Source organism: Candidatus Aalborgicola defluviihabitans (assembly GCF_016705985.1).
GTDB lineage: Bacteria > Pseudomonadota > Gammaproteobacteria > Burkholderiales > Burkholderiaceae_C > Allorhodoferax > Allorhodoferax defluviihabitans.
On the sequence record NZ_JADJKN010000006.1, the window covers coordinates 344,120 to 458,152 of the forward strand.

The 114,033-nt window shown below is 58.4% G+C and carries 109 protein-coding genes and 4 pseudogenes (2 of these 113 only partly in view); 68 read left to right on the plus strand and 45 right to left on the minus strand.

From position 1 onward, the window contains the following. The 10 genes from IPI80_RS09260 to IPI80_RS09305 form a co-directional block, all read left to right on the plus strand. A protein-coding gene (locus tag IPI80_RS09260; protein WP_413859345.1) for a DHA2 family efflux MFS transporter permease subunit crosses the window boundary here: on the plus strand, positions 1-1,338 show its 3' portion. It extends 237 nt beyond the left edge of the window; only the last 1,338 of its 1,575 coding nucleotides appear in the window; the start codon falls outside the window, past its left edge; the stop codon is at positions 1,336-1,338. Positions 1,339-1,528: 190 nt separating this feature from the next. Further along, positions 1,529-2,236, plus strand: coding sequence for a phosphatase PAP2 family protein (locus IPI80_RS09265; RefSeq protein WP_413859347.1), 708 nt, complete (start codon positions 1,529-1,531; stop codon positions 2,234-2,236). A 52-nt stretch (positions 2,237-2,288) separates the two neighbouring features. Further along, positions 2,289-2,723: an EamA family transporter gene (locus IPI80_RS09270; RefSeq protein ID WP_413859349.1), complete on the plus strand. Its 435-nt coding sequence runs from the start codon at positions 2,289-2,291 to the stop codon at positions 2,721-2,723. A gap of 157 nt (positions 2,724-2,880) precedes the next feature. Continuing rightward, the gene (locus IPI80_RS09275; protein ID WP_413859351.1) at positions 2,881-3,222 is read left to right on the plus strand and encodes a PepSY domain-containing protein; all 342 of its coding nucleotides are present in this window, start codon (positions 2,881-2,883) and stop codon (positions 3,220-3,222) included. Between the two features lie 14 nt (positions 3,223-3,236). Then, positions 3,237-4,019, plus strand: a complete 783-nt coding sequence (locus tag IPI80_RS09280; protein WP_413859353.1) for a hypothetical protein — start codon at positions 3,237-3,239, stop codon at positions 4,017-4,019. A 59-nt stretch (positions 4,020-4,078) separates the two neighbouring features. Continuing rightward, positions 4,079-4,837 (plus strand): hypothetical protein, encoded by a 759-nt coding sequence (locus IPI80_RS09285; RefSeq protein ID WP_413859731.1) that lies wholly within the window; start codon positions 4,079-4,081, stop codon positions 4,835-4,837. A 61-nt stretch (positions 4,838-4,898) separates the two neighbouring features. Further along, a complete protein-coding gene (locus IPI80_RS09290; protein WP_413859355.1) occupies positions 4,899-5,081 on the plus strand; it encodes a hypothetical protein in 183 nt (60 codons plus the stop codon). Then, positions 5,078-5,461: a DedA family protein gene (locus tag IPI80_RS09295; RefSeq protein ID WP_413859357.1), complete on the plus strand. Its 384-nt coding sequence runs from the start codon at positions 5,078-5,080 to the stop codon at positions 5,459-5,461. The genes IPI80_RS09290 and IPI80_RS09295 overlap by 4 nt, the downstream gene beginning before the upstream one ends. A 12-nt stretch (positions 5,462-5,473) precedes the next feature. Continuing rightward, complete coding sequence (locus tag IPI80_RS09300; protein WP_413859359.1) at positions 5,474-6,139, plus strand: response regulator; 666 nt, start codon at positions 5,474-5,476, stop codon at positions 6,137-6,139. Beyond that, positions 6,115-7,500 carry an ATP-binding protein gene (locus tag IPI80_RS09305; RefSeq protein ID WP_413859361.1) on the plus strand — a complete coding sequence of 462 codons (1,386 nt, stop codon included), beginning with the start codon at positions 6,115-6,117 and terminating at the stop codon, positions 7,498-7,500. The genes IPI80_RS09300 and IPI80_RS09305 overlap by 25 nt, the downstream gene beginning before the upstream one ends. A gap of 214 nt (positions 7,501-7,714) precedes the next feature. Here the strand turns inward: IPI80_RS09305 and IPI80_RS09310 are convergent, their stop codons facing one another. After that, entirely contained in the window at positions 7,715-8,161 is a 447-nt protein-coding gene (locus IPI80_RS09310) for a CHRD domain-containing protein (protein WP_413859363.1), read from the minus strand. Between the two features lie 318 nt (positions 8,162-8,479). Here IPI80_RS09310 and IPI80_RS09315 point away from each other — a divergent pair, with 318 nt between their 5' ends. Next, positions 8,480-8,950: a lipocalin family protein gene (locus IPI80_RS09315; RefSeq protein WP_413859365.1), complete on the plus strand. Its 471-nt coding sequence runs from the start codon at positions 8,480-8,482 to the stop codon at positions 8,948-8,950. Here the strand turns inward: IPI80_RS09315 and IPI80_RS09320 are convergent. Both IPI80_RS09320 and IPI80_RS09325 read right to left on the minus strand, forming a co-directional pair. Continuing rightward, on the minus strand, positions 8,916-12,689 hold the full coding sequence (locus IPI80_RS09320) for a hydantoinase B/oxoprolinase family protein (RefSeq protein ID WP_413859367.1): 3,774 nt from the start codon (positions 12,687-12,689) through the stop codon (positions 8,916-8,918). The two genes, IPI80_RS09315 and IPI80_RS09320, sit on opposite strands and share 35 nt — an antisense overlap. Continuing rightward, positions 12,686-13,243, minus strand: coding sequence for a winged helix DNA-binding protein (locus IPI80_RS09325; RefSeq protein WP_413859369.1), 558 nt, complete (start codon positions 13,241-13,243; stop codon positions 12,686-12,688). Before IPI80_RS09325 ends, IPI80_RS09320 begins: the two co-directional genes overlap by 4 nt. Positions 13,244-13,407: 164 nt before the next feature. Between IPI80_RS09325 and IPI80_RS09330 the strand changes: the two genes are divergently transcribed. The 8 genes from IPI80_RS09330 (at position 13,408) to IPI80_RS09365 (ending at position 20,962) form a co-directional block, all read left to right on the plus strand. Continuing rightward, positions 13,408-14,391: a TRAP transporter substrate-binding protein gene (locus tag IPI80_RS09330; protein WP_413859371.1), complete on the plus strand. Its 984-nt coding sequence runs from the start codon at positions 13,408-13,410 to the stop codon at positions 14,389-14,391. A 19-nt stretch (positions 14,392-14,410) separates the two neighbouring features. Further along, positions 14,411-14,920: a TRAP transporter small permease gene (locus IPI80_RS09335; RefSeq protein WP_413859733.1), complete on the plus strand. Its 510-nt coding sequence runs from the start codon at positions 14,411-14,413 to the stop codon at positions 14,918-14,920. Next, the gene (locus IPI80_RS09340) at positions 14,913-16,214 is read left to right on the plus strand and encodes a TRAP transporter large permease (RefSeq protein WP_413859373.1); all 1,302 of its coding nucleotides are present in this window, start codon (positions 14,913-14,915) and stop codon (positions 16,212-16,214) included. The genes IPI80_RS09335 and IPI80_RS09340 overlap by 8 nt, the downstream gene beginning before the upstream one ends. 4 nt (positions 16,215-16,218) lie before the next feature. Beyond that, positions 16,219-16,599, plus strand: coding sequence for a fluoride efflux transporter CrcB (crcB, locus tag IPI80_RS09345; RefSeq protein WP_413859375.1), 381 nt, complete (start codon positions 16,219-16,221; stop codon positions 16,597-16,599). A gap of 13 nt (positions 16,600-16,612) precedes the next feature. Then, the gene (locus IPI80_RS09350; RefSeq protein ID WP_413859377.1) at positions 16,613-17,107 is read left to right on the plus strand and encodes a hypothetical protein; all 495 of its coding nucleotides are present in this window, start codon (positions 16,613-16,615) and stop codon (positions 17,105-17,107) included. Positions 17,108-17,153: 46 nt separating this feature from the next. Continuing rightward, positions 17,154-18,437, plus strand: a complete 1,284-nt coding sequence (nhaD, locus tag IPI80_RS09355; RefSeq protein WP_413859379.1) for a sodium:proton antiporter NhaD — start codon at positions 17,154-17,156, stop codon at positions 18,435-18,437. A gap of 141 nt (positions 18,438-18,578) precedes the next feature. After that, positions 18,579-19,178, plus strand: a complete 600-nt coding sequence (locus IPI80_RS09360; RefSeq protein ID WP_413859381.1) for a TRAP transporter small permease subunit — start codon at positions 18,579-18,581, stop codon at positions 19,176-19,178. A gap of 14 nt (positions 19,179-19,192) precedes the next feature. Further along, positions 19,193-20,962, plus strand: a complete 1,770-nt coding sequence (locus IPI80_RS09365) for a TRAP transporter large permease (protein ID WP_413859383.1) — start codon at positions 19,193-19,195, stop codon at positions 20,960-20,962. A gap of 77 nt (positions 20,963-21,039) precedes the next feature. Here the strand turns inward: IPI80_RS09365 and IPI80_RS09370 are convergent, their stop codons facing one another. Beyond that, positions 21,040-21,528, minus strand: coding sequence for a MarR family winged helix-turn-helix transcriptional regulator (locus IPI80_RS09370; protein WP_413859385.1), 489 nt, complete (start codon positions 21,526-21,528; stop codon positions 21,040-21,042). A gap of 151 nt (positions 21,529-21,679) precedes the next feature. Between IPI80_RS09370 and IPI80_RS09375 the strand changes: the two genes are divergently transcribed. Beyond that, positions 21,680-23,062: a chloride channel protein gene (locus IPI80_RS09375; protein WP_413859387.1), complete on the plus strand. Its 1,383-nt coding sequence runs from the start codon at positions 21,680-21,682 to the stop codon at positions 23,060-23,062. A 13-nt stretch (positions 23,063-23,075) separates the two neighbouring features. Here IPI80_RS09375 and pal read toward each other — a convergent pair whose 3' ends face one another. Continuing rightward, on the minus strand, positions 23,076-23,609 hold the full coding sequence (pal, locus tag IPI80_RS09380) for a peptidoglycan-associated lipoprotein Pal (protein ID WP_413859389.1): 534 nt from the start codon (positions 23,607-23,609) through the stop codon (positions 23,076-23,078). A gap of 95 nt (positions 23,610-23,704) precedes the next feature. On the opposite strand from pal, the gene IPI80_RS09385 reads away from it, so the two are divergent. After that, positions 23,705-24,235, plus strand: coding sequence for a hypothetical protein (locus IPI80_RS09385; RefSeq protein ID WP_413859391.1), 531 nt, complete (start codon positions 23,705-23,707; stop codon positions 24,233-24,235). A gap of 30 nt (positions 24,236-24,265) precedes the next feature. On the opposite strand, the gene IPI80_RS09390 is transcribed toward IPI80_RS09385, so the two are convergent. Both IPI80_RS09390 and IPI80_RS09395 read right to left on the minus strand, forming a co-directional pair. After that, on the minus strand, positions 24,266-25,654 hold the full coding sequence (locus tag IPI80_RS09390; protein WP_413859393.1) for a TIGR00341 family protein: 1,389 nt from the start codon (positions 25,652-25,654) through the stop codon (positions 24,266-24,268). Between the two features lie 32 nt (positions 25,655-25,686). Next, positions 25,687-26,937 carry a cation:proton antiporter gene (locus IPI80_RS09395; protein ID WP_413859395.1) on the minus strand — a complete coding sequence of 417 codons (1,251 nt, stop codon included), beginning with the start codon at positions 26,935-26,937 and terminating at the stop codon, positions 25,687-25,689. Positions 26,938-27,178: 241 nt separating this feature from the next. Here IPI80_RS09395 and IPI80_RS09400 point away from each other — a divergent pair, with 241 nt between their 5' ends. Further along, complete coding sequence (locus tag IPI80_RS09400; protein WP_413859397.1) at positions 27,179-27,997, plus strand: gamma-glutamyl-gamma-aminobutyrate hydrolase family protein; 819 nt, start codon at positions 27,179-27,181, stop codon at positions 27,995-27,997. 71 nt (positions 27,998-28,068) lie between these two features. Beyond that, complete coding sequence (locus IPI80_RS09405; RefSeq protein ID WP_413859399.1) at positions 28,069-29,205, plus strand: YbdK family carboxylate-amine ligase; 1,137 nt, start codon at positions 28,069-28,071, stop codon at positions 29,203-29,205. A gap of 319 nt (positions 29,206-29,524) precedes the next feature. Here IPI80_RS09405 and IPI80_RS09410 read toward each other — a convergent pair whose 3' ends face one another. From IPI80_RS09410 to xseB, 4 genes are all read right to left on the minus strand, one after another. Further along, complete coding sequence (locus tag IPI80_RS09410) at positions 29,525-30,604, minus strand: TRAP transporter substrate-binding protein (RefSeq protein WP_413859401.1); 1,080 nt, start codon at positions 30,602-30,604, stop codon at positions 29,525-29,527. A gap of 179 nt (positions 30,605-30,783) precedes the next feature. After that, positions 30,784-32,670 carry a 1-deoxy-D-xylulose-5-phosphate synthase gene (gene dxs / locus IPI80_RS09415; protein WP_413859403.1) on the minus strand — a complete coding sequence of 629 codons (1,887 nt, stop codon included), beginning with the start codon at positions 32,668-32,670 and terminating at the stop codon, positions 30,784-30,786. A gap of 72 nt (positions 32,671-32,742) precedes the next feature. Continuing rightward, on the minus strand, positions 32,743-33,714 hold the full coding sequence (locus tag IPI80_RS09420; RefSeq protein ID WP_413859405.1) for a polyprenyl synthetase family protein: 972 nt from the start codon (positions 33,712-33,714) through the stop codon (positions 32,743-32,745). Beyond that, complete coding sequence (gene xseB, locus IPI80_RS09425; protein ID WP_413859407.1) at positions 33,711-33,974, minus strand: exodeoxyribonuclease VII small subunit; 264 nt, start codon at positions 33,972-33,974, stop codon at positions 33,711-33,713. The genes IPI80_RS09420 and xseB overlap by 4 nt, the downstream gene beginning before the upstream one ends. Before the next feature lie 184 nt (positions 33,975-34,158). On the opposite strand from xseB, the gene IPI80_RS09430 reads away from it, so the two are divergent. The 4 genes and pseudogenes from IPI80_RS09430 (at position 34,159) to IPI80_RS09445 (ending at position 39,554) form a co-directional block, all read left to right on the plus strand. Further along, complete coding sequence (locus IPI80_RS09430) at positions 34,159-35,301, plus strand: aromatic ring-hydroxylating oxygenase subunit alpha (RefSeq protein ID WP_413859409.1); 1,143 nt, start codon at positions 34,159-34,161, stop codon at positions 35,299-35,301. Next, positions 35,301-36,188 carry a DMT family transporter gene (locus tag IPI80_RS09435; RefSeq protein ID WP_413859411.1) on the plus strand — a complete coding sequence of 296 codons (888 nt, stop codon included), beginning with the start codon at positions 35,301-35,303 and terminating at the stop codon, positions 36,186-36,188. The genes IPI80_RS09430 and IPI80_RS09435 overlap by 1 nt, the downstream gene beginning before the upstream one ends. Before the next feature lie 14 nt (positions 36,189-36,202). Beyond that, a pseudogene (locus tag IPI80_RS09440) lies at positions 36,203-37,096 on the plus strand (sulfurtransferase). 109 nt (positions 37,097-37,205) lie between these two features. Next, positions 37,206-39,554 carry a CHASE domain-containing protein gene (locus tag IPI80_RS09445; protein ID WP_413859413.1) on the plus strand — a complete coding sequence of 783 codons (2,349 nt, stop codon included), beginning with the start codon at positions 37,206-37,208 and terminating at the stop codon, positions 39,552-39,554. Here the strand turns inward: IPI80_RS09445 and IPI80_RS09450 are convergent. The 3 genes from IPI80_RS09450 to polA form a co-directional block, all read right to left on the minus strand. Beyond that, entirely contained in the window at positions 39,551-40,324 is a 774-nt protein-coding gene (locus IPI80_RS09450) for a ZIP family metal transporter (protein ID WP_413859415.1), read from the minus strand. The genes IPI80_RS09445 and IPI80_RS09450 overlap by 4 nt on opposite strands. 206 nt (positions 40,325-40,530) lie before the next feature. Beyond that, on the minus strand, positions 40,531-41,301 hold the full coding sequence (locus IPI80_RS09455) for a hypothetical protein (RefSeq protein ID WP_413859417.1): 771 nt from the start codon (positions 41,299-41,301) through the stop codon (positions 40,531-40,533). Between the two features lie 68 nt (positions 41,302-41,369). Then, positions 41,370-44,159, minus strand: coding sequence for a DNA polymerase I (polA, locus tag IPI80_RS09460; protein WP_413859419.1), 2,790 nt, complete (start codon positions 44,157-44,159; stop codon positions 41,370-41,372). A gap of 132 nt (positions 44,160-44,291) precedes the next feature. Here polA and IPI80_RS09465 point away from each other — a divergent pair, with 132 nt between their 5' ends. The 5 genes from IPI80_RS09465 to IPI80_RS09485 all read left to right on the plus strand — a co-directional run bounded on the left by IPI80_RS09465 (position 44,292) and on the right by IPI80_RS09485 (position 48,172). Continuing rightward, on the plus strand, positions 44,292-45,278 hold the full coding sequence (locus IPI80_RS09465) for a homoserine kinase (protein ID WP_413859421.1): 987 nt from the start codon (positions 44,292-44,294) through the stop codon (positions 45,276-45,278). After that, complete coding sequence (locus tag IPI80_RS09470; RefSeq protein WP_413859423.1) at positions 45,275-46,054, plus strand: BPSS1780 family membrane protein; 780 nt, start codon at positions 45,275-45,277, stop codon at positions 46,052-46,054. The genes IPI80_RS09465 and IPI80_RS09470 overlap by 4 nt, the downstream gene beginning before the upstream one ends. Next, complete coding sequence (locus tag IPI80_RS09475; RefSeq protein ID WP_413859425.1) at positions 46,051-46,770, plus strand: iron dicitrate transport regulator FecR; 720 nt, start codon at positions 46,051-46,053, stop codon at positions 46,768-46,770. The genes IPI80_RS09470 and IPI80_RS09475 overlap by 4 nt, the downstream gene beginning before the upstream one ends. Before the next feature lie 173 nt (positions 46,771-46,943). Continuing rightward, positions 46,944-47,615: a hypothetical protein gene (locus tag IPI80_RS09480; protein WP_413859427.1), complete on the plus strand. Its 672-nt coding sequence runs from the start codon at positions 46,944-46,946 to the stop codon at positions 47,613-47,615. After that, positions 47,612-48,172: a FlgO family outer membrane protein gene (locus IPI80_RS09485; protein WP_413859429.1), complete on the plus strand. Its 561-nt coding sequence runs from the start codon at positions 47,612-47,614 to the stop codon at positions 48,170-48,172. The genes IPI80_RS09480 and IPI80_RS09485 overlap by 4 nt, the downstream gene beginning before the upstream one ends. Positions 48,173-48,229: 57 nt before the next feature. Here the strand turns inward: IPI80_RS09485 and IPI80_RS09490 are convergent, their stop codons facing one another. Then, on the minus strand, positions 48,230-50,623 hold the full coding sequence (locus IPI80_RS09490) for a UvrD-helicase domain-containing protein (protein ID WP_413859431.1): 2,394 nt from the start codon (positions 50,621-50,623) through the stop codon (positions 48,230-48,232). A 154-nt stretch (positions 50,624-50,777) separates the two neighbouring features. Between IPI80_RS09490 and IPI80_RS09495 the strand changes: the two genes are divergently transcribed. Next, entirely contained in the window at positions 50,778-51,374 is a 597-nt protein-coding gene (locus tag IPI80_RS09495; protein ID WP_413859433.1) for a chalcone isomerase family protein, read from the plus strand. 141 nt (positions 51,375-51,515) lie between these two features. Further along, positions 51,516-52,493, plus strand: a complete 978-nt coding sequence (locus IPI80_RS09500) for a GMP reductase (protein WP_413859435.1) — start codon at positions 51,516-51,518, stop codon at positions 52,491-52,493. 24 nt (positions 52,494-52,517) lie between these two features. Here IPI80_RS09500 and IPI80_RS09505 read toward each other — a convergent pair whose 3' ends face one another. The 7 genes from IPI80_RS09505 to nosZ all read right to left on the minus strand — a co-directional run bounded on the left by IPI80_RS09505 (position 52,518) and on the right by nosZ (position 61,289). After that, complete coding sequence (locus IPI80_RS09505) at positions 52,518-53,105, minus strand: nitrous oxide reductase accessory protein NosL (RefSeq protein ID WP_413859437.1); 588 nt, start codon at positions 53,103-53,105, stop codon at positions 52,518-52,520. Positions 53,106-53,107: 2 nt separating this feature from the next. Continuing rightward, a complete protein-coding gene (locus IPI80_RS09510) occupies positions 53,108-53,629 on the minus strand; it encodes a nitrous oxide reductase accessory protein NosL (RefSeq protein WP_413859439.1) in 522 nt (173 codons plus the stop codon). Continuing rightward, positions 53,626-54,450, minus strand: a complete 825-nt coding sequence (locus tag IPI80_RS09515) for an ABC transporter permease (RefSeq protein ID WP_413859441.1) — start codon at positions 54,448-54,450, stop codon at positions 53,626-53,628. Before IPI80_RS09515 ends, IPI80_RS09510 begins: the two co-directional genes overlap by 4 nt. A 4-nt stretch (positions 54,451-54,454) precedes the next feature. Beyond that, positions 54,455-55,390 carry an ABC transporter ATP-binding protein gene (locus IPI80_RS09520; protein ID WP_413859443.1) on the minus strand — a complete coding sequence of 312 codons (936 nt, stop codon included), beginning with the start codon at positions 55,388-55,390 and terminating at the stop codon, positions 54,455-54,457. Continuing rightward, positions 55,374-56,660: a nitrous oxide reductase family maturation protein NosD gene (locus IPI80_RS09525; RefSeq protein ID WP_413859445.1), complete on the minus strand. Its 1,287-nt coding sequence runs from the start codon at positions 56,658-56,660 to the stop codon at positions 55,374-55,376. The genes IPI80_RS09520 and IPI80_RS09525 overlap by 17 nt, the downstream gene beginning before the upstream one ends. Beyond that, positions 56,657-59,293: a 4Fe-4S binding protein gene (locus IPI80_RS09530; RefSeq protein WP_413859447.1), complete on the minus strand. Its 2,637-nt coding sequence runs from the start codon at positions 59,291-59,293 to the stop codon at positions 56,657-56,659. Before IPI80_RS09530 ends, IPI80_RS09525 begins: the two co-directional genes overlap by 4 nt. A gap of 67 nt (positions 59,294-59,360) precedes the next feature. Further along, a complete protein-coding gene (gene nosZ / locus IPI80_RS09535; protein ID WP_413859449.1) occupies positions 59,361-61,289 on the minus strand; it encodes a TAT-dependent nitrous-oxide reductase in 1,929 nt (642 codons plus the stop codon). Between the two features lie 217 nt (positions 61,290-61,506). Between nosZ and IPI80_RS09540 the strand changes: the two genes are divergently transcribed. Genes IPI80_RS09540 through IPI80_RS09550 form a run of 3 tightly spaced genes read left to right on the plus strand, consistent with a single transcriptional unit; the run spans position 61,507 to position 63,839 of the window. Then, positions 61,507-61,905, plus strand: a complete 399-nt coding sequence (locus tag IPI80_RS09540; protein ID WP_413859451.1) for a c-type cytochrome — start codon at positions 61,507-61,509, stop codon at positions 61,903-61,905. Between the two features lie 10 nt (positions 61,906-61,915). Beyond that, a complete protein-coding gene (locus IPI80_RS09545) occupies positions 61,916-62,935 on the plus strand; it encodes an FAD:protein FMN transferase (RefSeq protein WP_413859453.1) in 1,020 nt (339 codons plus the stop codon). A gap of 34 nt (positions 62,936-62,969) precedes the next feature. After that, positions 62,970-63,839, plus strand: coding sequence for an NAD(P)-dependent oxidoreductase (locus IPI80_RS09550; protein WP_413859455.1), 870 nt, complete (start codon positions 62,970-62,972; stop codon positions 63,837-63,839). A 68-nt stretch (positions 63,840-63,907) separates the two neighbouring features. Here IPI80_RS09550 and IPI80_RS09555 read toward each other — a convergent pair whose 3' ends face one another. Together IPI80_RS09555 and orn are read right to left on the minus strand one after the other, a co-directional pair. Beyond that, positions 63,908-65,728 carry a DEAD/DEAH box helicase gene (locus IPI80_RS09555; RefSeq protein ID WP_413859457.1) on the minus strand — a complete coding sequence of 607 codons (1,821 nt, stop codon included), beginning with the start codon at positions 65,726-65,728 and terminating at the stop codon, positions 63,908-63,910. Positions 65,729-65,984: 256 nt separating this feature from the next. Next, positions 65,985-66,554, minus strand: coding sequence for an oligoribonuclease (gene orn / locus IPI80_RS09560; protein WP_413859459.1), 570 nt, complete (start codon positions 66,552-66,554; stop codon positions 65,985-65,987). Between the two features lie 37 nt (positions 66,555-66,591). On the opposite strand from orn, the gene IPI80_RS09565 reads away from it, so the two are divergent. After that, entirely contained in the window at positions 66,592-67,878 is a 1,287-nt protein-coding gene (locus IPI80_RS09565) for a M48 family metallopeptidase (RefSeq protein WP_413859461.1), read from the plus strand. A 14-nt stretch (positions 67,879-67,892) separates the two neighbouring features. Beyond that, entirely contained in the window at positions 67,893-68,843 is a 951-nt protein-coding gene (gene rsgA / locus IPI80_RS09570; protein WP_413859463.1) for a ribosome small subunit-dependent GTPase A, read from the plus strand. A 6-nt stretch (positions 68,844-68,849) separates the two neighbouring features. On the opposite strand, the gene IPI80_RS09575 is transcribed toward rsgA, so the two are convergent. From IPI80_RS09575 to rpsP, 6 genes are all read right to left on the minus strand, one after another. Then, positions 68,850-69,770, minus strand: a complete 921-nt coding sequence (locus tag IPI80_RS09575) for a cobalamin biosynthesis protein (RefSeq protein WP_413859465.1) — start codon at positions 69,768-69,770, stop codon at positions 68,850-68,852. A 68-nt stretch (positions 69,771-69,838) separates the two neighbouring features. Next, positions 69,839-70,516, minus strand: coding sequence for a CoA pyrophosphatase (locus IPI80_RS09580; RefSeq protein WP_413859467.1), 678 nt, complete (start codon positions 70,514-70,516; stop codon positions 69,839-69,841). Between the two features lie 55 nt (positions 70,517-70,571). After that, positions 70,572-70,943, minus strand: a complete 372-nt coding sequence (gene rplS, locus IPI80_RS09585) for a 50S ribosomal protein L19 (protein WP_413859469.1) — start codon at positions 70,941-70,943, stop codon at positions 70,572-70,574. A 107-nt stretch (positions 70,944-71,050) separates the two neighbouring features. Further along, on the minus strand, positions 71,051-71,797 hold the full coding sequence (gene trmD, locus IPI80_RS09590; RefSeq protein ID WP_413859471.1) for a tRNA (guanosine(37)-N1)-methyltransferase TrmD: 747 nt from the start codon (positions 71,795-71,797) through the stop codon (positions 71,051-71,053). Positions 71,798-71,810: 13 nt separating this feature from the next. Further along, positions 71,811-72,374 (minus strand): ribosome maturation factor RimM, encoded by a 564-nt coding sequence (gene rimM, locus IPI80_RS09595; RefSeq protein ID WP_413859735.1) that lies wholly within the window; start codon positions 72,372-72,374, stop codon positions 71,811-71,813. A gap of 61 nt (positions 72,375-72,435) precedes the next feature. Continuing rightward, complete coding sequence (rpsP, locus tag IPI80_RS09600) at positions 72,436-72,687, minus strand: 30S ribosomal protein S16 (RefSeq protein ID WP_413859473.1); 252 nt, start codon at positions 72,685-72,687, stop codon at positions 72,436-72,438. A gap of 121 nt (positions 72,688-72,808) precedes the next feature. Between rpsP and IPI80_RS09605 the strand changes: the two genes are divergently transcribed. Both IPI80_RS09605 and IPI80_RS09610 read left to right on the plus strand, forming a co-directional pair. Further along, entirely contained in the window at positions 72,809-73,342 is a 534-nt protein-coding gene (locus tag IPI80_RS09605) for an N-acetyltransferase family protein (protein ID WP_413859475.1), read from the plus strand. Beyond that, positions 73,339-73,812: a hypothetical protein gene (locus IPI80_RS09610; protein WP_413859477.1), complete on the plus strand. Its 474-nt coding sequence runs from the start codon at positions 73,339-73,341 to the stop codon at positions 73,810-73,812. Before IPI80_RS09605 ends, IPI80_RS09610 begins: the two co-directional genes overlap by 4 nt. Here the strand turns inward: IPI80_RS09610 and IPI80_RS09615 are convergent. From IPI80_RS09615 to IPI80_RS09640, 6 genes and pseudogenes are all read right to left on the minus strand, one after another. Then, the gene (locus tag IPI80_RS09615; RefSeq protein ID WP_413859479.1) at positions 73,793-74,803 is read right to left on the minus strand and encodes an anion permease; all 1,011 of its coding nucleotides are present in this window, start codon (positions 74,801-74,803) and stop codon (positions 73,793-73,795) included. The genes IPI80_RS09610 and IPI80_RS09615 overlap by 20 nt on opposite strands. A 20-nt stretch (positions 74,804-74,823) precedes the next feature. After that, on the minus strand, positions 74,824-75,471 hold the full coding sequence (locus IPI80_RS09620; protein ID WP_413859481.1) for a DUF47 domain-containing protein: 648 nt from the start codon (positions 75,469-75,471) through the stop codon (positions 74,824-74,826). 166 nt (positions 75,472-75,637) lie between these two features. Beyond that, positions 75,638-78,224 (minus strand): annotated as a pseudogene (locus tag IPI80_RS09625) (bifunctional aconitate hydratase 2/2-methylisocitrate dehydratase). A 68-nt stretch (positions 78,225-78,292) separates the two neighbouring features. After that, a complete protein-coding gene (locus tag IPI80_RS09630) occupies positions 78,293-78,907 on the minus strand; it encodes a hypothetical protein (protein WP_413859483.1) in 615 nt (204 codons plus the stop codon). 21 nt (positions 78,908-78,928) lie between these two features. Further along, positions 78,929-79,936, minus strand: coding sequence for an HpcH/HpaI aldolase/citrate lyase family protein (locus IPI80_RS09635; RefSeq protein WP_413859485.1), 1,008 nt, complete (start codon positions 79,934-79,936; stop codon positions 78,929-78,931). Positions 79,937-80,074: 138 nt separating this feature from the next. Continuing rightward, the gene (locus IPI80_RS09640) at positions 80,075-81,064 is read right to left on the minus strand and encodes a malate dehydrogenase (RefSeq protein WP_413859487.1); all 990 of its coding nucleotides are present in this window, start codon (positions 81,062-81,064) and stop codon (positions 80,075-80,077) included. A 190-nt stretch (positions 81,065-81,254) separates the two neighbouring features. On the opposite strand from IPI80_RS09640, the gene IPI80_RS09645 reads away from it, so the two are divergent. From IPI80_RS09645 to accD, 19 genes and pseudogenes are all read left to right on the plus strand, one after another. Further along, the gene (locus IPI80_RS09645; RefSeq protein WP_413859489.1) at positions 81,255-82,061 is read left to right on the plus strand and encodes a GntR family transcriptional regulator; all 807 of its coding nucleotides are present in this window, start codon (positions 81,255-81,257) and stop codon (positions 82,059-82,061) included. Between the two features lie 103 nt (positions 82,062-82,164). Next, positions 82,165-82,608: a succinate dehydrogenase, cytochrome b556 subunit gene (gene sdhC, locus IPI80_RS09650; protein ID WP_413859491.1), complete on the plus strand. Its 444-nt coding sequence runs from the start codon at positions 82,165-82,167 to the stop codon at positions 82,606-82,608. A gap of 42 nt (positions 82,609-82,650) precedes the next feature. Next, the gene (gene sdhD, locus IPI80_RS09655) at positions 82,651-83,016 is read left to right on the plus strand and encodes a succinate dehydrogenase, hydrophobic membrane anchor protein (RefSeq protein ID WP_413859493.1); all 366 of its coding nucleotides are present in this window, start codon (positions 82,651-82,653) and stop codon (positions 83,014-83,016) included. Between the two features lie 36 nt (positions 83,017-83,052). Beyond that, the gene (gene sdhA, locus IPI80_RS09660) at positions 83,053-84,861 is read left to right on the plus strand and encodes a succinate dehydrogenase flavoprotein subunit (protein WP_413859495.1); all 1,809 of its coding nucleotides are present in this window, start codon (positions 83,053-83,055) and stop codon (positions 84,859-84,861) included. A gap of 55 nt (positions 84,862-84,916) precedes the next feature. After that, positions 84,917-85,621 (plus strand): succinate dehydrogenase iron-sulfur subunit, encoded by a 705-nt coding sequence (locus tag IPI80_RS09665; protein ID WP_413859497.1) that lies wholly within the window; start codon positions 84,917-84,919, stop codon positions 85,619-85,621. A gap of 12 nt (positions 85,622-85,633) precedes the next feature. After that, positions 85,634-85,918 (plus strand): succinate dehydrogenase assembly factor 2, encoded by a 285-nt coding sequence (locus tag IPI80_RS09670; protein ID WP_413859499.1) that lies wholly within the window; start codon positions 85,634-85,636, stop codon positions 85,916-85,918. 10 nt (positions 85,919-85,928) lie between these two features. Continuing rightward, the gene (gene gltA / locus IPI80_RS09675; RefSeq protein WP_413859501.1) at positions 85,929-87,239 is read left to right on the plus strand and encodes a citrate synthase; all 1,311 of its coding nucleotides are present in this window, start codon (positions 85,929-85,931) and stop codon (positions 87,237-87,239) included. A 111-nt stretch (positions 87,240-87,350) separates the two neighbouring features. Beyond that, positions 87,351-88,799: a 3-isopropylmalate dehydratase large subunit gene (leuC, locus tag IPI80_RS09680; protein WP_413859503.1), complete on the plus strand. Its 1,449-nt coding sequence runs from the start codon at positions 87,351-87,353 to the stop codon at positions 88,797-88,799. A 25-nt stretch (positions 88,800-88,824) separates the two neighbouring features. Further along, the gene (locus IPI80_RS09685; RefSeq protein ID WP_413859505.1) at positions 88,825-88,953 is read left to right on the plus strand and encodes an entericidin A/B family lipoprotein; all 129 of its coding nucleotides are present in this window, start codon (positions 88,825-88,827) and stop codon (positions 88,951-88,953) included. Then, positions 88,950-89,600: a 3-isopropylmalate dehydratase small subunit gene (gene leuD, locus IPI80_RS09690; protein WP_413859507.1), complete on the plus strand. Its 651-nt coding sequence runs from the start codon at positions 88,950-88,952 to the stop codon at positions 89,598-89,600. Before IPI80_RS09685 ends, leuD begins: the two co-directional genes overlap by 4 nt. Positions 89,601-89,606: 6 nt before the next feature. Continuing rightward, positions 89,607-90,689 (plus strand): 3-isopropylmalate dehydrogenase, encoded by a 1,083-nt coding sequence (gene leuB / locus IPI80_RS09695; protein ID WP_413859509.1) that lies wholly within the window; start codon positions 89,607-89,609, stop codon positions 90,687-90,689. A gap of 245 nt (positions 90,690-90,934) precedes the next feature. Continuing rightward, positions 90,935-92,071 carry an aspartate-semialdehyde dehydrogenase gene (asd, locus tag IPI80_RS09700; protein WP_413859511.1) on the plus strand — a complete coding sequence of 379 codons (1,137 nt, stop codon included), beginning with the start codon at positions 90,935-90,937 and terminating at the stop codon, positions 92,069-92,071. 239 nt (positions 92,072-92,310) lie between these two features. Further along, a complete protein-coding gene (locus tag IPI80_RS09705) occupies positions 92,311-94,923 on the plus strand; it encodes a FimV/HubP family polar landmark protein (protein ID WP_413859513.1) in 2,613 nt (870 codons plus the stop codon). Positions 94,924-94,970: 47 nt separating this feature from the next. After that, the gene (gene truA / locus IPI80_RS09710; RefSeq protein WP_413859515.1) at positions 94,971-95,753 is read left to right on the plus strand and encodes a tRNA pseudouridine(38-40) synthase TruA; all 783 of its coding nucleotides are present in this window, start codon (positions 94,971-94,973) and stop codon (positions 95,751-95,753) included. Next, positions 95,750-96,451 carry a phosphoribosylanthranilate isomerase gene (locus tag IPI80_RS09715; protein WP_413859517.1) on the plus strand — a complete coding sequence of 234 codons (702 nt, stop codon included), beginning with the start codon at positions 95,750-95,752 and terminating at the stop codon, positions 96,449-96,451. Before truA ends, IPI80_RS09715 begins: the two co-directional genes overlap by 4 nt. 45 nt (positions 96,452-96,496) lie before the next feature. After that, positions 96,497-97,807 (plus strand): tryptophan synthase subunit beta, encoded by a 1,311-nt coding sequence (gene trpB / locus IPI80_RS09720; RefSeq protein WP_413859519.1) that lies wholly within the window; start codon positions 96,497-96,499, stop codon positions 97,805-97,807. Continuing rightward, a pseudogene (gene trpA / locus IPI80_RS09725) lies at positions 97,804-98,632 on the plus strand (tryptophan synthase subunit alpha). The gene trpB and the pseudogene trpA overlap by 4 nt, the downstream one beginning before the upstream one ends. A 494-nt stretch (positions 98,633-99,126) precedes the next feature. Beyond that, on the plus strand, positions 99,127-99,444 hold the full coding sequence (locus IPI80_RS09730) for a hypothetical protein (protein WP_413859521.1): 318 nt from the start codon (positions 99,127-99,129) through the stop codon (positions 99,442-99,444). A gap of 404 nt (positions 99,445-99,848) precedes the next feature. After that, positions 99,849-100,721, plus strand: a complete 873-nt coding sequence (gene accD / locus IPI80_RS09735) for an acetyl-CoA carboxylase, carboxyltransferase subunit beta (RefSeq protein ID WP_413859523.1) — start codon at positions 99,849-99,851, stop codon at positions 100,719-100,721. A 39-nt stretch (positions 100,722-100,760) separates the two neighbouring features. Here accD and IPI80_RS09740 read toward each other — a convergent pair. Then, positions 100,761-101,326 (minus strand): annotated as a pseudogene (locus IPI80_RS09740) (YggT family protein). A gap of 123 nt (positions 101,327-101,449) precedes the next feature. On the opposite strand from IPI80_RS09740, the gene lysS reads away from it, so the two are divergent. Together lysS and IPI80_RS09750 are read left to right on the plus strand one after the other, a co-directional pair. After that, positions 101,450-102,991 (plus strand): lysine--tRNA ligase, encoded by a 1,542-nt coding sequence (gene lysS / locus IPI80_RS09745; protein ID WP_413859525.1) that lies wholly within the window; start codon positions 101,450-101,452, stop codon positions 102,989-102,991. 161 nt (positions 102,992-103,152) lie between these two features. After that, positions 103,153-103,620 (plus strand): M48 family metallopeptidase, encoded by a 468-nt coding sequence (locus IPI80_RS09750; protein WP_413859737.1) that lies wholly within the window; start codon positions 103,153-103,155, stop codon positions 103,618-103,620. Between the two features lie 187 nt (positions 103,621-103,807). Here IPI80_RS09750 and IPI80_RS09755 read toward each other — a convergent pair whose 3' ends face one another. Beyond that, positions 103,808-104,671 (minus strand): MBL fold metallo-hydrolase, encoded by an 864-nt coding sequence (locus IPI80_RS09755; protein ID WP_413859527.1) that lies wholly within the window; start codon positions 104,669-104,671, stop codon positions 103,808-103,810. 130 nt (positions 104,672-104,801) lie between these two features. Here IPI80_RS09755 and IPI80_RS09760 point away from each other — a divergent pair, with 130 nt between their 5' ends. Continuing rightward, a complete protein-coding gene (locus IPI80_RS09760) occupies positions 104,802-105,692 on the plus strand; it encodes a LysR family transcriptional regulator (protein WP_413859529.1) in 891 nt (296 codons plus the stop codon). A 23-nt stretch (positions 105,693-105,715) separates the two neighbouring features. Here the strand turns inward: IPI80_RS09760 and IPI80_RS09765 are convergent, their stop codons facing one another. Next, positions 105,716-105,928, minus strand: coding sequence for a DUF3820 family protein (locus IPI80_RS09765; protein ID WP_413859531.1), 213 nt, complete (start codon positions 105,926-105,928; stop codon positions 105,716-105,718). Between the two features lie 110 nt (positions 105,929-106,038). Between IPI80_RS09765 and IPI80_RS09770 the strand changes: the two genes are divergently transcribed. From IPI80_RS09770 to IPI80_RS09780, 3 genes are read left to right on the plus strand one after another with little or no spacing between them, the layout of a single operon-like run. Further along, a complete protein-coding gene (locus IPI80_RS09770; protein WP_413859533.1) occupies positions 106,039-106,266 on the plus strand; it encodes a hypothetical protein in 228 nt (75 codons plus the stop codon). Then, positions 106,263-106,652: a hypothetical protein gene (locus IPI80_RS09775; RefSeq protein ID WP_413859535.1), complete on the plus strand. Its 390-nt coding sequence runs from the start codon at positions 106,263-106,265 to the stop codon at positions 106,650-106,652. The genes IPI80_RS09770 and IPI80_RS09775 overlap by 4 nt, the downstream gene beginning before the upstream one ends. A 19-nt stretch (positions 106,653-106,671) precedes the next feature. Beyond that, positions 106,672-108,528: a S8 family serine peptidase gene (locus IPI80_RS09780; RefSeq protein WP_413859537.1), complete on the plus strand. Its 1,857-nt coding sequence runs from the start codon at positions 106,672-106,674 to the stop codon at positions 108,526-108,528. Here IPI80_RS09780 and IPI80_RS09785 read toward each other — a convergent pair. Beyond that, positions 108,475-108,975 carry a rhomboid family intramembrane serine protease gene (locus tag IPI80_RS09785; protein WP_413859539.1) on the minus strand — a complete coding sequence of 167 codons (501 nt, stop codon included), beginning with the start codon at positions 108,973-108,975 and terminating at the stop codon, positions 108,475-108,477. The two genes, IPI80_RS09780 and IPI80_RS09785, sit on opposite strands and share 54 nt — an antisense overlap. Position 108,976: 1 nt before the next feature. Further along, positions 108,977-110,080: a beta-N-acetylhexosaminidase gene (nagZ, locus tag IPI80_RS09790; protein ID WP_413859541.1), complete on the minus strand. Its 1,104-nt coding sequence runs from the start codon at positions 110,078-110,080 to the stop codon at positions 108,977-108,979. 168 nt (positions 110,081-110,248) lie between these two features. Here nagZ and IPI80_RS09795 point away from each other — a divergent pair, with 168 nt between their 5' ends. Both IPI80_RS09795 and IPI80_RS09800 read left to right on the plus strand, forming a co-directional pair. Continuing rightward, positions 110,249-110,806: a GNAT family N-acetyltransferase gene (locus IPI80_RS09795; RefSeq protein ID WP_413859543.1), complete on the plus strand. Its 558-nt coding sequence runs from the start codon at positions 110,249-110,251 to the stop codon at positions 110,804-110,806. Continuing rightward, positions 110,803-111,852: an NAD(P)H-dependent flavin oxidoreductase gene (locus tag IPI80_RS09800; RefSeq protein ID WP_413859545.1), complete on the plus strand. Its 1,050-nt coding sequence runs from the start codon at positions 110,803-110,805 to the stop codon at positions 111,850-111,852. Before IPI80_RS09795 ends, IPI80_RS09800 begins: the two co-directional genes overlap by 4 nt. Positions 111,853-111,899: 47 nt before the next feature. Here the strand turns inward: IPI80_RS09800 and acpS are convergent, their stop codons facing one another. From acpS to era, 4 genes are all read right to left on the minus strand, one after another. Next, positions 111,900-112,319 carry a holo-ACP synthase gene (gene acpS, locus IPI80_RS09805; protein WP_413859547.1) on the minus strand — a complete coding sequence of 140 codons (420 nt, stop codon included), beginning with the start codon at positions 112,317-112,319 and terminating at the stop codon, positions 111,900-111,902. Next, positions 112,316-113,077, minus strand: a complete 762-nt coding sequence (locus tag IPI80_RS09810; protein ID WP_413859549.1) for a pyridoxine 5'-phosphate synthase — start codon at positions 113,075-113,077, stop codon at positions 112,316-112,318. The genes acpS and IPI80_RS09810 overlap by 4 nt, the downstream gene beginning before the upstream one ends. A 2-nt stretch (positions 113,078-113,079) precedes the next feature. Then, positions 113,080-113,829, minus strand: a complete 750-nt coding sequence (recO, locus tag IPI80_RS09815; protein WP_413859551.1) for a DNA repair protein RecO — start codon at positions 113,827-113,829, stop codon at positions 113,080-113,082. 66 nt (positions 113,830-113,895) lie between these two features. Then, a protein-coding gene (gene era, locus IPI80_RS09820; RefSeq protein WP_413859738.1) for a GTPase Era crosses the window boundary here: on the minus strand, positions 113,896-114,033 show its 3' portion. The gene runs 789 nt beyond the window's last position; 138 of the gene's 927 nt are visible here — the last part of the coding sequence; its start codon lies beyond the right edge, outside the window — the gene reads right to left on this strand; it ends in the stop codon at positions 113,896-113,898.

The following is a 114,033-nucleotide window of genomic DNA, read 5'->3' on the forward strand; positions in this document are numbered from 1 at the left end:
CGTTTTGGGCAAGTGCGCCTGTTCTGCGTCAGCGTGCTGCTGTTTGTGATCAGTTCATGGTTGTGCGGCCTGGCACCCAACATGACCACGCTGATTGCGATGCGCACCATGCAGGGCTTTGTGGCCGGACCCATGATGCCGTTGGCCCAGGCGCTGCTGCTCTCTAGCTACCCGCCGGCCATGGCCGGCATGGCCATGGCGTTGTGGGCCATGACCACGCTGGTGGCGCCGGTGATAGGTCCGCTTTTGGGCGGCTGGATCACCGACCAAATGCACTGGGGCTGGATTTTTTTCATCAACATCCCGGTCGGCATCGTGGCCGCCTTTGTCACCTGGTCCATCTTCCACAAACGCGAAACGCCCACCCAGCAGCTGCCCATCGACAAGGTGGGGCTGGCACTCTTGGTGATTGCCGTGGGGTCGCTGCAAATCATGCTGGACAAGGGCAAGGAACTGGACTGGTTTCACTCGCCACAGGTGATGGCGCTGGGCATCACGGCACTGATTGGTTTTGCCTTCTTCATTGCCTGGGAACTAACCGACGACCACCCGGTGGTCGAGCTGCGCCTGCTCAAATTACGCAACTTCTGGACCGGCACCCTCGCCATGGCTGTGGCTTACAGTTTGTTCTTGGGCAACCTGGTGCTGTTGCCGCTGTGGCTGCAGCAGTTTATGGGCTACACCTCGACCCAGGCCGGCATGTTGATGGCGCCGGTGGGCCTCTTTGCCATCATTCTTTCGCCAATAATTGGCAAAAACATAGCTAAGTTTGACCCACGCGCCCTCACCACAATCGCCTTCGCCGTATTCGGGTTGGTGCTGTACATGCGCTCCAACTTCAACACCCAGGCCGACTTTGACACCATCATGATCCCCACCATCGTGCAGGGCATAGCCATGGCGTTCCTTTTTATTCCACTGATCTCTATCACGCTGGGTGGCCTGCCACAAGAAAAGATTGCGTCGGCCTCTGGCTTGTCGAGCTTTGCGCGTATGGTGGGTGGCTCGTTTGGCACCTCCATTGCCATTACGGTCTGGCAAGACCGAGCGGCCCTGCACCATGCCCATTTGTCGGAGTTGATTAACCAAGGCAGCCAGACCGCCACCAGTGCCATTGCCGGGCTGAGTGCTGCCGGCTTGGGCCCTGAAGGCGCGCTGGCCCAGATCAACCGCATGGTGGACCAACAGGCCTATATGCTGGCCGCCAATGATGTGTTCTATGCGTCATCGCTGATCTTCCTGTGTCTGATTCCACTGGTGTGGCTGGCCCGCCCCGCGCGCAGCGTGCCGGGCAAAGGGCCAGGCGGCGCAGCCAACGCAGCGGCAGCGGCGCATTGATATGGGTTCTGCATTACGTCACTATCGATTTAATAGCGCCTAACGTAATTCCGACGAGGGCTATAGGCTAATTTCTGATACAAAAAAGTCCAGCGCGATCAGGTTCGTTAAGGCTGGTGCCACCACCGCGCCACTCAGTGGTGAAAGCGCTTGGTGAGCGCCCATAATTCGATATTCAAATTTGGATTCAATGGACCGTTTTCATCACAGCCACAACGCAGCGGCTTCGTCTCAACTGACACGGCGCCGGAGTACCACGTTCAATTCAGTCCTGTTCATTCTGATTGCGCTAGTACTCGGTGTTGTCTTCGCGTACTTTGGCAGTGAAGTTGCGGAAGGAGATAGTCAGGCTTTTGACTTGCTGGTGGTTCAGTACGCAAAGGAGCTGCGCACCAATCATCTTTGGCTGGCTGAGGTCTTGCGCGACCTCAGCGGCGTGGGAAGTACGGTAGTGCTCACACTACTGACACTGGGTTGCGTGGGATATCAGGCATTTTTTAGGTCTCGGGTGACCGCAGCATTGGTCGCTACGTCAGTCATCACAGGTACCCTGCTGGTCAGTCTTTTTAAGGCACTCTTTGGCCGTGCGCGTCCCGATCCGTCCTATGCCGAATTCGTCGTATCGGGAATGAGCTTCCCGAGTGGGCATTCGACAATGTCTGCCTTGGTCTTCTTGACGATCGGGGTTGTCATTGCCAACACCCGGGGCCAACTTGGTGAGAAGATCTACATCTTGGCAGCAGCGGGCTTTATGAGTACCTTGGTAGGACTGAGCCGGGTTGGCTTGGGTGTGCACTGGGCCACTGACGTCATCGCAGGCTGGTCATTTGGTGGTGCATGGGCAATCCTTTGGCTGGTCATAGCCCATTGGTTGTTGGACCGGGCCAAACGACAGTAAGCTGCAGATAGATTAAGTTCAGCTTGGCATTCACGAAAACAAGGGCCTGACCATGGCAACTTCTTCCAGTTGGTTTTATTGGGCGGTTCTCTCGGCTGTGTTTGCCGCTTTGACAGCCATCTTCGCCAAGATTGGGATTCAGGGGGTGGATTCCGACCTGTCTACCTTAATCCGGACTGCGATCATCATTGTGGTGCTGTCGCTATTTGTGGTGTACGCGGGGAAATGGTCCAACCCCTTCGAGCTTTCCGGCAAAACATGGCTTTTTCTGACCCTGTCCGGCCTTGCAACAGGCGCTTCATGGGTGTGCTATTTCCGTGCGCTCAAGATCGGGGAAGCGTCCAAAGTGGCACCTGTGGACAAGCTCAGTCTGGTGCTGGTGGCGATCTTTGCCTTCGCCTTCCTGGGGGAGCGTCCTTCTCTGCAAGAGTGGACAGGTATCGCGATGGTGGCAGGGGGTGTTCTGCTGCTGGCGATCAAACGTTGACGTGGCACTTGTCGGGACGGCCCCCAAACCCGGAAGCTGCAACGGGCTAAGGCCCTGAGCCATCCTCTACGACGGTAATTTCACCGGCTCAGTATCAGCTAAGTCTGTCGCCCTAGTCTCACCAATACGCAAATTCCTGCGTCTATTGGAGAACTCTATGACTCGCTACAGCAAACTTTCCCTTTTAGCCGTTGCCGCTGCTATTGGTGCAGCAGGCACCATTGCCTATGCCGCCAACGGCGGTGTGGAAAACGACGCCATAGCTATTAACAAGGCGAAGATTTCGTTAGTACAGGCCGTCACCGTGGCTGAGCAACACACCAATGGCAAAGCGTCACAGGCCGAGTTTGAAAACTCAAAACAGGGGTGGGTTTACGACGTGGAAATCGTCAGCGGAGCCAAAGTCTTCGACGTCAGGGTTGATGCCGACAAGGGCACGGTCATTTCGTCCGCCAAGGACAAGGCCGATCGTGATGACGACCACGACGAACAAGACTAAGCACGCACCAGGCCATGAACACACTCAAAATACCCGAATCAACCCACTGGTTGAATAAAGTACCTTCGGTCACCCTCGCGTTTTGGGTCATCAAGATCATGTGCACCACGGTGGGCGAGACGGGTGCTGATTACCTGGCAGTCGATGCAGGACTGGGCCAAAATGTCACCCGTGCGGTCATGGCCGCACTGCTGGTAACTGCCCTGTTCGTCCAGTTGCGCACACAACGCTACACGCCCTGGATTTATTGGCTCACGGTGGTGCTGGTGAGCATTGTAGGCACGCAAATTACTGACTTATTCACCGATGGCCTGGGCGTCAGCCTCTACCTCAGCACCTCGGTGTTCGCCGTGGCGCTGGCCGCCATCTTCGCTGTCTGGTATGGGGTGGAGCGCTCGCTGTCCATCCACGAGATCTTCACGCGCAGACGAGAGTTGTTTTACTGGTTGGCCATTTTGTGCACGTTCGCACTGGGCACGGCAGCTGGCGATCTGGCCACTGAAGCGCTGCACCTTGGCTTCACCTGGGGCCTCGTGGCTTTCAGCACCTTGATTGCTGCCACCTACACAGCCTGGCGCCTGGGCGCAAACGCCGTGCTGACTTTCTGGATTGGCTACATCCTGACGCGCCCCTTAGGCGCCTCGCTGGGCGACTTACTGACACAGGCCAAAACCTACGGCGGTCTGGGCATGGGTGCCATGTGGACCAGCGCCTTGTTCTTGACGGTGATTGTGCTGCTGGTGGCGGTTGCGCAGTTCAACGTGGGCAACACCAAAAACGTTCAAGCCGTCGAATAACCCACCATCACCTTCAAATTCGCATCCGCGCAAAAATTAACCGGTTACCACGAATCAAAATGAACGACTCAACTCAAAAAACCTTAAGCAAGGTGCCCGAAGTCACCTTGATTTTCTGGATCATCAAAATCGCAGCCACCACGCTGGGCGAGACTGGGGGCGACGCGGTCTCGATGTCAATGAACCTGGGGTACCTTGTCGGCACCGTCATTTTTGCCGCAGTGTTTCTAGTGGCAGTCATGGCACAAATCAAAGCCGAAACGTTCAAACCCCTACTTTATTGGGCCACGATTGTTGCCACCACCACCGTCGGCACTACGCTGGCGGACTTCGTGGATCGCTCCCTCGGCATCGGGTACGCTGGCGGCTCAAGCTTGCTATTGACCCTGCTGCTGGGCTCACTGTTCGTCTGGCATCGTACGCTTGGCACGGTATCGGTCAGCAGCGTCAGTTCACCCAAAGCCGAAATGTTCTACTGGGTCACGATCATGTTCTCCCAGACCTTGGGTACTGCGCTGGGGGATTGGACAGCCGGCACGGCTGGACTCGGTTACACCGGTGGGGCGATGGTGTTCGGTGCGCTGTTGGCAGTGGTGGCGGCGGCTTATTTCTGGACAAATATGTCGCGCACCCTGCTTTTCTGGGCCGCGTTTATTCTGACCCGGCCGTTGGGTGCTGTGGTGGGCGATTTTCTGGACAAGCCGCTCAACGCAGGTGGACTGGCCTTGAGTCGCTATTGGGCATCGTCCGCGCTTTTGGCGTTCATGCTGAGCAGCATCTTGCTGTTCAAACAACGCGCAGCCAAAACAGCACATTGAACAAGCCCTGCGGATGGATAGGCGGCAGAGCCATCCATCGTTAACGAAAGACAATCGAAGGATGAATATCGCAGAGTGGGTGCAATCCTACGGCTACGTCGCCGTGGCGGTGGGCACCTTTTTGGAAGGGGAATCCGTTTTGCTCATCGCGGGAGCGGCGGCCGCTCGCGGCCATTTGGCCATGCCGGCGGTGATTTCAGTGGCCGCCCTCGCCAGTTTTCTGGGCGACCAAATGTATTTTTGATCGGGCGCCGGTATGGCATAACGCTGCTGGCGCGATACCCGTCCCTGCAGCCACGTGCTGACCGCGTCAATGACCTGTTGGAGCGCCACCACTTGCCGCTGATTTTGTCCATCCGATTCTTGTATGGACTGCGCATCGCCGGGCCGATTGCCATTGGTATGAGCAGCGTTTCATGGCCTCGGTTTTTTCTACTCAATGGGCTGGGAGCGCTACTTTGGGCGACGCTCATTGCCAGTGTCGGTTACGGGGCCGGTCACGCGCTGATCCATTTGCTCAAGGCCGTGGATGCAGATGAACTGTGGGGCTTGTCGATTCTTCTGATTCTGGGTCTGGTGTGGTGGCTGGTGGAGCGGCGCCGTGGGGCAAAAAACAAAACTTGAACGGGATACGTAATGCGTGTATTGCTGGTCGAAGACGACACCATGATTGGCGAGGCGATTCAAGCGGCATTGAAAGATGCCACCTACGCGACCGACTGGGTGAAGAACGGCCAAACCGCTCTCACCACCCTGGCGTGCCAACACTATGACTTGGTGCTGCTCGATTTGGGCCTGCCCGGCAAGGATGGGCTAGAGGTGTTGGCCAACATCCGCGCCAAAGACAACCCGGTGCCGCTGCTCATCATCACCGCCCGCGATGGACTGGATGACCGGCTGCGCGGCCTAGATGGCGGGGCCGATGACTACGTGCTCAAACCGTTTGAAATGGCCGAACTGCTGGCCCGCATGCGCGCCGTGCTGCGCCGCAAAGGTGGCCATGCGGTGCCGGTACTGAGCAATGGCGCCCTGTCACTCGACCCGGCCACGCACGAAGTTGTGGCCCATGGCGCTGCCCCGTTGCAACTCTCCAACCGGGAATTCGCGCTTTTGCAAGCCTTGCTGGTGCGCCCGGGGGCTATTCTGTCGCGCAGCGATCTGGAAGACCGCATCTATGGCTGGGGAGAAGAAGTTGAAAGCAACGCGGTCGAGTTTTTGATCCACGCGCTGCGGCGCAAACTGGGCAGCGACGCCATCAAGAATGTCAGGGGGGTGGGATGGATGGTTTCAAAAAGCGCCTGAACGCATCAATTCAGCTCAAGCTGTCTCTCACCCTGTCGCTGGTGATTCTGGTGGTGGCGGTAGTGGCGGGTATTTTCTCGTTCATGGCCGCATTCGACGAAGCACACGAGTTGCAAGACGACACGCTGCGCCAGGTGGCGGCCCTGTTTAACCGGCAGCACCTGCCAACCGTTCGCGCGGGGGACAACAAAAAGGCCCAAGACGGCGATGAAGAGTCCCGCATCGTCGTTCAGCGACTAGCCGACGGCGCGAAGGCGACCGGGCAACTCGATACGGGCGCACTGTTGCCTATTCCGGCCACGCTCACCGACGGCATGCACACGCTGGACCTTGCCGGGGAACCGTTTCACGTGCTGGTAAAAACCACCGCTTTGGGTGAACGTATCGCCGTGGCACAAGAAACGGGAGTGCGTGATGAAATTGCACGCGACAGTGCATTACGAACCTTGATGCCGTTTTTGATACTGGTGCCTATCCTGCTGCTGATCGTGGCGAATCTGGTTCGCAAGATGTTCCGGCCCATTGCGACGCTCTCGAAGGAAATCGACCAACGCTCAGAACAAGCGCTGCACCCGGTAGCAGAAGAGCACCTTCCCATCGAAGTACGGCCGTTTGTGGTGGCGATCAATCGCTTGCTCACCCGTGTTGACCAGTCTATGGAGGCCCAGCGTCGCTTTGTGGCCGATGCCGCACATGAACTGCGTTCCCCTTTGACGGCCATGTCCTTGCAAGCAGAGCGGCTGGCCGAAGCAGAAATGCCAGCACAGGCCCGCGAACGGCTCGTCACCCTGCAACGGGGTATTGAACGCGGTCGCAACCTGCTGGACCAACTTCTGACCCTGGCCAAAGCCCAGGCAACATCTGACGTGCCCGAAACTCCTATTTCGGTACAAGGCGTCTACCGCCGCGTACTGGAAGACCTGTTGCCACTGGCCGAGGCCAAGCACATCGACATTGGCGTAGAAGGCACGCACGATGCACAGGTATTCATGAGCGAGTTGGATTTAATAGCAATCGTCAAGAATCTGGTCGACAACGCCATTCGCTACACACCTGAAGGCGGCAAGGTCGATCTGTCGGTGACTGTCCACGCAGGCCGCGCCACACTGCAAATCAAGGATTCTGGCCCCGGTATTGCAGTGGACGAACGTCTGCGTGTGTTTGACCCTTTTTATCGCACTCTGGGCAACAATCAGGTGGGCTCAGGGCTGGGGCTTGCCATTGTAAAAACCATTGCCGATCGGATTGGCGCGGAGCTCAATGTAGGCTTTTCAAATGAAGTGACAGGTTCCGGCTTACGTATTTGCGTACTGATTCCATTGAAATACTCCGGCGAGCGATCAACCCTTAGGACAGAATAGAGAATAGAAAGTGGAGAAGCCGACATCACCAGGTTCAGTTTGTGAGCGGCTGTATGGGGAAAATGACGACTTTACAATGCACTTTAGCTACCGGCGCATGCAGTACATGGTCGAAGCGAGTGTGCACGACGCCCTGCGCGAACACCGTCGCAACTCATTTTTTAAAACGACCAATTTGATGTGCCACCAATAGCCCATCGAGCCGATAGATTCTTTAGTTCGCGACGGTAGCTTGTCCACGGATTTCTCCGCCCTTATTGGCTGCGGTGTGCAGGTTGACGTACCACTTGCCTGCCAACAAGTCAGCAGCTTGTGCAGCCGTCAAGGTTGCTGAGCCTTTGATCGGGCTGTCCATACTGCCGCTGAATCCCTGCACTACACCGGCATTGGTCCCCGCCATTGCAGGGCCATGAAAGTGTCCGGCGGTCACCGGCCCGGTCATTCCGCTATAGCTGACGGTCCAGGTCAATACGCTGGTGTCCTTGTTGAAGCTGGCATCCAGCATGCCTGTGCCAGCACTGCTATTGGCCGGCACTTCATTGGCACTGGAGAGCTTGGCCGAAATGGCTGTCGTGTTGCCCATCATGGCGCTGCCACAAGCTGTCAATCCCAGAGTGGCTGCGATTACGCTTGAGATCAAGAGTGTGCGAAGTTGAATCATGAAGTCTCCTTATCGGTTGTGAACTAAATAGTTCATAATTAGAATATTAAGTCACAACAAGAACCCATGCGGCCAGAAGGGGGGCTTCGCGACCTTGTTAACGGTAAACCCTCGCGCGGCTGGTGCCTGGGTAGCCATTTGCCATGATGTGCACCAGCGCACATTGCGGAGCCGCGCAGGCCCCTACACTGGGGGAAGTGCATGTTGAATCACGTTCAAGCGCCCAAAATAATGAAGTACACACTTGCAGCCATCGCCCTTGCTTTGAGCGTAACCTTTTCGCATGCCGCCGACGTGGCCACGCCATCGCCACCCGTTTTGACACCGATTTCCAGCCTGGATGTCGCCAGGTATATGGGCAATTGGTATGAGCTCGCCAAGTTTCCAAACCGATTCCAGAAACAGTGCGTTTCAGATACAAGGGCGCAATACAACGCTCAACCAGATGGCACAGTGCAGGTGATCAACCGCTGCCGACAAGCCAACGGGGAAATGACGCAAGCCGTTGGGGTTGCTCGCCAGATTGGTGAAAAGAATTCGCCCAAACTGCAGGTCCGTTTCGCGCCGGCCTGGCTGTCATTCATCCCTGCGGTGTGGGGTGACTACTGGGTCATCGACATTGACCCGGCGTATCAGTTGGTCGCTGTCAGTGAACCCAAGCGAGAGTATTTGTGGATTCTGTCCAGGGTTTCAAAGGCAGACCCTGCAGCCTATGAGGCATTATTGGGCCGGTTGACCCGCATGGGGTTCGACCTTAATCGACTTGAGGTGAGCAAGCAGGGGGATTGATATTGCTTCGGGGGTTTTCACCAAACCCACCGCCCCCCGGCGTGTGGATTTCGAACACATCGCCCGCAGCCATCTCGGCTTGGCCAATGTGCCCCAAGTCTTCCACCGTGCCATCCCCGCGCACCACGCGGTTGATGCCTACCTGCCCCGCCCCGCCACCGGCCATGCCGAAGGCGCCGTGGACGCGGCCATTGGACAAAATGCTGGCCGTCATGGGCTCCAGAAAGCGCACGCGGCGCACACCGCCGTCACCACCGTGCCATCGTCCCTTGCCGCCCGATCCTTCACGGATCTCGTAGCTCTCCAAGCGCACCGGGAAGCGGAATTCAAAAATCTCGGGGTCCGTCAAGCGCGAGTTGGTCATGTGGGTTTGCACCACGCTGGTGCCGTTAAAGCCGCCTGTGGTTTCACCGGCAATATTGGTCAACGCACCTGCACCTGAGCCACCCGAAATGGTCTCGTAATACTGGTACTTTGCATTGCCAAACGTGAAGTTGTTCATGGTGCACTGGCTGGCCGCCATCACACCCAAAGCGCCGTAGAGCGCATTGGTGATGCAACTTGACGTTTCCACATTGCCCGCTACTACCGAGGCCGGGGGGTTGGGGTTCAGCATGGAGCCTGGCGGGATGATGACCTGCAGCGGCTTCAAGCAACCGGCGTTGAGCGGAATGTCGTCGTCCACCAGCGTGCGGAACACATACAGCACCGCCGCCATGCACACCGCCGTCGGTGCGTTGAAGTTGTTGATCTGCTGGGGTGAGGTGCCGGTGAAGTCGATCACCGCGCTGCGCTCTTGCGCGTTGACACGGATCGCCACCTGGATCTGCGCGCCATTGTCTAGCGGCAACGTAAACGCGCCGTCTTTCAGTCGGGTGATCACGCGGCGCACCGACTCCTCGGCGTTGTCCTGCACATGTCGCATATAGGCTTGCACAACATCCAGGCCAAAATGCTCCACCATCTTGCGCAACTCTTGAACCCCCTTTTCATTCGACGCAATCTGTGCATTCAGGTCGGCCATGTTTTGCTGCGTATTGCGCGACGGGAATTCGCCGCTGCTGAGCAAGGCCACCATCTCCGCCTCGCGCAGCACGCCACGGTCTACCAGCTTGAAGTTGTTGATCTGCACGCCCTCTTCTTCAATGCGCGTGGAGAACGGCGGCATGGAGCCCGGCGTGGTGCCACCCACGTCAGCATGGTGGCCTCTGGAACCCACGTAGAACATGGCCCCCACGCTTGTCGCTTCGCGTACTGCGCTGCCCCCCGAGGGGGCGCTCGCGCCTTGGGGCGGCCCGGCGGCGCTCAGTGTCTTTCCGTCCAGGTACACCGGCGTGATGACGGTGATATCGGGCAGGTGCGTGCCGCCATGGTAGGGGTCGTTCAACACATAGACGTCGCCGGGTTGCATGGTGTTGGCGTTCTCGCGCACCACGGTCATGATGCTTTCGCCCATAGAGCCCAGGTGCACCGGAATATGCGGCGCGTTGGCGATCAGGTTGCCAGTCGCGTCGAACAGCGCGCAGCTAAAGTCCAGCCGCTCCTTGATGTTGACCGAGTAGGCCGTGTTCTGCAATTGCAGGCCCATTTGCTCGGCGATGTTCATGAACAGGTTGTTGAACACCTCCAGCAGCACCGGGTCCACCGTGGTGCCTACTGCATATTTGATAGCACGCTTTTCAATACGGACGAGGGCTAGATGGTCAAATTCTGTAAGCGTTGCCTGCCAGCCGGGCTCTACCACGGTGGTCGCGTTCTTCTCGGCGATGATGGCCGGGCCAGGAATGACATCACCTGGGCGCAAGTCCTCGCGCACCACCAGAGCGGCTTGCACCCACTGTCCGCCCGAGTACATGCGCACCCTCTCGCGCACCGCACCACAGGCCTGCAGGTCGCGTGGCGGATGCATGGCGTGGCGTGGCTCTTCGGGGGCGTCTCCTGCAATGACGGCTTCCACCGACACGGCTTCCACAATCAGGCCCTTGCCCTCCATCAGGAACGCAAAACGCTGGCGGTAGGCAGCCTCAAAGGCAGCCACGATCAACGCGACCGTAGTCTCTGCATTGGCGGCCTGCGGATACGACACCACCAACGCAGAATCACTGCCCTCATAGCGGACGTGTACACGCCGGTGGGTGGTGATGGCACCTTGGTTGACCTGTTGACCCCGCAATTCACCTTCGGCTTGCGCCGCCAGCGCATCCAGGCGGGCCGCGATATCGGGCAGCGCTGCCACCTGCAGCTTCACCTCCACCGCCTGCTCCCGGATCACGGTCTGGTCGGCCAACCCCATGCCATAGGCGCTGAGCACACCGGCCAGCGGGTGCACAAAAACACGGGTCATGCCCAGCGCGTCGGCCACCAGGCAGGCGTGCTGCCCACCGGCGCCGCCAAAGCACTGCAGCGTGTAGCCGGTCACGTCGTAGCCGCGGGCCACCGAAATCTTCTTGATGGCGTTGGCCATCTGCTGCACGGCGATGTTGATGAAGCCTTCAGCCACTTCTTCGGCAGGGCGCTCTGTGCGCGTGGCCAGCTCGGCAAACTTCTCTTGCACGGCCTCCAGGCTCAGGGCTTCATTGGCGTGCGGGCCAAACACCTTGGGAAAGTAACGGGGCTGAATCTTGCCCAGCATCACATTCGCATCGGTCACCGCCAGCGCGCCGCCGCGGCGGTAGCTGGCCGGGCCGGGATTGGCACCCGCACTCTCTGGCCCAACGCGAAAGCGCGAACCATCGAAGGCCAGCAAAGAGCCACCACCGGCCGCCACGGTGTGGATGCTCATCATGGGTGCACGCATCCGAACACCGGCCACCTGGGTCTCGAACTCGCGCTCGAACTCACCGGCGTAGTGGGACACGTCGGTAGATGTGCCACCCATGTCAAAGCCAATCGTCTTCTCGATCCCAGCGATAGCCGCTGTGCGGGCCATGCCCACAATGCCACCGGCCGGTCCGCTCAAAATGGCGTCCTTGCCCTGGAAACTGTGGGCGTCGGTCAGCCCGCCGGACGACTGCATGAAGAACAGCTTCACACCTGGCATTTCCCCGGCCACCTGCTCCACATAGCGGCGCAAAATCGGCGACAGGTAGGCGTCGACCACGGTGGTGTCGCCCCGGCTGACGAACTTCATCATCGGGCTGGTTTCATGCGAGGTGCTGATCTGCGTGAAGCCAATCTCCTGCGCAATACGCTTGGCCGCCAGCTCATGTGCGGTGTAACGATAGCCGTGCATAAATACGATCGCAACGCTGCGTAGCCCTCGTGAATATTGCGTTAGTAGCTCCTCTTTTAATAGCGTCTCATCCAAATTCTCGATGACGTCGCCATGTGCACCCACGCGCTCGTGGGCCTCGACTACGGCGCTGTACAGCAGCTCAGGCAACTGGATGTTACGGTCAAAAATGCGCGGACGGTTTTGGTAGGCAATGCGCAGCGCATCGCGAAAGCCGCGCGTGGTAACCAACAGTGTGGGCTCGCCCTGGCGCTCCAACAGCGCGTTGGTGGCTACCGTGGTGCCCATCTTCACGCAGGCCACCAAGTCAGGGGTTACCGGTTCATGCTGCTTGAGGCCCAGCAAGTGGCGTATGCCCGCAACCGCTGCATCGCGATACTGTTCAGGGTTCTCACTGAGCAGCTTGTGCGTCACCAATGTGCCGTCCGGGCGCTTCCCCACCACGTCGGTGAAGGTACCGCCGCGGTCGATCCAGAATTGCCATCGGGAAGTCGTAGATGGGTTCATAGCGATGCAGCCGAACGTGCTGCTTGGTCGTAGATACCAGAGAGCAAGCGCAACAGGCGCGCGAGTTCGCCAATGTCGCGGTTCAGGCCGTCGTCGGCGTTCAGGGCGTCTATCAAGCAAGACTCGCGGATCTCGCGGTAGCGCACCACAAAGCCCCGCCCCGTCTCGGTGGAGGAATAGGTTACGTCCTTGCCATTTTTGCTGGACTCGACCACACCCAGGTTTTGCAGCTTTTTTAGCGCGTAGTTGATGAGGTGGGTGTCTTCCACATTCATGATGAAGCAAATGTCGGCCAGGCGCTTATTGCGGGCACGGTGCGTCACATGGTGCAGCACCAACACGTCCAGCGGCGTGAAATCCTTGAGCCCCGCCGCACTCATGCAGTGCGTGATCCAGCGGTGAAAGGCGTTGCCCGCCACGATAAGGCCAAACTCGAACTCGCTCATCTCCGAACTACGCGGCGACACCAGGTGCGCGGACGACACGATGGGAGCCTGCGACGTAGACTTAGCCGCAGGGGCTGTAGTCACAGAAGAAGCCGGTTTCTTGGCCATGGGGTACTCCGGGTTGGCATCAATGTTGCGTGGTCGGATTGTAGGCAGTTCAACGACAATTCATCAACAATTTGTTGACGTTTAGGGAAAACACCGAGATGCTACGCCCGATTGCGAACTACATTCAGCCATCTGCCCTGTCCACTTTTACTTACGGAGTAACCATGAAACGTCGCCTGTTTGTCATGACTGCCACTGCCACCGCACTTACACTCGGTATGGCTAGCACTGCCTTTGCCCAAACCAAGTGGGACTTGGCCGCCGCCTACCCCGCTACCAACTTCCACACCGAAAACCTGCAGCAGTTTGCCAATGATGTGGACAAGGCCAGCGGTGGCAAACTCAAGATCACCGTGCACGCCAATGCAGCGTTGTTCAAGGCACCCGAGATCAAACGCGCCGTACAAGGTGGGCAAGCCCAGGCGGGTGAAATTTTGTTGGTGAATTTCCAGAACGAGTGGCAAATTTTTGGCGTGGATGGCCTACCTTTTTTGGCCGACAGCTATGACGAGTCCACCAAGTTGTACAAAGCCCAGAAGCCTGCGCTGGAGAAAAAGCTGGCGGAGCAGGGCATGAATCTGCTCTATGCCGTAGCGTGGCCGCCCCAAGGTATTTACAGCAAGAAGCCGCTTAATTCAGCGGCCGACCTGAAAGGCATCAAGTGGCGCGCCTACAGCCCGGCCACCAGCCGCATCGCCGAACTGGTGGGCGCGCAGCCCGTCACGGTGCAGGCAGCAGAGCTCTCGCAAGCCTTTGCCACCGGCGTGGTGGAGGCCACCATGACATCTGGCGCTTCGGGCGTAGACAGCAAGCTGTACGAAAACCTGAAGTACTACTACGACATGCAAGCCTGGCTGCCCAAGAACGCGGTCATCGTCAACAAGGCCGCGTTCGACGCGCTGGACAAGCCCACGCAAGCCGTGGTGTTGAAAGCCGCAGCCGATGCTGAAGCCCGTGGCCTGGCTGCCAGCAAGCGTGTCAATGTCGAATCAATGGACAAACTCAAAGCCAACGGCATGAACATCGTGGTGCCATCGGCCGCGCTCAAAGCCGACATGAAGAAGGTCGGCGACACCATGGTCAAGGAATGGCTGGAAAAATCCGGTGCTGAGGGCAAAGCGGTTCTCGACGCCTACAACAAGCCTTAATCACGTGCCAGGATTATTGGTGCGCAAGGTAATGAACGCACTGTATGACGGCGCTGCCGCGCTGGCGGCGCTGTGCTTATTCGGTTTGCTCATCATGGTGCTGCTGTCCATTGGTGGGCGGCAGTTCCACTTTTATGTGCCGGGCACCGATGCGTATGCGGGCTACCTGATGGCGGCCAGCGGTTTTTTGGCATTGGCACATACGCTCAAGCGCGGGGAACACATCCGCGTGACGTTGGTGCTGGCAGCGTTGTCTGGGCGCTGGAAGAAGGCGCTGGAGGTCTGGGCCTTGGCGTTTGCCACCGTGCTGTCCTCGCTGTTCGCGTTCTACTGCTGCCGCCTGTCGTGGCAGTCGCGCAACTTCAACGATATCTCTACCGGCAGCGATGCCACGCCGCTGTGGATTCCGCAAATCGCCATGGGGGTGGGTGCGGTTATTTTGGCCATCGCCTTCATCGACGAGCTGATTTTGGAGCTGCGGGGCCAACGCACCGTGCCGACCAGCGAGGAGCCTTTACGCAATGAGTGATTTCGCCATGACCGCCGCCTTGCTGGTGTCGCTGCTCCTGATATTGGGCAGCGGCGTCTGGGTGGGCCTCACGCTGACCGGAGTGGCCTGGATGGCGGTTACGCTTTTCTCGTCCAGGCCTGCAGGTGATGCGATGGCCGTCACCGTGTGGGGCTCGTCCAGCAGTTGGACGCTGACCGCCCTGCCCCTGTTTGTCTGGATGGGCGAGATTTTGTTTCGCACCCGCCTGAGCCAAGACATGTTCAAGGGCCTGGCACCGTGGGTGCAAGGCTTGCCGGGCCGCCTGCTGCATACCAACGTGATTGGTTGCACGATCTTTGCCGCCGTGTCGGGGTCCAGCGCCGCCACCTGCGCCACCATCGGCAAAATGACATTGCCCGAGCTAACGCGCCGCGGTTACCCTGAGCACATGGTGGTCGGCACGCTGGCTGGCGCCGCCACCTTGGGCCTGTTGATACCGCCGTCCATCATCATGATCGTCTACGGTGTGGCCGCCGAGGTGTCCATCTCCAAACTGTTCATCGCCGGTGTGCTGCCGGGCCTGTTGCTGGCCAGCCTGTTCTCGGGCTACATCATGTTTTGGGCACTGCGCCACCCGGACCAAGTGCCCGCTGCCGATGGCGCAACCACATTTCGGCAAAAGCTCGCCGCATCGCGCAGTTTGATACCCGTCGTGCTGTTGATCACCGCTGTGCTGGGCTCGATCTATACCGGCATCGCCACGGCCACTGAGGCCGCTGCGGTGGGTGTGGTGGGCTCGTTGATTCTGTCCACGCTGCAGGGCTCAATGAACTGGGCCGCGTTCAAAGGCGCCATCATGGGCGCCACCCGGCTGTACTGCATGATCGCACTCATACTGGCGGGGGCCGCGTTTTTGACGCTGGCCATGGGCTACATTGGCCTGCCACGCCACCTGGCAGAATGGATTGGCACGCTGGGCTTATCCAAGGCACAACTGATCGTGGCCTTGTCTGTCTTTTTCGCTATCCTGGGCTGCTTTCTGGACGGCATCTCCATCGTGGTGCTGACCATGGGCGTGCTGATGCCCACCGTGCAAGCCGCCGGCATCGATCCTTTGTGGTTTGGTATTTTTGTGGTGCTGGTGGTCGAAATGGCCCAGATCACGCCACCGGTCGGCTTCAACCTGTTCGTGCTACAGGGTATGACCGGGCGCCAACTCACCTGGATTGCCAAGGTCACCATGCCCATGTTTTTTCTGATGTGCATGGCAGTGGCGCTGATCTATGCCTTTCCAGGCATCGTGACGTGGCTACCAGAAAAAATGGCAAACTAGGCCCATGTGGCCTGTTATTGCAATTTGTATGGGCGCCAGCGCGGGAGCACTGGCACGGTGGGGTCTGGGCCTGTGGCTCAGCCCAAGTGGTGTGATTCCGTGGGGCACGCTGGCGGCCAACCTGATTGGCGGATACCTCATCGGCATTTGCGTGGCCGTGTTTCAGGCACTGCCCCAAATTGATCCCGTCTGGCGCTTGGCGCTAATTACCGGTTTTCTGGGCGGCTTGACCACGTTTTCCAGCTTCAGTGCCGAGGTAGTCAACTTGTTGATGCATGAGCGCTATGCGCTGGCTCTTGGCACGGCGTGCTTGCACATCGCAGGTTCCCTGCTCTTGACGGTTGCGGGAATCTGGAGCGCGCGGCATTGGTTGCCAGCGCTCTGAGTGCAGCGCCACCATGCCTCTCTTAAAACGCCTGCTCTCCACTCTGTTCAACTTCACCCTGGGCCCGGTGTTGGCCCTGGTGCTGATCTTTGAAGAATGGGGCTGGGAGCCGTTGCAGCGACTGATGGCCCACCTGGCGCGCCTACCGCTGTGGGGACGCATGGAGCGCTTCGTTAGCGGTCTGCCACCCTATGGTGCGCTGGTGGCGTTTTTTGTGCCGGCGCTCATGCTGCTGCCAGTCAAGCTGGTGGCGCTGTACTGGATCAGTCGCGGTCACACCTTCCTGGGCCTGACCCTGGTGCTGGCCGCCAAAGTGGCAGGCACGGCCATAGTGGCCCGCCTGTTCTCGCTGACCCAACCTGCTCTGATGCGGCTGGCTTGGTTTGCGCGGCTGTATGGTCACTGGAAGCCATGGAAAGACGCTCTGATCGCCCGGGTGAAAGATTCGCCCATTTGGCGCAGCACCGCAGCCAACGTGCATGCCATTCGCCAGTGGATTGGTATCTAGCGCTTAGACTGCGCACGGCTGGTCAATAACAACGAGGAACACATTCATGCTCACAGCGCTCATCGTCATCTTTGTGCTGGCTTATCTGGCCATTGCGCTGGAACACCCACTGAAAGTCAACAAGTCGGCCACAGCGTTGCTGGGCGCGGGGCTGCTGTGGACGGTGTACGCCCTGTCGGGCACCGACCCGCAGATCGTGAGCACGCAACTGGGCGATTCGCTGATGGGAACCGCACAAATCGTGTTCTTCTTGATGGGTGCCATGACCATTGTGGAAGTGGTGGATGCGCACAATGGTTTTGAGGTGATTACCTCGCGCATTAAAACCACCAAGTTGTCAACGCTGATGTGGATGGTGGGCTTTGTATCTTTCTTTCTCAGTGCGATTCTGGACAACCTGACCACCACCATCGTCATGGTGTCGCTGATGAAAAAATTGCTGGACCAACGCGAAGACCGCCTGTTTTTTGCCGGCATCATCGTCATCGCTGCCAACGCGGGCGGTGCCTGGACACCCATTGGCGACGTGACCACCACCATGCTGTGGATCGGTGGGCAAATCACTGCCATTGAAATCATGAAAGGCCTGCTCGTTCCTTCCCTGATCAACCTGCTGGTGCCACTGGGCGTGACAGCCATGTTGTTGGGATCGCGTCCAGTCATTTCACCACAGCGTGATCCGGACGAAACACCTTTTGAAACCAGTGCTTTTGAACGCAACCTCATGTTTTCGATGGGACTCGGGGTATTGGTGTCTGTTCCTGTTTTCAAAACCGTAACGCACCTGCCGCCTTTTATGGGTATTTTGTTTGGATTGGGGTTGGTCTGGCTGGTGGGTGACCTGGTGCATCGCCAGGAAGAAGACTTGCGCAAGCAACGGCTCACGCTGGCACGTGCGCTGACTCGTATCGACATGAGCGCTGTTGTATTCTTCATCGGAATCCTGCTGTCGGTGGCGGTACTGGAACACACGCATGTTCTTTCGGGTATCGCGCATTGGCTGGATAAAACCGTGGGCCGTCTGGACGTGATCGTGATGATCATCGGGCTGGTCAGTGCCGTGGTGGACAACGTGCCGCTGGTAGCTGCCTCCATGGGTATGTACAACCTGCAACAGCACCCAACGGACAGCTTCCTGTGGGAGTTCATGGCCTACTGCGCAGGCACTGGTGGTTCCATTCTCATCATCGGTTCCGCCGCTGGTGTGGCGGCCATGGGCTTGGAGAAGATCGACTTCCTTTGGTACATGCGTCGCATCAGTGGCCTGGCGCTACTGGGCTATGTGGCCGGTGCTCTGTACTACATCGCCGAAAATCACTTCCTTCACTGAATGCGCGCGGGTTTACCCGCAGTTCAAAACACATCTTCCGTCAGCTTTCCTAAAGCCATCAGCGGCAATACGCTTTAGACTTTGCCCACCATCTGGCGAGCAATTTGGGCCAGTAACAACTTCATCCATTGCGGAGACACAATGAACGCCTTACTCAAGTTTTCAAAAGCAGTCGATGGGCTTAACAGCTTCATCGGCAGGTACGTTATCTGGTTGATCCTCGCTTCCACTGTCATCAGTGCCGTGAACGCCATCGTCCGCAAGGTTTTCAGTGTGGGCTCCAACGCCTTTCTGGAAGTGCAATGGTATTTGTTTGCCGCCTCATTCCTCATCGCTTCGGCCTACACCCTGCTCAATGGCGAGCACGTCAAGATCGACGTGGTGTACAGCCACTTCTCCAAGCGCACGCAAATGTGGGTCGATGTATTTGGATTTGCGGCGTTCCTGACCCCCGTATGTGTCGCAATGCTGTGGTTTGGCGTGCCTTTCTTCCTCAATGGCTACCGATCCGGTGAAATTTCCACCAACGCCGGTGGCCTGATCCGCTGGCCGGTGTATGCGCTGATCCCCATCGGCTTCTCGCTGTTGCTGCTGCAAGGCTGGTCGGAGCTGATCAAGCGCCTGGCTTTCCTGCAAGGACTAATCGAAGACCCCACAGCCAAAAAAGTCGCCAAAACTCCTGAAGAAGAGCTGGCCGAGGCGATTCGCCTGCTGGCTGAATCCAAGAACAAAGCTGCCTGATCGGGGAAACATCCATGCAACTCATCATCAACAATCTGGCCCCGATCATGTTCCTGGGGCTGATCTTCTTCCTGCTATTGGGTTTCCCAGTGGCTTTCAGTCTGGGCGCTTGCGGCCTGTTCTTTGGTTTTGTCGGCGTTGAACTGGGTGTACTGCCTGAGGCCCTGCTCCAGGCCCTGCCCCTGCGCCTGTACGGCATCATGCAGAACGACACGCTGCTGGCCATTCCCTTCTTCACGCTGATGGGGCTCATATTGGAGCGCAGCGGCATGGCCGAAGACCTGCTGGAAACTATTGGCCAATTGTTCGGCCCGGTGCGCGGTGGTCTGGCCTTTGCGGTGATCTTTGTGGGCGCCTTGTTGGCAGCCACCACCGGGGTGGTAGCTGCCTCGGTCATTTCCATGGGCCTGATCTCACTGCCCATTATGTTGCGCTATGGCTATGACCGGCGCATCGCATCCGGCGTCATTACCGCCTCTGGTACTTTGGCCCAAATCATTCCACCATCTCTGGTACTGATCATTCTGGCTGACCAATTGGGACGCAGCGTGGGTGACATGTACAAGGGTGCCTTCATTCCCGGTTTCATGCTGACAGCCATGTATGTGGGTTGGGTCATTTTTATTGCGATTTTTAAGCCAGCTATGGTGCCGGCCCTGCCCCTGGAAGCACGCACTATCCGTGAAGACAACGGCAAGAGCGGCCTGCTGTCGCTGCTAATTCTGACCATTGTGGCGACCGGCGTGGCCGTCTACTTTGGCGAGCACTATGCGAATGTTTACAGCTGGTTCAAGGGCGAGACGGTCGACAGCGTTGCCAAGGATGAGACCATTGTCGTGTCCATGTGTGCCGGTGTCATGTTGGCCTTTGTGATGGCCCTTTTGAACAAGATCACCCGTCTTGGCCTGCTCTCACGCATGGCTGAACGTGTGACCTTCGTGCTGATCCCGCCCCTTCTGCTGATCTTCCTGGTGCTGGGCACCATCTTCTTAGGTATTGCTACACCCACCGAAGGCGGCGCCATGGGTGCCATGGGTGCTCTCATCATGGCCTGGGCACGCGGTCGCCTGAGTATTACGCTGCTCAAACAGGCCCTCACATCCACCACCAAACTGGCCAGCTTTGTGGTTTTCATTCTGGTGGGATCCACCATTTTCAGCCTGGTGTTCCAGGGTGTGGACGGTCAGAAATGGGTGGAACACCTCCTCACCGGCCTGCCCGGTGGCCAGGTTGGTTTCCTGATTGTGGTCAACCTGCTGATTTTCTTCCTAGCCTTTTTCCTGGACTTCTTTGAGCTGTCATTTATCGTGGTGCCGCTGCTGGCCCCCGTGGCGGAGAAGTTGGGCATTGACCTGATCTGGTTTGGCATCCTGTTGGGCGTGAACATGCAGACCTCATTCATGCACCCACCCTTTGGCTTCGCCTTGTTCTATTTGCGTAGCGTGGCACCGAACAAGGAATACAACGATCGGGTGACCCAAAAGCCCATTGCTCCGGTAACCACCATGCAAATTTACTGGGGTGCAGTGCCCTTCGTGGTTATCCAGATCATCATGGTGAGCCTGATCATCTTCTTCCCGGGTATTGTCTCCAGTGGTCTGGACAAGGAAGTTAAAGTCGATCTGAACCAGGTTCAGTTGCAGATGGAAGCAGCCACCCGAACCGAGGAGCCCGTCGATCTGCCTGCAGCCGATGCCTCAGCCCCTGGGGCCGAGAGCAAGACTGGAGAGGAAGACCCCATGAAGGCCATGCAGGACTCCATGAATGGCGATACCAAGAAGTAATCAGCGGCCATAAATCCCTGAATAGAAAACGCCCCGCATTGCGGGGCGTTTTAATTTATGTAAATAGTGCAAGTGTGTCAAATCTCGGCCAACGGTGTTTCTTCCGCTGCTTCATCGGCTTGCAGCAAGGCTATCAATTCGCCAAGATCACAGTCCAATCGCTTAAGGGTCTTTTCATGCAAGTTACCCAAGGCGACGGGCAGCACCCCTTCAAAGGGCCCCCCCGCCTTGGTCAACAGCTTGCGCCCGGCCGGCAGGATGCGAAGTTCGACACTGCGGCGGTCTTCTGCCGACTTCTCCATGGTGATCAATTCCTTGAGCACCAGCGTTTTGATCAAATTGCTGGCTGTAGATTGGTGAATGTCCATATTGGCAGCGATTCCGCCCATGCCAATACCAGGGTTGCTGCGAATCAAACTCAACGCCCAGACCTGGGCTCCCCCCAGGCCAACCCGCTTTTCAATTTGCCGAAAATGCGTTCGTACGGCATTGAAGACCACCCGAAACCGCCGCAAAACCTTGGCTGGAGTGACGGGGTCGGGCTTGCCTGCTTTTTCTGAAGTCATGAATAATAAGTTGCTATAGGACCCACCATGATAGGCCGTCTGGTAACACCATCGAACCTAGTCAATAGTATTGAATGCACATTTTACATTTGTTGCAATGTAAAATGACATCCTGTTTTAAAACCTATTTGGCTGACCACGAAAGTTAAGCATGCGACAACACCCCCACGTCATGTCGGCAGTCAGGAAAGAGTTTTACAACTGGCATCTTTGGAGTGGTCGCGTCCTGGTCATCGCTTTTGCAGCGATTGCTGGCATGACGGTTGTAGGATTCACATGGCTAACGGAACACGCACTGGCCCGATTTTCTTTGGTTGAAAAGCTCTATTGGTGGATGCCATTGTTGTGGACACCCCTATCGACCGCCTGCATCGTATGGCTGACGCTGCGCTTCGCACCGGGAGCCTCGGGCTCGGGCATTCCGCAAGTCATGGCGGCACTGGAACCCGTTGTCGATGAAAAATCAAGGTCCATTTTTGTTTCGCTCAAACTTTCGATTATCAAAATTGCACTATCGGCGTGGGGGCTGCTCGCCGGACTTTCACTGGGGCGCGAGGGGCCTTCGGTGCAAATTGCTGCTGGGGTCTTGCACCACAGCCGACGGTGGATTCCAAAACGTGCACATATATCCGAGCACAGCTTGCTGATCGCTGGCGGTGCGGCCGGAATCGCAGCCGCTTTCAATACGCCCCTGGGCGGCGTCATGTTTGCGATTGAGGAATTGGCCAGAAAGCCGGAACAGCGCAACAACAGTCTCATTCTGGTGGCGATCGTCCTGGCAGGTATGGTGTCCGTGTCCTTCAATGGGAATTCCAGCTATTTTGGCGTTATTCGCATTGGCCAACTTTCAACGGCGTTGTTGTTCCCAGCCGCCATGGTTGTCATCAGCTGCGGCATTGCGGGCGGGCTGTTCTCCCGGCTAATGATGGTCTCTCTGGCAGGGCGGTCGCAAGACTGGTTCAGCCAGCTGCGGCGCAGCTCGCCCGTCGCATTTGCCGCTGCATGCGGCTTGGGCATTGCGATACTGGGCATCACCAGCCATGGAGAGAGCTATGGCAGCGGATACGCCCATACACGCAATATGCTGGAAAGTAACGGAGAATCTATCTCGTTATTCGTATTGTTCAAGTTTATTGCAACCTGGCTGACAACCTGGTCTGGCGTGCCAGGCGGTATTTTTGCGCCAGCACTGACCATTGGTGGGGCCCTGGGAAATGACGTGGCCCAATTGACCGGTTACCCGTATACCGCCGCACTCATCGCAATGGGAATGGCCGGATTCTTGGCGGCCGTTACGCAGGCACCTATGACGGCTTTCATCATTGTCATGGAAATGGTGGACGGGCATGCTCTGGTTTTGAGCCTGATGACCAGCGCCATGGTGTCCAGTGCCATCGCCCGACTCATCAGTACACCGTTGTACCCATCGCTGGCCGATCTGCAACTACTGCGCCTGCCGCAACCCACTTCCACAGACACAAAAAAAGGAGCCCCGCAGGGCTCCAAATCACTCCATCACTCTAACTCAACGTAAACGAAAAATCGAACTACTTGCTGGGATAGACCAAGTCCGCACGACGGTTTTGCGCAAATGCCGCCTCGGTTTGCCCCATCGCCACGGGCTTTTCTTTGCCCCAGCTAACAGCCTCCATCTGCGAATCCTTCACGCCATAAACCTTCAATGCGCGAACCACAGTCTCAGCCCGTTTCTGACCCAATGCCAGGTTGTATTCCGCGCTACCACGCTGGTCGGTATTTCCTTCCACACGTATATTTATTTTTGGGTTGGTCTCCAAATACTTTCCGTGCATCTCCAGCATCTGGTTGTATTCTGGCTTGATTGCAAATACGTCGTAGTCGAAAAATACGCTGCGATTTTTTGACATTGCACTTGTGGGGTCCAAATACGGCGGTATTACTACTGGCTCAACCCTTGAGGCCGCTGGCGGCATGGGCGTAGAAGCCGAAGCCTGTGCAACAGCAGGTTGTTGATTCTCGATCGCAACTTTGGGGGCACTGGAGCAAGCAGCAAGCAAACTTGCGCCCAGCATCAGCGTCAACAGATTTTTAACGTGCATCATTTTGATGATTCTTCTCGGTATGAAAAGTGGGAGATGGGCAAATTATACATTTGCTACAATTTATTTCAAACTACATTTGTTCGATTGGTTAAATCTTGAAGAAGCCAATTCTCGGATGGGTTCTCGGCGCATGCATCTGCGCGAACGCCTGGCCGTCTGAAGCACCATTCATCAGCACAGGCGATGAAATCTCCTATCTGGGCTTGCGCGAGGCCGACTTTGTACCCCTCGTCGCCAATATCAAGCGCATTTCTCGTCCACTCAAGGGACCCCGAGGAGAGTTGGGCAAGTGGACCAAACCGGGGGAACCGTATCTAGGGCAGCCTTTTGTGAACACCTACTTTGTGGAAAGCGGCAAGGTGTCGCGGATTGAAAAATCTTGGGCCAGCAGTTCGGCAGAATGCGGCTCCGGACAATGGTTCGAAACCGCCATTCAACAAATCAACCAGATGCATGGTGAAGGTCAGCAGTTTTACGCTGATATCGATAGCCGGTTGAGCCCGCGGTCCGCAATGTGGGTTATCCAGGAAGCCCAGGTGTCCTTGTTTGGAGATATGACACCGGGCAAATGCTCCATGCGTTTGGTGTTCAAACCCAATGTCACCAATGATGGATCCGAACTCTGAGTTGGCCGCGTGGCGCACATCCACCCCAAACTAGACTTTTGCTTTGCCCTGTTTCGCCGCTGAAGTGGGCTGCGGTTCTATTCGAAAATTAAGAACCACCGCATCGGACTTCGACCGTGCCTTGAACCAGTTTTCAATCCGGGTCTTGTCTGCTGAAGGTATTGACTTGGTCGATCGGACAGTTAGTTGAACCAACTTCGTCTTTGTGCCGTCCGGATGAAGTTCGACACCATCACTCAGAAAAATGGAAGCAATATTGGGATACTGTGCCCGTAGTTCCAAATCAATATCGGCCGCTTTTTCGTAAATGGCGTTACGCTCTGCAAGCTCCTGCTCCAGTTTCTTGACTTGTTCTTCTTTTTGTCTGAGTGCCTCCTGGCCATTGGAGTACAAATCGCTCAACAAGCTGGACTTCAACGCAGTGACATCCACCCGATTGTCTCCAGTCTGGTGCACCACAATTTTGGCACCTGCCAGATTGGCAACTGCCAATCGTCCTTCGATACTTTGGAGCATCGATTTACTCAGGGGTAGGCCAATCAATGCCACCTCGATGGTTCGGGTGATGGGATCAATCTTCGTGTAGGCAACTTGGGTACCTTCCAACGTGAACTCCCGACCAATGAACGCCTTCACATTGGATTTGAATACTTCGTCTTTTACCAAATTGAACGCCAAATAGGTACTGGGTATCGCCGTACCCAACGCGATGAGTAGCAAGTAGAACTTAACTTGCCTTTGTACCTTTGCATTGGCAAATCCGTGTCGCTTGAGCTTCAATACGCGAATGCCAATGACAGTTGCAAGTCCAATGAAAACGCAATTGATCGTGTACAAATACAACGCACCCACGACAAAACTCCATTGACCCGTGGCAATTCCAAACCCCGCTGTACAAACAGGAGGCATCAGGGCCGTAGCAATGGCCACACCCGGAATTACATTGGACTTTTCCTGGCGCGTCATACCAATGATGCCAGCCAGACCACCGAACAATGCAATGAGAACGTCCCATACCGTGGGTGTGGTGCGGGCGAGCAGTTCCGATTGCGCCTCATGCAACGGTGACACGAAAAAATACAGCGCCGAAACCACCAAGCTGATCAGCGTTGCAATCGCCAGATTGGTGAGTGCACGCTTTACCAAATCAAAATCGTAAACCGCAACGCCCAGACCAGCGCCCATGATGGGCCCCATCAACGGCGAGATCAGCATGGCACCAATGATGACCGCCGTGGAATTGACGTTAAGCCCTACCGATGCCACAAATATGGCAAAGATCAGAATCCACGGTGTCGCACCGGACAGGTCAACACCATCGCGAATGCGGCGTTCAATTTCTTCATCCGCCGCCTTGTCGTCAAACAGGCTGAACCGATGGGCCAGTGAATGCCTAAACCGCGCCAATGCGGGTTCCATAGCAGCTTCATGATGACGTTCATTGCTCACACTCACTCCTTGATCCCATTTTCTGTCCTGATGGATTTTTCAATAACACGGCCAATTGTCAGCCCTTGGCCCAACATGGAAAAAATCACCACGCCATAGGTCAACGCCAGAACCACGCTGCGGGAAGGGCCTGCCGGCAAGGACAACGCCAAGGCCACTGATATACCACCACGCAGCCCGCCCCATGTCAGCACCTTCCAGGCACCTCTGGGCAGGCGCATCCTGCGCTCTGCCAGGCAAATGGGCAGCCCTACCGTCAGCCACCGTGCAACTGTCGTAATGACGATCACAGCCACACTCATCCCGAACAGCGTCCATGACAGAGTCAACAATATAATTTCCAGGCCCAACAGGACAAAAAGCACAGCATTCAATATCTCGTCCACCAGCTCCCAAAACAAGTCCACATGGTGACGCGTTGTATCGGACATGGCCGTGTCGCGCCCATGGTTGCCAATCAACAGCCCCGTGACGACCATCGCCAACGGACCGGAGACGTGCAATTTTTTCGCCAGCAAGTAGCCGCCCAGTACACCTGCCAAGGTCAGCATCACTTCAACGTTGTAGTTATCAATGCTGCGCAGCATGAAATACAGCACAGCACCCAATACCATCCCGAGTGCCAGGCCGCCGCCGACCTCGTGCAATACAAGCCAGGAGATGTCACCTGCCTGCGGAATAGCTCCCTTGATTGCAATGCCCAGCAAGAGCGAAAAGAGAACCACGCTGACACCGTCGTTAAACAGTGATTCTCCAGCAATCACTACATTCAAACTGTCTGGCGCTTTGTATTGTTTCAGGACACCCTGCACAGCCACAGGATCGGTGGGTGAAATCAATGCACCAAAAACCATGCAGTACCAAAACGATGTGCTCAGACCTGCGGCATGCAGCATGTAGTAGGTGCAAACGCCAACAATCAGCGTTGAGAGCATCGTGCCAATCACCGCCAGACCCAAAATGGGCCATTTGTAACTGCGAAGCTGGCTGATATCGACATGCAACGCCCCCGCAAACAGCAACAGCGACAGCATGCCGTCCATGACCACGATTGAAAAATCAATACCGCGCAAAAATGCCATGGCCGGAACCGAGATTTCACCCAATCCCAAATGGTGCATACCCACAATGCACAGGGAAATGAGCATGGCAATGGACATCACGCCAATGGTTCCAGGCAAACCCACCCAACGGTGGTTGATATACGCCAAAACCGCAGTAATGCAAAGGCAGATAACGGCCACTTCAAACATGAAGAATCCTATTTATTGTGTAGCAGACGTGCGCCAATTTTCGGGCTTCAACCAACGCATGAAGGCGCCCCATAAACCTGCTTGAAGCAGGCCCATGCAATTACCCCATAATTGCTGTATCCGACCCCATTGCACCGCACCAATTTGCGCTGGCAATCGGGTTTCTTGGCAGGCCCGCCATCATAGACGTGGACTGTCTGCACGCGTCTTGCACGCCTTCAACTAGCATGAGGTACGCAAAATGCCATTTGAAAACCCACCGATGCTCATTGGCGTGTCGGCCCGCATCTACTACCCCAACGGCCCAATCCTCGACCTCGGCGGGGTGTGGACAAAAACACTGCATTACCTGGAGCAATCCGTGGCATTGTGGTTGATGCGAGCGGGCGCACTTCCGGTCATGATTCCGGCCTTTGAGTCCGATAGTCTGGTTCGCAGAGAACACCTCAATTTGAGGCACTATGTGGACGCGCTTGATGGTCTGGTGCTTCAGGGCGGAAACGATGTCGCACCGCAATCCTATGGAGAAACGCCTATACAGCCCCAATGGCATGGCGACCCTGTGCGGGATCGCTATGAAATTGAGCTGATCCACGCCTTCGTCGAATCAGGCAAGCCTGTGTTTGGAATATGCCGCGGATTGCAGGTGCTCAATGTCGCATTTGGGGGTACCTTGTGGCAAGATTTGCCGACACAGTGTCCGGGTCCTGTAAACCACTTCAGTGATGGCCAATATGAGAAGAATATCCATGCGCTCTCAATCACGCCGGGTGGCTGGCTACATGGACTGTACCCCGGCCAAACAGAATTTACCGTCAACAGCATTCACCATCAGGGAATCAAGGTTCTAGCCCCCAGCTTTCAAACGGAAGCGATATGCCCCAATGATGGAAGAATCGAGGTCATCCGCCGGCCGAACGGCAGCTTTGTTGCTGGTGTGCAATGGCACCCGGAATTTGACTCGCCGGACATTGCGTCGAATTTCAATGACCGGCCGATACTGGACTGCTTTCTCAGCGAGGCACGAGCGAGGCGTTCGAATAGAAGTTCCGTCGTTTAGCGATTGACACCAGCGCTTGCCTTTGCCTTTGTGCAGGCAATTACCAATCCGTCCATCAAGAGGAGATCATCATGGAATTCGCAAAATCAGACGCACTGACCTTCGGTCTTGAACTGGAGTTTCAAATCATCAACCAAGCCACGGGGCTGCTGTCCCCTTCCAGTCTGGAAATTTGGAAGAACCTGGCCGACCATGAAGACATCGCGCGCTTCTCTCTGGAGGCAACCCTGTCCACCATGGAGATCAATTCTTCCATCCACACATCCGCTGACGCGATGTATGAGGAAATTGAGACTTTGGCCGTGCACATTCGCGAAATCGCTCAAACCATGGGACTGGATATTCGGGGCGGCGGAACCCAAATGGCGCAGTTTTGGAATGACCGGATCATGGCACCCACCGATCGCGCACAGGAGCTCGAAAGCAAGTTTGGATTTCTGCCCAAACGCTTTTCAACCTACGGAATGCACGTACATATTGGCATGCCCTCTGGTGACGACGCCATTCGCATCGGGAATGTGTTGCAGGCCATGTCGCCATTGTTCATCGCAATGGCTGCTGCGTCGCCTTTCCTGCAGCTTGCCGATACGGGTTTCGCTGCTGCACGCCCACTCGAAACTTTGATGTATCCCCATGGGGGGCCTATGCCCGAGTTGCGCGACTGGGCGCACTTTGAGGAAGTCTGCGACGAGGTGTTTGCGACGGACCTGGCCAATTCACTGAAGGACATTTATTGGGATGTCCGGCCCAAGCCGGAATTCGGAACCGTCGAGGTCCGGGTATTCGACACACCGCTTTCCATTAAAAAGGCCGTCGCGATGGCGGCGTTCACCCGCGCCTGTGCCTCTATGGCGTTGGATGGCCATTGGCGCCTTTCCCCAAAGCCGCCGCCGGCAACCGCACAGCGCGTGAGCCGCTTCCTCGCCTGCAAAAATGGCATGGACGGGACTTTGTACAACCCATTCGCGGCGGAGTGGATGCCAGCGCGTATATGGATGGCACAAATTTTTGAAGCGGCGAAGCATCAACCTACCTATGCCGCCGATGCATCGCATTTGGAGTATTTGGAAACCCAAATGTGCCAAAAGCAGGATCATGAAGTCATGCGTGCTGCCTGGGCTGAAATTCAAGCCCAAAAACCGAATCTTGAAGACATGAAATGGTGCCTGTCGCGTTACTCTCACGCAGTCTGCCAGTTGCTCACGTAATTGGATTGCAACGGCACGCGAGGTACTGGGTCGACCACGTATTAACCGATATAGGATGCTTGATTCCGAATTGGAGCTCCGCCCAAGTTGGCGGCGAAGATTTGAGGTTACCTTGCCCGAACAAGCCGAAATCGTACTTGAACGGCTGCGCTAGTGGGCAGTATCGACGCCCATTTCCAAAGGCAGCATCTCGGTAACCCAACCTGTTTCCGTCGGGATCGCAATACCTGCAGTGGACGAATCACCTCTGGCGTCGGATCCCCAGGCACAAAAAAACCCCGCAGCGCGGGGTTTTCTGTTGGTAAAGCGCGGAACTGATTTACAGTTTTTGCGACTGCATAAACTGGTCGAATCGCATTTCAGTAAAACGAAACCACAGGTTTTCATCGCGAAGGAAGACAGCGTAGTCGTCGTAGACCTTTTTGAAGTTGGGGTTCTTGGCGCTAACTTCTTTGTACAAAGCCATGGATTCTTTGAAGGCCAGGTCCATCACGTCCTTGGGGAAAGGCAAAACCTTGGTGTTGGCACCCACCAGCTGCTTGAGCGCCATAGGGTTCTTGACATCGTACTTGGCCTGCATGGATGTGTGGGCAAACGCTGCCGCGCATTCGACGATGACCTTGTTCTCGGCAGACAGGGAGTTGAAGGCCTTGTCGTTGATGAAGAAGTCCAGCTGTGGACCGCCTTCCCACCAACCCGGGTAGTAGTAGAAGGGTGCAACCTTGTTGAAGCCCAGCTTCTGGTCGTCGTAGGGGCCAACCCACTCAGCGGCGTCAATGGTTCCCTTTTCCAGCGCCTGGTAGATTTCACCGCCAGGGATATTTTGCGGCACACCACCCATGCGCTCAAATACCCGGCCAGCAAATCCGCCAACGCGGAACTTCATGCCCTTGATGTCCTTGACCGACTTAATCTCTTTGCGATACCAGCCACCCATCTGGGCGCCAGTGTTGCCGCCGGGGAAATTGATAATGTTGTACTTGGCATAGAACTCGCGCATCAGCTTCAAGCCGTTGCCCTCGTACATCCATGCGGTCATCTGGCGGCTGTTCAGGCCAAAGGGGACTGCGCAGCCCAGTGCAAAAGTTTCATCCTTGCCATGGAAGTAGTAGGGCGCGGTGTGAGCCATTTCGACCGTACCATTTTGCACGCCGTCCACCACACCAAAAGGCGGCATCAGCTCACCGCCAGCGTGGGTGGTGATGGTGAACTTGCCGCCCGACATTTCGCCGACCTTCTTGGCGAAATCATCGGCTGCACCAAAAATGGTGTCCAGTGATTTGGGGAAACTGGAAGCCAGGCGCCAGCGAATGGCGGTCTGCGCGTGCACTGCCGGTGCTGCACCTGCGGCCAGGACGCCGGCAATGCCGGCGTTTTTAATGATTGATCGACGATCCATTCTTGGTACTCCAAAAGGGGGTTAAGACAATCTCACTGCACAGTGCGTTCCGCCCAGCAAGGACTGCTACGAGTCACCAAAGATTGTAGGAACCGTGGTGCGCCCAACCGTGGGGGTTTTCCCTTGAAACGGGCCAAAAAAAATGCCCTTCAGGATTCTGCAAGCTTGGCAGTGTGCCCTCAAGCCGCGCGCGCCACCGGCGCCAGCAAGGGTGCAAAACGGCGGGCGATAGAGGCCTGGATACCGGCCGCATCCAGCCCCTGCATGGTCAGCAAGCGGGACGGATCACCGTGTTCGATGAAGGCATCATCCAGCCCCAATTGCAGTACCGGCACTTCCAGCGTCGCGGCCTGCAAAGCTTCCAGCACTGCGCTACCGGCGCCACCCATGCGACACCCTTCCTCCACGGTGACCAGCGCCTGGTGGCTGCGCGCAATTTGCAGCAGTAAATCCGTGTCCAGCGGTTTGGCCCAGCGCATGTTGACCACGGTGGCACCCAGGGCCTGTGCGGCTTCCAGCGCCGGGTACAGCAGCGTACCAAAGGCCAGAATGGCAATTCCTTTGCCCTGGCGACGGATCTCACCCTTGCCAAAGGGCAATGCGTCCAGTCCGTCCTGCATCGCCACACCGGCACCCGCGCCGCGCGGGTAGCGCACGGCTACCGGATGGTTTTGCGCAAAGGCGGTGCTGAGCAATTGGCGGCATTCGTTCTCATCGGCCGGGCACGCCACGCTGATGTTGGGAATACAGCGCAGGTACGCAATGTCATACGCGCCAGCATGGGTTGCGCCATCGGCGCCGACCAGACCCGCGCGGTCCAATGCAAACACCACGGGCAGGTTCTGGATGGCCACGTCGTGAATCAACTGGTCATAGCCACGCTGCAAGAAGGTGGAATAAATAGCCAAGACTGGCTTCAATCCCTCGGTCGCCAAACCTGCGGCGAAGGTCACTGCATGCTGTTCGGCAATACCCACATCGAAATACCGATTGGGGAAACGCTCTTCAAACTCGACCATGCCCGAACCCTCGCGCATGGCAGGTGTGATGGCTACCAGGCGCTCGTCAGCCGCTGCCATATCGCACAGCCAATGGCCAAACACCTGCGTGAAGGTCTGCTTGGGCGGTGTGACCGGCTTGACCAAGCCCACCGCAGGATCAAACTTGCCCGGACCGTGGTAGGCCACCGGATCAGCCTCGGCCAGCTTGTAGCCCTGCCCTTTTTTGGTGACCACGTGCAGAAATTGCGGGCCCTTGAGCAGGCGGATATTCTCCAGCGTCGGAATGAGCGAGTCCAGATCGTGCCCGTCGATAGGGCCGATGTAATTGAAGCCAAATTTCTCAAACAGCGTGGCCGGCACCACCATGCCTTTGGCGTGTTCTTCCAGTCGCTTGGCCAGCTCAAACAGCGGTGGCGCGGCTTTGAGCACATTTTTACCCACGTTTTTGGCGGCAGCATAAAAACGGCCACTCAGCAATTGCGCCAGGTAACGGTTGAGCGCGCCCACCGGCGGGCTGATGCTCATGTCGTTGTCGTTCAGGATGACCAGCAGGTTGCAGTCAGCCACGCCGGCATTGTTCAACGCCTCGAACGCCATGCCGGCGGTCATGGCGCCATCGCCAATCACCGCCACCGAATGGCGCTCCACACCCTGGATCTTGGCCGCCATGGCCATACCCAGTGCGGCAGAAATAGAGGTGCTGGAGTGCGCGGTGCCAAAGGTGTCGTAGGCGCTTTCGCCGCGCTGCGGAAAGCCTGAGAGCCCCCCCAACTGGCGCAACGTTTCCATGCGGTCGCGCCGTCCGGTCAGGATTTTGTGCGGATAGGTCTGGTGGCCCACATCCCACACCACACGGTCGTGTGGCGTGCTGTAAACGTAGTGCAAGGCAACGGTCAGTTCCACCGTGCCCAGGTTGGAGCTGAGATGCCCCCCGGTCTTGGCGACGCTTTCCAGCAGGAAACCACGCAACTCATCGGTGAGTTCACGCAGTTGTTCGCGTGGCACCAGACGCAGGTCCGCTGGATCGTTGATGGCGTGCAGCAAGGGGTACTTCAGGTTCAGCATATGCTATTATTTTGGTAGCGTATTACGCATAGTATTCGAGGGCTAGCGGCCAATTTGATTCGTAGTTTTTAGTCAGCTGACCCGATTGACCACCATGTCGGCCAGCGCACGCAGTGCCTGCGTATGCACCATGCCGCTACCATCCAGCGCCCCCAGCGCCTGACGCAGCAGGTTCTGGGCATACGCCCGACTGGCCTGCAGGCCCATCAGCGACACGTAGGTGGGCTTGTTGTTCTCAGCGTCCTTGCCAGCGGTCTTGCCCAGGGTGGTGGAATCGGCGGTAACGTCCAGAATGTCATCCACCACCTGAAACGCCAGGCCGATAGCCGAGCCGTAGGATTGCAGTGCCTGCGCGACCTGAATACCCGGCTGCGCGCAGTGCGCGCCCATCATCACGCTGGCTTGCAGCAGGGCACCGGTCTTGAGCTGGTGCATTTCGCGCAATTGGGATTCCGTCAGGGGCCGCCCCACACTGGCCAGGTCGATGGCCTGGCCACCCGCCATGCCCGCGCTGCCAGCGGCACGCGCCAGCAAGGCACACAAACGAGCCTGGGTGGCGGGTGCCACCGTACCGTCTTGCGGGGTTAGCAGTTCAAACGCGAGGGCCTGCAGGGCGTCGCCCGCCAGCAAGGCGCTGGCTTCACCAAACTGCACATGCACCGTGGGTTTGCCCCGGCGCAGCACGTCGTTGTCCATGCAAGGCATGTCGTCATGGACCAAAGAGTAAGCATGAATCAGCTCCACCGCACAGGCTGCGCGCAAGGCGGCGTCGCGGGTGGCTTCGCCTGCATGTGCGCAAACCGCCTCATGGGCGGCCAGCACCAGCAAAGGGCGCAGACGCTTGCCACCATCCAGCACCGCATAGCGCATGGCTGCAACCAACTGGGCTGGCGCACCGTGGTCCAGCCCCATGGGCACTTCAGCCGTAACCCAGCGGTCCAGGGCCTGTTCGACCCGTGCCAGCCCCTGGCTGCTCCAGGCATCGAGACTCCAACCGTGCTCGGCAACGGGCGCGATATCGGCGAAAGTGGCGACGGCGTTCATTGGGGCTTCCAGACCTTGAGTGTGCCTTCATCGAGAACCTTGATTTGGTCTTCTACGGCCTGTAGCTTGTCGCGGCAGTGCTGTAAAAGTTGCGCACCACGCTGGTAACCCGCCAGCAACTGGTCCAGCGGCAAATCACCGGACTCCAGTTGTCCCACCAATTGATCCAGCTCAGTCATGGCGGCTTCATAGGTGTCGGGCAAGGCGCTTGCAGACGCGGGGTCGGCAGCGGAAACGGAGCGGGCACTGGCCTTGGGCATGAGGGTAGGACTGGATCGGTCAAAAAACTGTAATGCGCGATTTTAGGCGCTGCGCAGGGACTCTGTTCCCCCCGGGTACAATCAACCCTCCCGCCTCCGGCAACACTGCTACGCTGTGCCCGGCCTCTTTTTCACCGCGCCATGGTGCGCATCCCCCTGTGGGGAGTCTTTAGGTCAGGACAACATGTCTGATTTAAGTCTTCAACTGCAGCAGGCAAATTGCCAACTACCAGTTTCAAGCTACTTTGACGAGGCGCTGTACCAGCGCGAAATGCAAGACATTTTTCAGCGAGGACCACGCTACGTGGGTCACGCCCTGAGTGTGCCCAACGTGGGCGACTACTACGCCCTGCCGCAAGAGAAAGAGGGGCGCGTCCTGGTGCGAAACGGCAGCGGCATTGAACTGCTCTCCAACGTCTGTCGCCACCGCCAGGCCCTCATGCTGCAAGGACGCGGCAACCTGGGCAACAACGGCGCCGGCAACATCGTGTGTCCCATCCACCGTTGGACCTACAGCGCCAGCCCCACTGCCAGCATGCCCACCGGCACCCTGATTGGCGCGCCCCACTTTGCCCATGACCCTTGCCTGAACCTCAACAATTACAAGCTGCGCGAGTGGAACGGCCTGCTGTTTGAAGACAATGGCCGCGACATTGCCACCGACCTGGCCGGCATGGGCCCACGCAACGCACTGGGTTTTGACGGTTTTGTACTCGACCATGTGGAACTACACACCTGTAACTACAACTGGAAGACCTTTATCGAGGTCTACCTGGAGGACTACCACGTAGGCCCGTTCCACCCAGGTCTGGGCGGATTTGTCACCTGCGACGATTTGCGCTGGGAGTTCAAGGACAACTACTCGGTACAAACCGTGGGCGTAGCCAAAGGCCTGGCGGCCTCGCAAGCCGGTGGCGGCACCGAGGTCTACAAACGCTGGCACAAGGCGCTGCTGGACTACCGCGCCGGCAAAGCGCCCGACTTTGGCGCCATCTGGCTCACCTACTACCCGCACATCATGGTCGAAGCCTACCCGCACGTGCTGACGGTTTCCACCCTGCACCCCATCGGGCCGAACCAGACCATGAATATGGTGGAGTTTTACTACCCCGAAGAAATTGCCGCGTTTGAGCGCGAGTTCGTCGAAGCGCAACGCGCCGCCTACATGGAAACCTGCATTGAGGACGACGAAATCGGCGAGCGCATGGACGCCGGTCGCGCGGCCCTGCTGGCGCGTGGCGACAACGAAGTCGGCCCCTACCAAAGCCCCATGGAAGACGGCATGCAGCACTTCCACGCCTGGTACCGCCGACAACTGGGAATCTAGTGCAAGCACTGTGGATGGTTCTGGGCGCGTTCCTGTTTGCTTCCATGGCGGTCGGGGTCAAGTTCGCATCGGCCAGTTTTGGCACCATGGAACTGGTTTTTTACCGCGGCATCGTCAGCGTCATCTTTATGGCGGTGGTTCTGCGGGCGCGCCGCACCCCGCTGCGAACCCCCGTACCCATGATGCACGTGTGGCGCAGCGCCATTGGCATCCTGTCGCTCAGCGCCTGGTTCTACGCCATTGCCCACCTGCCGGTGGCCACTGCCATGACGCTCAACTACATGAGTGGCGTCTGGGTGGCCGCCTTCATCGTGGGCGGCGCCCTGCTCTACGGTCAGGCCCAGCGCCAGGGACCACTGCTGGGCACGGTACTACTGGGCTTTGCCGGCGTGGTCATGACCCTGCGCCCCACCATCGACCACGACCAGCTCTTTGCCGGCGTTGTCGGCCTGCTCTCCGGCATGGGCGCAGCCCTCGCCTATTTGCAGGTCACGGCCCTGGGCAAGGTGGGTGAACCCGAGGTACGCACCGTGTTCTATTTTTCACTTGGCACCGTGATCGTCGGTGCCGTGGGCGCCCTGTTTACCGGTCTGACACCCTGGTCGGACGTAAGTGCATTGGCTGCAGCCTGGGTCATTCCCATAGGGGTACTGGCGTCTCTGGGCCAGTGGTGCATGACCCGCGCGTACAGCCATGGCGCGACCATGGTAGTGGCCAGCATGCAATACAGCGGCATCATCTTTGCAGCCATTTACAGTCTGGCACTATTTGGCGATCAGATTGCCCCCATTGGCTGGGCTGGCATCGCGGTCATCGTGACCAGCGGCATACTGGCCACTGCGCTGCGCTCGCGTGCCATGCCCAACACGCCAGCGGAAGACCACTGAAGGACTCACACACCATGTACACCACCCTGATTTCGGCCGAACAACTGCAGACACTGCTCACCAGCGGCCAACCCTGCCTGGTTTTTGACTGCAGCTTTGACCTGACCAACCCACAAACCGGCGAAGCCCAGTACACAGAGGCCCACGTCCCCGGCGCGCTGTACGCGCACATGGACCGCCACCTGAGCGCGGCCAAAGACCCGGTCAGCGGCAAAGCCGCACCGGGCACCGCAGCCAGTGGTGGGCGCCACCCGCTGCCCACGCGCGAGGCCTTTGCCGCTTGGCTGGGTTCGGTGGGCCTGACCAACGGCACACAGGTCGTGGTCTATGACCGCCAGGGCGCCAACTACTGCGGACGCCTGTGGTGGATGCTCAAGTGGATCGGACATGACAATGTGGCGGTGCTGGATGGCGGCTGACAAGCCTGACAGACGGCGGGTGGCGCGGTGCAGAGCGGCCCGTCAACCCAAATATCCATGACAAACTATGCGCTAGCCCTCGCATGTACTACGTTGGCCACTATCGAAACCGTAGCATCCAGCCTGAACCACAGCGTGGGCGACCAGGCCCAGACGCTGATTGACGCGCGGGCTGCACCGCGCTTTCGTGGCGAGGTGGAACCGCTTGACCCGGTGGCGGGCCATATTCCCGGCGCACTCAACCGTCCGTTTGCCCAGAATATTGGTGCGGACGGCCGCTTCAAGCCGGCGGAGCAGCTCAAGGCCGAATTTTTGGCGCTTCTGGGTGGGCGAGACCCTGCCAGCGTGGTGCACCACTGCGGCAGCGGCGTGAGCGCCGTGCCCAACATGCTGGCCATGGAAGTGGCCGGACTGGGCCGCACCGCCTTGTTTGCCGGAAGCTGGAGCGAATGGTGCAACACGCCCGACGCCCCCATCGCGCAGGGGTAGAGTGGCTGGGCGGTTAGCCCACGATCCTTTTGATTTCCCGCCCCGCACTGGACGTGCGCGAACAAGCGGATTTCTACCGCAAACTGGCGCCGTCCATGACAATACGCCCATGACTGGCCTTACCGCCCCAGCGCCCCAACCTGCCGCCCGCCGATGGAAGGACTTTCTGGTGCTGGCCCTGGTGCTGGTGGTTGGCAGCACGCTCAGTGTGTTGGCCGGTCAGTTGCTCCGGGAGACCGAACAACTGCGCTCGCGCGAACTGCGCACGGCGGCCACACAAACGGTGCTGAGCGCCTTTGACCTGGAAATGAGCCGCACCATCGAGGCGGTGCGCGGTGCCGGTCTGATGGTGGAGACGCAGCAAAACCTGTCGCGCGATGCGTTCAACCGCTACGCCCAGCACATGCTGGTTAACGTCAACAGCATCAATTTTCTGGAATGGCAGCCCGTTGTGCAGGCCAGTGAGTTGCGGCGCTTCGAGGCCCAGGCCCGCGCAACTGGACAACCCCAGTATCGCGTGCTCCAGCCCAACGCGCAACGAACCGGATGGGAACCGGTGCACGACCGAAACGAATACCTGCCCGTGCTTTATGGATGGCCTGAACACTACGCCACCGCTGGCTACGACATGAGCTTCAGCCCCGAGCGCATGGCCTCCAAACACAGTGCGGCCATGACGGGACTGCCTGCGGCGTCTGGCGTACTCAACATCATGAAGAATGGCAAGGTAGCCTCGGGTGACATGGGCATCGCCATCTCTACTCCGGTGTACCGTGTCGACCGCAGCGTGAACGGTTATATGACCGCCGTGATCGACCTGCCAACCCTGTTCCAGCAAGCCACGCAGCGGGCCGACGGTGCCAAGCTCGACATGCTGGTTTACGACCTTCATTCAGCTGACAGCAAGCCCATCTACACCTGGCTGGGCGACGCCACCGACCTCACCGCTGCCATGGCCGCCAGGCGCAGCCTGGGTCCGCTAGACCAGGCGACGACGGTGGACTTCGCGCGCCAGGCCTGGGAAATCGTGCTGCACCCGCGACCGTCCTTTGAAGCCGCGCCACTGTTGCGCCACTCTACCGGCGTCACGGCTGCCGGCCTGGCAATGACCCTGCTGCTGTTGCTGGCCATTGCCCGCGTGCAGGGCAGCCGGCACTCCACGGAGCAGGCGCAGAGGCAGACCCAGTTGGCCAAGGAATCGCTGACTGCGCAGAGCCAGCGCCTGCACGACGTCATCGAGGCCGCCGACATGGGTACCTGGGAATTCAATTCCAAAACCAGCGAAATACAAGTCAATGATCGCTGGCTCGCCATTGGCGGCATGACCCGCGCGCAATGGCGCGCCATCCCCAACTACACCTGGCACCAGTTGTGCCACCCGGACGACATTCCCATCTTGAAAGATGCCATGCGGCGCCACATGCGGGGAGACGCACCTTCCGTCGAGACCGAATACCGCCACCGCCATGCGGATGGCCACTGGGTCTGGGTGGCCCTCAAAGGCAAGCTGGTCGCGCGGGCACTCAACGGAAAGCCCGAAGTGTTTGCCGGCACCATCACCGAGATCACCGAGCGCAAGGCGGCCCAGGCCCGTATTGAAGAGCTCAATGCCACGCTGGAACAGCGGGTGCAGAAACGCACCGCCCAGCTGCAGGACGCTATGGAAAATCTGCATCGTTCGCAGGACGAGTTGTCCCGTAGCGAAGCCCGCGCCACACTGGGCACCCTGGTGGCAGGCGTGTCCCATGAACTGAGCACACCCATGGGCAACAGCATGATGACGGCCAGCACCCTGACCGCACAGGCACAGGATTTCCAGAAGCTGCTGGCCAGCGGGGCGCTGCGCCGATCCGACCTGAACCACTTTGTCACCCAGGTGCACGAGGGTAATGAACTGATGCTACGCAACCTGGAACGTGCGGTAGACCTGCTCAAGAATTTTCGCCAGGTGGCCGCCGACCAGGCCAGCGAACAGCGGCGCGTGTTCAACCTGCGCCAGGTGGTGCAGGAGATCACCGACACGCTGGCTCCCAGCCTCAAGCACATGCCCCACCGCATGGTGCAAGACGTTGACGCCGATATCCGCATGGACAGCTACCCGGGCCCGCTGGGTCAGGTGGTGATCAACCTGATCAACAACGCCTACCTGCACGCCTTTGATGGGATGGCCCAAGGGGAATTCACCATCCACGCCCGCGCCGAAGCAGCCACAGTCACGCTCACCTTCCGGGACAATGGCAAAGGCATTGCGCCGGACATTTTGGAACGTATGTTCGAGCCCTTTTTTAGCACCAAAATTGGCAGGGGCGGCACGGGCTTGGGCATGTCTATCGTCGAGAACCTGGTTACCAAGACGTTGGGTGGTCAGCTAAAGCTGCACTCTGAGCTGGGCGTGGGCACCACCGTTGTGGTTACGCTGCCGCTGCTGGCGCCGCAGATTGAGACAACCGGCGCTTAGTGGCCGTGGCGGGCCAGACCACTAAGCAGCGTGACCAGCCCCATGCCCACACCCAGCCAGGTAACCTGTGCCACCGTCTGTGGAAATGTCAGGCGCTTTTGCAGTTGTGGAATCAGATCCGCCAGGGCCACGTAGACGAAGCTGCTGGAGGCCACCACCAGAAAGTACGGCAGGTAGTCGTGCAACTGGTCCACCAGCCAGTAACCCATCAGCCCACCCAACGCGGTAACAGCACCGGCCAGGGACACCTTGACCAGTGCCATGCGCCGGTTGTTGGCTCCCGTACGCAACACCATCAGATCGCCCATGTGGTGGGGCACCTCGTGCGCCAGAACGGCCAGCGCAGCCAGTGTGCCCAGACGCATATCGGCCATGAAGGCCGAGGCAATCAGAATGCCATCGCCAAAGCAGTGCACGCTGTCACCGGTGAGCACGGCCCAGCTACCGGGCTGGGGCGCAGCAAGCTCATGGTGGTGCGCAGCGTCGTGGTGGTGGTGCTCGTGGCCATGGTGCCACAGCTCGGCCTTGTCCAGCAGAAAGAAAAATACCAGGCCCAGCAATAGCACCAAAAACAAATCATGCGCGCTGACCTGGCTTTCAAACGCTTCTGGCAACAGGTGCATGAAGGCCGTGGCCATCAGGGCGCCGGCGGCCAGGCTGAGCATGTGCTGGGTGTAGCGCGCCAGCAAGCCAAAGCTCAGGGCAGCCGCCAGCCACACGGAGCCGATGCCAGCGACCAGAGTGCCAATAATAATTGCTACCAAAGTCATAGCGTGCTACGTATATTCCATGAGGGATAGGGCCAATACTAATTAGAAAACACACCAGCACAACCGCCCAAAACAAAAACCAGTGATTCCCACCTTCTTGAGATCGCCACCATTTTTGTCAGCCCACCTCATGCCATCATCGACGTCGCCACAGACCTGGGCTTCGGGCACAGACTGTGCCACTACCCGGTCCGGGTGCTCCGGCCTCACTTTTCCGCGAAGCAGTAGAACAGCCCGTCGCCCCCCGTAGGGCGCAACTTTTCCTGGCTGCAACCCAGCGTCGGGTGAGACGAGTTCCAGGATACGCCCCATGCGTTCGTGGTCGGGCCCGTGCGATCGTGATGGCCGAGCATCGCCGCGCCATCAGGCCCGCTCTTGGTCCAGTTTCCGCAGGTCATGTCCGGAAACGGTGGGCCGGGAAAAGCGGTGCCGTCAGGCCTCGAACCGGTCAGCATATCGTGCTTCAGCGGCGTAGCCGGGCGGCTGTTCACGGGTCGCCCCATTTCGTCCACTGCAGTCTGTTTATTAAGGTTGCTATTGGTCGAGTGCAAGTCTTCAACGTTCTTGGCAATCACGATGCCATATGCGTTCTGCCAAGGGCCAGCGCCAATCCGGTCGCGCGCGTTCACGAAGCGCGGGTCACTCAGCGCGGGGGCCTGGGTACTGAGGTAAGCGCGCCACGGACGATCACCACCGCCAGCCGCCTTCGCCAGGGCCTGGCAATGTTTGTCCGCACCCTCGAGGCCCCCCAGGTCCGCGCCGTTTCCAGGGCCGACGCTGGTTACGAAAAAAGTCATGTCGACGGGGTTAGGCTGCGACTGCTGCGCGACAGCGTAACCGCCCAGCATCATCAAACTGGCCGTAACCAACAAAGCGTGTTCAGTCATTTTGCGCATTTTGAGTCCTGTCATTAAAAAAAGTCTTCGTTTACTTGTGCTCGCCATGGCGCTGCTCTCATTGTTGTTGAACGTCGCCATTCTTGTACGGTAAGGCTTTTGGTTCAATCTTGCAACGCGAGGGACAAATGGTGTTGGGAACAAATAGCTCAATGTGCTTTGTCCCAGTTCGGCCCCACGCCCACCTCGGCCAACAGCGGCACCTTGAGCTCGGCCACGCCGGCCATCAGGCGCGGGATCTCGACCGTGACCCAATCCACTTCGGCCTCTGGCACTTCAAACACCAGTTCGTCGTGCACCTGCATGATCATCTTGGTGGCTTTGTGCTCGGCATCCAGCACCTGCTGCACCTTTACCATGCTGAGTTTGATCAGGTCAGCCGCCGTGCCCTGCATGGGCGCATTGATCGCGGCGCGCTCCAGGCCGGCCAGTTGCGCACCTTTGGCGGATTTAATGCCGGCCAGTTGCAGGCGCCGCCCAAACACGGTTTCCACGTAACCCTGACTCTTGGCAGTTTCGCGCGTGGCTTCCATGTATTGCTTGACGCCGGGGTAGCGTTCAAAGTAGCGCTGGATGTAGTTCTTGGCCGCCGTGTTGTCGATGCCCAAGTTGCGTGCCAGCCCATAGGCGCTCATGCCGTAAATGAGGCCAAAGTTGATAACCTTGGCGTAGCGGCGCTGCTCGCTGCTCACCTGGTCCAGCGCCACACCAAACACTTCGGCCGCCGTGGCGCGGTGCACGTCCAGCCCGCTGTGAAAGGCCTTGAGCAGAGCTTCGTCGCCACTGATATGCGCCATGATGCGCAGCTCGATCTGCGAGTAGTCGGCACTGGCAATCACGCTGCCCTGTGGTGCCACAAAGGCTTCGCGCACCCGGCGGCCTTCTGCGTTGCGGATGGGGATGTTTTGCAGGTTGGGGTCGTTGCTACTCAGACGCCCGGTTACCGCCACCGCTTGCGCGTAATGGGTATGCACGCGGCCCGTGCGCGGCAGCGCCAGTTGGGCCAGCTTGTCGGTGTAGGTGCCCTTGAGCTTGGCCAGGCTGCGGTGCTCCAGCAGCTTGGCGGGTAGCGGAAAGTCTTCAGCCAGTTTTTCCAGCACCTCTTCGTCGGTGCTGCGTGCGCCGGTGGCGGTCTTTTTGACCACGGGCATGCCCAGTTTGTCAAAGAAAATTTCGCCCAGTTGCTTGGGGCTGGAAAGGTTAAATGGCTGGCCGGCAATTTCGTACGCCTCGGTTTCCAGTTGCAGAATGCGCTGGCCCAGCTCATGGCTTTGCTTGGCCAATGTTGGCGCATCGATCAGCACGCCATTGCGCTCGATGCGGTAGAGCGCCTCGCTGCTGGCGATTTCCAGCTCGTAAATGAATGTGAGCTTGGCGTTCAACTGGATTTGCGGCCACAGTACCTGGTGCACTTCCAGCGTCATGTCCGAGTCTTCGCAGGCGTATTCGGTGGCCTTGGCAATATCCACCTGGTCAAAACAAATCTGATTGACGCCTTTGCCACACAGGTCTTCAAAGGTGATGCCGCTGCGCCCCAAAAAACGCTCGGCCAGGCTGGACAGGCCGTGCGGCATGTGGGCCTCCAACACGTAACTTTGCAGCATGGTGTCGTGCACATAACCCTGCACTTCAATGCCATGGTTGGCAAACACATGGCGGTCGTATTTGATGTGCTGGCCTAGTTTGCGTGCCTTGGGGTTCTCCAGCCAGGGTTTGAGTTTGGCCAGCACTGCGTCGCGTGGCAGTTGCTCGGGGGCATCGGGGTAGCGATGGGCCAGCGGGATGTAGCCCGCCACGCCCGGTTTGACGCTGAACGAGATACCCACGATTTCGGCGCGCATTTCGTCTAGCGAGGTGGTTTCGGTGTCCAGCGCAGTAAGTTCGGCGGCTTCGAGTTGGGCCAGCCAGGCGTCAAAGGACTCCCAGGTCAGAATGGCCTCACAAGCGAGGTTGCTGGTGCGGGAGCCCGGTGCATTGGTGGCCGCTTCGGGTTCGTCGAACAGACCGGGCGGCGACGTTTGCGCCTGTCCAGCTTGCGCTTGCCCAGCATCGCTTCCACCTAGTGCCTTCGCCAACCCTTTGAAGCCATATTTTTCATAAAAAGTGGCCAGAGCCCTCGTATCTTGTGCATGAAGCACTATCGAATCCATAGCAGGCAAATCGGGTAACCAGTCTTTCAGATCACAGTCGGTCTTGATGGTCAGCAGGCTGCGGCCGGTGGGCAACCAATCCAGCGACTGACGCAGGTTTTCACCCACCACACCCTTGATGTTGGCGGCGTTGTCCACCACGCCCTGGAGCGATCCGTATTCCTGCAGCCACTTCACCGCAGTTTTCGGGCCAACCTTGGGTACGCCGGGCACGTTGTCCACGGTGTCACCCACCAAGGTTTGATAGTCCAGCATCAGCCGCGCGGGCACGCCAAACTCGGCCTCCACGCCGGCCAGGTCGCGGCGTTTGCCGTTCATGGTGTCGATGATCGAGATGTGTTCGTTGACCAGCTGCGCCAGATCTTTGTCACCACTACTCACAATGACCTCAATGCCCTGCGCTGCTGCCGTGACCGCCAGCGTGCCAATCACGTCGTCGGCCTCCACACCGGGCAGGTCCAGAACGGTCCAGCCCAAGAGCCGAATCACCTCATGGATGGGTGCAATCTGGCTGCGCAAGTCATCGGGCATGGGGTCGCGGTTCGCCTTGTACTGCGGATAAATGGCATCGCGAAAGGTCGGGCCCTTGGCATCGAACACACAGGCGTAATAGTCGGCAGGGTGGTCCTTGCGCAGGCTATTCATCATGTTGATGATGATGCGGATCGCGCCGGTTTTTTGTACCGTGCCATCGGCCAGGGTGATGCTCATATCACCGCCACCCGCAAAAAAGGCGCGGTACAGGTAGCTGGAACCATCCACCAGCAGCAGGGTTTTCTTGTCAGTCATGGCGGCATTTTGCCTGTCCCGGCACGGCTGCGGTGGGCCCTACAATCGGCATTCACACTTTGCATATCCATCTCCCACCCGCACGGGCCCACTGTGGCTCACCGGGATTGTGACTTTCGGGCTAACGCACACATGGCGGTTTACACAGAAGTCTCGTTTGACGAGGCCAAGGAATTTCTTCACTACCTCCAACTGGGATCGCTTGAGTCCATGGCGGGCTGCTCGGGCGGCATTGAAAACACCAACTACTTCGTCACCACCGACCAGGCTGCCTATGTGCTGACCCTTTTCGAGCGCCTTTCGTTTGAACAGTTGCCGTTCTATTTGCGCCTGATGAAGCACCTGGCCCACCACGGTGTGCCCGTACCCGATCCGGCCACCAACCGCGACGGCGACGTGGTGCACATGCTCAATGGCAAGCCAACGGCTGTCGTCAACCGTCTGCGGGGAAAAAGCGAACTGGCACCCACGGCACCGCATTGCGCCCTGGTGGGCAACATGCTGGCGCGCATGCACCTGGCCGGACGCGACTTTGGCATGCAACAACCCAATTTGCGTGCGCTGGACTGGTGGAATGAAACCGTGCCGGTGGTTCTGCCCTTTGTGCCCGCCGACCAGGCCGCGCTGCTGCAAAGCGAACTGGCCTACCAGAACCATGTGGCCACACTGTCCACCTATGGCGCCCTGCCCCGTGGTCCCATCCACGGCGACCTGTTCCGCGACAACGTGATGTTTGAGACTACCGCTGACGCACTGGCTACGCCCAGCCTGAGCGGTTTTTTTGATTTTTACTTTGCGGGCGTCGACACCTGGCTTTTTGATATTGCCGTTAGTCTCAACGACTGGTGCATTGATCTGACCACCGGCTCCACCGACCTGGAACGCACCCGCGCCTTCATGGTCGCCTATGAAGCTGTGCGCCCACTGGAGGCACAGGAACGCACCCTGTTGCCAGCCATGGCACGGGCCGGTGCGCTGCGCTTCTGGCTGTCACGCCTGTGGGACCTGCATCTGCCCCGTGAAGCCAACCTGCTGCAGGCCCATGATCCAGATCACTTCCTGCGTGTGCTGCGCCAGCGTATCCTCCACCCTTTGACCATTTCCCAGATCACTGCATGAAACTTCAGATCGTCCCGGCCCGCAGGGGTATCCATTGGGTCAAGGCGGGAGTAAAAACCTTCTTTCGCCAGCCCTTGGCTTTATCGGGCCTGTTTTTTATGTTTTTGGCGCTGGTATCTGTGATCAGCATCGTTCCGGTGGTGGGCAATGTGCTGTCGCTGGCCCTGCTGCCGGCCGCGACCCTGGGCCTGATGGCCGCAACCCGTGAAGCCGACAATGGCAAATTCCCCATGCCCGTTCTGCTGATCAGTGCCTTTCGCGCTGGACGCCAGCAAATGCGCGCAATGTCAGTGCTGGGTGCGCTTTACGCCGCTGGCTTTGTGCTGATACTGGCATTTTCCGCCCTGATTGATGGTGGCAAATGCGCCCGCCTGTACCTGATGGGCGCTCCCATCACCAGCGAGATGCTGCAAGAAGGCGATTTCCAGTTGGCCATCCTGGTGGTGTCCGCGCTGTACTTGCCCCTGTCCCTTCTGTTCTGGCATGCACCAGCTCTGGTGCACTGGCATGGCATTGCGCCGGTCAAGAGCTTGTTCTTCAGCCTGGTCGCCTGCCTGCGCAACATACGGGCTTTTATGGTCTTTGGGCTGGCCTGGACTGGCATGTTTCTGATTTTTGGCATCATCATGGCAATGTTGGGGGCGATGATGGGCAGCGCCGAGGCCGTGGCCGCGATGCTGTACCCTGCTGTCATGTTGGTGTTGGCCATGTTTTTCACCTCCATCTACTTCACGTTCCGCGACAGTTTTGAATTCCCTACAGGAGAAGACGCATGACACAGCATTCTTTGCAAGGCAGAACCGATAGTGAGCTTTTGTGGTTCCAGAGACGCAGTTTTCTACAAGCCGCGGCCGCGTGGACGGCGGCTGGGAGCTTGGGAGCCGCACACGCGCAGTCCCGTGGCAATATTGTGGAGTTGGTGGGCGACGCAACCGTCAACGGGGAACGCTTGATAGCCAATCAGTCGGTGCAAACAGGCGATGCCATCATGACCGGGCCAAAGTCCACCCTGATTTTTGTGATTGGAAATTCGGCATTTCACGTACGCCAGAACTCCAACATGGTGGTCGAGCGGGGCAGCACCTTGAGCGCCGTCAGCCTGTTGCGCCTGTTGACTGGCGCTGTTATTAGCGTGTGGGGCAAGGGCAGTAGCCGCCAGATCATCACCCCCACATTGACTGCGGGCATCCGCGGAACTGGTGTCTATACCGAGATATTTGGCGCCGATGCCAACCGGTCCTATTTCTGCAACTGTTATGGCACAGTGGAGCTGACCTCTGGAGCCGACCATGAGGTATCCGTATCGACCTACCACAAGGCTGTGTGGGCTGAAGGTGGCAACGACGGGGGGGCATCACTCACGCCGGCACGCGCCATCAACCACACTGACGAAGAACTTGAGTACTTGGCACGTCTGGTCAATCAGCGCACCGCATGGCAGATTGCCGGCAAAAAAGGGGACGAAGCGCATGGGCGTGAATACGGGGGCTGACCTGTCAACGTGTTGCCAAAGCCACAACAAATCCACCAAACAACATGAAAAATGCGGTAGAAGGTGTTGATTTGTCTTGTTTTTATGGTTCGGATCGATTGATAATGAAACACGTTATTGGCGCGACTAATCTGGCGCCTTTGTTTCACCCACTATGGATAAAGGGGGCTACCTTGATTCCCAAAACCTTGAAACTCTTGGCACTCGGAGCTGGAGCCGCTGTGTTGGCTGGTTGCGCTTCGTCACCGATTCCAGTTTCCGCTAACTTCCCCCTTACCGTGGAACCCAAGGTCCGATCCGCTGGCCATTGGGGCCAGGTGTCCAACGATGTTGCAAAACAGACCCTGGAGTCGCTGAGCAAGCTCGGTGTTTCTGGCAACCTGTATGTGGCCCTGCCCGCCAACCCAACAGCCTTTGACAGGGCGTTCAACAATTTCCTGATTACCGATCTGGTCAAGGCTGGTCGTGTGGTGCAACAGTCGCCCGATCAGGCGTTGGAAGTGAGCTACGAGACGCAAGTGGTGCGCCACAATAGCCCGCGCCCCAATTTCCTGCCAGGACGCTTCACCATGATCACGGCGGGCCTGTATGCCGCCTATGGTTTGGGCTTGAACCCCAACGTTGGTGACAAAATGGCCGGCGGTTTGGCGGCTGCAGTCGGTGCGGATTACATTGCCAGCGAAAGCTCCGGTGGCCCAACCGCCACCGAACTGATCCTGACTACGACCATTGCCTCGGGCGGGCGCTACCTGGTGCGCAAGACCGATGTGTACTACGTTGAAGAAGCAGACACAACCTTGCTTCAATACAGGTATCCCCAAGTCATTAAGGTGGTTGGCCAATGAACTCCAAACTGATCCTCTCTGTGGTTGCTGCTGCGGCTCTGCTGGCCGGTTGCGGCGCTCCCTCCAATATTCGCAATGACCCCACGTATGACGAAGCTGCAGCCAGCAAGTTTGTTGCGCTGAATAAAGAAGCCATCAATAAGCTGGTCGCCGAGTTTGACCGTGGCCCCTCGGGTGACATGCCGGTGTTGGTTGCCACCATTGTCAACGTGAACGACATGCGCCGCACAGCACCGCTGGGTCGCACGCTATCCGAGCAATACGCTTCCAACATGGCAGCGGCTGGCTTCAATGTCAAGGAAATGAAGCTGCGCGGCGACGTGTTCATCCGCGAAGAAACCGGCGAGTTGATGTTGTCGCGCGAAATCAAAGACATTGCCCGCAGCCACAACGCCAGCATGGTCCTGGTGGGAACCTATTCCCCAGCGGCTAATTTCACTTACGTCAGCCTGAAGTTTGTGCGCACCGCAGACAGCCGCATCATCCGTGGCTACGACTACGCCTTGCCGAACGACAAGGACGTAACCCGCATGCTGCAAGCCCAGTCGGGCCGCTGAACACAGCCACTCTCGTAACCGAATCAAGCCCGGCTTCGACCGGGCTTTTTTACGTCGTCATGGAATCGGCGTGAGCTTGGCCACACTCAACGCCAACCACTTGGTGCCATGGCGCGGGAAGTTGATCTGGGCCCGCGCATCGTCGCCCACCCCCTCCAGCGTCAACACCGTGCCCTCGCCAAACTTGGCGTGGAACACCAGCATGCCCAAACGCAGGCCATGCTTGGGCTCTTCCTTGCGAGAAACTGTCTGACCAAATGTACCTCCAGCCCTCGTCGAATCTACGTAAGACGCTCCTGTATTCGTAGCGTAGCTCGCACTACTCCAGCCACGCCCCAGGGGTTGTTGCTTGGGCGTGAGCCACTTGAGTGCGGCTTCCGGCAGCTCGTCAAAGAAGCGGCTCTTCATGTTGAAGCGGGTCTGGCCGTGCAGCATGCGCGACTGCGAGTGGCTCAGGTACAGGCGTTTGCGTGCGCGGGTGATGGCCACGTACATCAGACGGCGTTCTTCTTCCAGGCCATCCCGGTCGTTCATGGAATTTTCATGCGGGAACAGGCCTTCTTCCATTCCGGTGATGAAAACCACATCAAACTCCAAGCCTTTGCTGGAATGCACCGTCATCAACTGAATGGCGTCCTGCCCGACCTGGGCCATGTTGTCGCCCGCCTCCAGTGCTGCATGGGTCAGGAAGGCCACTAACGGCGACAGAGTCTCACCAGTGTCACCGATAGCATCGTCGGACAAGAATCCGTCAAGCGCATCACCATCCAAGCCTTGGCTGGCCGGGCTTTGGCCAGCCGTCGCCAACAGCATAGCGGCGGCATCACGCCCAAAGCCTTCCTGCATGACGAAGCTTTCAGCCGCGTTGACCAGTTCGTCCAGATTTTCCAGCCGATCCGCGCCTTCACGGTCGACCTTGTAGTGTTCAGCCAATCCGCTCTGGTCCAGCATTTGGGCAACGATGTCGCGCAGATTCATGCCGGCCGTTTGTTCACGCAGCACGTCGATTTTGGCCACAAAGCCAGCAATCGCAGCACCGGCCCGCCCGGTCAGGGCACTCACCGCGTCGTGCAGGGAGCAGCCGGTTGCGCGCGCAACATCCTGCAATTGCTCCAGGCTGCGCGCACCAATGCCGCGTGCTGGAAAGTTGACCACCCGCATGAAACTGGTGTCGTCATTGGGGTTCTCCAACAGGCGCAGGTATGCCAGTGCATGCTTGATTTCAGCGCGCTCGAAAAAGCGCAGGCCACCGTACACCCGGTATGGCATGCCCGCATTGAAGAGCGCGGTCTCAATCACCCGGCTTTGTGCGTTGCTGCGGTAGAGCACGGCAATTTCTTTGCGGGCGTAGCCGGCCTCAACTCCGCTGTCGCGCACCAGTTGCTTCATCTCGTCGACCATCCACTGCGCTTCGGCAAAGTCAGTGGGCGCCTCGTAAACGCGCACCGGCTCACCAGCACCCTGGTCAGTCCGAAGATTCTTGCCCAGACGGCTGCGGTTGTGGCTGATGAGCGCATTGGCGCTGTCCAAAATGTTGCTGTAGCTGCGGTAGTTTTGCTCCAGCTTGATCTGGTGCTGCACAGCAAACTCGCGCACAAAATCAGCCATGTTGCCCACCCGCGCTCCGCGAAAGGCGTAGATGCTTTGGTCGTCATCGCCCACGGCCAACACAGCACCACCGGGGGTGTCCGGGCTTGCAAATCCTGCTTGTTGTGCGTCGCCCTGTCCGGCCAGCATCTTGATCCAGGCGTATTGCAGTTTGTTGGTGTCCTGAAACTCATCAATCAGAATGTGGCGAAAACGGCGCTGGTAATGCTCGCGAATGGGGTCGTTGTCGCGCAGCAGCTCGTAGCAGCGCAGCATCAGCTCACCAAAATCCACCACCCCTTCGCGCTGGCATTGCTCTTCGTAAAGCTGATAGATCTCCACCTTCCTGCGCATTTCCGGGTCGCGCGCATCCATCATCGCGGGCCGCATGCCATCCTCTTTGCAGCCACCAATGAATCGGGCGAGTTGTTTGGGCGCAAACCGTTCATCATCATCCGTGATGTTGTTTTGCTTGCACAGGCGCTTGATGGCACTGAGTTGGTCCTGTGTGTCCAGAATCTGGAAAGCCTGTGGCAAGTTGGCCAGCTTGAAATGCGAACGCAACAAGCGATTACACAGACCGTGGAACGTTCCGATCCACATGCCATGCACGTTCACCGGCAGCATGGCCGAGAGGCGCGCCATCATCTCTTTGGCAGCCTTGTTGGTAAACGTCACCGCCAGAATGCCGCCCGGCGATACATAGCCGTTTTGCAGCAACCAGGCAATGCGGGTGGTCAGCACCCGCGTCTTGCCCGAGCCCGCCCCAGCCAGGATGAGCGCATGTTCCGCCGGTAGCGTGACGGCGGCGCGTTGTTCCGGATTGAGGGAAGAAAGCAGCGGTGAAGAGTCTGTGGCTGGCATGGTTGACATTGAATACATCCCCAATTGTAGAAAGGCGCAGCACCTTGGGGTTGCAAGCTCACTGACTAGGTGTCTTCCCCAGTAGGCGGAAATTCGCCCAACGCAGCCAGTATGATCCCGCCCTTCACCTTCGTTTGTTATGAAGCTGCGCCGAATGACACCTCTGATCCACCGTTGCACATCTCTTTTGGTAGGTACCGCTTTGGCCCTGGCAGTGGGGTCAGCACTCTCAGTAACGCTGGATATCAGCGGGGTCAAGGTCGAAGACACACTGACCATTTACAACAACAAATTGGTGCTTAACGGAGCCGGTGTGGTGTTCAGCGGCAAGGCGCCACAGTACGTGGCCCATATCTACGCCAAGAGCAAGTTCAAATCGCTTGACACCCTGATTGCCTCTCCAGGACCCAAGCGTTTGGTACTCACAGCGATCAAGGAAGTTGACACCGCACCCATCGTCAAGATGTTCAACCGCAGTGTAGAAGCCACAGCCTCCAGGACCGACATGGCTAAACTGATCCCCGGTCTGGTCAACATTGGCAACATCTTCAAGGCCAATACGGTTCTCAAGTCCGGTGAGATCATGACCGTGGACTGGATACCCATCACCGGCATGGTGATTTATGTGGGTACCAAGATGCAGGGAAACCCGATGCGTGAACCTGAGTTTTTCCGGGCTGCCATGGCGGTCTGGATGGGCGATTCTCCTGCCGATGCGCAAGCCAGGGCTGCCTTGTTGGGCCAGATATAACCACTACGGCACCGTCGACGCACATTCTGTATACAATCGATTACCGGGCCCAAGCATTTGGGAGCCGGTTTTTTTTCGCCGGTCCCGTCCAAGCGCTCACAGAGACTGTATTTTCTAAATTCGTGATGGAAGGCTTGGACCATGGATATTTTTGACTACGACAACATCCTGCTATTACCCCGCAAGTGCCGGGTAGATAGCCGCTCAGAATGCGACGCCAGCGTGGAGCTGGGCGGACGCAGTTTTCGCATTCCGGTGGTGCCGGCCAACATGAAGACAGTGGTCAGTGAAGAGATCTGTGTCTGGTTGGCACAGAACGGCTATTTCTACGTGATGCACCGTTTTGACTTTGACAACGTGGAGTTTGTCAAAAACATGAAGGCCAAGGGCCTGTTCGCGTCCATTTCACTGGGTGTCAAACCGCCAGATTACGCCACTGTGGATACCTTCGTGGCTTTGGGGTTGGTGCCCGAGTACATCACCATTGACATCGCCCATGGCCATGCGGACAGTGTGAAAAACATGATTGGCTATATCAAGGGAAAGTTACCCGACAGCTTCGTCATCGCCGGTAATGTGGCCACGCCTGAGGCGGTGATTGATCTGGAGAACTGGGGTGCCGACGCCACCAAGGTCGGCATCGGTCCCGGCAAGGTATGCATTACCAAACTCAAAACCGGCTTTGGCACTGGCGGCTGGCAGCTCAGTGCGGTCAAGTGGTGCGCGCGAGTGGCCACCAAACCCATCATTGCCGATGGCGGCATCCGCGAACATGGTGACATTGCCAAGAGCGTCCGTTTTGGTGCCACCATGGTGATGATTGGCTCCATGCTGGCCGGCCATGAAGAGAGTCCCGGCCAAACCGTGGAGGTGGACGGAAAACTATACAAAGAGTATTACGGTTCGGCCAGCGACTTCAACAAAGGCGAATACAAGCACGTAGAAGGTAAACGCATTCTGGAGCCTATCAAAGGCAAACTCTCCGAAACGATGGTGGAGATGGAGCAAGACATTCAAAGCTCGATCAGCTACTCGGGCGGCAAGAAGCTGATGGACATCCGCAAGGTGAACTACGTAACCCTCGGGGGGGACAACGCGGGAGAGCATTTATTGATGTAAACCGCCCTACCGCGCAGCATTGGTTTAATGCCGGTGCCGCGGTGTGGTGCTGAGGTTTTGCAGCAGTTCTGGAGTGATGTTTTCGGCCGACACCACCACGCCGCCACGAGTACTCGCGAACTGCTGGGCAGCTTGGCGCTGGGAAAATGCCGGCAAATTGCCAGACCGCATGGGGCCCAACGCGGATGAACCATACACGTAGGATGCGGCACCAGCGGCGATCCAGGTATCGGCATCCACCGCCGTGACATAGCTAGCCGTAATGTCTTGCGCACGGCGCCCCGGGGTAAAGCGACCCACATCTTGAAGGTACTGGTAGAGCGACAGTGGGGAGTCAAAAAATTGGGTATCGCCGTTGTCAAACACCACCTGTGCGGCCCAGCCTTTGGCACGCGCAGGGTACATGCCGCACACCGGGCAACGCGCATCGGTTGGCACTACACGCGGGGCATGCAACGCAACGCCAGACGCTGGGTTGTAGGGTGTGGGTGGGGCGACGATGCACACATCCTCAGGTGCTGCCCCAGAGTTAGTGCGCACGCTGTCGCTCATCAGCAAGCCGACTGCGGCCACAGAAAAAAATACCCAAGCCAACCGATCGCCCGAGGCCATTGCTACATCTTGGTGTCGTGCACCGCGCCGCCACTGAGATCGACCATGTCCAGCTTCACCTCTGAGAAACGCAGCACACGACCACCATTTTTGGTAGCGAAGGCCTTGGCATCTGCCTCTTGTGCGAAGCTGGCAATGGTGGGCCCCATGGAGCCTTTGAGCTTGCTGCCCAGTACATAAAAGCCGGTACGGGCGTCAAACCAATTGCCACGGGGGTCATCCCAGTTCGCCTTGCCCATATCTTGCACCAACACAGCGCGCAGGGCTTTCACCTGCTCGGGCTTGAGCAAGGTGTTGAACATCTCGACCGTGTCGCAATAGAAACTCGGCTTGTCTTCGCCCTTGAAATGAATCTGCGCCTTGGGGCCGGGGAAGTCGGACAGTAGCATACCGTCCAGTTCGCAGGTGGTGGCACGGTCAATCTCCACGGCAACCACCGCAGTTTCAGCCTTGTTACCACAGGCACTCAGCAAAGCGGCTGTACACAACGTTGCCAAAAGAAGGGATGGGCGGAAGGGCTTCATGTGCGAAATCTCCAGGTTGCAATGGCCAATGGCGCGGTGATCCAGGCCACCATGGCGCTACCCATCAGCCAAGGGTTGGCGAGGGCCGGTGGCACGATACTGGTCAGCCCATACAGGCTGCGCATTTGGTCCAGTGAAAAAACATTGAGGATACGGAATATGTCGGCAGGGTTTAGCAGCAATATGTAGGCCAGCATCTGCCCACCAAATTCACCACCGCTGGCGACCAACAGTCCCAGCAACAGCAAATCAAAGACCAGTACAAAGCCAAACCACAGTGCAATGGCCAAGCCTGATGCGCGGGTGCGCTCATGGGACACCACTGACAGCAGCAGCGCCAAACTCAAAAAAGCCAAGCCTAGCAACACCGAACTGAGCATGAAGCCGACGTAATGGTAGAGGCCAGCCATGCCGAACTGGCGAAACAGCAGCACCGCGTCCAGCGCAAAGCCCACCACGGTAGACAAGGTGAGCGCCGCCGCCAGCCCCAGGTATTTGCCCAACAACAACTCCAGCCGGGTAATGGGCAGGGATAGCAATAGATCGAGCGAGCCGCGCTCGCGCTCACCCACGATGGCATCAAAGCCCAGCAACAGCGCAATCAGCGGGATGAGGTAGATCACCAAACTGACCAAGCTGGCGATGGTGAACTCAATCGAGCGCAGGCCCACTTGGCCTTGTTGCGCGCCACCAAAATACGTGATCACCAACGAGAACACGGTAAACACCAGCGCCACGGCCAGCACCCAGCGGTTGCGCATGCGGTCGCGGAACTCTTTGCCGGTCAATGTGGCGATCTGTCGCCATTCAAGGTTCTGCATGCGTCTAACTCCTCAGTCCGAAAAACAAGTCCTCTAGCGAGGGCTCGTGGATGTGCAGATCGATCAGGCGTGCCCCCAAGGGTGAAAGCGCCGCCAGCACTGCCATCTTGACCGGACGCGGGCAGCGCACAACCACCTCGCCATCCACAACCTGAAGATCGACACCGGAAATGGCTTGCAAGTGGGCTTTCAACTCAGCCTGGGCTGAGGGCTCGACACGCAACGCAATGGACAGCGGTAAATCCAATTGCTCACGCAAGGCGTGCACGCTACCCACCGCTTGAATTTTCCCACTGGCCATGATGGCCAGCCGGTCGACTCGCTCTTGCAAGTCGGCCAGGATGTGCGAGGTGATGACGATCGTGACGCCCTGCTCGCGCAAGTCGCGCAAGTGGGCATAGAACTCACGGATGGCCATCGGGTCCAGACCGTTGCTCGGTTCATCCAGAAACAGCACATCGGGCTTTCCCAACAATGCCTGCGCAAAACCCAAACGCTGGCGCATTCCCTTGGAGAATTCATGCACTGCCCGCTTGCCAACATCTGCCAAACCAACCTGCTCCAGCAAAGCGGGGCAGCTAGCCTGATCCGCGCCTTTGAGCTTGGCAAAAAAACGCAGGGTCTCCAAAGCACTCAGGTTGTCATAGAGCACCAAGTTTTCTGGCAAGTAACCGATTTTTCGGCGTGTAACGCGAAAATCGCTGCCGCGCACAGACGTGCCGGCCACCTGAATCTCACCGGCCGTGGCGGCAATCAAGCCGAGCATCATCTTGAACAACGTGCTCTTGCCGGCGCCGTTGTGGCCAATCAAGCCAAACAACTCACCGCGCTGCACGGTCAGTTCCACACCATCGACCGCATGCACATTGCCATAGTGTTTGCTCACACCGTGCAACGCAACCGCTACAGTTGACGGGGCCGCCTTACTTGAATTTGTCACGCCAAGCGCTCCAATCTAGATGAAAAGGGTGCATTTGGGGGAAGGCATCGACCACGCTGGGTACACGCAAAACCGGGAACTGCCGCCCCACCAAGCGCAGGGCCTGAACCGCAGGGCTGCCCAGCAACAAAGCCATGCTGGGGTGGCGCCAGCTCAAGCGATCGACCATGTCATTGGCCTCGTAAGGAATATCGCCCACGCCATCACCATCACGGTCCCAGCCGAGGTAATTCCCCCAGTGGTTGCCATTTTTGGTCTGATCCGGCTTGGTGGCTCCCCATGCTTCGTCACGGGTTCCTACATAGCGTACCTGTTCGCGGTTGCCAATGAAGTCATTGCCTTGCACGATGTTGCGGGTGGAGCCTGCTGACAGATGCACGCCCACATGGTTATCGAGTATCAGATTGTGGCGCAGCGTTGTGTATTCCACGTCATAAATAAAAAAACCGCGAGTATTGTTGGCAACGATGTTGTTCTCAACCACCGAATCCTGCACCGAGCGCAGCATGATGCCGTGGTCAGAATTACCCCAGGCACGGTTGTTGCGCACCGTCTGCTCGCGCACCTCCATCAGTGCCAGGCCGCCCCGGTTGTAGTAGGTGTCGTTGTCTTCCCACACGTTGTAGTACGACGACATGTAATGCGATCCGTAGCGGCTGTGGTGCAGTTTGTTTCCCCGGAACACCGCGTGGTGCGATACATCCACATACAGCGCATCGCGCACGAAGCTGATGTTGTTGCCAATGATCTGTGCGCCCTGCGTGTTGTAGAGCTGGATGCCATTGCCTCGCCGCGCCGAGTCGAAGTCGCGCTTGCCAGTGATGGTGTTGCCTTCGATGCGCACATCCTTCACCTTCTCGATCCACAGACCGAAAAGGTTGTAGCTCAGGTCGCAGTGCTGCACCACGGCGCGGTCCGAGCCGGGATAGATATAAATGCCAGCGTTCTGATCCAGTAGGCTACCGCCCGAGTTACTGACGATCAAGCCGTCGATCGTGACATCGGGCGCGGTGACGCGAATGGTGTCACCCTGATCGCCGCCGTTGATCGTGGGGCGGTCGATGCCGCGTAGCGTGAGGGGTTTGTCAATCAGCAGGTTGGTGCGATACATGCCGCGCATCACCTCAATCACGTCACCCGCCGCCGCGGCCTGAACAGCCGCTGCAAGATCCTGGCCCGGCTGCACCCGGACGGTGGCCGCCCAAGACACGCATACCGCGCCCAGTCCTAGCAGCGCAGCGATGAAGGCGCGCACTAAGCCATGCGTCATTGAATCAGCCAGCCCAACGACTTGAGCACCAGGAACAACGCGGCGCCAATCAGCAGGTTCTTGAAACCGACGTAACTGATCATGTCCATGATGCCGGCCACGCGGTAGTGGTCGCGCCACCATGGGCCATCCTTGACGTAGCGCCGGCCTGAGAGTCGGATCAGCACTTCGTACACGCTCCAACCAAACCACCAGGCAATGACGGCACTGGAAGACAGATACCCGGTTGCCACCAGGAACCACGCGACGGTGGCAGCAATAGCCAGTGAGAAGCCCGCCATTTGCAAGGCGCGCTCCGACGCCCAGCCTTCGCTACTCCAAGGCCACAAGTGGTCACGTAGCTCCAGCCAGATCCATTGCAGCAGGCCCACGTTGCTCTTGTGCGCAGGCAGCGTCGGATCGGTGGGCATGCGGGGATCGGGGCCATTGACCGCTTTGGCACTGATTTGCTCGGTGAAGCTGGTGGCGGGGTAGATCGGAATGAAATAACCATTCGCACCAATGGCGGTGATCTCCAGGCCGTCCTTCTCGCGGCGCTTGCGCTCCTTGGCCAACGGCGGGCAGCCCTTGGTGTCGGTGTACAAAATCATGCAGTCTAGGCAGTGTAGGCACTCGCGGTGGTCGATGCGGCCATCGGCGTCGATTGACTGCGATCCGCAGCCGGTGGCGCAGGCCTTGCAGCTGTTGCAGTCCTGCTTGCGCTTCAGGCTGAACCAGCGGAAGGTGCTGGGCATGGCCAGCGATGCGCCCAATGGGCAGATGTATTTGCAGTACGGGCGTTCAATAAAAATCGACAGGCCCAGGATGGCGGCCACGAACAGGCCGTAGGGCCAGGCGCGGTTCATCACACCAACCAGAAAGGTGGTCTTGAAGGGCTCGACCTCGGAGAGCTTTTCGGCCAGGCCCATGGAAAACATGGACACGGCAAGCAGGAAGAAGAAGATGGAGTACTTGAGCCACTTCAGGCGGTCGTGCCACTTTTGTGGCAGCTTGGTCTGAAAGCGCCCCAAGCCAAAAAAACGGGCGATTTTGTAAATGGCCTCTTGCATCGAACCGAACGGGCACATCCAGCCGCAAAATAGCCCGCGTCCGAACAGGAACACCGTAACGATAATGAAAATCCAGAACAGGAAGATGAACGGATCAGACAGGAACAATGACCATGTCCACTGGAACAGCAAGGCATGGAACCAAGTCAACACCTGGGTGATGGAAGGCTGCGCCATCACGCCGAAGCCCACGAACACGATGGACAGACCCCAAGCGGTGTATTTGAAGACGTTGACCGGCCATTTGTTTTTGTGGGTGGACAGGCGGGTCAGCCGCTCTCGGTACGCATAGACCACTCCAACCGCTACCAACAGCACGATGAACAGACCAATTGCCAGCGCGCGCGACTTCCAGATGCGCACCCAGGGCGCGTCGGGTTCGACCACCTTAGGACGACCACCTTCGAGCATCGACGCGGGCAGCCAGTACTGGGTATCAAAACTGGTGAAGCTCTTGGTGCCGGTCGCACGGTCGACGCGGTTGCCCAGTAGGCTCAACTTCCAGGGGTAGGCGTCAGAGAACGCTTTCGATCGAATGATGAAGATGGCCGATTCGTTGTAGGTCGGTGCGCCCGTAGCTAGCACGCCGTACAGGTTCAAATAGTCGAGGTCGCGGAAGGTAAACGAGTCAGCGCCCTGCCTGACCTGCACCCGGTCGTAAAGGCCACCACGCACGAAGCCCGAGCCTTTGAATGACTCGCGCCCAGCAGTGCGGATGATGAAGATGGCGTGTTCACCCTCTTTCAGCTGGAGTTTGAGGTTTTCCAAACCGGTGGCGCCGAGCACGCTTTTGCCGATATCAGGTTGGCTCAGGTCTCCGAACCACAGCTCAATAAAGGGTTCAGTGTCACGCTCCTGTCCGAGCTGTTCCGGCATCACGCGCAGATGCTGAACAGCGCCGTGGCTCACCAGTTCGGCCCAGGTCAAGGGTTCGCCCGTGACCTTGTAATGCGCTGGTTCACGTACGGTAGGCGCCAGAATCCCGACCTGCTTCGCCACGGCAGATCCCGAGGCCATCATGACCTGGTTTTGTGCAATCACCGTGACGGTGGCGCCAGAGATGGCGTCGAGCCCGACCACGTTCTCGTCGGGCCGGGACTGCCCAATTTCAATTTTGTCTGCGACCGATTTGCCGAGGTACTGGTCGTTGAATTTCAGAAGTGCGGATTCGGGAATACCCAGCAGCAAAATCGGCTCGGAGTGTTTGAGGACTTTGACGCCGACGAAATGGCCGGTTTTGTCCATGCCAATCAGCGTGACGACCGGCTTGCCCGAGTAGGCGGGTGTGTCGGTGATGTCGGTCGAGAGCATCACATAGCCCAGCAGTTGGCGGCCTTCGCCCGCCTTGTCATAGGCTTCAACATAGGGCGGATTGCCCTTTCGCTCGGAAAAATACGTGGCGCCTGGGAACACATCTTTGCACGGCAGCAGCACGCACATGTCCTTGGCGGTCGCCAAGTCAGCGGGGAGTTCGGCTTCGTAAGTACCTTTGCCCGCCGCCTGTACTCCTGAAGACAGCGCCGTCAGCACAAAAATGAGCGCGACCCAAAGAATCGACAGAAGACGGAATTTTGGCGAAGGCATTGGGGGGTCCAGAGGAGAAAAAAGGGCAGCGCAGCCCGGAGACCGCGCCGCCCTGAGTGAGGGCTTTTTAGGCCTCAACCAACATGCGCGAGCGCATTTCAAGGTGCAACGCGTGGCAGAAGTTGGTGCAATAGGCCCAATACACGCCCGGCTTATCGGCAATAAAGGTCACTGACTTGGTTTCCTGCGGATTGACGATGAAGTTGATGTCGTACTTCGGAATCGCAAAACCGTGCGTCAAGTCTTCTACCTTGTCGAGGTTGGTGAGGATGATGGTTACCTCATCGCCGCGCTTGACGGTCCATTCGCGCAGGCCGAAGGTAGGCGCCTGGGACGTAAGGTACACGGTGACTTTCTTGCCCTTGCGCTCCACGCGGCAATCTTTCGCATCCTTAACGGCATTCGGGAAATCGTCAATGTTGTACACCTGGCGCGTGCGCACCAGGTTACGCGGGATGATGATGGAGTCGTGCGGCTCAGAGTACACGGCATGGTCGGCCACCAGCTTCATTTTGTCGCCGCTGATGTCAATCAACTGCGCCGTTTCAGGGTGCAGCGGTCCCACGGGCAGGAAGCGGTCCTTGGAGAACTTGTTGTCCGAGAGGAAGTATTTGCCATCGGCGTCTTTGGTTTCACCCATGGAGGTGAAGCCGTGACCAGGTTGGTACTGCACATCGAGCTTATCCAGAACAACCTTGGCGGTCTTGTCACCCTTATAGGACTTGATGGCGGCCTCCACATTCCACTTGACGATTTGACTGTCCAAGAACAACGTGGTGTAAGCATTGCCACGGCCGTCAAAGCCGGTGTGCAGAGGACCCAGGCCGATTTCAGGCTCGGCAACCACGGCTTCGCGGGCTTCCTTGAGTTCACCATCAAACCACTTGAGGACCAGTGCATGCTCGATCAGTGTGGCAGTGGGTGAGAGCTTGCCGGAACAGGCGTAGTACTTGCCATCCGGGCTGGCGTTCACGCCGTGCGGGTTCTTGGACACGGGCACGTAGCAGACCAGGGAGGTCTTGGGATCGGGGTTGGCGGCCTTGGTGCCATCGACCACCGGAACCTTGGAGCCGCCGTAGGTCTTGAATTTTCCAGCCTTCACAGCTTCTTCGATGCGCGCAATGTTGAAGAAAAGGCAGGCATCCATCTCCGCCGACATCATGTCTTCGTAGTGCACGCCGTTTTCGGTGTTGTACTGGTTTGTGCAAGCGAGCTTGCCGTCATAGGACGATGCGACCAGGTCGCAGTTACCGTCAATCAACACCTGCCAGCGCACTTCCATCGTCTCGGCGTCTACGCAGCTGAAGATGGAGCGGTAGGCCTTGGTGTCATCCATGTTCTTTCCATTGTTGTCCAACGGAATGGCAAATTCACCACCGCAAAACACGCGTGTGGTGTGGTTGATTGCGGCGTCCACCGGATCACGCTTGTCGGGGAAGGTGCCGTGAAAACCCTGCACCAGTGGCAGCTCGGTAATCTTGTCGGTTTCCATCGTGTCCATGCGGATACGCGCCAAGCGGCCATGGATCTTGTCGTTCACGAACATGTAACGACCGTCGTAGGTGCCATCTTTGTACGAAGGATGGATGTGGTGCGTGTCCCCCGTGTGGTACTTCAAGCTGCCATCGGGCTTGGTGCCCAGAATTTTTTTCGATTCGTTGGTGATGCCCCAACCCACCAAGCAATCCATGTTGAAGACTGGAATACGTTTGAACAAACGACCGGACGGCAAACCATAAATACGGCATTCACCCGAGTGGCCTCCGGAAGAGAAGGAGTAATAGTCGTCGAGCTGACCAGGCTTCACCTCGTACTTGCTGTAGTCAACACCATTGTCTGCACCGGCCACGCTTTTGGCGTCTGTTGCAGGCGCGGATGCCGCAGGAGCGGACTTGTCCGTACAGGCGACAACACCCGCCAAACCGGCAAACGCGGCGGTATTCATGAATTTGCGGCGCCCCAATCCACTGACTTTGGAAGCTTGATCTTTGCTCATCGGTAATCCTTCTATTGATTGGCCCGAGTAAGTGATTTTCTTGGGCTAAGTCGATGTTAGGGCGCTGACGAACCATCCGGGTTAACCCGATCAGCATACCTTGAGATACATCAAACGATTACTAGCCTTGAACAGGGTCTTAGCAACAAAACATTGAAATGCAATAATAAAATGCGTTGTTTTTCTACAATTCGCGTTTCTACAAAAGGATTCATTCATGAGCAAGAAATATTTGGGCTTACTGCTGATTTGCAGCGCCGCGCTGGTTGCCTGTGGAAAACCGGAAGCGCCTGCTGCGATTGCAACGCCCGCCGTTACGACTCCCGCTGTCGTGGCAACCGCTGCCGCTCCAGAAGCGGACAATGCCGTCGGCAAATCGGTATTCGGGAAGACGTGTGCCCTGTGCCATGCATCGGGTGCGGCCGGCGCACCCAAGCCAGGCAACAAGGACGAATGGGGTCCACGTATTGCACAGGGTAACGACACGCTGTACAAGCACGCGCTGGAAGGCTTTACTGGCGCCAAGGGTGCCATGCCCGCACGCGGTGGAAATGCATCGCTATCTGACGATGACGTCAAAGCCGCCGTGAATTACATGGTTGCACTGTCAAAATAAGTTACCCTCTATGGCGATTCAGACTCCAGATTCCGGGCGTCGTCGCCTGCTTACCGCCATTCCGCTGGTGGTAACAGGCCTGCATTTGCGGTCTGCGTTGGCGGATCCCGCCGTGCAACAAGTGTCTCGAACGCTCATGGGCACACGAGTGGCCATGACCGTGCACAATACGAATGGCAATGATGGACAAATTGCCATGTCCGCTGCATTCGCGGAAATGCAGCGTCTGAGCGATTTGATGAGCCGCTACCGAACCGGAAATGCCGTGCACGCATTGCATCTGGCCTCGGGGTTGCAGGCAATTACGCTTGAACCCGAAATGTTTAACGTGCTGCAAATGGCACAAGCGATAGCAACACGCAGCAACGGTGCGTTTGACATCACGGTGGGCGCCCTGACAGGTTGGGACTTTACGCAAAGCCAGCCGGTGCGCCCAAAGGCCGCCGACATCGCACAGGAACTGACGCTGGTGAACTACCGCGATGTGGTTCTCAACAGCAAAACGAGCTCTGCATATTTGCGCCATCGAGGCATGCGCATCGATTTGGGAGGTATCGCCAAGTTGCCCATTCTGCAAGCCGGTATGCAGGTACTCCAGCGCAATGGCATCCAAAACGCAATGATCAATGGTGGTGGCGATGTACTGGTGCATGGCCAATTGCAAGGTCGCGATTGGCGCGTGGGCCTGCGTGATCCCCGTGCACCAGAACACATCCTCGGTTCAATTGATTTGAGCGAAGGATTTGTAGCCGCTTCAGGTGATTACGAACGCTTCTTTCTCGAAAACGGCCACCGCTATCACCACATTCTGAACCCCAAAACAGGACAACCAACCACCGGGCCACACGGTGTGGCACTGGTTTCGCGCAAGCTGGAAGACATCAATGGAATGGGTGCAGCCATCATGGTGGCTGGCGCTGCGGCAGGTCGGCGCTTGCTGCAGTTATCAACAGGTGTTGACACACTGATTGCAGAGTCTGGGCAGGGCCTGTGGATGTCGCCCGGAATGTCTCAGCGTCTGCACACCTGACACTTTTTGTCAGGGCCGAACCCACGGAGAAATCATGAAAATTGCAGTATTGGGAATTGGCCTGATGGGTTACCCTATGGCGCGGCGCCTTTGTGAAGCCGGTCATCAGGTCCACGTATGGAGTCGCACCTTGCACAAAGCACAGCGCCTGGCCGGCGACGGTGCAGTAGTGCATGCCCGGGCCGACGACGCTGTGCGCGAAGCAGATTTGGTCATCACCATGCTGGGCGACGGTTCCGTGGTCGACCAAGTCCTGTTCGATCTTGGGGCAGCTAATGCAATGAAAGCCGGCAGCCTGCTGGTAGACATGTCATCCATCAAACCCGTTGAAGCCAAAGACCACGCCGCACGGCTGGGTGAACGGAACATTGGCTATCTGGACGCCCCGGTTTCGGGCGGCACAATTGGCGCAGAAGCCGGCACGCTGGCCATCATGGTCGGAGGCAAAGCCAGCAATTACGATGATGCACTGCCGGTGTTCAATACGTTTGGCCACTCCACGCATGTAGGTCCCGTGGGCGCCGGTCAACTGGCCAAGCTGGCCAACCAGATGATTGTGGGGGCCACCATTGGTGTCGTGGCCGAAGCCCTGCTGCTGTGCGAACGCGGTGGTGCTAACATGGCCAAGGTCCGGGAAGCCATTACCGGCGGCTTTGCCGACAGCCGGATTTTGCAGGTGCACGGGAAGCGCATGGTGGAACGCGACTTTGTCCCGCGTGGACGCATGTCCGTGCAACTCAAGGATTTGCGCAATGCACTGGCCACCGCCAACGAAATTGGATTTTCGGCTCCCATCACTGCCTTATTCGAACAACTCTATGCACAAGGAATAGAACACGGCCTGGAGGACCTGGATCAATCAGCTCTGTTTGTGGAACTGGCCAGCCGCAACGGCATGACCTAATAGGCCGGAGGCGCGACAGACAAAAAAATGGACCCGATGGGTCCATTTCCTATGGGTGAAGAACGTCTTCAATCAAACGTGCGTGCTGCGCGCTTCTTGGCGTCACGCGGCACAAAAACCTTGCCGGTGTTACCGGGCTTCACGCCCATGGGCTTGGAAAATGCTGGCTTGCGGGCGGCGAAATCACCACCGCGCGGTGCCGCATCGGGACGGCTGCCGGCAAATCGGTCATTAAAGCCACCCTTACGCTCGTAACTGAAGCCTTCGCGGGCAGCACCGCCGAAATCGCGGGACTGATTACCAAACTCACGTGGTGGGGCTTGGTTGGTGCGAGCACCGCCACCAAATCCACCTTCACGCGGGCCGTTGCCGAACTTGCGGTCACCGCCACCAAAGTTGCGGGGTGCGCGTTCTGCACCGTGGTTGCCACGGCCACCAAAGCTGGCACCAGTGCCTGGACGGGAATCAGGAAAGCGTTGCTGCGGCTCCAGACCGGGAATGGTCTCGGACTTGAAGTGTTGGCGGGTATGGGCTTCGATATCAAAAATCCGGCGACGATCGCGCACTTCGGCAAACGTCACAGCCAGTCCATCGCGCCCTGCGCGGCCGGTGCGGCCAATGCGGTGGGTGTAGTCTTCAGCCTTCATCGGCAAACCAAAATTGAACACATGCGTAACAGTGGGCACGTCGATTCCGCGTGCGGCCACATCGGTTGCCACCAAAATTTGCACTTGGCCGTTGCGCAGTGCCATCAGGCGGCGGTTACGCAAGCCTTGGCTCAGGGCACCGTGCAGAGCAACGGCGTCAAAGCCATCTTGCTGAAGGTCGTTGGCCAAGCCGTCACACTCGATCTGGGTGCTGGCAAACACGATGGCCTGGTTGATGGTGGTGTCACGCAACCAATGGTCCAGCAGCTTGCGCTTGTGGTGGGCGTTGTCGGCCCAGAACAGCACCTGCTTGATATTGGCGTGCTTCTCAGTCGGGCTGTCAATGGTAATGCGCTGGGGTTCGCGCATCACACGGGCAGCGAGCTGCTGGATGCGCGGCGCAAAGGTAGCGCTGAACATCATGGTCTGCTTGCGGGCAATGGTGAGCTGGTTGATTTCGGCCAGATCATCAGAGAAGCCCAGGTCGAGCATGCGATCGGCTTCGTCCACCACCAGGAATTGAACTTGGTCCAGCTTGATCTGCATGGAGCGTTGCAGATCGAGCAAACGGCCAGGTGTGGCCACCACCAGATTGGCGTTTTGCAGCTTGGCAATTTGCAATTGGTAAGGCATGCCCCCCACGATATTGGCAATACGCAGACCACGGCAGTGTTGAACCAGATCGATCGCGTCGTTGGCTACTTGTTGGGCTAGTTCGCGGGTTGGGCAAACTATCAGGGCGCCAGGGGCCGGTGCCTTGAAATTGCGCACATTGGTGGGGTCCTTGCGCTTGGCGCGCTTGGGTGGTGCTTCGCCCTTGGCGGCGGCTTCTGCCACCAGGCGTTCAAACTCGGCACGCTCTGCGGCTTCGGATTCGGCTTGCTGTTTCAGCAACGTGTGCAGCATGGGCAGCAAAAAGGCCGCAGTCTTGCCGCTACCGGTCTGGCTGGACACCATCAGGTCAATGTATTTACCGGCCTGTTGGCCTGCGCTTTCACCTGGCAAGGCCAGGGGAATGGTCTTGATCTGAACAGGGGTGGGCTGGGTGTACCCCAGATCTTTCACGGCATGGACCAGTTCAGGGGCCAGGCCCATGGTCACGAAGCCATTGGGCGCCTCGGGAACCTCGGGTTCATCAGCAATGGGCATTGCGGACAAATCAACAGCATCGTGGCCAGTGGGGGTGGTGGAAAGGGATTCGGCAGGCGCAAAGGCACCCGTCACTTCAAAAGCGTCAGTCATGGTTTTACTCACACGCGAGCACCGCAAGGAATGCGGCTGCTCCGTCAATGGTTAAAAAACATCAACCATCAAACGGAACCGGCTCTGCCCCGTAAAGGGGTAATTCAGTGCTGGGGGCCAATATCGCCACTTGCTTGCAAGTGTGGCGGACCCGGTGAATGAAGGGAGATGTGCAAATGCGTTACTGTTTGTAACGCAGCCTTCGATTATGCCACAGATTCGGGTTTACACCTAATTAGCCCAGAGCCGGCCATGGTTACGTCAACTGGAAAAAGTGCTTTCGGTAATGTTCCAGCTCGTCAATAGACTCATGCACATCGGCAAGCGCTGTGTGGCGCTGCTGCTTCTTGAACGTGGAATACACCTCAGGGCGCCAACGCTTGGACAGCTCCTTGAGCGTACTCACATCCACGTTACGGTAGTGGAAGAAGGCTTCCAGCTTGGGCATGTACTTGGTCAAAAAACGCCGGTCCTGACCAATCGAATTGCCACACATTGGCGTGACTTTGGCAGGTACGTATTGTTTGAGAAAGGCAATCAACTGCTCCTGTGCCTCTTCTTCGGTGGTCGTGGACGCCTTGACTTTGTCAATAAGGCCGCTCTTGCCATGCGTGCCCTTGTTCCAGGCGTCCATCTGGTCGAGCAGGGCGTTTGACTGGTGAATCACCAGCACCGGACCTTCGGTGCGGCACTCCAGGTTGGGGCCAGTCACGATGACCGCGATTTCAATGATGCGCTCCACTTCCGGGTCCAGACCCGTCATTTCGCAATCAAGCCAGACCAGGTTTTTGTCAGATTTACTTGAAGGGGTGTTGATATCAGCCATGGAGTCAATTGTCACCGATCGCCTAAACTCCCACGCCATGACCGAACTCTTTGCCAGCAACACAGCCTCTCTGACCACCACCCTGATCTTCGCGGTGGCTCTATCGCTGAGTCTGTTGCTCAAATTCTGGCTTGCCAGCCGCCAGATTCGCCATGTGGCCCAGCACCGCACCGCAGTGCCGCCCGCCTTTGTAGAGAAAGTTTCGTTGACCGCGCACCAGAAGGCAGCCGACTACACGCTGACCAAGACGCGGTTTGGCATGCTGGAACTGGCGTGGGGCGCCGCACTGACACTGGTCTGGACGCTGCTGGGCGGGCTATCTGAATTGAACCAGTGGCTGCTGGGCTGGATGGGGCAAGGGCTGGCACAGCAGGTGACAATGCTGGGCGCCTTCGTTGTGATTGGCGGCGTGCTGGACCTGCCCTTTACGCTGTACCAGACTTTTGTGATTGAGGAACGCTTTGGTTTCAACAAGACCAGCTTTACCCTGTGGCTCCAGGATATGGCCAAGTCGTTGTTGCTATCGGTCGTGATCGGGCTGCCTTTTGTTACCTTGGTGCTGTGGATGATGGGCGCCACCGGTCCCTGGTGGTGGTTGTGGGTCTGGGGCGTGTGGATGGGTTTCAACCTGCTGGCGCTATTGATTTACCCGACCTGGATTGCACCCTTGTTCAACAAGTTTCAACCTTTGCAAGACCCGCAGGTGAAAGACCGCGTAACCCAATTGATGGCGCGTTGCGGCTTCACCTCGAAAGGCTTTTATGTGATGGATGGCAGCAAGCGCAGTGCCCACGCCAACGCCTACTTCACCGGCTTCGGTGCCTCCAAGCGGGTGGTGTTTTACGACACGCTGCTGGCACAGTTAAGCCCCGACGAAGTGGATGCCGTGTTGGCACACGAACTGGGGCATTTCACCCACCGCCATGTAATCAAACGCATTGTCTCCATGTTTGCCTTGAGCCTGATCGGCTTCATGGCGTTGGGCTGGGTCAGCCAACAAGCCTGGTTTTTTACCGGCTTGGGAGTGGTGCCCAACCTGAATGGTGGCAACGATGCATTGGCCCTGCTGCTCTTCATGATGGTGCTGCCGCTGGCGGGTACCTTCATCGGCCCCGTATTCGCCCAACTCTCACGCAAACACGAATTCGAGGCCGACGCTTATGCCGTCGCGCAAACCAGTGGATCAGCCTTGGCTGGCGCACTACTCAAGCTGTTTGAAGACAACGCCTCGACCCTGACGCCAGACCCGGTGTACGTGCAGTTTTACTATTCCCACCCGCCAGCCACGGAGCGGCTGGGCCACATCCTGGGCACGGCACACTAAACGCCCAGCTGCACATGGCAACACCCTCCCCCACCCTGGAACCGGGCCTGGTCATCGCCGGACATGGTCGTCACGTATGGGTGGAAACACCCGACGGACGCCGCCTGATCTGCCACCCCCGCGGCAAGAAGAGCCAGACGGTGGTGGGCGACCGCGTGCTGTGGCAGGCCAGTGAGGACGAAGGCACGATCGAAAAGGTCGAGCCGCGACGCAACCTGTTTTACCGCCAGGATGAAATTCGCACCAAGTCCTTTGCCGCCAACCTGGACCAGGTTCTAATCCTGATTGCGGCCGAGCCCGAATTTTCAGAAAGCCAGTTGTCCCGCGCCTTGATAGCCGCCGAAGCCGAGCACATTACGCCCATCATCGCGTTGAACAAAAGTGATTTGGTGGAGCCCTTTGGGCGGGCCTGGCAGCGCATGGCGGTGTACCGCGACATGGGTTACGCGATACTGCCCATGGCACTCAAGCCGCGCGGTGACACCACACCCAATACCGAGCACCATCTGGATACGGTAATGGCCGGCAAAACGACGCTGGTGCTGGGACCATCCGGCTCCGGCAAAAGCACCCTGATCAATCGTTTGATTCCCAATGCCCAGGTACTGACCAATGCAATCTCCACCGCCCTGAACTCCGGCAAGCACACCACCACCAGCACTACGCTGTACTGGGTGGACGCTGCCAGAACCACAGCGGTGATTGATTCGCCGGGTTTTCAGGAGTTTGGACTGAACCACATTGAGCCGATGCACTTGGCCAGCCTGATGCCCGACATCAAGGCCCATGCGGCAGACTGCAAGTTCTACAACTGCAGCCATCTGCACGAACCGGGTTGTGGGGTGATTGCAGCCGTGCAGCCAACGTCTGAAGGATTTTCAGCCCCTAGCCCTCGTCAAATAAGCGCTAATCGCTATAAAATATATAGCAATTTATTTGCTGAACTGTCCCAGAAACGTTACTGAGCTGCGCTAGCCCAGCAGTCGGGCCAGTGTCAGTAAAGCCAGAAACACCATCCACATCACCACGGTGCGCCAGACCAGGCCCACCACGGCACGCAGGTGCACGGTCTGTGGAGTCAACCCAGGGCCAGGTTGATCTACAGGGCCGAGTTTGACGTTGACAGCGCCTGCCGTTGCGGCCAACACCACGCCATCGTTATCCCCCGGGAAATGGGCTTCCTGCTGGCGCCAGCTGTCCACAGCTTCCTCAAAGCTGCCTACAAAGGCAAAACCCAGCGCAGTGATACGGGCCGGCAGCCAGTCCATGGCATACCAGGCTTCGCGAGCGGCAGTCTGCACCGAGCTGCTGACCGGCACGCTGGATGCGCGTGAAGGCCGGTTGGTATAGCTGGCAAAGAACTCACCCATGCGGTACAACACGGCGCCGGCCGGGCCCAGCCCAAAGGCCGCCAGCAGGGAATACCAGGCAAACACGCCAAAAACATGGTGGTGTGCATTCAATACGGAATGTTCGATGACGTGGCCGACAATCTCGCTGCGCGGCAGTGCGCTGGCGTCGATATGCATCCATTGGGCGAGTTTCTTGCGTGCCAGATCTTCGTCCCCTGCCAGGAGAGCGTCCCGAATATCGGTGAAATGGTGGCTGAATTGGCGAAAGCCCAGCGTAGAGTAGAGGATCACAATGCTCCACACCACGGCGACAATCCAGCCTGCGTACCATACCAACAACCAGTGCACGGCAAACGCCAGCGCGGCCGGCAGCACCACTGCAACCCACCACGCCAACCAACCGTGTTGCGGCTTGCCAGCATCCAGATTGCGCAACACCCAGCGCACCCAGGAACGCACGCCTTGATGAACCGGATTACCCTGCCCAAGGGGCCGGGCCTGCTCCAGCAACAACGCAAATAGTATGGAGAGAAAACTCATGGAGCAATCATAGCGAGCGCACGCTGCGCAGAACACTTGGCGATTGACAGATACAAGGCTTGGTGGCTTCAGTCCAACAAAAACCGGTAGAGATTACGCAACATACCGGCGGTGGCACCCCAAATATAGTGTTCGGTCGTGCCGTCGGTGTAGGGCATGGAAAACCATTCCCGCTGCGCACCAGCCCACTCCATCAGGTGATGGCGGTGGTTGGCGGGGTCCATCAGAAAGGCAAGCGGCACTTCAAACACATCCGCCACCTCGTGGGGATTGGGTTTCATGGTGTAGTGAGGATTGACCAAACCGACAACTGGAGTGACCAGATAGGCACTACCCGTGGTGTAGATCGGCATGCTACCCAGAATATCCACGTCGCGGCGCACCAACCCAACCTCTTCCTGGGCTTCCCGCAGGGCGGTATCAATCGGGTTGGCATCTTCGGGGTCGGCCTTGCCGCCGGGAAAGGCAATCTGCCCGGAGTGGCTGGAAAGGTTCGTTGTGCGTTCGGTCAACAACACGGTCAGACCGTTTTCCCGCAGGACCAGCGGCACCAGCACCGAGGCAGCAACCGCAGTGCGACTGGAAAAACGGGGCTCACCTGCTAGCTCGGGCGTCCATACCCGCGATTGCGCGAACCGCTGTGCCAATGCCTGGGGGCGCATGGCCTGCTGCGACACCTTGGGCAGATGGGTATCAACCGCCATCACGGGGATGCTGCGCGGATCAAAGATGGGGAGGTTGGTCATAAAAAAACCGCCACAAGCTTGCGCCGGGCGGTTTGCTGGAAGACAAGGGCTTGAATTAAGCCGCAGTCTTCTTGGCTGGCAGCTTTTCCTTGATACGTGCCGACTTGCCGCTGCGGTCACGCAGGTAGTACAGCTTGGCACGGCGCACGTCACCACGGCGCTTGACTTCAATACCGGCGATCAGCGGGCTGTAGGTCTGGAACGTACGCTCCACGCCTTCACCGCTTGAGATCTTGCGAACGATAAAGCCGCTGTTGAGACCGCGATTGCGCTTGGCAATCACAACACCTTCATAGGCCTGAACGCGCTTGCGGGTGCCTTCAACCACGTTGACGCTCACGATAACAGTGTCGCCAGGAGCGAATTCGGGAATGGTTTTACCTAGACGAGCAATTTCTTCTTGCTCAAGGGTTTGGATCAGGTTCATGGTTTTCTCTCAATGATCGTGTATGCGCCAGCACCGGATGGTGCAAATTCAACAAAAACGTTGACTAGGCCGTACAGAGGATCGGTTAGCCCACAATTATAGCAACATCAAATGTTCTGCGCCAATACGGCCTCATCCTGCTCCGTCAAAAGCCCGGCAGTGCGGGCTTTTTCCAGTAGATCGGGCCGATATTGTGCGGTCAGCTTCAGACGCTGGTCACGCCGCCAGCGCTCGATATGGGCATGGTTGCCAGACAACAAAACTTCCGGAACGCGCTGACCAGCCCATTCTTCCGGGCGGGTGTAGTGCGGGCAATCCAGAAGGCCATCCAGTGCGGGGTTGAAGCTGTCCATGGCGTGGCTGTCGGCGTCAGACAGGACCCCCGGTTGCAGACGTGCCACCGCGTCCAGCAAGGCCATGGCCGGCACCTCACCGCCAGACAGCACAAAGTCGCCCAAGCTGATCTGCTGGTTCACCTGGGTATCGATAAAACGCTGATCTATGCCTTCGTAACGGCCGCACAGCAAAATAGCGCCGGATCCAGCGGACCAGCGTTGTACCTGGGCATGGTCCAGCCGTTGGCCGATGGGGGAAAACAGGACGACAGGCGCCGTGTCATGGCGTTGCGCGCGGATATGGACCAGTGTTTGCTCAAGGGGCTGCGCCATCATCACCATGCCCGGGCCACCGCCAAAGGGGCGGTCATCGACGCGGCGGTAATTGCCGCTGGCAAACTCACGCGGATTGGACAGGTGCACATCGACCTGGCCGGATTCAAAGGCGCGCCGCGTGATGCCAACCGACAAAAACGGAACGAACAACTCCGGGAACAGGGTGACGACGTCGAAGCGCATGCGTCGCTTACGCTCAATAGTCGAGTTGCCAATCCACGCGAATGCGCCGTGCCTTCAGGTCCACGTCATCCACGTAGGCGGAAACAAAAGGAATCATGCGTTCACACGTTTTGTCGTCTTGTTGGTACTCCAGTACCAGCACGGTTTGCGCGCCGGTGGACAACAACTCGCGCACCACGCCCAAGGCTTCATCCTGGCGATTGAGTACGTCCAGGCCAATCAGGTCGACCCAGTAATACTCATTCTCTGCGGCAGTGGGGAAGCTCGAGCGGGAAATAAAGATGCGCGAACCGCGCAAGGCCTCTGCGGCGGAACGCTCGTCCACGCCATTTACGCAAGCCACCACGGAATCCGAGTGCTGCTTGGCTTCTTTGACAGACAACTGCGCCACGCCGGAAAATGCGGCTACACCCCGCTCGGAGGGCATAAGAAACCAGCGTTTGGAAGAAAAAAGCGCCTCGGGATGGGCGCTGTAGGGCAGGACCTTGAACCAGCCCTTGATGCCCCAGGCGTCCGCAATGCGCCCGACCTCGATAGCGTCCGCTGGCAATTCAGCAGTTTCGAGTCCGGTTAGCATGCGCGTGGGGCGCCGATCCGGGAGTTGGGTTGGCACCACAGCCCCCGACGGCACAATTCAGTTACGCAGCCTTCTTGGCCGCTTGCTGGATCAGGCGTTCCACTGTGGAAGAAGCCTGGGCGCCAACACCCTTCCAGTAGGTCAGACGGTCTTGCGCAATGCGCAGGCCTTCTTCACTTGCGGTCGCGCTCGGGTTGTAAAAACCAATGCGCTCAATGAAGCGACCATCACGGCGTGTACGCTTGTCGGCTACGACAATATTGAAGAACGGGCGAGCTTTTGCACCGCCACGGGCGAGTCGAATGACGACCATGATTTATCCTTTGGGTGGCAGGAATTAATTCCAACCATTAAATTCGGAGTTGAGACACGCAACTGACCACCCGGCCAGTGACACTCTGAATAGCTCTCCATTATAACCTTTACACCAATCAATGATCAAGATTCGTCCCAGCCAGGATGCCGACCTGGCCGCTATCACGGCCATTTATGCCCACCACGTGCTCCACGGAACCGGCACTTTCGAGACGACACCCCCAAACGATCAGGACATGGCCGCGCGACGCGCCGACGTTCTATCCAAGGGCTTGCCCTACCTGGTGGTAGAGGACACCAGCGGCATCTTGGGGTTTGCCTACTGCAACTGGTTCAAACCACGTCCCGCCTACCGCTACTCTGCGGAAGACTCGATTTATCTGGCCCCCGCAGCCCATGGCAAGGGCTTGGGTCGCTTGCTACTCGAAGAACTGATGGCTCAGGCCGAGCGCGCAGGTGTGCGCAAACTCATCGCAGTCATTGGTGATTCCGCCAATCAGGGCTCCGTGGCCGTTCACAAGCGCTGCGGGTTCCAGCACGTAGGGGTTTTGGCCAACTGTGGCTGGAAGTTTGACCGCTGGCTGGACGTGGTGCTGATGGACCGCGTCCTTGGATCGGGCGGTACCGACGCACCGGAGCCCGTACAACCATGAAAAACAAGACACTTGCGGCCTGGTTGGCCTTTGTCGGTGGCCCGTTTGGACTGCAACGTTTCTACCTCTATGGCAGCGCAGACCGCCTGGCCTGGATGTTGCCCGCACCCACCTTGATCGGCCTTTATGGGGTGTACCGCGCCCGCACGTTGGGGCTAGACGATCCTATGAGCTGGATGCTAATTCCCTTTCTGGGCTTTACCTTGGCCGGATGCGCCATCAATGCCCTGGTGTATGGCTTGATGGCTGCCGAAAAATGGAATCTTCGATTCAACCCGGGCACTGCACCGGATGGAGTTGCCGGCCAGACCACCTGGTTCACGGTGGGCGCACTGGCCCTGTCGTTGTTGGTGGGTACCACCGTGTTGATGGCCAGCTTGGCTTTTAGTTTTCAGCACTATTTCGAATACCAAGCAGAAGCTGCGCGTGCCATTTCCCAGCCAGCCGACCCTAAAAGATCTGGAGACTGATCCAGTAAGCAATAGCTGCCACAAAGGCGCTGGCGGGTATGGTGAAAATCCACGCCCAAACGATATTGCCCGCGACGCCCCAACGCACTGCGCTGGCGCGCTGCGTAGAGCCGACGCCCACAATGGCGCCGGTGATGGTGTGGGTCGTGGACACCGGTATTCCAAGTGCCGTCGCCAAAAACAGGGTTATGGCACCGCCGGTTTCTGCACAGAAGCCACCCACAGGCTTGAGCTTGGTTATTTTTTGCCCCATGGTCTTGACGATGCGCCAGCCACCAAACATGGTGCCCAAACCAATGGCCGTGTAGCAGCAAATAATCACCCAACTTGGTGGGGCCGACTCGCCGGCGGCTGAGTACCCGGTAGCAATCAAGAGCATCCAGATAATTCCAATGGTTTTTTGTGCGTCATTGCCACCATGACCCAGGCTATAAGCACCGGCCGATACCAATTGCAAACGGCGAAACCACTTGTCCACCTTGGATGGCCGAAAACGTCGAAAGGTCCAAGCCACCGCAACCATCATGGCTGAGCCGAGCACAAACCCCAGCACGGGAGAGACAAAAATAAATAGAACCGTCTTGAGAATGCCGGCAGATATCAGGGTTGAGGCACCTGATTTGGCAATCACCGCGCCCACAATGCCGCCGATCAGGGCATGGGATGAACTGCTGGGGATGCCGTAGTACCAGGTGATGACATTCCAGGTAATGGCACCAAGCAAAGCGCCAAACACCACGTGGGTATCCACCACACCGGGCTGCACGATCCCCTTGCCCACAGTGGCCGCCACGCTGAGATGGAAGATAAATAGTGCAATAACGTTAAAAAACGCAGCAAACAAGATGGCCTGCCCGGGCTTGAGAACACCTGTGGAGACCACAGTGGCGATCGAGTTGGCTGCATCATGAAAGCCATTCATGAAGTCGAACAACAGGGCCATGACCACCAACATGGCCACTACCCACAGGGTCGTTTGCACGTTTTCCATCGTCTATTGGCGCTGCGGGTTCAGGAGTTTTCGAGGATGATGCCTTCGATCACGTTGGCAACGTCTTCACACTTGTCGGTGATGGTTTCCAGCAATTCGTAAATCGCCTTGAGTTTGAGCACCTCCCGTACATCCGGTTCCTCACGAAACAGTTTGCTCATGGCGGTACGCATGACGCGGTCAGCATCCGATTCCAGGCGGTCAATCTCTTCGCAGGTTTTCAGCGCCGCTTCTGCAGTTTGCGGGTCTGCAATATGGTCCAGCAATTTGACCGCGTCGCGCACGCGCTCGCAACATTTCACACTCAGGTCGGTCAGGCGGTTGATCTCTTCGGTCATGTGGCGCACGTCGTACAGCGCCATGGTTTCGGCCGAGTCCTGAATCAGGTCTGCCACATCGTCCATCGTATTGATCAGCGAATGGATTTGTTCGCGATCAATGGGTGTGATGAAGGTCATGTGAATGGCCTTGTTGCACTCGTGCGTCACGCGGTCAGCGGCGCGTTCGGCGTCATCGACTTCCTGGTTGTACTTTGCGCGCAAGTCCAAATCGTTGTAGTTGGCCACCAGCTTGGAAAAAGCGTACGCTGCCTCCACAATGCGGTCCGCATGCTGGTTGAACATTTCAAAAAAATTGCCTTCGCGAGGCAGTAACTTTCCAAACCACATGAGTTAATCCTCCAACCAAACGACAAGATTCTTGGGATTTTAAAAGACGGCGCAGTTTAACCGTACCGTCCTGCACAGGTGGGCTGCACGCACTCGGCGAAAGGAACAAAAAAGCCCCGTGGCATGACCCACGGGGCTGATTGGTTCAGAACCGAAGTGCCTGCGGTCAGGCTTGAACGGTCGCTGCGGACTCGGTGTAGTCGCTGATCTTGTCAAAGTTCAGGTACTGGTACACGGTGTCACTGGCAGCCGTGAGCACACCCATATCCGCCAGGTACTCGGCCTTGGTGGGAATACGGCCCAGCTTGGAGCAGATGGCAGCCAATTCGGCCGAGCCCAAGTACACATTGCTGTTCTTGCCCAGACGATTGGGAAAGTTGCGGGTGGAGGTAGAGAACACCGTAGCGCCCTCTTTCACCTGCGCCTGGTTGCCCATACACAGGCTGCAGCCTGGCATTTCCATACGCGCACCGGCGCTGCCCAACACACCATAATGGCCTTCTTCAGACAATTGGCGGGCATCCATCTTGGTCGGAGGTGCCACCCACAGCTTCACTGGAATATCACGCTTGTTTTCCAACAGCTTGGACGCTGCACGGAAGTGGCCGATGTTGGTCATACAGGAACCAATGAATACTTCATCGATCTTGGCACCAGCGACTTCTGACAGGGTCTTCACGTCGTCCGGATCATTGGGGCAGGCGACGATAGGCTCGTGGATGTCAGCCAAGTCGATCTCAATCACGGCGGCGTAGTCGGCGTCGGCATCGCCCTTGAGCAAATCAGGCTTCTTCAGCCAGGCTTCCTGTGCCGCAATGCGGCGGGCCAGCGTGCGGGCATCGGAATAGCCATTGGCAATCATCCACTTCATCATGGTGATGTTGCTGTTGATGTATTCGATGAATGGGTTCCTTGTTCAGGTGCACGGTACAACCGGCGGCAGAGCGTTCGGCGGATGCATCGGACAGCTCAAACGCCTGCTCAACCTTGAGATCTGGCAAGCCTTCTATCTCCAAGATACGACCAGAGAAAATGTTCTTCTTGCCCTTCTTCTCCACCGTCAGCAAACCTGCCTTAATGGCGTACAGCGGAATCGCGTTGACCAGGTCACGCAGGGTCACGCCATTTTGCATCTTGCCTTTGAAGCGCACCAAGACTGACTCAGGCATATCCAAAGGCATGACACCCGTAGCGGCTGCAAAGGCCACCAAACCGGAGCCGGCAGGGAAGCTGATGCCAATGGGGAAACGGGTGTGGCTGTCACCTCCGGTACCGACCGTATCCGGCAACAGCAAACGGTTGAGCCAGCTATGGATCACGCCGTCACCAGGGCGCAACGAAATACCGCCCCGGTTGCTAATGAACTCAGGTAGTTCGTGGTGCATCTTCACGTCCACTGGCTTGGGGTAAGCGGCTGTGTGGCAGAAAGATTGCATCACCAAATCGGCGCTAAAGCCCAGGCAGGCCAGGTCTTTCAGTTCGTCGCGGGTCATCGGGCCGGTGGTGTCTTGCGAACCCACCGAGGTCATCTTGGGTTCACAGTAGGTTCCCGGGCGCACGCCCTGGCCTTCGGGCAGACCGCAGGCACGTCCGACCATCTTCTGTGCCAGGCTGAAACCCTTCTTGGTGTCAACCGGGTTGGTCGGCAGGCGGAACAGCGTGGAGGGCTTGAGGCCCAGAGCTTCGCGCGCCTTGGCGGTCAATCCACGACCGATGATCAGTGGAATACGGCCGCCGGCGCGTACTTCGTCAAACAGCACTTCGCTCTTGACTTCGAAGGAAGCGATTTCTTTACCGTCCTTGAATGCTTTGCCTTCATAAGGACGCAGTTCCACCACATCACCCATCGCCATTTGACTCACGTCCAACTCGATCGGCAATGCACCCGAATCTTCCATGGTGTTGTAGAAAATGGGGGCAATTTTGCCGCCCAGACAGACACCACCAAAGCGCTTGTTGGGCACAAACGGAATGTCCTCTCCGGTGAACCACAACACCGAGTTGGTGGCAGATTTACGACTTGAGCCCGTGCCCACCACATCACCCACGTAGGCCACCAAATTACCCTTGGCGCGCAGATCTTCCAGGAACTTGACCGGGCCGCGTTTACCATCTTCTTCTGGCGTCACTCCGGGACGGGCATTTTTATGCATGGCCAAGGCATGCAAAGGAATGTCCGGACGGCTCCAGGCGTCGGGTGCGGGCGACAAGTCGTCCGTATTGATCTCTCCAGCGACCTTGAAAATGCTCACGGTGATGCTCTTGGGCACTTCGGGGCGGCTGGTGAACCACTCGGCATCGGCCCAGCTCTGGATCACGGCCTTGGCGAAAGCATTGCCTTTGTCGGCTTTTTCCTTCACGTCATGGAACTGGTCGAACATTAACAAGGTTTTCTTCAACCCTTCGGCCGCTTCCTTGGCCACTGCAGCGTCGTCCAGCAGATCGACCATGGGGCTGATGTTGTAGCCGCCCAGCATGGTGCCCAGCAGTTCGGTGGCACGGGCGCGGCTGATCAGGGCGCACTTTTCGGTGCCATGGGCCACGGCGGCCAGGTAGCTGGCCTTGACCTTGGCGGCATCGTCCACACCAGCAGGCACGCGGTGGGTGATCAAATCCACCAAAAACGCTTCTTCGCCAGCGGGTGGTGCCTTCAACAGCTCGATCACTTCACCCGTTTGTTTGGCCGACAGCGGCAGTGGCGGGATACCCAGTGCAGCGCGCTCGGCCACATGGTCACGGTAGGCTTTTAACATCGTATTTACTCCTTCTTATACAACACAAATCACTCTCTAGCCCTCGTCGCTAGGGCATGGCATGCTATCTATTTTGATTTTTTCTTGGTTTTAGCTTTCGCTATCAACTTGGGCGCTGGATCGGGGTTGGGCACCAACTCCTGCACCGCTCCGCCAGCGCCAATTGGCACCAGGGCGTCTTTGGGCGCATCCAACAAACCGGGCTGGGGATTGCGTTCCATGGCTTGGGCCACCAGCAATTGGTCAGGGTTCATGCACTCATCAGCCAAGCGCTTGCCCTCTTTCTGGTTCATTAGCATGGACTTGTTACCCAGCTGCAGCCAAACGGCGCCGCTAGCTTCTTCTTCGAGCCGGACAGCGCCGGTGCTGGTCACCACGGGCAATAAAACATAGTGCTTGCTGCCCATGTCCAGGAAGAAACGCCCTGGCGAACGCTCGTCATTCGTCATCGTCACTACCACTGCCAATTCGCAATTGATCTTGCCGACCAGTACGTTGCTGGCAATGGCCATTTGCTGGGGCGACAGGGCCGCCGGCGCCAGCAATTCGGGCTCCACAGGCTTGGCAGGTGCAGCAGCGGTTACTTTGACGGCTGCCTTGTTCGCTGGCTTGCCGGCCGCAAATGCTGGAACGGCCAAGGCCACTGCCAACAGCAGCAAACCCGATATGGATTGTTTTTTCATGGAGATAAACCTCACTATTTTCTAATGGCCCCGGGACGGGAAATACATACGCACAGGCTCCGGTACGAAGCAACCGGTTTGGTTGGCCCGCTCCAGCAGGTGCCAAAAATATCGAAAACTGGCACGGTCGTGTAACTTGCCATTGACCGCGATGGGAGCCCATTCGGCAAGGCTGGCCTGCTCTACGATGCGCGCCGCCAATTCAACGTCTGCCGCTGATGGCGTAAAAGCCTGCAGAATGGGTCGTATCTGGGACGGATGGATGCTCCACATCCGGGTGTAGCCAAAGGATGCCGCCGCCGTGTGTGCCGAACGCTCAACGACGCCGGCGTCACGCAATTCTGTCACCACGCAGTGCGACGGCACTTTGCCCGCGGCATGGCAGGCGCTGGCGATGTCCAGTTTGGCCCGCACGACCAACGGGTGGTGGAACTGGTCCAGCGTTTCGCCATCCGCTTGATCGCGCACGCCCATGGCCGTGTGGGGAATCGCGCCCGCATGGGATGACACAAAATCCATTAATCCAAAGCTCAGGGACTGCACCCTTGGGTGGGCCGCAATCTCAAATGCGCGGTGCACAGCTGCCGGGGATTCGATTAACACATGCAAAGGCAGTTCGCTAGTGCGCTGACCAGGACGAACAGCGGCATCGATAGCAGCCACAGCCGTTTGTACATCGGCCAGCGTTTCGACCTTGGGAACCATGATGTAGCTCAAGGCCTGAGCGGCTCCGCCCACTACGATGTCGACGTCGGCACTAAAGGCCGGGTGGTCTACTGCATGCAGCCGGGCACCTACCCGTCGGCGCAAACCACTTGCTATTAATTGCGTAGCTGTGTGTGTACTATTGGCGAGGGCTGCGACCATATTTGCCTGGTCTTTTTCACCGCCAACAGGGGCTCCGTCTTCACAGTCCAGCGTCACGTCAAAAACACAGACGCCGAACTCTTGCGCCATGTCGGCCTGCAATTGCAGGCTTTTGACCATGCGCGCCTCGACGCCACTGTAATGGTCGCAGACGGGGAGCACGCCCGCCGAACCTTGGGCGCCCAGAAGAACGTTGCGGGGGTGTTGAGCCCCCAGGCTTGGGATTCCATGTACTGCGCTGCCCCCCGATGAGGATGTGCTTGCTCGGGGTGGCCCAGCGCTGTACACGGTCAATTGCCCCTATTTCAGCAGGTGAGCAACGCCGGCTTGCTCGTCTTGCAGCTCTTTCAGCGTGACATTGATGCGCTCTTGCGAGAACGCGTCCACGTCAAGGCCTTCTACCAGCTTGTATTCGCCACCCGAGCAGGTCACGGCAAAGCCGAACATCGTGTCTTTGGGAATACCGTACTGGCCATCCGAAGGAATGCCCATGGTGACCCACTTGCCATTGGTACCCAAGGCCCAATCGCGCATGTGGTCAATGGCAGCATTGGCAGCGGATGCAGCAGACGACACGCCACGGGCTGCGATGATGGCTGCGCCACGCTTACCTACGGTTGGCAAGAAGGTGTTGGCATTCCAGTCGGCGTCGTTGATCATGTCCTTCACGCTTTGACCGTTGACGGTAGCAAACCGGTAGTCAGCGTACATGGTGGGCGAGTGGTTGCCCCACACGGCCATCTTCTCGATGTCGGCCACTGCCTTGCCGGTCTTGTCGGCCAACTGGCTCAGCGCGCGGTTGTGGTCCAGACGCAGCATGGCGGTGAAGTTCTTGCGTGGCAGGTCAGGCGCGCTCTTCATGGCGATCCAGGCATTGGTATTGGCAGGGTTGCCCACCACCAGCACGCGCACATTGCGGCTTGCTACAGCATTCAGAGCCTTGCCCTGCGCCGTGAAGATTTCAGCGTTGACAGCCAGCAACTCGGCACGTTCCATTCCAGGGCCGCGAGGGCGTGAACCGATCAGCAGCGCATAGTCCACATCCTTGAATGCGGTCATGGGATCGCTGTGTGCCTCAATGCCCACCAACAGGGGGAATGCGCAGTCTTGCAATTCCATGATCACACCCTGCAGCGCTTGCTGGGCCTTTTCAACGGGCACTTCCAACAGGCTCAACACCACAGGCTGGTCCTTGCCCAGCATCTCGCCGGAGGCGATGCGAAACAGAATGGCGTATCCAATTTGACCGGCTGCTCCAGTAACGGCAACGCGAACGGGCTTCTTGCTCATGGTGATAACTCCAGGAAGTGATAAAAAAACGGTGATGGTCCGGGGACCCGGGGGGAAGTTGAATCCGTCAGAATGGGACCGAGTTTACCCCTGATTTTGCGGTGAAGTCAATTTGTCTTATGTCTTATATAAGATATGATTGGCGTTCGAATTGAGACTGACTCGAAGCTGACTTTCAAACCTATTTTTCATGTCCGTAACGCCCACTTTTCACGATGACAACCCATCCGCTCCCGCTGCGGAAGGGAGTGGGACCGCGACACTGCAACCAACGCCTGCCTTCAGCCCCCTGTACCAGCAGATCAAGGTATTGATTCTGCAGAGCCTTCAAGCAGGTGAATGGAAACCCAGCACCGCCATCCCCAGCGAGATCGAGCTCGCCGCGCGCTTCAAGGTCAGCCAGGGCACCGTGCGCAAAGCCATCGATGAGTTGGCTGCCGAAAACCTGCTGGTGCGCCGTCAGGGCAAAGGCACGTTCGTGGCCACACACGCTGAGCGCCATGTTCAGTACCGGTTTCTCAAGCTCATCCCCGATAACGGCGACCCCAGCGATGAAGGCCCGGCAGAGCGCCGCATCATCGACTGCAAACGCACCCGCGCATCGGTGGAAGTAGCAAGGGCTTTGGCCATGCACCCCGGTGATGCTGCGTTGCAGGTGCGCCGCGTCCTGTCGTTTGCCGCCGTTCCGACCATACTGGAAGATCTTTGGTTGCCCGCTGCCCCCTTCAAGGGCTTGACAGCCGAGCGCCTGCGAGACTACAACGGGCCCATGTACGCGCTGTTCGAGACCGAGTTTGACGTACGGATGGTGCGTGCAGAAGAAAAAATTCGCGCGGTTGTCCCCGACGCGGAGCAATGCGAATTGCTAGAAATCAGCCCACAAACTCCATTGTTGAGCGTTGAACGCATCGCCTACACCTACAACGATGTGCCGATGGAGCTGCGCCGTGGCCTGTACCTCACCAGTAATCACTATTATCGAAATGCATTAAATTGAAGGGGTTCTTGATGCAAGTCCAATGTCAGCCTGTTGCAGTGCAATAGAATTTTGCTTTTGCACCCGCAATAATTACAAACGGTTACCTACAGAAAGTCCGCCAATGTCTGAACTCAGCCCCCCCGTCCGCGCCAAGCGGCCTGAATTCCGCAACATCAACGCGTTCAACGACCTGCCGGGCTACCGCTGGCCATTGGCAGCCATCGTTTCCGGCATGCACCGCGCCAGCGGCCTGATCCTGTTTCTGCTGATGCCTTTCATCATCTGGATGTTTGATACCTCTGTGAGTTCTGAGTTTTCCTTTGCGCGCTTCACCTCGATATTTCACAACGGGTTTGGTTTTGTCCCCGGTATTTTGGTCAAGATCGTGGCTCTGGGCCTTATTTGGGCCTACCTGCACCACTTTTTTGCCGGTATGCGCCATATTCGCATGGATATGTTTCATACCGTAAGCAAAGTACAAGGCAAAACAACCGCGCAAATCGTCTTGGTGTTGAGCTTGGGCCTCACCCTTGTGCTGGGCGCCAAGTTGTTTGGCCTTTACTAAGCCCCGGCATTTCCCGTTTTCTCATCTTCACAGGAACTACCCATGTCTGTTAACTTTGGCACCAAACGCCTGGTCGTTGGCGCACATTACGGTCTGCGCGATTGGCTGGCACAACGCGTCACCGGTGTGCTGATGGCACTTTTCACCTTCGTTGTGTTGGCCCAGGTTCTCCTGACCAAAGGCCCACTGGGCTACGACCAATGGGCTGGAATTTTCTCCGCCCAGTGGATGAAAACTCTCACTTTCGCCGTCATCGTCGCCATGCTGTACCACGCATGGGTCGGTATGCGCGAAATCCTGATGGACTACGTCAAACCCACGTCCGTGCGCCTGACACTGCAAGTTTTTTCTATCGTCTGGCTCGTGGGTTGCGCGGGCTGGGCCATTCAAGTCCTGTGGCGCCTGTAAGCCCAGAACTACCCGACACACACGATTGAACCCACCATGACCTATACCAAAGCCAATATCACCAAGCGCAAATTCGACGTCGTCATCGTCGGCGCCGGCGGCTCCGGCATGCGCGCCGCACTCGAACTCTCCAACGCCGGCCTCAACGTGGCCTCGCTGTCCAAAGTATTCCCCACCCGCTCGCACACCGTGGCAGCCCAAGGCGGCGTGAGCGCCTCGCTGGGCAATATGTCCGAGGACAACTGGCACTACCACTTCTACGACACCATCAAGGGCGGCGACTGGCTCAGCGACCAAGATGCGGTCGAATTCATGTGTCGCGAAGCTCCCAAGGTGGTCTACGAGCTGGAACACTTCGGCATGCCGTTTGACCGCAACCCGGACGGCACCATCTACCAGCGCCCGTTTGGTGGCCACACCGCCAACTACGGCGAAAAGCCTGTGCAACGTGCCTGCGCTGCTGCAGACCGCACCGGCCACGCCATGCTGCACACGCTGTACCAGCAAAACGTCAAAGCCAAGACCAACTTCTTCGTCGAATGGATGGCGCTGGACCTGATCCGCGACGCCGAAGGCGACGTGGTCGGCGTGACCGCGCTGGAAATGGAAACCGGTGACCTGCATGTGCTGGAAGCCAAGACCGTGTTGCTGGCCACCGGTGGCGCAGGCCGCATCTTCGCCGCATCCACCAATGCCTACATCAACACCGGCGACGGCTTGGGTATGGCCGCTCGCGCGGGCATTCCGCTGCAAGACATGGAGTTTTGGCAGTTCCACCCCACCGGCGTGGCCGGCGCGGGCGTGCTGCTGACCGAAGGCTGCCGTGGCGAAGGCGCCATTTTGCTCAACAGCAATGGCGAACGCTTCATGGAGCGCTATGCACCCACCCTGAAAGACTTGGCCCCGCGCGACTTCGTGTCCCGCTCCATGGACCAGGAAATCAAGGAAGGCCGTGGTTGCGGACCGAACAAGGACTACGTGCTGCTCAAGCTTGACCACCTGGGCGCCGACACCATCCACAAGCGCCTGCCCTCGGTGTTTGAGATTGGCGTCAACTTCGCCAACGTCGACATCACCCGCGAACCCATTCCCGTGGTGCCCACCATCCACTACCAGATGGGTGGCGTGCCGACCAATATCCACGGCCAGGTCGTCACCCAGTCCAACGGCGTCGACAACGCGGTGGTCAACGGTTTGTACGCGGTCGGCGAATGCGCCTGTGTGAGCGTGCACGGTGCCAACCGCCTGGGCACCAACTCCCTGTTGGACCTACTGGTATTCGGCAAGGCCGCCGGCCGCCACATCATTGAATTCAATGACAAGCACAAAGAGCACAAGCCCCTGCCAGCCGATGCGGCTGACCGTACGCTTGAGCGCCTGAATCAACTCGAACAGTCGACTGAAGGAACCTATTCGCAAGGATTGGCCGGTGACATCCGCTCGACCATGCAACAACACGCTGGGGTGTTCCGCACCCAGGCCAGCATGGACGAAGGTGTAAAAAAAGTTGCCGCCCTGCGCGAACGCTTGGCAGGTGTGACATTGAAAGACAAGTCCAAGGTCTTCAACACGGCTCGAATCGAAGCGCTGGAAGTTGACAACCTGATCGAAGTGGCCCAGGCCACGATGGTGTCTGCAGCTGCCCGCACCGAGTGCCGTGGCGCTCACACGGTGGACGACTACGAGCACGATGCCGACCACCCCGATTTCCCACTTGGCCGCAACGACAAGGAATGGCTCAAGCACACCCTGTGGTACAGCAAAGGCAATCGCCTGGATTACAAGCCCGTCAACCTTAAGCCCCTGACGGTGGACAGCGTCCCCCCCAAGGTCCGGACATTCTGATACCTTGCAGGACAGATTTTTAGCTCTGTCCTCAACTGACTACGAGAGACCGAATATGACGAAACGTACTTTCTCCATCTACCGCTACGACCCTGATAAGGACGCCAAGCCCTACATGCAGACCATCGAGGTAGAACTCGACGGCCATGAGCGCATGCTGTTGGACGCCCTGATGAAGCTCAAGGAGCAAGACCCTGGTTTGTCCTACCGTCGCTCCTGCCGCGAAGGTGTTTGCGGCTCCGACGCCATGAACATCAATGGCAAGAACGGCCTGGCCTGCTTGACCAACATGAACACGCTGACTGGCACCATCGTTCTCAAACCCCTGCCCGGCCTGCCGGTCATTCGCGACCTGATCGTGGACATGACCCAGTTCTTCAAGCAATACAACTCGATCAAACCCTACCTGATCAACGACAGCCTGCCGCCCGAGAAAGAGCGCCTGCAGTCGCCCGAAGAGCGTGAAGAGCTCAACGGTTTGTACGAGTGCATTCTGTGCGCCAGCTGCTCCACAGCCTGCCCGAGCTTCTGGTGGAACCCCGACAAGTTCGTGGGTCCTGCCGGCCTGTTGCAAGCCTACCGCTTTCTGGCGGACAGCCGTGACGAAGCCACTGGTGCGCGTCTGGACAACCTGGAAGACCCCTATCGCCTGTTCCGCTGCCACAGCATCATGAACTGCGTCGATGTCTGCCCCAAGGGCTTGAACCCCACCAAAGCCATTGGCAAGATCAAGGAAATGATGGTTCACAGAACCATTTAGTGCGCACCATTCATGCAAGACGAAAACCAGCTGTTGGACGAGCGCGGATTGAGCAAGCTCCGATGGCGATGCCGCCGGGGATTGCTGGAAAACGATCTCTTCATCGAACGGTTTTTCGAGCGCTACGCCGAGACACTGACCGTGCGGCAAGCTGGCGCACTGGGTGTGCTGATGGACCTGAGTGATTACGATTTGCTGGATCTGCATCTGGCGCGCAAGACACTGGAGCAAGTGAACCCGGGCCTCGTCCGTGATGATGTGGCTGAAATAGTAAGTATGTTGAGAGAAATCCGTTGAAAGGTCGAAAATGAAGTTAGCTGACAACAAAGCCACCCTGTCATTCAGCAATGGCAGCCCTAGCGTCGAATTGCCGGTTTACCAAGGCAGCGTTGGCCCGGATGTCGTCGATATCCGCAAGTTATATGCCCAAACCGGCATGTTTACCTATGACCCGGGCTTCCTGTCCACGGCGGCCTGCCAGTCCGCCATCACTTACATCGATGGCGACAAGGGTGAGCTGCTGTACCGCGGATACCCCATTGAACAATTGGCCACCAATTGCGACTTCATGGAAACCTGCCATTTGTTGCTGTATGGAAACCTGCCCAATGCAGCTGGCAAGGCTGAGTTCACCAAGCGAGTGTCCAATCACACCATGGTCAATGAGCAAATGCAGTTTTTCCTGCGTGGCTTCCGCCGGGATGCCCACCCCATGGCGATCATGACTGGCCTGGTCGGTGCCCTGTCGGCCTTCTACCATGACAGCACCGACATCAACAATCCCGAGCACCGCGACATTTCAGCGATACGCCTGATTGCAAAAATGCCGACTCTGGTGGCCATGGCCTACAAGTACAGCGTTGGTCAGCCGTTCATGTACCCAAAAAATCATTTGAGCTACGCCGGCAACTTCATGCACATGATGTTTGCGACACCCTGCGCAGAGTACGTGGTAAACCCCGTCATCGAACGTGCGTTGGACCGCATTTTTGTGCTCCACGCTGACCATGAGCAAAACGCGTCCACCTCGACCGTGCGCCTGTGCGGTAGCTCAGGCACCAACCCGTTTGCGGCCATTGCTGCTGGCGTTGCCTGCTTGTGGGGCCCTGCCCACGGTGGCGCCAACGAAGCCTGCCTGAACATGCTCGAAGACATCCAAAAAATGGGTGGCATTTCCAAGGTCGGCCAATTCATGGAGCAGGTCAAAGACAAGAACTCCGGTGTCAAGCTCATGGGTTTTGGTCACCGCGTTTACAAAAACTACGACCCCCGGGCCAAGCTCATGCAAGAAACCTGCAAGGAAGTACTGGCAGCCTTGGGCCTGGAAAACGACCCGTTGTTCAAGCTGGCCATGGCCTTGGAGAAGATTGCGCTGGAAGACGAATACTTTGTGTCACGCAAACTCTACCCCAACGTCGACTTCTACTCCGGCATCGTGCAACGCGCCATCGGCATTCCAGTAGGACTGTTCACCGCCGTGTTTGCTCTGGCACGCACCGTGGGCTGGATTGCACAACTGAACGAAATGATCGGTGACCCAGAGTACAAAATTGGCCGTCCACGCCAGTTGTTCACCGGATCAGTACGCCGTGACGTGCTGCCCATTGCAAAGCGCTAGGTCACACTAAACGCTTCAACGCCCGCCGAACGGCAACGTCGGCGGGTGTTTTGCTTACAGCGCCCAAATCCTCTGGCGCATAAAATTGAAGATTGGCAAGGAAATACCCCAATGGGACGCACACTCTACGACAAGCTCTGGGACGAACACGTCGTCCACACCGAAGAAGACGGCACGGCCGTGCTCTACATCGATCGGCACCTGGTGCATGAAGTCACCAGCCCTCAAGCTTTTGAGGGCCTACGCCAAGCTGGGCGCAAGGTCTGGCGCGTCAGCTCCATCGTGGCGACCGCCGACCACAACACGCCAACAACCGGCTGGGACCTTGGCTACGACGGCATCACCGACCCTACCAGCAAAGAACAAGTCACCACACTGGACAGCAATATCGCTGAGTTTGGCGCAGCTGCGTACTTCCCCTTTCTTTCCCAACGCCAGGGCATCGTGCATGTGATTGGGCCCGAGAATGGCGCCACGTTACCGGGAATGACAGTCGTCTGTGGTGACTCCCACACCTCTACCCACGGTGCCTTTGGCGCTTTAGCGCACGGCATTGGCACCAGTGAAGTTGAGCATGTCATGGCCACCCAGACTTTATTGGCAAAAAAGGCCAAGAACATGCTGGTCCGTGTTGATGGCACCACCGCACGCGGAGTGACCGCCAAAGATATCGTGCTGGCCATCATCGGCAAGATTGGCACTGCCGGCGGTACCGGCTACACCATCGAGTTTGGTGGCTCCGCCATCCGCGCGCTCAGCATGGAAGGCCGTATGACCGTCTGCAACATGGCCATTGAGGCGGGTGCCCGCGCCGGCTTGGTGGCGGTGGACGAGAAAACCATCGACTATGTCAAGGGCCGCCCCTTGGCACCCGGTCACGCAGCAGCCACTGCCACTGCCGCCGCTGTGGAATGGGATCAGGCCGTGACTTACTGGCGCACCCTGCATTCCGATGGTGATGCGCAGTTTGACACCGTTGTCGAACTGGACGCTTCCCAGATCGTGCCCCAAGTCACGTGGGGAACATCACCAGAAATGGTACTGGGCATTGATGGCTGCGTCCCCGATCCGGATAAGGAAAAAGACGCCAACAAGCGTAGCGCCATTGAGCGTGCACTGACCTACATGGGTCTGCAACCCGGCAAGCCCCTGAACGACCTGTTTGTGGACAAAGTGTTCATTGGATCCTGCACCAACAGCCGCATCGAAGACATGCGTGAAGCGGCTGCCATGGTGAAGACACTTGGCCAAAAGGTTGCGAAGAACATCAAACTGGCCTTGGTGGTCCCCGGCTCCGGGTTAGTCAAAGCGCAGGCCGAGGCCGAAGGCCTGCACGAAATCTTCAAGGCTGCCGGCTTTGAATGGCGCGAGCCTGGTTGCTCCATGTGTCTGGCCATGAACGCCGACCGCCTTGACCCAGGCGAGCGTTGCGCTTCCACCAGCAACCGCAATTTTGAAGGTCGCCAAGGTGCGGGTGGACGCACACATCTGGTTAGCCCCGCCATGGCAGCAGCGGCAGCCATCCACGGCCATTTTGTCGACGTGCGCAAATTCAGTTAAACCTGCATTTCAAGGAAGTTACACCATGAAAAATCTGATTACCCTGTTGATTGTCTCCACTGTTTTCCTGCTTAGCGCCTGCAACACGGTCAAAGGCGTGGGCCAGGACATCCAAAAGGCCGGTGAAAAAATTGAAGGTGCCGCCAAAAAATGAAAGCGTTCACCACCCACCAAGGACTGGTGGCACCCATGGACCGCGAGAACGTGGACACGGATGCCATCATCCCCAAGCAATTTCTCAAATCCATCCGGCGCACCGGATTTGGCCAGAACCTGTTTGACGCATGGCGGTATCTGGATGCCGGCTTTCCCGGCCAGGATCCCGCAAGCCGCAAGCCTAATCCCGATTTTGTGCTGAACCAGCCGCGCTACCAGGGTGCTTCCATTTTGCTGGCACGCAAGAACTTTGGCTGCGGCTCCTCGCGCGAGCATGCGCCCTGGGCGCTGGACCAGTACGGCTTTCGCGCCATCATTGCGCCCAGCTACGCCGACATCTTCTTCAACAACAGCTTCAAAAATGGGCTGTTACCCATCGTGCTCAGCGAATCTCAGGTAGATCAGCTGTTCAATGAAGCGCTGGCGTTTCCTGGCTACCAACTCACCATTGATCTGGAGCGCCAGGTCATCGTCAAACCCCAAGGCGAAGAGATCGCGTTTGATGTGCAGGCCTTTCGTAAATACTGCCTGCTCAACGGCTTTGACGACATTGGCCTGACCCTGCGCCATGCCGACAAGATCAAGGCTTTTGAAACCCAACGCCTTACACAAAAACCGTGGTTAGCCCGCGAAATGATTAACTAGGATGCTATGAAAATTGCAGTATTGCCGGGCGACGGCATCGGCACCGAAATTGTGGCCGAGGCCGTCAAGGTTTTGAACGTACTGGGCTTGCCCCTGGAAATGGAAACGGCCCTGGTGGGCGGCGCCGCGTACGAAGCCCACGGTCACCCGCTTCCCGAATCCACGCTCAAGCTCGCCAAGGATGCTGACGCCATCCTGTTCGGCGCGGTGGGCGATTGGAAGTATGACAAGTTGGACCGCCCCCTGCGCCCCGAGCAGGCCATTCTGGGCCTGCGCAAGAATCTGGGCTTGTTTGCCAACTTTCGCCCCGCCATCTGCTACGAGCAATTGGTGGGTGCCTCCAGCCTCAAACCCGAACTGATTTCCGGACTGGACATTTTGATCATTCGTGAACTGACGGGCGACATCTACTTTGGACAACCACGCGGCCGCCGCATTGCTACCGATGGTCACTTCCCCGGTGTCGAAGAAGCGTTTGACACCATGCGCTACAGCAAACCCGAGATCGAGCGCATCGCCCACGTGGCGTTCCAGGCGGCGCGCAAGCGCAAAGCAATGGGCAAAGAAGGGCGCGTTACCAGCGTGGACAAGGCCAACGTACTGGAAACCTTTCAGTTCTGGAAAGATGTAGTAACCGAGGTCGGCCAGCAGTACGCCGATGTAGCGCTGGACCACATGTACGTCGACAACGCGGCGATGCAATTGGTGAGAGAACCCAAGCGTTTTGACGTTGTCGTTACCGGCAACATGTTTGGCGACATACTCTCCGACGAAGCCTCCATGCTCACTGGCTCGATCGGCATGTTGCCGTCGGCCAGCCTGAACGCCAACAACCAAGGACTGTACGAGCCCAGCCACGGTAGCGCACCCGACATCGCGGGAAAAGGTATTGCCAACCCGCTGGCCACCATCCTGAGTGCCGCCATGATGTTGCGCTTTAGCCTGAACCAGGAAGAGGCGGCGCAGCGCATTGAAGCCGCAGTGCAGAAGGTGTTGGCCCTGGGATTGCGTACTGCCGATATTTACAGCGAAGGTACCAGCCGCGTCAGCACGCGTGAAATGGGCGACGCGGTGATCAAAGCGTTGTAATTTCCCTGTAATTGCCGCGTCATTCCAGCCATTACAATCACCACTATGCAAGCCTTCCACTCCACGCACACTCTGGCCCACAAGGTCTGCGGTGCCTTGGGTGCGGGTTTTGTGCTGGTACCTACCCTGGCAACCAAAACGACGACCATTACTGGCTAAACAGCCCAGCTCGTTCGTGCCCCTTCCGGCCAGACGAGCCGGGCAGATGAAATTCACACATTTCGACAATCTGAAAGGGTATTCAAATGAAAGTTGGCAATCTGGTAGGCCTGGTCGGCTGGCGCGGTATGGTTGGCTCGGTTTTGATGGACCGCATGCAGACCGAAGGCGATTTTGCGCTGATTGAGCCGGTGTTCTTCTCAACATCGAACGCCGGTGGCAAGGCACCCGCACAAGCCAAAAACGAAACCACGCTGCAAGACGCGTTCAACATTGACGCTCTAAAGCGCTGCGACATCATCATCAGTGCACAGGGTGGCGACTACACCTCCGAAGTCTTTCCCAAGCTGCGTGCCGCTGGCTGGAATGGCCATTGGATTGACGCAGCCTCCACCCTGCGCATGGAAAAAGACGCCGTGATCATCCTGGACCCGGTCAACATGCCGGTCATTCAGAACGCTCTGTCCAACGGCGGCAAAAACTGGGTGGGTGGCAACTGCACCGTGAGTTGTATGTTGATGGGCGTGAGCGCGTTATACAAAGCGGGTCTGGTTGAATGGATGACCACCCAGACATACCAGGCTGCGAGCGGCGGTGGCGCGCAGCACATGCGTGAACTACTCACGCAATACGGCACACTTAACGCCGAAGTCCAAGCCCTGCTGGACGACCCCAAGAGTGCCATCCTGGAAATCGACCGCAAGGTTATTGCCAAGCAGCGCGCACTCACTTCTGCCGAAACCACCAACTTTGGCGTGCCACTGGGCGGCTCACTCATTCCTTGGATTGACAAAGATCTAGGTAATGGTCAGTCCAAGGAAGAATGGAAAGGCATGGCTGAAACCAACAAGATCATGGGCTTGGGCGAAGGCTTCAGCTCCGCTGCCATCCCTGTGGATGGCTTCTGCGTGCGCGTGGGCGCCATGCGTTGTCACAGCCAGGCACTGACCTTCAAGCTGAACAAGGACGTCCCCGTGGCCGATCTGGAAGCCATGATTGCGGCTGACAACGAGTGGGTCAAAGTCGTGCCTAACACCCGTGAAGCCACCATCCGCGACCTGACACCCGTGGCCGTCACTGGCACCATGACCATTCCCGTGGGCCGCGTGCGCAAGTTGGCGATGGGACCACAATACGTGGGTGCCTTCACCATTGGTGACCAATTGCTGTGGGGAGCCGCAGAGCCATTGCGTCGTATGCTACGAATATTGCTATCCGCGTAATTCACAACCAATTACAGGGAACTATCGATATGGATGGGTCCCTTGTCGTTGTCGAATGGCAACAAAAACCATAGCAGACCCTGTCAAGCAGGGGAGCCACTCAAAGTTAAAAGCTTTCTTAGCTTGTCAGGCTAAGACATTGATGTTAAGGTACTTTTTACGTTTTTAGTGTCGGGCTTTTGGACCGCAATAAAGCATAGTCATTGCTGCTCCCGCGAGCTGCACCGGAGGCATATAAATTGATTGCAAAGTCACATCGTTGGCAAAAGACCGCTATTGCGGCTGCGGCCATTGCGCTACTAGGCCTGTCTACCACGGGAGCTTGGGCGTTGTCGCTAGGCCGCATCACGGTTCAGTCCGCGCTGGGAGAGCCTTTGCGTGCGGAAATTGAAATACCCGACATCAATGCCGAGGAAGCGTCCTCGCTGAATGCAAAAATCGCATCGCCGCAATCCTTCGCCAGTGCCGGGCTGGAATACAACTCGGCCATCGCTAATCTGCAGGCTAGCCTGCAACGGCGCCCTGATGGCCGCGCGTACCTTCGTCTCAGCAGCGACCGCCCCATTAACGACCCCTTTGTCGACATGATCATGGAGGTCAGCTGGTCGTCCGGACGCATTCTGCGGGACTACACCATGTTGTTTGACCCGCCGGTGCTGCGCAGACCCGCAACGCCAGCACCCACACTGGCCCAAATTACGACAGCGCCGTCGTCTGTTAGGGCGCCTGCACCTTCTGCCGCCGAAGCGCCAACACGCCCCACGGCAACACCTCGCCCCGCCGTAACCGCCACACCCGCCAAATCCCCGACAAGCAGTGCGTCTGCGGACGACGCCAAGCGTGTCGTTGTCAAACCAGGAGACACGGCCGGCAAGATTGCTGCCAATATGCGGCCAGCCGGCGTTTCATTGGACCAGATGCTGGTTGCGCTTCTGCGGGCCAACCCCGATGCATTCATCCACAACAACATCAACCGCGTCCGTTCCGGCGCGGTCATGGACGTCCCCACGGCAGATCAGGCACAAGCCGTTTCGGAGTCTGAGGCTACGCAAACCGTCATTGCCCAGAGCAAGGATTTCAATGCATTCCGCCGTAACCTGGCGAGCAATGCGCCAGTTGCAGATGTAGGCACCGCCAGTCGTAAAACCAGCGGCACCATTGACTCCAAGGTCGAAGACAAAAAGGCTGCCGCTGCCACTCCAGACAAGTTGACACTGTCCAAAGGGTCCGTTCAGGCCAAGGCCAACGCGGCCACGATAGCCAAGGAGCGTGGCGAGAAAGAAGCAGCGGGACGTGCTGCGGAAATTTCCAAGAACATCAGCGATTTGAAGAAACTGGGCACTACAGACGTTGCCGCTTCTGCGACCGCACCGACTCCAGTCGCGGCTGCGTCTCAGCCCAAAGCAGCCCCCAGTACTCCCGCACCTACCCTGCCGGTTGCAGTGGCAGCGCCTGAACCATCCATTGTTGCTGCCTCCGCACCCGCATCGTCCGCTGCTTCTGCAGCCGTGGTCGCGCCTGTCTCTGCCCCGGCTTCCACTGCGGTACCCGAACCAATCAAACCCACAGTGGTAGCGCCAGTGCCAGCACCGCAACCCGTGGAGCCAACCGGATTCGTTGACGAGTTGCTGGAAAATCCCATGCTGCCGTATGGCGCTGGTGCCCTGATTGCTTTGCTGGGTGGTTTTGCCTTCTGGCGCGCCCGTCAGAGCAAGAAGAGCCAGTCCCAAATGGACAGCTCCTTCCTGGAGAGCCGCCTGCAGCCGGACTCCTTCTTTGGCGCCAGTGGTGGCCAACGGGTGGATACCAACAACGACAGCGGCAACGCCACCGGCTCGTCCATGGTGTACTCCGCCAGCCAATTGGATGCGGCAGATGATGTTGACCCGGTTGCCGAAGCCGATGTGTACTTGGCCTACGGTCGCGACGTGCAAGCCGAAGAAATTCTGCAGGAAGCTGTGCGCACCAACCCAGGTCGCCTGGCAATCCACACCAAGCTGCTAGAGATATTCGCCAAGCGTCGTGATGCAAGGAGCTTTGAGGCAACCGCCACACAGGCCTACCAACTGACTGGCAATACTGCCCCAGAGTGGAACCGCATCTGTGAAATGGGGCTTGCCTTTGACCCGGCCAATCCACTGTATCAGCCGGGCGGAACGCCCAACTCGTCGATTGGCGACGTGGCAAACAGTGACAACGCGGCTTTTGGTTCCAGCACCATGCCTCAGTCGGCACATGCAGAAATGACCGACTCCGTATCTGGTGTTGACCTCGATCTGGACCTGGACTTCTCGCTGGACGAGGCCCCAAGCAGCGCCATCAGCTCGGTTACTCCAGACACTTTCACCCAGACGGCTGTAGAAACGGTCAAGATGAACGCCGTTGAGGCCCATGAACCACTGGACATGGACTTTGACGTTTCCGGCGCCGCCCCGCTGCACGAACCTACTCCAACACCCGTCTTTGAGGCATCAGCCGTCCCTGAACTGTCCATGGAAGGACTTAACCTTTCAGACGAAGGCCACACCCCACTGCCTGAATTCAATGCCACCACACCGATGCCGGTTGCGGCGGTGACGCCACCAGCCGCAGCGGCAAGCGATTCCGGAATGCTGGAGTTCGACTTGGGTTCATTGTCCCTGGATCTGGACGGCCCCGCTGCAGACGAGGCAACTACTGAAGCGCCTGACAGCACCAGCGAAGACCCCTTGGAAACCAAGTTGGCACTAGCCGATGAGTTTGTTTCCATCGGTGACGAAGACGGCGCCCGCGCGCTGATTGAAGAAGTGGTAGCGGAAGCCACGGGTGATATGCGCGCCAAAGCCCAACGGGCACTGGCCAACCTGAGCTGATTTCCACTCCCAGTGCATTTAGCGTGTGATGCAAGTTTGACCGCGCCGTGAGGGTTGCACTGGGCATCAGCTACAACGGACAGGCCTACCAGGGCTGGCAAAGCCAGACCTCGGGCCTGACCATCCAAGACAAGCTGGAAAAAGCGCTCGGCAAGTTCGCGGCCCAACGGGTGAGCACCCTGTGCGCTGGCCGAACCGACTCTGGTGTACACGGCATCATGCAGGTCGTGCATTTCGACACCGGGCTTGAGAGGGACATGCACTCCTGGGTTCGCGGGACCAACGCCAATCTGCCGCGTGATATCGCCGTGCAATGGGCCGTGTCAACACCCGATGCTTTCCATTGCCGCGCGTGTGCTACATCGCGTCGCTACGCCTATGTGCTGTACGAATCCCCCATCCGCCCCAGCGTGGACCATGGACGCGTAGGCTGGGCGTTCCGCAGTCTGGACGGGCACGCCATGCAGCAAGCGGCCGACCTGCTGCTGGGTGAACACGACTTTTCGTCTTTTCGGGCATCACAGTGCCAGGCTCTAACTCCGGTCAAACATCTGATGGAAATCAGCATGAGCAAACGGGGGGCTTACTGGCGCATCGAATTTGAAGCCAACGCCTTTTTGCACCACATGATTCGCAACATCATGGGTTGCCTCGTATTCATTGGCCAAGGCAAGAAGCCTGTCAGCTGGATGAGCGACGTACTGCTTGCACGCGACCGCCGTGTCGCTGCTCCCACCTTTTCTCCCGATGGGCTGTACTTTCTCGGCCCACGCTATGACCCGAAATGGGGCCTTCCTGACCGAAACGCTGCGTATGATGGCCTACCATGAGAACCCGAATCAAAATCTGCGGCCTGACCCGCGAGCAAGACGTGGATGCAGCCGTGGCAGCCGGAGCAGACGCGATTGGCTTTGTGCTGTACGCCAAAAGTCTGCGTGCGGTCAGCCTGGCGCGCGCTGCTGAACTGACCCGGCGTCTACCCCCCTTCGTCACCCCCGTGCTGCTGTTCGTCAACGAAACTGCTACAGAAGTGATAGCTGCATGTTCAATAATTAAGAGGGCTATCGTCCAATTTCATGGTGATGAAAGTCCGCAGGATTGCCTAGCGGCAACAGAAAACGGTGCCCGCCCTTACCTGCGCGCCGCCCGTATTCCGCTGGGTGATGGCGCGGCCGCCTTTGACCTCGTAAAATACGCCAACGATTACTCTCACGCCCAAGCCATCCTGCTCGACGCCCATGTCGACGGATTTGGCGGTGGCGGCAAGGCATTCAATTGGTCACTGCTTCCTCCAAACGTCAACGCTCACCTCGTCTTGAGTGGTGGACTCACACCTGCAAACGTGGGCGATGGAATCGCGCAACTTCGGCTGCGCGGTAAGACGCTGGCAGTTGATGTGAGTTCGGGTGTGGAAGCCACGGACTCCCAGGGCAAGCCCCAAAAGGGCATCAAAGACCCCGAAAAAATCGACCAGTTCATCGCGGCCGTCAGGGCCGCCGATGCACAATTTCACAGACCCGCGGACTAGACCCTTGCATGCTGTGCCGGGTCTGTCCCCTCCCAGGAAACGACCATGTACGAATACCACCAACCGGACCCGACCGGCCACTTCGGAAAATACGGCGGCAGCTTTGTCTCCGAGACGCTGACCCACGCCATCAATGAACTAAAAGACGCCTACGCCAAATACCAGCACGACCCCGAATTTCTACGGGAATTTGAATACGAGCTAGCCCACTTTGTCGGCCGCCCCTCCCCGGTCTACCACGCGGCCCGTACCAGCCGCGAAATGGGTGGTGCGCAAATCTTCTTGAAGCGCGAAGACCTCAACCACACGGGTGCCCACAAGATCAACAACGTGATCGGCCAGGCCATGCTGGCCAAGCGCATGGGCAAGCCGCGCATCATTGCCGAGACTGGCGCCGGCCAGCACGGCGTGGCCACCGCCACCATCTGCGCCCGCTACGGCCTGGAATGCGTGGTCTATATGGGCAGCGAAGATGTCAAGCGCCAAAGCCCCAATGTGTACCGCATGAAGCTGCTCGGTGCCACCGTGGTCCCGGTGGAAAGTGGCAGCAAGACACTGAAAGACGCCCTGAACGAGGCCATGCGCGACTGGGTCGCCAATGTGGACAACACTTTCTACATCATCGGCACCGTGGCCGGCCCGCACCCCTACCCCATGATGGTGCGTGACTTCCAGAGCGTGATTGGCAATGAATGCCTGGTGCAGATGCCCGAGATGCTGGCCGCCGCTGGCTGCAAGACGGAGCAACCTGATGTGGTACTGGCCTGCGTAGGTGGCGGGTCAAACGCCATGGGCATCTTTTACCCTTACATTGAACACGAAAAAACCCGATTGATTGGCGTAGAAGCCGCAGGCGAAGGCTTGGACAGTGGCAAACACTCTGCCAGCATCCAGCGCGGCAGCCCTGGCGTCTTACATGGCAACCGCACCTATGTGCTGCAGGACGACAACGGCCAGGTGACCGAAACGCACAGCGTGAGCGCCGGGCTGGACTACCCCGGTGTTGGCCCAGAACATGCGTTTCTGGCAGACATCGGCCGCGCCGAATACGTGGGCATCACCGACGCCGAAGCGCTCGAAGCGTTTCACTATTTGTGCCGCACCGAAGGCATCATCCCTGCGCTGGAATCCAGCCACGCGGTTGCCTATGGCATGAAGCTGGCCAAAACCATGCGTACCGACCAAAGCATTCTGATCAACCTCTCGGGCCGTGGTGACAAAGACATTGGTACCGTAGCCGACTTGAGCCATGGCGAATTCTTCTGTCGTCCCAGTTGCACTGGGCAATCAGTCAAGGGAAATATACCTGTAGCCCTCGTTCAGTCTACGTTTACTGCTATTAAGGTAGTAGCATGAGCCGCATTGCCACCACCTTCGAACAGTTAAAAGTCCAGGGCCGCAAAGCGCTGATTCCTTTTGTAACCGCCGGCTACCCGTTTGCCGACGTCACCCCCGAACTGATGCACGCCATGGTGGCCGGCGGCGCCGATGTGATCGAGCTGGGCGTTCCCTTCTCCGACCCCAGCGCCGACGGCCCGGTCATCCAGAAGGCGGGCGACAAGGCCCTGGCTTTTGGCATCGGTCTGGTGCAGGTGTTGGCCATGGTGCGGGAATTCCGCAAGACCAACACCACAACGCCCGTCGTGCTGATGGGCTACGCCAACCCGGTGGAGCGCTATGACCAAAAGCACACCGCATCCAGCGGAAAAGGCAGCGCCTTCGTGCAGGACGCTGCTGCTGCCGGCGTGGACGGCATACTCATCGTGGACTACCCACCCGAAGAGTGCGAAGCCTTCGCCGCCGACCTGCGCGCCCACGGCATGGACCTGATCTTTTTGCTGGCCCCCACCAGCACGGACGAACGCATGCAGCAAGTGGCGCGTGTTGCCAGCGGCTATGTGTACTACGTGTCGCTCAAGGGCGTAACCGGCTCCGGCGCGCTGGATGTGGGCGCGGTGGAGGCGATGCTGCCCCAAGATTCGCCAGCACATCAGCACCCCGGTGGGCGTGGGCTTTGGCATCCGCGATGCGGCTACGGCCCGCACCATTTCGCGCGTGGCCGATGCGGTGGTGATCGGCAGCAAGATCATCCAGTTGCTGGAGAACGCGCCGCGAGACAAGGTGTCGGCTGTGGCGCAAAACTTTTTGAGCGAGATTCGGGGGGCGCTGGACGCGGGGTGATTGGTGGTGCGCGCTGCCGACCCAGCGGCACAGCACGGGCGACCCTATTGCGTGGGCCCTGCGGGCTGCCCTGTGGTGCTCAGGCCCATCGGGGTCTGGCTAAACTCGCCCTGCGGGCTCAAACAACGCCAGCCCTGATCCGATCGGCCTTGCGCGCCTCGGCCACGCAGAAGGGATCGCCCGCGCCGCACCGCTGGATCGGCTGAGGTGGTTGGCGAGCGGATAGAACCCAATACAGTTGCGGGAAAAATGTGAGCCATAGCAAATGCAAATGAGTAAGCTTCTGTCACGACACCACACGAGTCCGCTGCGGAGTCTATTGCTATTTTGAGTGAGCAGTCCACGCCTGCGAGGGCTACAACCAAATTAACTACCGTCTTAACCAGGTATCCGCATGGAAATCCGGTCCAAATTGCGCTATACCTGTTGATTCTCTGATACGGCTCGCTTTTTTTGTCTGCTTACTTCCTACTCTTACGAGCGCTGGAGAGATCATGGGTTACTACGAAGCTCAGCCTGATTTTGGCGGGGCCATGAATCGCTTCTGCATTGAGAAAGCACGCGATGGGGAATTCAGCGTAGCTATAGCCACAGCCTATTGTCCGTCGTCAAAGGAATGCATGAACGCCCGAATTGATGGAATTCAGTTCTGGGCAAAGCTAAAAAATAATCAACTTACGTATTCCGAAGGATCGGGGTGCTCCCTGAAAGTTAAGTTCGGCAAAAATGGTGCAACCATTTTTCAAAGCGAAACCTGGTGTGGTGATGAACACCCCTATCTTTACGCAGCGGGCAAATACAAGCGTATTTAGTAAACCAGACCGCCATAGCTGCCGGCTGGAATAGGCAAAACAGGTCGGCACACTCAGACCCGCAACATCAGATTTCGGCTTTGGGTCGTATGTAGGGGCCTGGTGGCCCCAAATGTTGGCCACGAGCGCCCAAAGCGCCCAAGACTGCGCTCCGTGCCACCCTTGGGCGCTGCCGAGCAGCGCAGCGGCTGGCGGAAAAAGAGGCTCAGATGTTTGAGCCCGCAGGGCGAGTTTCTGAGCCTCCCGCCGGACGCGAGCAGCGCAGGGTAGTCGCGCCAGCGACCAGCGTCGTAGGGTGGCACGGAGCGCGGCCTCGGGCGCGGCCACGATAGCTCGCGGCAATGTCGGATAATCCGTTATTCTGATGAAAGCCCGCTTGGGCGATGCACTGGAGAGACGTACTTATGAGCTGGCTAGAAAAACTGCTTCCCCCAAAAATTCAGCAAACCGACCCCGCTGACCGTCGCAGCATCCCCGAGGGACTGTGGATCAAGTGCCCCAGTTGCGAATCCGTGCTTTACAAGGCCGATCTGGAGCAAAACCAGAACGTGTGCCCCAACTGCAGCCACCACCACCGCATCGGTGCCCGCGCACGGCTCAACGTGTTTCTGGACAACGAAGGTCGCTTCGAAATTGGCCAGGAAGTGCTACCCGTGGACCCTCTCAAGTTTAAAGACAGCCGCAAGTACCCCGAGCGCCTGAAAGAAGCGCTAGAGAACACCGGCGAAACCGACGCACTGGTGGTGATGGGCGGCGCGGTGCAAGGCATCAGCCTGGTTGCGGCCTGCTTTGAGTTTGACTTCATGGGCGGCAGCATGGGTTCTGTGGTGGGCGAGCGCTTTGTGCGTGGCGTAGAGACCGCCATCGAGCAAAAGGTGCCGTTCCTGTGCTTTACCGCAACCGGCGGTGCCCGCATGCAAGAGGGTTTGCTCTCGCTCATGCAAATGGCCAAGACCAATGCGGCGCTGACCCGGCTGGCCAAGAAGGGGCTGCCTTACATCAGCGTGCTGACCGACCCCACCATGGGTGGCGTGAGCGCCGGTTTTGCCTTTTTGGGCGATGTGGTCATTGCCGAGCCCAAAGCGCTGATTGGCTTTGCCGGCCCGCGCGTGATCGAGTCTACGGTGCGGGTGACCTTGCCAGAGGGCTTTCAGCGTTCAGAATTTCTGCAAACCAAAGGTGCTATCGATTTGATCTGCGACCGGCGCGAACTGCGCAAGACTGTGGCCAACACGCTGGCCATGTTGCAACGGCAACCGGCTGACGCAGTCATTTAATCGGTTGGGGACAGCGCTAAAGGTCTGTCCCGCAAGGTCTCACAAAGCCACCAACACGGCAGCCTGCACATTGCCCAGCACAATGCCGGCAATTTGCAGGAGCACCAGCAACACCAGTGGCGACAGGTCAATACCCCCGGTTAGCGGCACAACGCGCCGGATGGGTGCCAACAGCGGCATCACCAATCGCTCCAGAAAATCGGCGGCCATGGACTGGGTTTGCACCCACGACAACACCGCATAGATGATGACCAGCCCGGTCAAGCCCAAAATGGACATGCGCACCAGGCCAAATGCAGCCAGAACCACCAGCGTCAGCAGGCTGCCGCCCATGCCGGCGATCGCCCACAAAATCACAAACTGCAGCAGTTGAATCAGGAACGCTGCCACCAGGCTGGCCGTGTCCACACGTCCGGCGGCTGGCAGCACCCGGCGCAAGGGCAATACCAGCCAGTCGGTCAGCGCAAATATAAATTTGGCCAGGGATTGCCCGAGCGCGCGGACATGGGAATGCGCTGGTACTGCATATACAGCCGCAACAAACAGGTACCAGCAATCAGGCCAGCGGCCACTTCCAGTAAAAGCGAGATGATTTGGTAGAGCATGGTGTCCAATCCAGTGAGCGCCAGCATCATAGCCGCAGCGCTGTGGCGACTAGAATCTAGGGCTCTGGCCGCCTTTTTTTGGCCCTCCCCAAACCGCAAGCAGACACCACCCCGCGCACTTCCATGACTGACCACACAGCACCCGCCCCCCAGGACGAAAATCAACTCATTCTGGAACGCCGCGAAAAACTCAAGGCCATTCGCCAGCAGCAGGCAGACGGCAAGGGCGTGGCATTTCCCAACGACTACAAGCCCAGCCACAAGGCCGAGGCCCTGTTTGCCGAATTTGAGACCAAGACCACCGAAAAGCTGGAGGCCCTGGGCGCCACTGCCAAGGTGGCCGGCCGCATGATGCTCAAGCGCGTCATGGGCAAGGCCAGTTTTTGCACGCTGCAAGACGCATCGTTTGGCACGACCGGCGGGCGCATCCAGATTTATGTCAAGGGCGAGGACGTGGGAGCCGACCTGTACGCCGCATTCAAGCACTGGGACCTGGGCGACATCGTGGCCGCCGAAGGCCGGGTGTTCAAGACCAAGACCGGTGAGTTGTCTATCCACGCCACCAGCGTGCGGCTGTTGACCAAGAGCCTGCGCCCCATGCCGGACAAATTTCACGGTATGGCCGACCAAGAGACCAAATACCGCCAACGCTATGTCGATCTGATGACCGATGTGGAAGCCCGCAAGCGCTTTGTGGCGCGCAGCAAGGCCGTCAGCGCGCTGCGCGACTTTATGGTGGCGCACGACTTTTTGGAAGTCGAAACGCCCATGCTGCACCCCATTCCCGGCGGTGCCAATGCCAAGCCTTTCAAGACCCACCACAACGCGCTGGACCAAGAAATGTTCTTGCGCATTGCGCCCGAGCTGTACCTCAAGCGCCTGATCGTCGGCGGCTTTGACCGGGTGTTCGAGATCAACCGCAACTTCCGCAACGAAGGCATCTCGGTGCGCCACAACCCTGAATTCACGATGATGGAGTTCTACGCGGCGTATTGGAATTACCAAGACCTGATGGACTACACCGAAGCCCTGATCCGCGACGCCGCCCAACGCGCCACAGGCTCGCTGCAACTCACCTACGCTGGCAAGCCGGTAGACCTGAGCCAACCTTTTGAGCGCCTGACCATTGTGGAAGCCATCCGCAAATACACCGACGCGGGCGACAACGTGCTAGATGCCGTGTGGCTGACCAACGCCGTCAAGAAGCTGGGCCTGACCGAAGCCAAGAACCGACTCGAAGGCCGCACGCTGGCCAGCCTGCAAGTGCTGTACTTTGAAGAAACGGTGGAAGAAAAGCTGTGGCAGCCCACCTTCATCATGGAGCACCCCACCGAGATCTCGCCACTGGCCCGCGCCAACGACGACCGCCCCGAAGTGACCGAGCGCTTTGAGCTCTACATCACCGGCCGCGAATTCGGCAATGGCTTTAGCGAGTTGAACGACGCCGAAGACCAGGCCGCTCGCTTCCAGGCCCAGGTCAACGCCAAAGACAGCGGCGACGACGAGGCCATGCACTACGACGCCGACTTTGTGCGCGCACTCGAATACGGCATGCCCCCCACAGGAGGGTGCGGCGTGGGTATCGACCGGCTGATGATGCTGTTGACCGACAGCGCCAGCATCCGCGATGTGATTCTGTTCCCGGCGCTGCGCCGAGAAGCGTGATCACCCACGCCCAGCGCGGGTCGCGCCCCCAAGGCCCTAAATTCTCAGGGCGGCCGCTGTTCAGCTACCGCCCGTCAATACCAGTAGCGAAACCAATAGCATCATCTATTGAGAAGTTTCTACGCGGCTACCCGCCGGAGACGCTGGCGCAGGTGCAGCAGATGCTGGACGAAGGCCGCATGGGACCTTGGCTACTGCAAAAGTACCCCGCCGCGCACGGCGTGCGCACCGACCGTGCGCTTTACGAGTACGTTCAGGCGCTCAAGACCGAACACTTGCGCGGAGCCGATGCGGTGAACAAGGTGGCTTTCGACAGCAAGCTGCAAATCGTCCAGCACGCGCTGGGCACCCACGCCACGGTGTCGCGCGTGCAGGGCAGCAAGCTCAAGGCCAAACGCGAGATCCGCATTGCCTCGCTGTTCAAAGACTGCCCGCCCGAATTCTTGAAAATGATTGTGGTGCACGAACTGGCCCACCTGCGCGAGCGCAACCACGACAAGGCCTTTTACAACCTCTGCACCTACATGGAGCCGGGTTACCACCAGTTGGAATTTGAGGTGCGCCTGTATTTGACACACCTGGATACGGTGGGCACCCGCTGCTGGGCAGCTGTCGACTGCACCGCATAGCACCTGCCGAAAAAACTTCAGGACTGCACTCGGTGACGATGTCATGGTTGAGCAGGTTCATGCGGATGTCCATTGTGTTTTGCGGTGCATGCAGGGTGCACACCAAGGAGGTGTACCACACGCGCGCAAAGTGCCCCGTGTGCCAAGGTGTATTACACCGATGGCACTCGGGGACACTGCTAACGCATTACCACTTCATATCGCCCTTGTTGACCTTGGCGCCAATGTCCAACGCCATGGCCATGCCTGCGTCGGGGTACGCCTTTTGCAGGCTGGCGATTAGCTCAGTGCTGGTTTTGGTAGCGGCGGCGGCCTTCTCAAAGGCCTGCAAATACGTCTTGGTGTAGGCGATAGCGCTGGCATCCACCTTGGTGCCCGCATTCATGTGGCCGGGCACCACCACGACCGGGTTTAACGCTGCCATCTCGTCCAATTGCGCTACCCAGGCACCCCGCTCGGCCACCGTTTGTGTGTCTGCCGTCCACACGTGCAGGTTGCCGAACACGGCGATATTGCCGACGATGGCCTGGATCGACGGAATCCACGCATAAGGACGGTGGGCCAGCACACCTGTGGTGCCGCGGATCTCGATTTTTTCACCATCTACAGTCAATGTGTTGCTGGTCAGCGCCGTGGGCAACACCGGCGTCTTGGGCGCATTGGCACCCATCTTGGGGCTCCAGAAGGCAACTTTGCCAGCCATTTTCGCACTCAGTTTCTCCAGCACGGCGGGCGTGGTCACTACGTTGGCGTGCGGAAAAATCTCCTTCAGCACTTCGGCGCCAAAGTAGTAGTCAGGGTCGGCCTGGCTGACGTAGATGGTGGTCAGCTGCTTGCCGCTGTCCAGCACATTGGCAGCAATGCGTAGCGCGTCGGCACGGGTGAAGCCGGCGTCGATCACTACGGCCTCTTTCTCTCCGTAGACCAGTGTGGAGTTGACATTGAAGCTATTGCCATCGGCGTTGTAGACCTTCAATTGCAAGGGCTGACCCGCTTGTGCTTGGGTGAAGGCGATAGCCAAGGTTGCGGCGATGACGGTGGTGCGGAACATGGTTTGAACTCCAGAAAAAGGCTGTGGTTGGTATGCAAGAGTCTGCAGTTTAGTTTCGAAAATCGCACAAATAAACAGCATAAAATGGCCATAACTGTTTCAATAATCAATCTAATATGGACCAATCTACATGGACCGTTTAACCGCCATGCAAGTTTTTGCCGAGGTTGCCACCAGCGGCAGCTTCAGCGCTACGGCGGATAAGCTCGATATGTCCCGCGCCATGGTGACGCGCTACGTGGCCGAGTTGGAAACATGGCTGGGCGCGCGCCTGCTACAGCGCACCACGCGCAGCGTCACGCTTACCGATGCGGGCGAGACCTGTCTGCGGCGCAGCCAGCAAATGCTGGCGCTGATGGAAAACGTGGAAGAAGAAACCACCATATCGGGCGGCGAACTGCGCGGGCAATTGCGGTTGACCTGCGCCATGTCGTTTGGCTATGCGCAACTGGCCGCCGTACTGGCGGACTTTTTGGCGCTGCACCCTCAGCTCAAGATCGACCTGAATGTGAGCGAAGGCGCGCTGAATCTGGTGGATGCCCGCATCGACCTGGCGATCCGCATCAGCGCTGAGCCAGACCCCATGTTGATAGCCCGACCGCTGGCGCGTTGCGATTCGCTGCTAGTCGCTTCCCCCGCGTATCTGGATAGCCATGGAACGCCACAAGCGCCGCAAGACCTGAAACAACACCGCTGTCTGAGTCATGCCAATTTTGGCAAAAGCGTATGGCATTTGGGCCGCGGTGCGGAGTCCACGCAGGTCAGCGTAGTCAGCCGCTTCAGTGCAAATGACGCAACCGCACTGTTAAAAGCCGCAATGGCTGGCGGCGGCATTGCCATGTTGCCCACTTACTTGGTGAACCCGGTTGTAGCGACCGGCGAACTAAGCGCGGTATTGCCCGATTGGCAGGCGCCAGTGGTAACGATTTATGCGCTGTACCCGTCTCGCAGAAACCTGTCGCCGGCAGTGCGTGCGTTGTTGGACTATTTGGTGCAGCGCTTTGAAACGCTGCCGTGGTGAATCGCAATTGGTGCCTGTTTAGCCTAACCACCGCGCAATGGCTTCAGCAGTTCCGACAAACCGTTGTGGTCAATTTCATGCATCAAGGCCAGCAACCGCCCAATCTCGCCCTTGGGAAAGCCCGTGCGGGAAAACCAGTTGAGGTAATCGCCCGGCAGGTCGGCAATCAAACGGCCCTGGTATTTGCCAAAAGGCATGGCACGGGTCACCAACAGAGAAAGGTCTTCAGCTTGCATGCAGGTAGCATAACGTAATTTTGCTATTATTTTGATAGCTACTCACGCACATCTTACGAGGGCTATGTGCCACAATGGCATGCAACAAATGCCCCACCAAAGGATTCCCCATGTCCCGTCCCCATGTTTGGGCCACCAAGGTTGCCGCGTTGATCCAAGGTGGCAATACGCAGGCCGCTTTGTCACAAATCAAAGTCGCACCTTCCGTCACCGATGTCGAGCAATTGCGCACGCTGCTGACACAAGCCAAGCTCTTGGCGCGCAACCCCGTGCTGGACTCCGCCACCCAAGACCAAATTTCTGCGCTCAAGGGCTCACGCCTGCACCGCTCGCCATGAGCAGCTGCGTACCACGTCTGCTGCTCTGCTGGGCCTGCGCATGGGGCCTGATGGCCTGCGCCCAGACTGTGTACCTACCGCCCCCGGGAGACGCGCTGCCACCGCCCAATTTGCTCGCAGACAACACCCCTGCGGGCAAGAGCGCGCCTTTGCGCATCGTCCTGCATTTCAACCGCCCGGTATCTGGCACCGATGCCGCCTGGCTCAAGGCGCTGCAGACCCAAGCGCAGGTTCCCGTCCAATACATCTCTGCCGTGGCACCAGACACCCATGTCTACGCACTGCTATGGCCAGCCGATCAGGATACAGTGTCGCTGCTCAAGCGCCTGGCCGAACTGCCTGGCGTGGCCCAAGCCGAACTCGATACCCGCAACACGCGCCACTGATGGCAGGGAGCCTTTGCCCATGACCAAAGTCCGATTCCTGCTCACCCTGGCATGCGCCCTGGCCACCGTCACCGCCCCGTTGACTGTGTTGGCGCAGGATGCGCAGCGCTACAGCCGCATCATCATCAAGTTTCGCGACGATGGCGCCGGCAAAGGCAGAACCCAAAGCGTTGCCGATGCTGAGTCGCGTGTGCGCGCACTGAACCGCGGCACACTGAGTTACCTCAAGTCCGTATCCCCGTTGACGCATGTGGCTCGCACCGCCCAGCCGCTGCGCCATGCGGAATTGCAAGTCCTGGCACAAGCCATAGCAACGGACCCCCGGGTGGAATACGCCGAGGTGGATGAACGGATCTACCCGCACTTCACACCCAATGACCCGCTTTACGCCAGCCAGCAATGGAACCTGAAATCCCCGGTAACCGACATTGGCGGCATTAACCTGCCCAACGCGTGGGGCCGCTCCGTGGGCGGTGTGCAGGTCAACGGCCGCGGTGTGACCGTAGCGGTGCTGGACACCGGCTACCGGCCCCACGCCGATTTGGTGGCCAACATCCTGCCGGGTTATGACTTCATCAGCGCCGACGGTTATAACGACTACACCACGGCCAATGACGGTGATGGGCGTGACGCCGATGCGCTGGATCCTGGGGACGGAAACTCACAAGCCAGCCTGTGCGACGTAGGCCCATCCTCCTGGCACGGCCTGCATGTGGCGGGCATCATTGCTGCCACCGGCAACAACAATGTGGGCATTAGCGGCATTGCATTTGGCGCCAGGATTCTGCCTCTGCGGGTGTTGGGCGTGTGTGGTGGCTATTCGTCGGATTCGGCAGCCGCCATCCAATGGGCCGTTGGCTTGCCGGTACCCGGCGTGCCAGCCAACCCTTACCCAGCCAAGGTGATCAACATGAGTTTTGGGCGCGACGGAGCCTGTTCTGCCACGTACCAGAGCGCCATTACCGCTGCCCGCAATACGGGCGCCGTGGTGGTGATTTCCACCGGCAACGATTCCTCCCGCACCACCATCACCCAGCCAGCCAACTGCGCAGGAGTCATCGCCGTGACAGCCCACACGGCCAGTGGTGCCAATACGGACTACGCTAATGTGGGCCCGGGTACCACCATCAGCGCACCTGGTAATACCATCATGTCCACCGGCAACACCGGCTCTGCAGCACCGCAAAGCGATAGCTATGACGCCCACTCCGGCACCAGTTTTTCTGCACCGCAGGTAGCCGGCGTGGTGGCATTGTTGGCGCAGATCAAGCCCGGTATTTCCCCAGCCGAGGTGCAAACCCATCTGGTCAATTCGGCACGCCCCCACCCCAGCGGGACCTACTGCGCAGGCCGCACCGACTGCGGTGCCGGCTTGCTGGATGCTTTTCGCGCGGTGACTTCACTGCTGCAGGCCCAGGGCATTAGCAACGCCGCACCGGTCTTCAACGCCTTGCCAACCCAGTACGTGCTGCCCAATGGCAACCTGCAGTTCACTACCATGGCGATGGATGCCGAAGGGGATGCCGTCAGCTACAGTGCCAGCGGTCTGCCGACGGGCGCCAGCTTCAACGCCGCGACGGGTGTTTTCACCTGGAACAAAGCACAGCCATTGGGGGACTACAACGTCGTGATCGAACCGACCGACGGCGCCACAGCCGGTGCCAGCGTCACGGTGAAGATTTCGGTCACCAATACGATCCCGGTGGTAGTGCCTCCCATCACGCCACCACCGCCACCGCCCGTGGCCACGGGCGGTGGCGGTGGTGGAGCTATGGGTGGGTTGGATGCCGTGGCCGGCCTGCTCCTGCTGCTGGCTGGCGCCCTAGCGCGCAGGCCGCGGCCTGCGTACCGCGTGCAGGGCCAAGACAGCCAGTAGGCCACCCAGTGCTCCGGCCTCATGGGCGGGGGTATACGTGGCAAAGCCCAGCCAACCTGGCGCATCACCCAAACCATGCTGCCACAGCAGCTTGAGGGCCAGACCGCCCAACAACGACCAGCCCAGATAGCGCAGGCGTCCGCCCTTGGCACCGGGCGCATCCAACACCAGCGCCAAGGCCGCACCAGCCAAGAGTCCATGCAGCGCCCCCGAGGCACCGGCATACCAGGCACAACCTGCGTCCAAGGCCAGCACCACGGCCACGCCCAAATAGCCACCCAACAGGGCCACGGCCAGTACCCGCTTGGCAACCCATCCGTTGAAGGTGATGAGCAGCACACCCAGCCCCACCAGGTTGACCGCTGCATGCAGCCAGCTCACATGCACCCACTGCGCCGTCAGCAGTTGCCACCAGGCGCCTGCCAAAAATTCGGCACGTACGAACACTTCAAGCGATCCAGTCCAGCGCCTGCATGTAGGCGCTGTGCACCATCAGCGCGTCCCACTCCAGCGCGGGGGTCGTGGGCAGCAGCGCACGGCGGCTCACTTCGCTGGCATCGTTGGCCTGCCACTGGCCTTTGAGCTGGGCCTCGGTCAGGCCAGAAATGAGTTCATCAATGGCCCGGCCACCGCCTTCGCTGCTGGGCAGGGATTGGTTGCACAGCAACACCATGTCGCAGCCTGCCGTCAGTGCGGCCACCGCGGCCTGGGTGTAGCTCACCGTCTGGCCGTCGATCAGGCGGGCACCGGCCATGGAGAGGTCATCGCTGAAGATAGCGCCGCCAAAACCCAGTTGACCGCGCAGGATGTCGTTCAGCCAGGTGTTGGAAAAGCCTGCTGGCCGCGCATCCACCTTGGGGTAGATCACATGGGCCGGCATGACGCTGCTGGTCACGGTGTTGAGCCAACGGTAGGGGGCGGCGTCATCGGCCAGGATGGCTTTGAGGCTGCGCTTGTCCACGGGAATGTCGGTATGCGAGTCGGCCTTGACAAAACCGTGGCCAGGAAAATGCTTGCCACAATTGGACATGCCACTGTTGAGCAGGCCGTGCATTAGGCTCTTGGCCAGCAAGCTGACCACACGCGGGTCGCGGGCAAAAGCGCGGTCACCAATGACACTGCTTTCGCCATAGTCCAGGTCCAGCACCGGGGTAAAGCTCAGGTCCACACCGCAGGCCCGCAACTCGGAGCCCAGCACGTAGCCACATGCGGTCGCGGCGTTGGTGGCGTCCAGCGGGCCGGCTTTCTTGTTGGAGGTGGTGGCACTGGGCGCAGCCAACCACATCTCGCCCAGGGCGCGCATGGGCGGCAGGTGGGTAAAACCGTCGGTCTTGAAACGCTGCACGCGCCCGCCTTCGTGGTCCACACAAATCAACAGGTCGGGGCGCAATTTTTTGATATCACGGCACAGGGCCGTGAGCTGCACGCGGTCTTGCCAGTTGCGGGCAAACAGGATCAATCCGCCCACCAGCGGGTGCCTGAGGCGCTTGCGATCCACTTTGCTCAGGGTCAGGCCAGCGATGTCGATGATGAGGGGGGCGTGAAAAGTCATGGGCGGGTGTCCGGTAGAAACTGGGTTTGCTATGCATTCAATAGCTGCTTGTGTATATTGTACGAGGGCTAGAGGTCAATATGGCATACAAATTTCCCGCGCGATGCCACTTGGTGCAAACTACGCAGACCGGCGTAAACGCTATGTCCCACCCTATGCACTGAACCCATGAGCGACTTCCCCACCCTGCAAACCCAGCGTTTGCAGCTGCGCGAGATCACAGCCGCCGATGCACCCGCTTTGCTGGCCATCCATGGCGATGCGCAGGCCATGCGCTGGTTTGGCAACGAGCCCCTTACGGAACTGCAACAAGCCGAAAAACTGGTCGATGTGTTTGCTGCGTGGCGCAAGTTGCCCAACCCTGGCGTGCGCTGGGGTATCGCGTTGCACGACAGCGATGCACTGATTGGCAGTTGCGGCCTCTTCAAGTGGAACCGGGGCTGGCGCTGCTGCACACTGGGCTATGAGCTGGCGCAACACGCCTGGGGGCAGGGCTATATGCATGAAGCGCTGACGGCCGCGCTGGACTGGGGCTTTGAGCACATGGCGCTGAACCGCATCGAAGCCCAGGTGCACCCGGACAACGCCGCGTCGCTCAAGAGCGTAGAAAAGCTGGGGTTTGTGTTGGAGGGCCGCATACGCCAGGCCGGATTCTGGCTGGGGCAGTACCATGACCTGCTGCAATACAGTCTGTTGCGCAGTGACTACCCAAGGCCCACACCATGATGAACCTGCAAACCCTTCTGGGCACCGAACTGCCCATCATCCAGGCACCCATGGCCGGCGTGCAGGGCAGCGCACTGGCTGTTGCCGTTTCCAACGCGGGGGGTCTGGGCTCCCTGCCCTGTGCCATGCTGGGGGCTGATGCGATGCGCGAGGAACTGACCACCATCCGGGCACAGACCACGCGGCCCTACAACGTCAACTTTTTTTGCCACACACCGCCTGTGCCCGACGATGCACGGGAAGCCGCCTGGCGCGCTGCACTCGCGCCCTACTACGCAGAACTGGGCATTGATGCCGCCAGCATCGCCACTGCGCCTGCGCGACAGCCCTTTAGCGCCGAGACGGCCAATCTGCTGGCCGAATTCACGCCGCCGGTGGTGAGCTTCCACTTTGGTTTACCGTCGGCCGACCTGTTGGCCCGGGTGAAAGCCTGGGGCGCCAAGGTGTTGTCGTCTGCCACGACGGTCGAGGAAGGCCTGTGGTTGCAGTCTCATGGTGTGGACGCAGTGATTGCCCAGGGCTGTGAGGCAGGTGGCCACCGCGCCATGTTCCTGTCCGACGACATCACCACCCAAGTGGGCACTCTGTCCTTGGTCGCGCAACTGGTCAAAATGCTGCGGGTCCCGGTGATTGCGGCCGGCGGCATTGCCGATGCCCGGGGCGTAGCCGCCGCGCTGGCACTGGGCGCAGTCGGCGCACAGATCGGCACCACTTACCTGCTGTGCCCCGAGGCCAACACCACCCCCTTGCACCGTGCTGCCCTGCAAAGCGATGGAGCCCGCCACACGGCGATCACCAACCTGTTTACCGGACGACCGGCACGCAGCATCATGAACCGCGTCATGCGCGAGTGCGGGCCCATCAGCCCGCTGGCGCCGACCTTTCCGCTGGCCGTCAGCGCCGTGGTGCCCTTGCGTGCCCGCGCCGAGGCGATGGGCAGCACAGATTTTTCGCCCCTATGGGCCGGACAGGACACCAGTGGCTGCCGCGCCATGCCAGCGGCCGAGTTGACGCGCATGCTGGCGGGTAGTGGCGCGCACGGATAACAAGTTTGCTACGACAAACATAGCGTCTTACGTAGAATTGACGAGGGCTAGCGACTAATTTCTTCTAAAGAAGTCGGAGCAGCCTCGACCACACAGAAGCTTGCCGCGTAGTCGGTCTCGTCGGTCACGCTGATGTGGGCGCTCAGGTGACGCGCATCAAACCAGTCTTTGAGGGCACCCTGCAGCACGATGGCGGGTTTGCCGCTGGGGCCATTGCGCACTTCGCACAATTTCCAGGTCATGGGCAGGCGCATACCCAGTCCAATGGCTTTACTGAAAGCCTCTTTGGCGGAGAAACGCGTGGCCAGGTAGCGCACGCCACGTTCGGGCCAGCGGGCACTGCGCGCTTTCCAGGTGGCGAATTCACCCTCGCTCAAAATCTTGTCGGCAAAGCGGTCGCCATGGCGCGCCAGGCTCTCCCGGATGCGGCGCACGTCGCAGATATCGGTGCCAATGCCGTAAATCACTGCAAACAGTCCAGATAAGCCTGCACCGTGGTGGCATAGCCCAGCTCCAGCGCGTCCGCAATCAAGGCGTGGCCGATGGACACCTCAGACAGACCCGGCACTGCCTGGGCAAAGACCGCCAGGTTTTCGAGGTTAAGGTCGTGGCCGGCATTGACGCCCAGTCCTACATCCAATGCGGCCTGCGCAGCCAGGGCAAAGCGTTGCAACTGTGCCCCCTGCTCGGGCGTGCCCCAGGCGGCAGCGTAGGGCTCGGTATAAAGCTCGATGCGGTCTGCGCCTACGGCTTTGGCAGCATGCATAGCCGCAGGTTCAGCGTCCATGAACAGGCTCACCCGCAGGTTCAGGGCGTGGGCTTCTTCAATCAAAGGCTTGAGGCCTTCTGCATCCTGCGGAAATGTCCAGCCATGGTCACTGGTGAACTGCCCTTGGGAATCGGGCACAAAAGTAACCTGGTGCACCGGCAAGCCACGTTGGCGCAGATCGCGCACACAGCCGATCAGATTGTGAAAGGGGTTGCCTTCAACATTGAATTCGCGGTCTGGCCATTCCTGCAGCAGTTGGGCCAAGTCGCGCACATCGTCAGCGCGGATGTGGCGCGCGTCAGGACGCGGGTGCACCGTGATGCCAGCCGCACCGGCCTGCAGGCACAGCGTGGCCGCACGCGTGACGCTGGGAATGCCCAAGTGGCGCGTGTTGCGCACCAGGGCGACCTTGTTGAGGTTGACGGAGAGTGCAGTACGGTGTGGTGTGGGGGCCATAGCTAGAGTCCCTGAATGTCGATCATCATCTGGCGGGTGCGCAGAGTCTGGACACCGCAATGGTAGTGCAGCAACGTGCGCAGCATGGGTTTGAGTTCGCTGGTCACGGCGGCGCAGGTGCGCAGAGTGGTGGTGAAGGGCGCGGCATCGTCCAGTGCCTGCTGCAAATGATTCCATTGCGCGCCCGACAGGCTGGCGCGGTCATCTCCGTGCGCCAGACGCAGCCCACCTTCGGGTACCAGACAATAGCGGGCATCGTCATCCAACCCGCCCAAGGTCATGGTCTGCACATCAAGCTGAGGCAACAAGCCGATCTCACGCAACAGCAATAACTCATAGGTGCGCAACGCCGCCTGCAAAACCTCGCCATGCTCACTGGCCAGTACGCGCACCACGTTGGCATAGACGTCAAACAGACGCGGATGAGGATCATCGCGCGCCAAAAGCGTCAGCAGAAGTTCGTTCAGGTAGTAGCCTGAGAGCAGCGCGTCGCCCGTGGGCATGACGTGGCCGCCCTGCCACTCAGCACTTTTGAGGGTGCGAATCTCCGCATCCCCACCAAAGGCCACGTGCAGCATTTGCAACGGAAGCAAAACCGGGCGAAAACTGGAACTGGGACGCTTGGCCCCCTTGGCCACCAGCGCAATGCGGCCGTGTGCGCGGGTGAAGACCTCCAGAATCAGGCTGGACTCGCTCCAGTCGTAGCGGTGCAGCACATACGCGGGTTCATCTGAAATGCGTTTGGAGGCCACTGCTCAGCGGGTTGCGCGGCCGCCCCCCTGGGCAGCGCAGTACACGCAGTGACAAGCGTGGGGGCTCTATTCATAGCCAAAGCTACGGACGCGCGCTGCGTCGTCGGCCCAGCCGGAGCGCACTTTGACCCACAGCTCCAGAAACACCTTGGCATTGGCCAGTTTTTCCAGCTCGACCCGGGTTTCCATGCCGATGCGTTTGAT

What these genes read in the sequence shown, in the direction of transcription:
- leuD (WP_413859507.1), top strand. Translation starts at nt 88,950, where the DNA reads ATGAAAGCGTTCACCACCCACCAAGGACTGGTGGCACCCATGGACCGC.
- IPI80_RS09555 (WP_413859457.1), bottom strand. Translation starts at nt 65,728, where the DNA reads ATGACTGACGCTTTTGAAGTGACGGGTGCCTTTGCGCCTGCCGAATCC.
- leuC (WP_413859503.1), top strand. Translation starts at nt 87,351, where the DNA reads ATGGGACGCACACTCTACGACAAGCTCTGGGACGAACACGTCGTCCAC.
- IPI80_RS09405 (WP_413859399.1), top strand. Translation starts at nt 28,069, where the DNA reads ATGGAATTCGCAAAATCAGACGCACTGACCTTCGGTCTTGAACTGGAG.
- pal (WP_413859389.1), bottom strand. Translation starts at nt 23,609, where the DNA reads ATGATGCACGTTAAAAATCTGTTGACGCTGATGCTGGGCGCAAGTTTG.
- rimM (WP_413859735.1), bottom strand. Translation starts at nt 72,374, where the DNA reads ATGCTAACCGGACTCGAAACTGCTGAATTGCCAGCGGACGCTATCGAG.
- IPI80_RS09340 (WP_413859373.1), top strand. Translation starts at nt 14,913, where the DNA reads ATGAGTGATTTCGCCATGACCGCCGCCTTGCTGGTGTCGCTGCTCCTG.
- IPI80_RS09430 (WP_413859409.1), top strand. Translation starts at nt 34,159, where the DNA reads ATGTCTGATTTAAGTCTTCAACTGCAGCAGGCAAATTGCCAACTACCA.
- IPI80_RS09445 (WP_413859413.1), top strand. Translation starts at nt 37,206, where the DNA reads ATGACTGGCCTTACCGCCCCAGCGCCCCAACCTGCCGCCCGCCGATGG.
- IPI80_RS09455 (WP_413859417.1), bottom strand. Translation starts at nt 41,301, where the DNA reads ATGGCGACGTTCAACAACAATGAGAGCAGCGCCATGGCGAGCACAAGT.
- rsgA (WP_413859463.1), top strand. Translation starts at nt 67,893, where the DNA reads ATGGCAACACCCTCCCCCACCCTGGAACCGGGCCTGGTCATCGCCGGA.
- polA (WP_413859419.1), bottom strand. Translation starts at nt 44,159, where the DNA reads ATGACTGACAAGAAAACCCTGCTGCTGGTGGATGGTTCCAGCTACCTG.
- IPI80_RS09485 (WP_413859429.1), top strand. Translation starts at nt 47,612, where the DNA reads ATGAACTCCAAACTGATCCTCTCTGTGGTTGCTGCTGCGGCTCTGCTG.
- sdhA (WP_413859495.1), top strand. Translation starts at nt 83,053, where the DNA reads ATGACCTATACCAAAGCCAATATCACCAAGCGCAAATTCGACGTCGTC.
- IPI80_RS09530 (WP_413859447.1), bottom strand. Translation starts at nt 59,293, where the DNA reads ATGCCTTCGCCAAAATTCCGTCTTCTGTCGATTCTTTGGGTCGCGCTC.
- IPI80_RS09645 (WP_413859489.1), top strand. Translation starts at nt 81,255, where the DNA reads ATGTCCGTAACGCCCACTTTTCACGATGACAACCCATCCGCTCCCGCT.
- IPI80_RS09400 (WP_413859397.1), top strand. Translation starts at nt 27,179, where the DNA reads ATGCCATTTGAAAACCCACCGATGCTCATTGGCGTGTCGGCCCGCATC.
- IPI80_RS09775 (WP_413859535.1), top strand. Translation starts at nt 106,263, where the DNA reads ATGAGCAGCTGCGTACCACGTCTGCTGCTCTGCTGGGCCTGCGCATGG.
- IPI80_RS09750 (WP_413859737.1), top strand. Translation starts at nt 103,153, where the DNA reads ATGCTGGACGAAGGCCGCATGGGACCTTGGCTACTGCAAAAGTACCCC.
- IPI80_RS09470 (WP_413859423.1), top strand. Translation starts at nt 45,275, where the DNA reads ATGAAACTTCAGATCGTCCCGGCCCGCAGGGGTATCCATTGGGTCAAG.
- IPI80_RS09545 (WP_413859453.1), top strand. Translation starts at nt 61,916, where the DNA reads ATGGCGATTCAGACTCCAGATTCCGGGCGTCGTCGCCTGCTTACCGCC.
- IPI80_RS09730 (WP_413859521.1), top strand. Translation starts at nt 99,127, where the DNA reads ATGGGTTACTACGAAGCTCAGCCTGATTTTGGCGGGGCCATGAATCGC.
- IPI80_RS09780 (WP_413859537.1), top strand. Translation starts at nt 106,672, where the DNA reads ATGACCAAAGTCCGATTCCTGCTCACCCTGGCATGCGCCCTGGCCACC.
- IPI80_RS09450 (WP_413859415.1), bottom strand. Translation starts at nt 40,324, where the DNA reads ATGACTTTGGTAGCAATTATTATTGGCACTCTGGTCGCTGGCATCGGC.
- xseB (WP_413859407.1), bottom strand. Translation starts at nt 33,974, where the DNA reads ATGCCCAAGGCCAGTGCCCGCTCCGTTTCCGCTGCCGACCCCGCGTCT.
- IPI80_RS09540 (WP_413859451.1), top strand. Translation starts at nt 61,507, where the DNA reads ATGAGCAAGAAATATTTGGGCTTACTGCTGATTTGCAGCGCCGCGCTG.
- IPI80_RS09605 (WP_413859475.1), top strand. Translation starts at nt 72,809, where the DNA reads ATGATCAAGATTCGTCCCAGCCAGGATGCCGACCTGGCCGCTATCACG.
- IPI80_RS09265 (WP_413859347.1), top strand. Translation starts at nt 1,529, where the DNA reads ATGGACCGTTTTCATCACAGCCACAACGCAGCGGCTTCGTCTCAACTG.
- IPI80_RS09350 (WP_413859377.1), top strand. Translation starts at nt 16,613, where the DNA reads ATGCCTCTCTTAAAACGCCTGCTCTCCACTCTGTTCAACTTCACCCTG.
- IPI80_RS09550 (WP_413859455.1), top strand. Translation starts at nt 62,970, where the DNA reads ATGAAAATTGCAGTATTGGGAATTGGCCTGATGGGTTACCCTATGGCG.
- IPI80_RS09495 (WP_413859433.1), top strand. Translation starts at nt 50,778, where the DNA reads ATGACACCTCTGATCCACCGTTGCACATCTCTTTTGGTAGGTACCGCT.
- IPI80_RS09505 (WP_413859437.1), bottom strand. Translation starts at nt 53,105, where the DNA reads ATGGCCTCGGGCGATCGGTTGGCTTGGGTATTTTTTTCTGTGGCCGCA.
- IPI80_RS09300 (WP_413859359.1), top strand. Translation starts at nt 5,474, where the DNA reads ATGCGTGTATTGCTGGTCGAAGACGACACCATGATTGGCGAGGCGATT.
- IPI80_RS09475 (WP_413859425.1), top strand. Translation starts at nt 46,051, where the DNA reads ATGACACAGCATTCTTTGCAAGGCAGAACCGATAGTGAGCTTTTGTGG.
- lysS (WP_413859525.1), top strand. Translation starts at nt 101,450, where the DNA reads ATGACTGACCACACAGCACCCGCCCCCCAGGACGAAAATCAACTCATT.
- IPI80_RS09800 (WP_413859545.1), top strand. Translation starts at nt 110,803, where the DNA reads ATGATGAACCTGCAAACCCTTCTGGGCACCGAACTGCCCATCATCCAG.
- IPI80_RS09795 (WP_413859543.1), top strand. Translation starts at nt 110,249, where the DNA reads ATGAGCGACTTCCCCACCCTGCAAACCCAGCGTTTGCAGCTGCGCGAG.
- sdhD (WP_413859493.1), top strand. Translation starts at nt 82,651, where the DNA reads ATGTCTGTTAACTTTGGCACCAAACGCCTGGTCGTTGGCGCACATTAC.
- IPI80_RS09280 (WP_413859353.1), top strand. Translation starts at nt 3,237, where the DNA reads ATGAACACACTCAAAATACCCGAATCAACCCACTGGTTGAATAAAGTA.
- asd (WP_413859511.1), top strand. Translation starts at nt 90,935, where the DNA reads ATGAAAGTTGGCAATCTGGTAGGCCTGGTCGGCTGGCGCGGTATGGTT.
- leuB (WP_413859509.1), top strand. Translation starts at nt 89,607, where the DNA reads ATGAAAATTGCAGTATTGCCGGGCGACGGCATCGGCACCGAAATTGTG.
- IPI80_RS09620 (WP_413859481.1), bottom strand. Translation starts at nt 75,471, where the DNA reads ATGTGGTTTGGAAAGTTACTGCCTCGCGAAGGCAATTTTTTTGAAATG.
- IPI80_RS09665 (WP_413859497.1), top strand. Translation starts at nt 84,917, where the DNA reads ATGACGAAACGTACTTTCTCCATCTACCGCTACGACCCTGATAAGGAC.
- IPI80_RS09760 (WP_413859529.1), top strand. Translation starts at nt 104,802, where the DNA reads ATGGACCGTTTAACCGCCATGCAAGTTTTTGCCGAGGTTGCCACCAGC.
- sdhC (WP_413859491.1), top strand. Translation starts at nt 82,165, where the DNA reads ATGTCTGAACTCAGCCCCCCCGTCCGCGCCAAGCGGCCTGAATTCCGC.
- gltA (WP_413859501.1), top strand. Translation starts at nt 85,929, where the DNA reads ATGAAGTTAGCTGACAACAAAGCCACCCTGTCATTCAGCAATGGCAGC.
- IPI80_RS09525 (WP_413859445.1), bottom strand. Translation starts at nt 56,660, where the DNA reads ATGACGCATGGCTTAGTGCGCGCCTTCATCGCTGCGCTGCTAGGACTG.
- IPI80_RS09320 (WP_413859367.1), bottom strand. Translation starts at nt 12,689, where the DNA reads ATGAACCCATCTACGACTTCCCGATGGCAATTCTGGATCGACCGCGGC.
- IPI80_RS09670 (WP_413859499.1), top strand. Translation starts at nt 85,634, where the DNA reads ATGCAAGACGAAAACCAGCTGTTGGACGAGCGCGGATTGAGCAAGCTC.
- IPI80_RS09420 (WP_413859405.1), bottom strand. Translation starts at nt 33,714, where the DNA reads ATGAACGCCGTCGCCACTTTCGCCGATATCGCGCCCGTTGCCGAGCAC.
- IPI80_RS09685 (WP_413859505.1), top strand. Translation starts at nt 88,825, where the DNA reads ATGAAAAATCTGATTACCCTGTTGATTGTCTCCACTGTTTTCCTGCTT.
- IPI80_RS09275 (WP_413859351.1), top strand. Translation starts at nt 2,881, where the DNA reads ATGACTCGCTACAGCAAACTTTCCCTTTTAGCCGTTGCCGCTGCTATT.
- IPI80_RS09325 (WP_413859369.1), bottom strand. Translation starts at nt 13,243, where the DNA reads ATGGCCAAGAAACCGGCTTCTTCTGTGACTACAGCCCCTGCGGCTAAG.
- IPI80_RS09810 (WP_413859549.1), bottom strand. Translation starts at nt 113,077, where the DNA reads ATGGCCCCCACACCACACCGTACTGCACTCTCCGTCAACCTCAACAAG.
- accD (WP_413859523.1), top strand. Translation starts at nt 99,849, where the DNA reads ATGAGCTGGCTAGAAAAACTGCTTCCCCCAAAAATTCAGCAAACCGAC.
- rplS (WP_413859469.1), bottom strand. Translation starts at nt 70,943, where the DNA reads ATGAACCTGATCCAAACCCTTGAGCAAGAAGAAATTGCTCGTCTAGGT.
- trmD (WP_413859471.1), bottom strand. Translation starts at nt 71,797, where the DNA reads ATGCGCTTCGACGTCGTCACCCTGTTCCCGGAGTTGTTCGTTCCGTTT.
- IPI80_RS09270 (WP_413859349.1), top strand. Translation starts at nt 2,289, where the DNA reads ATGGCAACTTCTTCCAGTTGGTTTTATTGGGCGGTTCTCTCGGCTGTG.
- IPI80_RS09580 (WP_413859467.1), bottom strand. Translation starts at nt 70,516, where the DNA reads ATGACCAACCTCCCCATCTTTGATCCGCGCAGCATCCCCGTGATGGCG.
- IPI80_RS09615 (WP_413859479.1), bottom strand. Translation starts at nt 74,803, where the DNA reads ATGGAAAACGTGCAAACGACCCTGTGGGTAGTGGCCATGTTGGTGGTC.
- IPI80_RS09575 (WP_413859465.1), bottom strand. Translation starts at nt 69,770, where the DNA reads ATGAGTTTTCTCTCCATACTATTTGCGTTGTTGCTGGAGCAGGCCCGG.
- IPI80_RS09500 (WP_413859435.1), top strand. Translation starts at nt 51,516, where the DNA reads ATGGATATTTTTGACTACGACAACATCCTGCTATTACCCCGCAAGTGC.
- IPI80_RS09285 (WP_413859731.1), top strand. Translation starts at nt 4,079, where the DNA reads ATGAACGACTCAACTCAAAAAACCTTAAGCAAGGTGCCCGAAGTCACC.
- IPI80_RS09765 (WP_413859531.1), bottom strand. Translation starts at nt 105,928, where the DNA reads ATGCAAGCTGAAGACCTTTCTCTGTTGGTGACCCGTGCCATGCCTTTT.
- IPI80_RS09610 (WP_413859477.1), top strand. Translation starts at nt 73,339, where the DNA reads ATGAAAAACAAGACACTTGCGGCCTGGTTGGCCTTTGTCGGTGGCCCG.
- IPI80_RS09360 (WP_413859381.1), top strand. Translation starts at nt 18,579, where the DNA reads ATGAACGCCTTACTCAAGTTTTCAAAAGCAGTCGATGGGCTTAACAGC.
- rpsP (WP_413859473.1), bottom strand. Translation starts at nt 72,687, where the DNA reads ATGGTCGTCATTCGACTCGCCCGTGGCGGTGCAAAAGCTCGCCCGTTC.
- nhaD (WP_413859379.1), top strand. Translation starts at nt 17,154, where the DNA reads ATGCTCACAGCGCTCATCGTCATCTTTGTGCTGGCTTATCTGGCCATT.
- IPI80_RS09395 (WP_413859395.1), bottom strand. Translation starts at nt 26,937, where the DNA reads ATGTTTGAAGTGGCCGTTATCTGCCTTTGCATTACTGCGGTTTTGGCG.
- IPI80_RS09465 (WP_413859421.1), top strand. Translation starts at nt 44,292, where the DNA reads ATGGCGGTTTACACAGAAGTCTCGTTTGACGAGGCCAAGGAATTTCTT.
- IPI80_RS09715 (WP_413859517.1), top strand. Translation starts at nt 95,750, where the DNA reads ATGAGAACCCGAATCAAAATCTGCGGCCTGACCCGCGAGCAAGACGTG.
- IPI80_RS09330 (WP_413859371.1), top strand. Translation starts at nt 13,408, where the DNA reads ATGAAACGTCGCCTGTTTGTCATGACTGCCACTGCCACCGCACTTACA.
- IPI80_RS09310 (WP_413859363.1), bottom strand. Translation starts at nt 8,161, where the DNA reads ATGATTCAACTTCGCACACTCTTGATCTCAAGCGTAATCGCAGCCACT.
- IPI80_RS09390 (WP_413859393.1), bottom strand. Translation starts at nt 25,654, where the DNA reads ATGGAACCCGCATTGGCGCGGTTTAGGCATTCACTGGCCCATCGGTTC.
- IPI80_RS09410 (WP_413859401.1), bottom strand. Translation starts at nt 30,604, where the DNA reads ATGGATCGTCGATCAATCATTAAAAACGCCGGCATTGCCGGCGTCCTG.
- IPI80_RS09755 (WP_413859527.1), bottom strand. Translation starts at nt 104,671, where the DNA reads ATGTTCCGCACCACCGTCATCGCCGCAACCTTGGCTATCGCCTTCACC.
- orn (WP_413859459.1), bottom strand. Translation starts at nt 66,554, where the DNA reads ATGGCTGATATCAACACCCCTTCAAGTAAATCTGACAAAAACCTGGTC.
- IPI80_RS09490 (WP_413859431.1), bottom strand. Translation starts at nt 50,623, where the DNA reads ATGCCAGCCACAGACTCTTCACCGCTGCTTTCTTCCCTCAATCCGGAA.
- IPI80_RS09565 (WP_413859461.1), top strand. Translation starts at nt 66,592, where the DNA reads ATGACCGAACTCTTTGCCAGCAACACAGCCTCTCTGACCACCACCCTG.
- crcB (WP_413859375.1), top strand. Translation starts at nt 16,219, where the DNA reads ATGTGGCCTGTTATTGCAATTTGTATGGGCGCCAGCGCGGGAGCACTG.
- IPI80_RS09640 (WP_413859487.1), bottom strand. Translation starts at nt 81,064, where the DNA reads ATGAGCAAGAAGCCCGTTCGCGTTGCCGTTACTGGAGCAGCCGGTCAA.
- IPI80_RS09365 (WP_413859383.1), top strand. Translation starts at nt 19,193, where the DNA reads ATGCAACTCATCATCAACAATCTGGCCCCGATCATGTTCCTGGGGCTG.
- IPI80_RS09770 (WP_413859533.1), top strand. Translation starts at nt 106,039, where the DNA reads ATGTCCCGTCCCCATGTTTGGGCCACCAAGGTTGCCGCGTTGATCCAA.
- IPI80_RS09305 (WP_413859361.1), top strand. Translation starts at nt 6,115, where the DNA reads ATGGATGGTTTCAAAAAGCGCCTGAACGCATCAATTCAGCTCAAGCTG.
- IPI80_RS09370 (WP_413859385.1), bottom strand. Translation starts at nt 21,528, where the DNA reads ATGACTTCAGAAAAAGCAGGCAAGCCCGACCCCGTCACTCCAGCCAAG.
- dxs (WP_413859403.1), bottom strand. Translation starts at nt 32,670, where the DNA reads ATGCTGAACCTGAAGTACCCCTTGCTGCACGCCATCAACGATCCAGCG.
- IPI80_RS09630 (WP_413859483.1), bottom strand. Translation starts at nt 78,907, where the DNA reads ATGAAAAAACAATCCATATCGGGTTTGCTGCTGTTGGCAGTGGCCTTG.
- nosZ (WP_413859449.1), bottom strand. Translation starts at nt 61,289, where the DNA reads ATGAGCAAAGATCAAGCTTCCAAAGTCAGTGGATTGGGGCGCCGCAAA.
- IPI80_RS09290 (WP_413859355.1), top strand. Translation starts at nt 4,899, where the DNA reads ATGAATATCGCAGAGTGGGTGCAATCCTACGGCTACGTCGCCGTGGCG.
- IPI80_RS09375 (WP_413859387.1), top strand. Translation starts at nt 21,680, where the DNA reads ATGCGACAACACCCCCACGTCATGTCGGCAGTCAGGAAAGAGTTTTAC.
- nagZ (WP_413859541.1), bottom strand. Translation starts at nt 110,080, where the DNA reads ATGACTTTTCACGCCCCCCTCATCATCGACATCGCTGGCCTGACCCTG.
- IPI80_RS09510 (WP_413859439.1), bottom strand. Translation starts at nt 53,629, where the DNA reads ATGAAGCCCTTCCGCCCATCCCTTCTTTTGGCAACGTTGTGTACAGCC.
- trpB (WP_413859519.1), top strand. Translation starts at nt 96,497, where the DNA reads ATGTACGAATACCACCAACCGGACCCGACCGGCCACTTCGGAAAATAC.
- IPI80_RS09515 (WP_413859441.1), bottom strand. Translation starts at nt 54,450, where the DNA reads ATGCAGAACCTTGAATGGCGACAGATCGCCACATTGACCGGCAAAGAG.